Genomic DNA, 114467 nt, shown 5'->3' with positions numbered 1-114467 from the left:
GTCCAGGTCAATCGGGTGATGACCGAGGTACGGGACCAGTTCGTGGACGACGACGGCGCGCCCCGGATGGAGCGGGTCGTGCCCGCCGCGCTGATCGTGGCCGGAACGGTCGGACTGATCGTCGCGGGCACGCGCCGGCGCAAGCGCTGAGCGTCCTTCGACAGAGCGTGCCGGGTCGCCATGGCAGGGAGCCGTGGCGACCCGGAGGCGTGTCCGCGCCGCGCGGGCAGGTAGGTTCGACGGCGTGAGCGCCAACAGAGACGAGCAGAGCACCCCCCACCACGACAAGCTGCCCATCCGCATGCTGCACGACCGGGTGCTCGTGCGGCAGGAGACCGGTGAGGGCGAGCGCCGTTCGGGCGGCGGCATCCTGATCCCCGCGACCGCGGCGGTCGGGCGGCGGCTGGCCTGGGCCGCGGTCGTCGCGGTGGGGCAGAACGTACGGACCGTGGAGCCCGGCGACCGGGTCCTGTTCGACCCGGAGGACCTGGCCGAGGTCGAGGTGCGGGGCGTGGCCTACGTGCTGATGCGCGAGCGCGATCTGCACGCGGTGGCCGCGGACCGGTTCGAGGGGTCGGAGGACTCCACGGGGCTGTATCTCTGAACCTCCCAGGACAGGGAAGAAGGGGCCGACGACCGGTGGTCGTCGGCCCCTTCTCCGTGCGTGGTGCTACTGGCGCCGGGTCGTGGTCTGCGGTGCGACGAACCCGCCAGGCAGGCCGGCGGTGCCGGGGTCCGCGCCGCCGCCCGTGGCGTCACCACCGCCGCCCGGCTGTCCGCCGGGCAGGCCGCCGCCGGTGGCGCCGCCGTCCGTGGCCGGGCCGCCCGTGGTGCCGTCGGTGGTGGCGGCGCCGCCCGTGGTGGTCGGATCGGCCGGGGTGGTGCCCTGGGTCGGGGTGCCCGTGGTGCCGGCGTTGTCCTGACCGCCGTCGGCCGGGGTGGTGCCCTGGCTCGGGGTACCGGTGGCGCCGGCGTTCCCCTGGCCCGCGTCCGTGCCGGGCGAGGTCGAGGGCAGCGTGCTGGGCGCCACGACGTCGGCACCGGCCTGGAGCTCCAGGTCGAAGCCCGCGGCGGGCTTGCCGCGCAGTGCGTTGCGCGTGTACTGCGCCCAGATCTCGGTGGGCGGACCGCCACCGTTCATACGGGCCACGCCGAGGGCGCCGTACAGCGGCTTGTGCCTGGCGGTGACCGGGTCCTGGCCCATCACGGAGACGACCGTGGCGAGGTCGGGGGTGTAGCCCGCGAACCAGGCGGCGGTGTCCTCCTCGGCGGTGCCGGTCTTGCCCGCGGCGGGCCGGCCGGCGGCCTGCGCGGCCGTGGCGGTACCGCCCTCGACCACGCTCTTCAGCACGGAGGTGGTGGTGTCGGCGGCCTCGCGGCTGACGGCCTGCTTGGTCTGGCGGCCCGGCAGGTCGACCGGGACGTTGTCCTTGCTGATCTTCTCGATGATCGTGTACGTGCCGTGCCGGCCGTGGTTGGCGAGCGTGGCGTACGCCTCGGTCATCTCCAGCACGCTGGCGGTGGCGGTACCGAGCGCGATCGACGGGGACGGGTAGAGGTCAGGAGTGTCGGCCGGGACACCGAGGTCGATCGCGGTCTCCTTGACCTTGGCACCGGTGACGTCGGCGGCCATCTGCGCGTACACCGAGTTGACCGACAGGTCGGTGGCCTTGCGGATGGTGATCTTGCCGTACGACCTCTGGTCCTCGTTCTCCGGGGCGTAGGCGCCGCCGGTCCAGCCCTGCACGGCACGCTTGTTGGTGCCGTCGTAGTACGTGTTGGGCGTGATGCGCTGGCCGTCCTGGGTGCTGGAGGCGTTCTGCACCGCGGAGGTGAACACGAACGGCTTGAAGGTGGAGCCGACCTGGAAGTCACCGCGGGTCGCGCCGTTGGTGTACTGCTGCACGTAGTCGATGCCGCCGTACATCGCCACGATCTTGCCGGTCTTGGGGTCGATCGAGGCGCCGCCCGCGCGGACGTAGGTGTCGGCCTTGCGGTTCTTCTTGTCCAGCTTGGCGATGAGCTGGTCGTCGACGGCCTTGACGAAGGCGTCCTGCTTGGGCTTCTGGATGGTGGTCGTGATGCGGTAACCACCCGCGGTGAGCTGGTCCTTGGTCAGGATGTCGTGGCCGACGAGGTAGTCCTTGACGGCCTCGACGAGGTAACCGCGCTGCCCGGACATGCCGGTGGAGACGGTCTGCTCCTTCGGCATCGGGAACTTGATCCCGGTGCGCTCGGACTGGGCCAGCCAGCCCTTGGAGACCATGCCGTCCAGGACGTAGTTCCAGCGGCCGAGCGCGGCGCCCTTGTTCTCGGGGTGGGCGACGACGTCGTACTCGCTGGGCGCGTTGACCAGCGCGGCGAGGTAGGCGGCGCGGGCCGGGTCGAGGTCGATGGCGTCGCGGCCGTAGTACGCCTGGGCGGCGGCCTGGATGCCGTAGGCGTTGCGGCCGAAGTAGCTGGTGTTGAGGTAGCCCTCGAGGATCTCGTTCTTCGACTTCTCCCGGTCCAGCTTGATGGAGATGAAGAACTCCTTGGCCTTGCGGCTGACCGTCTGCTCCTGGGCCAGGTAGTAGTTCTTCACGTACTGCTGGGTGATGGTGGAGCCGGACTGCTTGCCCTTGCCGAGGGCCGTGTTCCAGCCCGCGCGGAGCATCGCCTTGGGGTCGACGGCGGACTCGGTGTAGAAGTCGCGGTCCTCGGCGGCCAGGATGGCGTGCTGGGCGCCCTTGGAGATCTGGGCGAGACCGACGTTCTCGCGGTTGATCTCGCCGTCGCGGGCGAGCTGGGAGCCGTCCGCGTAGAGGTAGACGGTGGCCTGCTTGGTGGCCAGGGCGTTGGCGGCGGGGATCTGCACCATGGAGTAGCCGAGGAACAGCAGGCCGATGATCACCATCGCGCCCAGCACGACGGTGCCGAGCACCATGCGCCAGGTGGGGAACATCCGCCGCCAGCCGGTGCGCTTGGGGCGCTTGGGCTTCTTGCCGCCGCCGTCGCCGCTGCCGCCGTCCCCGCTGCCGCTGCCGCTCGCCTGAGGAGTGGCGGTGGGCTCGGAGGGGGTGCGGGGCAGGACGGTGGTGGCCGCGGCGGCCGGGGTGGCGGTGGCCGGGGCCGGGGTCGGCTTGGGCGCGTCGCCGCTGCCGCCGGGCCGGGAAGTGTCGCCGGAACGGGGCGCGTTGACGCGCCGCAGCACCTGCGTGCTCTCCGCCGCCGGGGGCCGGTCGGCCTTGACGCGCCGGAGCACCTGGGTGCTCTCGGGCGCCTGCTCCGGCTTCCCGCCACCGACCGGGGGCTTGCCGCCGCCGACGGGAGAGTTGCCACCGCCGACGGGAGGCTTGCCACCGCCGACGGGAGGCTTGCCACCGCCGACGGCAGGGTTGCCACTGCCGACCAGGGGCTTGCCGCCGCCGACGGGAGAGTTGCCACCGCCGACGGGAGGCTTCCCGCCGCCGGCCGGAGGCTTGGCGGCCCCGGTCGGCGCCTTGACGCGCCGCAGCACCTGCGTGCTCTCGACCGCCGGGGTCTGCTCGGCACCGGACTTCCCGGCCGTGCGAGCGGCACCGGAGCCGCCCTGCGCCTGACCGCTCCGGTCGGCACGGGGCGTGGGCACGGCGGGTGCCTGTCCGCTCGTGGCCGGCTTCCCGGCGTCCTTCGCCGCCGGGGTGCCCTTGGCTCCGGCCGGGCCGTCGGCCTTCTTCGCCGGTGCGGCGTCGGGCTTCCCTCCCGTGGCCGAAGGCCCGGACGGGCGGGGGGTGTTGGGCGTGGCGGAGTCACGCGCGGGCGCGCTCTCCGGCGGCTTCCCGGCCTGCGCGGACTTGCGGTCGGCCGGACTCTTCGCCGGTTCCGCCTGCGGTCGCGCTGCTGCGGGCCCCTCAGCCGGCAGAGGTTCGTTCGGCGCCCCGCCCTCGTTCGGCTGCTGCGGCTGCGGCTCGTCGCTCATGTCGTGCACGGACTCCTGTTTCGTCGTACGTTCCCGTACGCCTCGTACGCCTTCTGCGCCCCCTGTTTGAAGACTCTCGCACCTGGCGAACCGTTCCCGGATTCCGGCACGCTTCGGTCACGGAAAACGCGTGGCCGTTCGCGGGGCCGGGGGCTAGGCTCCTGCGCTTCGGTGTCGAGCAGTCCTAGGAGGTGGACTCGCGTGGGCGCTGGACGGTTGTACGTGGCCGTCGCGGCAGGGGGATTCAGACGGTACGCGACCTACCGGGCCGCCACTGCGGCAGGGGTGTTCACCAACACCGTGTTCGGCCTCATCATCGTGTGCACCTACCGTGCCTTGTGGGACGCCAGGCCGCACTTGGGCGGATATGACCAGGCGCAGGCCGTGACCTACGTCTGGCTCGGGCAGGCCCTGCTGTCGACGCTGGCGATCGGCGGCGGCGGTGTCGAGGAAGAGTTGATGGAACGCATCCGTACGGGTGACGTCGCGGTCGACCTCTACCGGCCCGCCGATCTCCAACTGTGGTGGCTGGCGGCCGATCTGGGCCGGGCCTGCTTCCAGTTGCTGGGGCGCGGGGTGGTGCCGTTCCTCATCGGGATGCTCTGCTTCCCGGCGTACCTGCCCTCGGACGTCGGCACCTGGCTGGCCCTGCTGGTGACGGTGGCGCTGGCGATGCTGGTCGGCTTCGGCATCCGCTACCTGGTGGCGCTGAGCACGTTCTGGCTGCTGGACGGCTCGGGGGTGACCCGGATCGCCTGGCTGGCCGGGCACTTCTGTTCGGGGATGCTGCTGCCGCTGAACGTCTTTCCGGGCACGCTCGGCGAGGTGGTCCGGGCGCTGCCCTGGTCGGCGCTGCTCCAGGCCCCGGCGGACGTGCTGCTGGGCCGGGCGAATCCCCTGGCCACCTGGCTGTTCCAGGCCGCCTGGGCGGTGGCGCTGCTGGGCGCCGGGCGCCTGCTGCAGTCGGTGGCGACCCGGCGGGTGGTGGTCCAGGGTGGCTGAGCGGGGCCGGGTGCGGGAGGGGGTACGGGCGTACGGGCTGATCGCGGGGATGTGGGTGCGGTCCACGATGGCCTACCGGGTGTCGTTCGTGATGACCACGCTCGGGAACTTCGTGGCGACCTTCTTCGACTTCGTCGCCATCATGCTGATGTTCTCCCGCGTGGACTCCCTGGCGGGCTGGTCGCTGCCCGAGGTGGCGTTCCTCTACGGCCTGTCCGGGGTGGCGTTCGGGCTGGCGGACCTGCTGATCGGGTCGATGGACCGGCTCGGGCGCCGGGTGCGGGACGGCACGCTGGACACGCTGCTGGTGCGGCCGGCACCGGTGCTGGCGCAGGTCGCGGCGGACCGGTTCGCGCTTCGGAGGCTGGGCCGGGTGACGCAGGGGGCGCTGGTGCTGGGCTGGTCGCTGAGCCGGATCGAGGTGGACTGGACGGCGGCGAAGCTGCTGCTGATGCCGCTGATGATCGCGGGCGGCTGCGGGATCTTCTGCGCGGTGTTCGTGGCGGGCGCGGCCTTCCAGTTCCTGGCGCAGGACGCCTCGGAGGTGCAGAACGCCTTCACCTACGGCGGTACGACGCTGCTCCAGTACCCGCCGACGGTGTTCACCGCGGAACTGGTGCGCGGGGTGACCTTCGTGCTGCCGCTGGCCTTCGTCAACTGGGTGCCCGCCTCCTATGTGCTGGGGCGCCCGTATCCGCTGGGGCTGCCGGGGTGGACGGCGTTCGCCTCCCCGCTGGTGGCGCTGGCGTGCTGTGCGCTCGCGGGGCTGGCCTGGCGGGCGGGACTGCGTTCGTACCGGAGCACGGGGAGCTGAACTGATGGCGGACGGCGAGGGGTTCATCGCGCTGGAGAAGGTCGGCAAGGTCTTCGAGGTGCGCAGGAAGACGGGGTTCCTCAAGCGGGAGCGGCGCGAGGTGCGGGCGGTGGACTCGATCTCGTTCACCGTGGCGCGCGGTGAGATGGTCGGCTACATCGGGCCGAACGGCGCGGGCAAGTCGACCACGATCAAGATGCTGACCGGCATCCTCACCCCGACCTCGGGCCGGCTGCGGGTGGCCGGGATCGACCCCTCGCGGGAGCGGACGCGGCTGGCGCACCGGATCGGGGTGGTGTTCGGGCAGCGCACGACCCTGTGGTGGGACCTGCCGCTGATCGACTCCTACCGGCTGGCGCACCGCATGTACCGCATCCCGGACGCCCGTTACCGGGAGAACCTGGCGCGCTGCGTCGAACTGCTGGAGCTGGAAGACCTGTTGGACGTACCGGTGCGGCAGCTCTCGCTGGGCCAGCGGATGCGCGGCGACATCGCGGCGGCCCTGCTGCACGACCCGGAGGTGCTGTACCTGGACGAGCCGACGATCGGCCTGGACGTCGTCTCCAAGGCCAAGGTGCGGGGGTTCCTCAAGGAGCTGAACGCCGAGCGCGGCACGACGGTGCTGCTCACCACCCATGACCTCCAGGACATCGAGCAGTTGTGCTCGCGGGTGATGGTGATCGACCACGGGCACCTGGTGTACGACGGTTCGCTGACCGGGCTGCACGAGGCCGGGGACGGCGAGCGGACGCTGGTGGTGGACCTGGAGCGCGAACTCCCGCCGATCGAGGCGCCGTCGGCGCGGGTGGTGCGGGTGGAGGGGCCCCGGCAGTGGCTGGCGTTCCCTGCCGGGCAGTCGGCGGCTCCGCTGGTGGCGCACATCGCGGCCGGGTATCCGCTGGTGGACCTGTCGGTGCGCGAGCCCGACATCGAGGCGGTCATCGCGAAGATGTACGCGGAGAAGGCGGTCTCGTAGTCTGCTGTCATGAGCGACGACGCTGCCCCGGACCGCCGTTCCACCCCTCCCGTCCCCGACCTCCGGGCCTCGGACGCCGACCGCGAGCGGGTCGTCGAGATCCTGCGCGACGGGCTGGCCGAAGGCCGCCTGGACATGGCGGAGTTCGAGGAGCGGCTGGAGTCGGCGTACCAGGCGCGCACCTACGGCGAGCTGGCACCGCTGACCAGTGATCTCCCCGCGCCCGGCGTCTCGGCGCCTCCGGTCTCCTTCATCAAGCAGCCCGTGGAGGACGGGAGTTGGGCGTCCCGGATCGTCGGGGGCGAGGGCACGTCGACGGGTGCGGTGGCGGTGCTGTCCGGGTTCCAACGCAAGGGGCGCTGGACGATGCCGAAGAAGTTCACCTGCTTCGCCTTCATGGGCGGCGGCGAGATCGACCTGCGCGAGGCGTACTTCGCGGACCGCGAGGTCGAGATCAACTGCGTGGCCGTGATGGGCGGCCTGGAGGTGATCGTGCCGCCGGGGGTCGAGGTGGTGGTGCGCGGCATCGGCGTGATGGGCGGCTTCGAGCACCCCGACCGGGACGAGCCGGGCGAGCCGGGGGCGCCGCGCGTGATCATCAGCGGGTTCGCGTTCTGGGGCGGGGTCGGCGTGGAGCGCAAGCTCACGCGGGCCGAGCGGCAGCGGCTGAAGGAGCTGCGCCGCCAGGATCGGCTGGACCGCCGCGAGGCCCGTCACCAACTGCGGCATGCCCGCCGCGAGGACCGCGACGGGCACTGAAGCCCTACGGCGTGCAGACCTTGGTGAGTTCACCCGCCGCGCTGGTGACCGGGGTGATGTCCGGGGTGTTGTCGCCGTTCTTGATGGCGGTGCGGACGTTCGAGACGGCTGTGTTCAGGTCGTCGACCGCCTTGTTGACGTCGGCGTCGTCCGTCCGGTCGCCGATCTTGTCGAGGTTCTTCTCGATGGAGTCGAGGGAGGCGTCGGCCTGCGCCGGGTCGTTCGCGGCGTTCTCCACGGCCTGCTGGAGGTCGGTGACGCTGTCGGCGATGGAGTCCGCGGTCTGCACACAGTCCAGGGCCTTGCTCACGGCGTCGCAGCCGGACGTGAGCCCCACGGTGAGCGCGGCGGCCGCGACAGCGGCGATGGCGGTGATACGGCGTCGGCGGCGACTGGCGGCCATGCGGTGTTCCTCCCCTGGTACGGCTGGACGGGCGCGCGGTGATGAGCCGCGCGCCCGTACCGTCCAAGACGCCGTCCGACGGGGCGGGGTTGCCCGTACGGCCACCTGTTTTTGGGGTTTCCTTTACCCGGCCGCCGGAGCAGCCGGACCGCTCGGGCCTGCCGGGGCTACTCGGCTTACTCGGCGTACTCGTTCTACTCGGGCAGGGTGAGCGCGAGGGCGGCCCGCTGGAACTCGGTGAGTTCGGCGCAGCCGGCGACGCCCAGGTCGAGCAGGGCGTTCAGTTCCTCGCGGGTGAAGGGCTCGGCCTCGGCGGTGCCCTGGATCTCCACGAAGCGGCCGTCGCCGGTGCAGACCACGTTCATGTCGGTCTCGGCGCGCACGTCCTCCTCGTAGCAGAGGTCGAGCAGCGGGACGCCGTCCACGATGCCGACCGAGACGGCGCCGACGGTACCGGTGAGCGGCTGACGGTTGGCCTTGATCAGCTTCTTGCGCTGGGCCCAGGCGATCGCGTCGGCGAGGGCGACGTAGGCGCCGGTGATGGCGGCGGTGCGGGTGCCGCCGTCGGCCTGGAGGACGTCGCAGTCGAGCACGATGGTGTTCTCGCCGAGCGCCTTGTAGTCGATGACGGCGCGCAGCGAGCGGCCGATCAGGCGGGAGATCTCATGCGTGCGCCCGCCGATCTTGCCCCGGACGGACTCGCGGTCGCCGCGGGTGTTGGTGGAGCGGGGCAGCATGGAGTACTCGGCGGTGACCCAGCCCTCGCCGCTGCCCTTGCGCCAGCGGGGGACGCCTTCGGTGACGCTGGCGGTGCAGAACACCTTGGTGTCGCCGAAGGAGACGAGGACGGAGCCCTCGGCGTGCTTGCTCCAGCCGCGTTCGATGGTGACGGGGCGGAGCTGTTCGGGGGTGCGGCCGTCGATTCGAGACATGACGGTGAGCCTATCGGGAGTGACGCGAGGGGCTCCTCCCTCGGTGGGAGAAGCCCCTCGTGACGGTGAGCGGAAAGCTCACATCATGTCTTCGATCTCCGCGGCGATCGGGTCCGCGTCGGTGCCGATGACGACCTGGATGGCGGTGCCCATCTTCACGACACCGTGGGCGCCGGCGGCCTTCAGGGCGACCTCGTCGACGAGCGACGCGTCGTGGACCTCGGTACGCAGGCGGGTGATGCAGCCCTCGACCTCGTCGATGTTGTCGATGCCGCCGAGCCCGGCGACGATCTTCTCAGCCTTGGTGGCCATGTTCCTTCTCCCTGATCCGAACGAGAACCGTCCGGAGACTGGTCTACACCACCATGGGGAACCCCACCAAACCGCCGCCCACAACTCGCGGGCCCTGCACACCGTGTAGCCCCACGGTCGCTATTTCACGGGTTACTTATATCCGTGCCATCGTGCTACAACAGGTCTACACCACAAGTGGTGTAGACCACAGACGCTGCCGTCCCCTTCCATGGTCCCAGGGCGGCGCCCTGCCCAACTGGAGGAAGTTGTGACCACGGCCAGCGCCGCGCCCCCGGCCGAGAAGAAGAGGGGCGCCAAGGTGATGGGCGTCCTCCAGCGGATCGGCCGCAGCCTGATGCTGCCGGTCGCGGTGCTCCCCGCCGCCGCCCTGCTGGTTCGGCTCGGCAACCCCGACATGCTGGGTGACCCCTCCTACCCGGCGTTCCTGACCAAGATCGCCTCCTTCATGGCCGCGGGCGGCAACGCGATCCTGGACAACATGGCGCTGCTGTTCGCGGTGGGCATCGCCATCGGCTTCGCCAAGAAGTCGGACGGCTCCACGGCGCTCGCCGCGGTCGTCGGTTACCTGGTCTTCAAGAACGTGCTGGCCACGTTCACCGACAAGAACCTGCCGAAGGTGGCCACCGCCGTCGACGGCAAGGTCGTCATGGTGAATGCCCCGGTGGACGCCAAGGTCCTCGGCGGCGTGGTGATGGGCATCGTCGTCGCCCTGCTCTACCAGCGCTTCTACCGCACCAAGCTGCCCGACTGGGCCGGCTTCTTCGGCGGCCGCCGTCTGGTCCCGATCCTCTCCGCGCTCGCGGGTCTGCTCATCGGCATCGTCTTCGGCTTCATCTGGCCGGTCCTCGGCACCGGTCTGCACAGCTTCGGTGAGTGGCTGGTCGGCTCGGGCGCCGTGGGCGCCGGCATCTTCGGTGTCGCCAACCGCGCGCTGATCCCGATCGGCATGCACCACCTGCTGAACTCGTTCCCGTGGTTCCAGGCCGGTGACTACCAGGGCAAGAGCGGCGACATCGCGCGCTTCCTCGCCGGTGACCCGCACGCGGGCCAGTTCATGACCGGCTTCTTCCCGATCATGATGTTCGCGCTCCCCGCCGCCTGCCTCGCCATCGTGCACTGCGCGCGCCCTGAGCGCCGCAAGGTCGTCGGCGGCATGATGTTCTCCCTCGCGCTGACCTCGTTCTTCACCGGTGTCACCGAGCCGATCGAGTTCACCTTCATGTTCATCGCCCCGGTGCTGTACGCGATCCACGCGGTGCTCACCGGTGTCTCCATGGCGCTGACCTGGTCGCTGGGCATGCGGGACGGCTTCGGCTTCTCCGCCGGCGCGATCGACTTCGGCCTGAACTGGGGCATCGCGTCGAACCCGCTGGGCCTCATCCTGGTCGGCCTCTGCTTCGCGGTCGTCTACTACGTGGTCTTCCGCTTCGCCATCACCAAGTGGAACCTCCCCACGCCGGGCCGCGAGTCCGACGAGGAGCTGGCCGAACTCCAGAAGGCCGAGGCCAAGTAACCCGGCCGAAGGACGCGTAAGGCCCCGGAACCTCCTGAGGTTCCGGGGCCTTCGTCGTGCTCGGGGCTACAGCTCGTACGTCATGCGGGGCACCGCCAGCTCCACGCGGCCGGTGAACGTCTCGCGGGCGTGGGCCAGGTTGACCTGGGGGTCGGTCCACGGGGGGATGTGGGTCAGGACGAGCATGCGGGCGCCCGCCCGGGTGGCCGACTCCCCGGCCTCGCGGCCGTTGAGGTGCAGGTCGGGGATGTTCTCCTTGCCGTGCGTGAACGCCGCCTCGCACAGGAAGAGATCCGCGTCCCGCGCCAGCTCGTCCAGCGCCGGGCTGACCCCGGTGTCCCCCGAGTACGTCAGGGACTTGCCCCCGTGCTCGATCCGGATCGCGTACGCCTCCACCGGGTGCCGCACCCGCTCGGTGTGCACCGTGAAGGGGCCGATCTCGAACGTGGACGGCTTGACCGTGTGGAAGTCGAAGACCTCGCTCATCGAGGACGCGGAGGGCGTGTCGGCGTACGCGGTGGTCAGCCGGTGCTCGGTGCCCTCGGGGCCGTAGACCGGGATCGGCGCGCAGCGGCCGCCTTCGTACCGGTAGTACCGCGCCACGAAATACGCGCACATGTCGATGCAGTGATCGGCGTGCAGATGGCTGAGGAAGATCGCGTCGAGGTCGTAGAGACCGCAATGGCGCTGCAGCTCGCCGAGGGCGCCGTTGCCCATGTCGAGAAGCAGCCGGAAGCCGTCGGCCTCGACGAGGTAGCTCGAACAGGCCGATTCCGCGGACGGGAACGACCCCGAGCAGCCGACGACGGTGAGCTTCATGAAACAGAAACCTCCGCTGGCGGAAAAAGGGGTGGGCGAAGAGCGGCGGGGCTGGGTTGTGCGGTTTGTCGAGCGTAAGGCGCGAAAGCGCGGGTCGCTCCTTCGCCAGGGGCCGTTGTGGGCGAACTCACCTGTGCTGTCACCGGTTCGGCTGGACCGGGGGCGCGTGGGGACGAGTCGAGGGCGCGCGGTGGGCGGTGCGCGCCGGTAACGTCCTCGCATGGACACGACCTGGTGGGCTGCGCTGGTCGCGGTGCTTCTGCTGGCCCTGGTCGCCACGCTGGTGGACGGCTGGGGACGGGGGCACCGGCCGCGTCGTCGGCGTGTACGGGCCGTTGCGGCAAGGGAGTTGACGGAGCGTCCGCGCCCCGGCGACATCTGGTGGGCCGAGCCGGTGCCCTGCCTGGTGCTGGCCGTGCGCGACGGGCGGGCCATGGTCGTCCGCATCACCGGCCGCCCCGAGACGGAGCACTCCGAGCTGATCCCGCTGCCGGGCGGCGTACTGGGCGAAGGCCCCCGCTACCTCGACCCCGGAGCGCTGCACGAGCTGCCCGTGGGGGCACTGCGCCGTCGCGTGGGCGAGGCCGACCCGGCCCTGTGGGACCGGGTCCGGCACCTCGCCGGCTGAGGGCCCGTCCGGCGGAAAGGCCCTAGCGCACCCGCACCGTGACCTGCCACCGCTCGGTGCCATGGGTGGAGGTCAGTTCGACGGTGCCGGTCTTCTCCGCGCGGTAGGCGGCGTTCGCGTCGCCCGGCTGGAGGACGAAGCCCGAGTTGATCGCGGTGAGCGCGCCGCCCTCGGTCCGGACCGGCTTCCAGGGGCGGGCCTTGTCGCCGTCGAGGGAGAGTCGCAGCTCACCGCCCTTGGCCAGGCACAGGGTGCGCCCGGAGTCGGCGGCGGTCAGCCGCAGCGCCCCGGCGCAGTTCTCGCGGGTCGGTTCCGGTGACACGCTCCGGCCCGCGTCGCTCCGGCCCTCCCCGCAGCCCGCCAGCAGCAGGGCCGCCGCGAGCGCGGCGAGGGCAAAGGGTGTCGTACGGCGCATGGGGACCGCCTCTCCGTCCGGGGCCGGCCGGGACACCGGCACCACTGGTACCGGTGTGACGCGCGACCGCCCCGAACGGCTCCCCTCAGGCCCAGAGCTGGCCCTGGAGGGTCTCGACCGCCTCTTCGGTGGTCGCCGCCGTGTAGACCCCGGTGGAGAGGTACTTCCAGCCGCCGTCGGCGACGACGAAGACGATGTCGGCGCTCTCCCCCGCCTTGACCGCCTTGCGGCCCACCCCGAGCGCCGCGTGCAGCACGGCGCCGGTGGAGACGCCCGCGAAGATGCCCTCCTGCTGGAGGAGTTCACGGGTACGGGCCACCGCGTCCGCCGAGCCGACGGAGAAGCGGGTGGTGAGCACGGAGGCGTCGTACAGCTCGGGCACGAAGCCCTCGTCGAGGTTGCGCAGGCCGTAGACCAGGTCGTCGTAGCGCGGCTCGGCGGCGACGATCTTCACGTCCGGCTTCTGCTCGCGCAGGTAGCGGCCGACGCCCATCAGGGTGCCGGTGGTGCCGAGGCCCGCGACGAAGTGGGTGACGGAGGGCAGGTCGGCCAGGATCTCGGGACCGGTGCCCGCGTAGTGGGCGCCCGCGTTGTCGGGGTTGCCGTACTGGTAGAGCATCACCCAGTCGGGATGCTCGGCGGCCAGCTCCTTGGCGACGCGGACGGCGGTGTTGGAGCCGCCCGCCGCCGGGGACGGGACGATCTCGGCGCCCCACATGCCGAGCAGGTCACGGCGCTCGCGGGAGGTGTTCTCCGGCATCACGCAGACCATGCGGTAGCCCTTGAGCTTGGCGGCCATGGCCAGGGAGATGCCGGTGTTGCCGGAGGTGGGCTCCAGGATGGTGCAGCCCGGGGTGAGCCGGCCGTCCTTCTCCGCCTGCTCGATCATGTGCAGCGCGGGCCGGTCCTTGACGGAGCCGGTCGGATTGCGGTCCTCCAGCTTGGCCCAGATCCGGACGTCGGGGGACGGCGAGAGCCGCGGCAGGCGCACCAGGGGGGTGTTGCCCACCGCGGCCAGCGGGGAGTCGTAACGCATGAGGGCGCGGCGGCCGATCAGGCCATGCCGCCGGCGACGGCCGGCAGGATGGTCACGGTGTCGCCGTCCGACAGCTTGGTGTCGATGCCGTCGACGAAGCGGACGTCCTCGTCGTTCAGGTACACGTTGACGAACCGGCGCAACTGCCCGCCGTCGACCACGCGGCCCTGGATGCCCGCGTGCCGGGTCTCGAGGTCGGCGAACAGGTCGGCGAGGGTCTCCCCGTTGCCTTCGACCGCCTTCTGGCCGTCGGTGTACTGGCGGAGGATGGTCGGGATGCGGACCTCGATGGCCATGGTTGCGGGCTCCTGTTCGAAGGTGTTCGTCGGGGCTGCGGCTCGGTACGTCAGCAGAAGGCGCGCACCACAGTCAGAACCATGAGCTCATCGTATCGATTCCCGGTCCACCCTCCGGAATCCCGTCCCGGATGATGGACGTTTTCCGACCGGGGAGTGGGATCAGTACGCCTCGACGACCTTGACCTCCTCCTCGGTGACCTCTCCGTCCAGGATGCGGAACGAACGGAACTGGAAGTCGCCGAGGCCGTCGGAGTCCGCCGTGGAGACCAGGACGTAGTGCGCGCCGGGCTCGTTCGCGTAGCCGATGTCGGTACGGGAGGGGTACGCCTCGGTCGCGGTGTGGGAGTGGTAGATCACCACCGGCTCCTCGTCGCGGTCGTCCATCTCCCGGTAGAGCTTCAACAGGTCCTGGGAGTCGAATTCGTAGAACGTGGGCGAGCGGGCCGCGTTCAGCATCGGGATGAAGCGCTCGGGGCGCCCGGCACCCTCCGGCCCGGCCACCACACCGCACGCCTCGTCGGGGTGGTCCTCGCGGGCGTGGGCGACGATCCGGTCGTACAGGTCCTGGGTGATGGTCAGCATGCGGGCCAGGATAGGGGGACGGGCCGTCCCGTACCGCAGTGCGGTACGGGACGGCCCGCATGGCGGACGCCCTGAGCGGCGGCCCCCGGGGGTGCCACGAGTACTCCCGGGGACCGGGCGTCCTGGATGGTCCCTGTGGTGGTCAGCCCACCTTCTCCAGCGCCGGTTCGTCACGCTCGCCGGTCTCGGGCGTGCGGGACTTCATGACCAGCCAGCCGATGCCGAGCGCTGCTGCCCACACCGCCATCACGTACAGGCAGATGCGGGAGTCGGCATCGTACGCGATCAGACCGGTGACGAAGAGCAGGAAGACGATGGCGATGTACGAGCAGACCGAGCCGCCGGGCGCCGGGAAGGACGAGGCGGGCAGTTCGCCGGCGACGACCTTGCGGCGGTAGAGGACGTGGCTGATCAGGATCATCAGCCAGGTCCAGATGCCCGCGGCGGTGGCGATGGAGGTGACGTAACCGAACGCCTTCTCCGGGACGATGTAGTTCAGCACCACGCCGATGCCCATGAACAGCACCGAGACGGTGATGCCGAGCGCCGGGGCCTTGGTGGAGGACAGCTTGGCGAAGACGCGCGGGGCCTCGCCGTTGTCCGCCAGGGTGCGCAGCATCCGGCCCGTGGAGTACATGCCGGAGTTGCAGGAGGACAGGGCGGCGGTGAGGACGACGAAGTTCACGATGCCCGCGCCGGCCGGGATGCCGATCATGGCGAACGCCTTCACGAACGGGCTGACGCCCGGCGCGAACTCGGTCCACTTGACCACGCAGAGGATGACGGTGAGGGCACCGACGTAGAAGAGGGCGATGCGCCAGGGCAGGGTGTTGATCGCCTTGGGCAGCGTCTTCTCCGGGTCCTCGGACTCGCCGGCGGTGACGCCGACCAGCTCGACCGCGAGGTAGGCGAACATCACGCCCTGCAGGGTCATCAGCGAGGAGCCGACGCCCTTGGGGAAGAAACCGTCGAACTGGTAGAGGTTCGCCACCGAGGCGGTGTCACCGGCGGCGCTGAAGCCGAAGGTCAGCACGCCGAGGCCGATGACGATCATGCCGATCAGGGCGGTGACCTTGACCATCGAGAACCAGAACTCCAGCTCACCGAAGAGCTTCACGGAGATCAGGTTGGCCCCGAACAGGACCACCAGGAAGACCAGTGCCGTGACCCACCGAGGCACGGCCGGGAACCAGTAGTTGACGTAGATCGCGGCGGCCGTCAGCTCGGCCATGCCGGTCACGACCCACATCAGCCAGTACGTCCAGCCGGTGAAGTAACCGAAGAACGGGCCGAGGAACTCGCGCGAGTACTCGGCGAACGAGCCGGACACCGGGCGGTAGAGCAGCAGCTCGCCCAGGGCTCGCATGATGAAGAAGATGATCGCGCCCGCGAGCGCGTACATGAGGATGAGGCTGGGGCCCGCCTTGGCGATGTTCGCCCCGGCTCCCAGGAACAGGCCGACTCCGACGGCGCCACCGATGGCGATCATCTGGACCTGCCGGCTGCCGAGCCCTCGCTCGTAACCCTCTTCAGGGGCTTCGGTGACCTTCTCAGAGGCCATGGTGGTGCGCCTTTCTCCATGCCGACCCGTGGCCTTCACTCGGCCTCGGATCGGGTCTCGATCCCCCCGGAACTGATGGAGTGAGCAGGTCAGCGACCCGCTCGTTGCCTGGCCGGCGGTCGCCGGCTCGGTGGCGCACCCGGCCGAACATGGGTGGTGTTCGCCGGGCGATCGTGAAGATTTATCACGGCCGCAATATTGAGCAAAGGGGGGCCCTGTGGCGCACCGCACAGGAAGAACCGGACAAAGTACGCCCAAATGCGGCAAAAACGGCCGCAACGGTAACGCGATCGTTATCCGGAGTTGAGCGTCCTCTGAGCGAACAAGAAATCCGGCGGTGTCCGCTCTTTACGGACACCGCCGGATTCCTTACGGCTTCGGGCTACGGCATCAGGGTCGAGACCAGGGTCTCCTGGAGGCCGCCGAGCCAGAGATAGGCCAGCACCATGGGCTTGCGCGGGTCCTGGTCCGGGAGGTGGTAGAGCGGGTCGGTGTCGTCCTCGTCGGAGATCTCCAGCCGGGAGCCGATGGCCAGGCGCAGGTCGTTCAGCGCGCCGAGCCACTGCCGGGACTGCTCCGGGGACAGCTTGAGCACCGCCTCGCCGCCCTCGGCCGCCGAGACGATCCCGTCCAGGGCGCGGATGACCGCGAGGGCGTTCGTCCGCTTGCCGGCGCGCAGGTCGTTCTCGGTGTAGCGGCGGAACTCGGACGAATGCGCGCGCCGCTCCTCGGCCTCGGCCGGGTCGCCCGGCTCCTGCTCGGGGTCGGTGTAGGCGTCGGGGAACAGCCGGCGCAGCACCGGGTCGGCGGGGGGCTCGCTGGGGCCCTCGGCGAACAGCTCGGCGAGCGGGTCGCCGCCGGCGTCCTCGGCGGGACCGGGGCCGATCAGCTCCAGGAGCTGGACGGCCAGCGAGCGGATGATGGAGATCTCGACGTCGTCGAGCGCGACGGTCGCGCCGCCGCCGGGGAGCGGTTCGAAGTGTCCGGGCATCTGTGTCGGTTTACTTCCGGTCCTGCTGGAGGGTGGCCCACAGTCCGTAGCCGTGCATCGCCTGCACGTCGCGTTCCATCTCCTCGCGGCTCCCGCTGGAGACGACCGCCCGGCCCTTGTGGTGGACATCGAGCATGAGCTGGGTGGCCTTGTCCTTGGAGTAGCCGAAGTACGTCTGGAAGACATACGTCACGTAGCTCATGAGGTTGACCGGATCATTGTGGACGATCGTGATCCAGGGGACGTCCGGCTCGGGTACGGCGAAGGTCTCCTCCGCCGATTCGGTGCGTTCGATCTCTACGGGCGCGGGTGACGTCACAGAGCCATGCTGCCACGCACCCTCGAAATCGTCACACTGACGAAATGGGAGTACGATCCGTCCCCATGAACACAGCGGACCTTGGGCTGCCGGTCGAAGTCCCGTCGACGGCGCTCTTCACGGACCAGTACGAGCTGACCATGCTGCAAGCCGCCCTGAAGGCCGGGACGGCCGAGCGGCGCAGTGTGTTCGAGGTCTTCACCAGGCGGTTGCCGCACGGCCGGCGCTACGGCGTGGTGGCGGGCACCGGCCGGGTGCTGGACGCGGTGACGAACTTCCGTTTCGAGGCCGGGATGCTGGCCTTCCTCGGCGAGCGGGGGATCGTCGACGAGGCGACCCTGAAGTGGCTGGCGGACTACCGCTTCCAGGGCGACATCTGGGGCTACCCGGAGGGCGAGGTGTACTTCCCCGGCTCGCCGCTGCTGCGGGTCGAGGGCAGCTTCGCGGAGTGCGTGCTGCTGGAGACGGTGATCCTCTCCATCCTCAACCACGACTCGGCCATCGCGGCCGCGGCCTCCCGGATGTCCTCCGCGGCGGGCGGGCGGCCGCTGATCGAGATGGGCGCCCGCCGCACCCACGAGCTGGCCGCCGTCGCCGCCGCGCGCTCGGCCTACGTGGGCGGCTTCGCCACCACCTCCGACCTCGCCGCGGGCTTCCGCTACGGCATCCCGACCGTGGGCACCTCCGCGCACGCCTTCACCCTGCTGCACGACCAGGAGCGGGACGCCTTCCGCGCCCAGGTCGACGCCCTCGGCGCGGACACCACCCTGCTGGTGGACACCTACGACGTCACGGAGGCCGTCCGTACGGCCGTGGAGGTGGCCGGGCCGGAGCTGGGCGCGGTGCGCATCGACTCCGGTGACCTGCTGCTGGTCGCGCACCGGGTGCGCCAGCAGTTGGACGAGCTGGGGGCGCGGGACACCCGGATCGTGGTCACCTCCGACCTGGACGAGTACGCCATCGCCTCGCTGGCGGCGGCGCCGGTGGACGCGTACGGGGTGGGCACCCAGTTGGTGACCGGGTCCGGGCATCCGACCTGCTCGATGGTCTACAAGCTGGTCGCCCGTGCCGAGTCCGCCGACCCGTCGGCGCCGCTGATGCCGGTGGCGAAGAAGTCCACGGGCGGGAAGACCTCCGTCGGCGGCCGCAAGTGGGCGGCGCGGCGGCTGGACGCGTACGGGGTCGCGGAGGCCGAGGTCGTGGGCACCGGGCCGGTGCCGGACGAGCTGGCCGACCGGCAGTTGCTGGTGGAGCTGGTCAAGGGCGGCGAGGTCGTCGCGCGCGAGCCGCTGGACGCGGCGCGTGAGCGGCACATCGCGGCGCGGGCGAATCTTCCGCTGTCCGCGACCCAGCTCTCGCGGGGGGAACCCGTCATTCCGACGGAGTACCTCCACCTGCCCTCGGGTAGCTAGAGCGGGACCGCCGTACGCCCCTCCTCACGCCCCCTCCCGCCGGAGGCCGGAAGTCTCTAGGCTCGATTCCTTGGACCCCACTCGAAGGACACCACCATGCGCCGCGCCTTGATCGTCGTAGATGTGCAGAACGACTTCTGCGAGGGGGGCAGCCTCGCGGTGGCCGGTGGGGCCGACGTGGCCGCCGCGATCACCGAGCTGATCGGGCAGGCGGCCGGTTCGGGCTACCGCCATGTGGTGGCCACCCGCGACCACCACATCGCGCCGGGCGGCCACTTCGCGGACAACCCGGACTACGTCCACTCCTGGCCCGCGCACTGCGTCGCGGGCACGGAGGGGGTGGGCTTCCACCCGAACTTCGCCCCCGCCGTCGCCTCCGGCGCGGTGGACGCGGTCTTCGACAAGGGCGCCTACTCGGCCGCGTACAGCGGTTTCGAGGGCGCGGACGAGAACGGGGTCACTCTGGCGGACTGGCTCCGCGCGCGGGGTGTCGAGGAGGTCGACGTCGTCGGCATCGCCACCGACCACTGCGTACGGGCCACCGCCCTGGACGCGGCGAACGAGGGTTTCCGCACGCACGTCCTACTGGAGCTGACGGCGGGGGTCGCCCAGGAGACGACGGACAAGGCCCTGGAGGCGTTGCGCGAGGCAGGCGTCCAGCTAACGGGCAAGCCGGTGGTCAACGCATAGCTTCAGTCTGCGGGCCCGCTGTGGCTGGTCGCGCAGTTCCCCGCGCCCCTGAGTCGGCAACCCTGGGCGGAGTCGTATCGTGACTCCCGGCCCGCCTGGCCAGCTCCGGCACAGATTCGCCACCTGAGGGGCGCGGGGAACTGCGCGACCAGCCGCGACGGGCCCGCACACGGAGATCTACGGCTGGACGGCAGACGCTCGCAGGGCCCGGATGGGGCGCCACAGGCCCGTGCCCTCTGTTGGGGCCGTGCGCCATATGAGGCCGTCGGGGTGGTGGAGGACCGCGGTCACCTCGTCCGGGGTGGGCGGGGCCGCGTTGCCGCGCAGATACACCGACCACAGGCCGAGGTTCCGCAGCCGGGTCAGCGCCCGCGCCCGGTTGCCCGCGTGGACGAGGACCCGTACGCCGGCAGTGCCGTGGGGGAGGTTCACGGCCACCACGACCGTGCCTCCCGGCAGCTTGCAGAAGCCTCCTGCGGCCATGCGGTCACATCCCCGTCCACTCAGGTGTCAATAAGCGATCCACAGGACGCACCTAAACACGATCGGCGGCGACCCGCCAGGGGGTCACCGCCGATACGTCTCTGACCTGCGAAGATGTCGCTTACTTCGCCGCGGGCCCGACTTCGAGCTCGATCGTGGAGCCGTCGTCCGCCTGCTTCTTGATCTTGATCTTGGTGTTGGTGTCAGTGACCTTCACGCCACCGGTGGGGTTCGACGGGTCCCAGTACGTGTTGGTGCGGTCGTTGAAGACCGACACCCCGTTCTGCGCCTTGATCTTCGTCGCCGCGCCCGCCTTGTGCAGCGTGATGCCGTCCGTCGGGTCGAGCGAGAAGGGCGAGTCGTACGCCTGCATCCGGTTGCGCAGCAGCGTCCCGTCGGACCACTTCAGCGCCTTCGGGTGGGCGTCGACCGGCAGGATCAGACCGGTGCCCGGGTGCGCGTCGGCGTTGGTGTTGTTGTCCGCCTGGGAGGTGTCCCACTTCCAGATCAACAGGCCGTCCTGGTACGGGTAGTGCTCCACCCAGTCGGGCCGGTCGGTGCCGGTGAAGCCGAAGTTGTACGGGCCGACCTTCAGCGTCTTGTCGTACGACACGTACTGGCGGTTCTCCGCGAGGTAGTACTGCGCGTAGTCCTTGGTGAAGGAGGCGCCGATGCGGGAGAACCCGGTCGCGGCCCAAGCGGCGTCGGCCGTCTCGGCGTTGTCGGAGAACAGCGGGGTGCCGTCCGCGGTGACCGTGATCTCGTCGGCCGCGAAGCCCTTGAGGGCGACACCGCCGTCGGTCTGGTAGCGGAAGCGGAGCTGGATCTTCTTGCCCGCGTACGCGTCCAGCGAGTACGACAGCTTCTTGTAGCCGTCGACCGTGCCGGTCAGCGTGGGCTTGTCGGAGCCGTCGCGCGGGATCGGCTGACCGTCCACCGTGCCGTCCAGGGCGGTCCAGTTGGCGCCGTCCGTGGAGACCTCGGCGTAGAGGTAGTCGAAGCCGGCCTCGATGTCGTACCAGCCGTCCAGGCCCAGCGTGGCCTTGGACTTGCCGGTCAGGTCGACCGAACGGGTCAGCGTGTTCTTGAGGTTGTCACCGCTGCCGCTCCACCACTGGGTGGCGCCCTGGGCCGGGGTGACGATCTCGGTCTTGACCGCCTTGTCCGGCAGCGAGACCAACAGGGCCTGGCGGTACTTGGTGTTGTACTCCGCGAGGCCGAGCTTGTGCCAGGAGGAGACGCCCGCCTTGGCGGTGTCGTAGGTCAGCCAGCCGAGCTGGAGCTTGTCCCAGGCGTTCATGTCGCCGGGCAGGTCGCCGATGGCGTCCTTGCCGGTGCCGAGCCAGGAACCGGAGGACATCAGGGTCCAGAAACCGGTGGAGTTGTCGCCGCCGGCGGTGTCGTACTCGTCCGGCAGACCGAGGTCGTGGCCGTACTCGTGGGCGAAGACACCGAGTCCGCCGTTCTCCGGCTGGATGGTGTAGTCGCCGACCCAGATGCCGGTGTCGCCGACCGGGGCGCCGCCGAGCTTGTTGCCCGTGGGGCCGGTCGCGCCCGCGTCGGTGCCGAAGGCGTACCAGCGGTGCGCCCAGATGGCGTTCTCGCCCTCGGCGCCGCCACCCGCGGACTCGTCCTCACCGGCGTGCACGATCTGGAAGTGGTCGACGTAGCCGTCCGGCTCGTTGAAGTTGCCGTCGCCGTCGAAGTCGTAGCGGTCCCACTGGTCGTACTGGGCCAGGTCCGCCTTGATGGCGGCGTCGGTCTTGCCGGCCGCCTTCTGCCCGGCCACCCAGGACTTCAGGCCGTCGCCGACGACGTTCCACACGCTGGTGCAGTTGGTCTGACCGCAGGCGTTGTTGCCGTAACGGGCCTCGTTGTACGGGACCTTGACCCAGTCCGAGACCTCGCCGTCGACCGAGTAGCGGCCCGAGGACTGCTTCTCGTAGTACTTCTTCAGCGACTCGGTCTTGGCACCGGTGCCGAAGTAGAGGTCCTGGTAGTGCTTCTGGTTGTAATCCTGCTGCCAGGCCGTGGAGTTGTCCTTCTTGCGGTCCGGCGCGGCGATCTTGTTGTGCAGCGGGCCGGGGGTGCCGCCGAACTTGGGGTCGGTCTGGTCCCCGAACTCCACCAGGATGGTGAAGATCTTGTCGGTCTTCTCCCGGCTCAGCTCGACGTACTTGCTGTCGCCCTTCTTGCTCTTGAGCTGGACGACCTTGGAACCGTTGCGCTCCTTCGCCGTGGCCTTGCCCGCGATGAGCTGGTTCAGGGCCTCCTGGCGCTGAGCGTCCTGGGTCTTGCTCAGCGGGCCGTCGAGGTCGTGCTCCCGCTGTCCGGCCGGGGCCGGGTCGTGCCGGTTCTCGGCCGCCGGGCGGGGCGTCGTGCTCGCCTCCGCCACCGCGAACGTGGCGAAGGTGGCGGACGACGCCGCGAGCGCCACGCCTATCGCTGCGGCTCTGAACGTCCAGGGTCTGCTGGTCACTTGAGATCCTCCCCCGCGCCGCGCGCACGGCAGGAGGGTTCCGGACCTTGGAAGATTCCGTGCGCGCACGATCAACGCGTGTAGTCAAGTGCCGTAATTTGACTAGAGGTTCAGCAGAAAAGACAGACCTTGACTTGTGCAGGACAAGTGCACTATGCGGAGCCCGCGTCCGCTTTACGGACGCCCACTTCCTCTGAACGGGCGCGTGCATCAGCCCAGTTGAGGCGGACCATGACTCCGTGCGCCCCCTGTGCACCGCCCCCTCGGGTGAGGTGGGGCTTACCTGGCACAGGACTCGGGCATGCACGCGAATAGAGTCGAAATGGCGCCCAGATCCATCTCATCCCCCGTCTTCCGAGGACACGATTGCCATGCCTCGTCCGACCGTCGCACAGCTCGTCTACGGTTCCTGCACCGTGATCCTCTCCACCGTCGCCATGCTGGCCCTGTCCCAGACCAGTTCGGGCATCGGGGTCGCCGTCATAGCGCTGGCCGCGCTCGCCCTCGGGCTGCTCGTGGCCATGACGGTGCCACTGCCGGGAGCCCGGCCGACCGGCTCGGCCACCGCCGGGCAGGCACCGGCCGAGCCCGCGCGCCTGGCCGAGCGGCGCCGTCCCGTCGGCGCCTCGGCGGAGACGGTACGCGGCCGCGCGGCCTCCTGAAGGGCCGCCGCGAGCAAGGACACACACCGCAAGCGGCGGGCCGGGGACTGCTCCCCTGCCCGCCGCTTGCGGTGTGCGCGCCCCGGCCCGGTCAGGTGGTGCTGACCACCACCGTCTTGGCCGCCTTGTCGTGCAGACCCTGCTTGTAGGGGCGGTCGAAGTAGCTCCAGCCACCGCAGATCGCGGTCCAGACACAGGCGCAGCAGAACGCGAACGGCAGCCACAGCACCAGCGCCCGGATCAGCGAGGACTGCGGGGAGGGGGTGGCCCCGTCGTTGAGGTTGGCCACCCGCATCTTGAACCAGCGCATGCCGAGCGTCTGTCCGGTGCGGGCGATCAGGATGGTGTCGTAGGCGACGTACAGGACGGCGGCGATGATGGACTGGCCGAGCGACTTGCCGACCTCCATCCGGTCGCCGTTCACGTCGTACTGGTGCACCCCGAACGCCCAGGTCAGCAGCCAGACGGCGATGCCGACGATGATCATGTCGATGATGCGGGCGACGGTGCGCTTGCCGCTGTCGGCGAGCGGGGGCATCCCCGCGAGGGGGTCGCCGGGGTGACCGGGGCCCTGGGGTCCGCCCCCGTACGGGCGACCGCCGTAAGGGCCGCCGCCGTAGGGACCGCCGCCCTGAGGGCCGCCCCCGTAGGAGCCGCCCGAACCGTAGGGGTTGCCCGAGCCGTAGGGGTCGCCGCCCTGGGGCGGGGGCTGGCCGCCGCCGTGCGGGGGTGGCTGCTCGCCGCCGGGCGGCGGGGGCTGCTGGGCGCCGTACGGGCGGTCGTACGGCGAACCCGACCCCTGGTCCGACTCGGGCCGCTTCCTCAGCGGGTCGTCGTCGGGGGGCTGCGGTCCGGAGCCGGGGGGCGGTTCACTGCTCATGGCCCGAGTCGACCGCGAACGCCCCGCCGCCGCACCCGGCGGGCGGCCGTACGGGGGACCCTATTCGGCCACGAAGGTGTGCGCCGCCTTGTCGTGCCAGCACTGGCGCCACGGCCGGTCGAACAGCCCCCACAGCACACCGACGACCCCGATGACGAGGACTCCGGGCAGGCTGTAGACCAGCCAGCGGCGCAGCGCGGCCCCGAAGGACGGGGGTTCGTGCCCCTCGATGTCCCGCACCTGGATGCCGCACAGCCGCTTGCCCAGGGTGCGGCCCCAGCGGGCGGTCGGCAGCACCTCGTACACCACCCCGAAGACGAGGAGGACGCCGAGCACGATGCCGAGCGAGGTGGCGGTGGTGCCGTCGAGCAGCCAGACGGTGACGGTACGGCCGGACAGCCGGGCCGCCTCGATCTTGCTCTGCACGTGGTCGACGGCGCGGACCCCGAGCGGCACGGCCGCGGCCGCCGTCACGGCGCCGATGAACACGTTGTCGATCAGCCGGGCGGCGAAGCGCTTGCCGAGACCGGCCGGGCGGGCTTCGGCCTGGCGCCGGACCGCCGCGAGGAACGGGTCCTCCACCGGAGGCTTCCACGGCGCGACGGGCTGCTCCTCGCCGGTCCCGGCGAGCTGGTGCACCTGCTGCGCCCAGGACGCCTGACCGCCTCCGGGACCGGGGGCGAGGGGGCCTCCGGCCTGGGGCGGGAGTACGGGGTTCACCGGGGCGGGGGCCACGGGGGCGGGGGCGGCCGGCTGCGGGACGCCGGGCCAGTCCCCGCCGGGCTGTCTGCGGGGGTCCGCCGGGGCCTGCGCGGACTGCCCCGGCACCTGGGGTGCGACGGCTGCCCGGGCGGCCGGCCCGGCGGCCGCGTCGGGGGCGGCCCCGAATCCCGCCGGTCCGCCCACAGGCCCCTGAGCCGCGCCCGGGGCCTGCCCCGGCGTCCTCGCGGCACCGGCCTCCCCGGCATCCCCCGGCCGCACCCGCCGGAACGTCATAGTCCCGTCGTCCCGCTGGACCCCCGCCGCCGGGCCCGGAGTCGGCCGCCGGAAAAGGAACGTGTCCGGGGGCGCCTCGCCCTGGCCCGCCGGACCATCGGCTGAGCCGCCCTCGTCGAAGAAGTGCGGACCCGTCTCCTCCACAGCGGGAGTGGCGAGGCCGGAGGTTGACGGCGCGGTGAGCGGTTCGCCGTCCGCGGGGGCGGGGCGGCTGGTGCCGGGCACCCAGGCGGTGCCGTTCCAGTAGCGGACGTAGCCGGGGATCGACGGGTCCGGGTAGTAGCCCTCGCGGGGCCTGTCGTCACCGTGGGCCGGCGTAGGGGCGCTCATGTCCGTCGTCCCGTATCTGCTCGGGGGTGGAAGGGAGCCTCCACATCTATCAGACCCGGGGCGTCCCATACCCCTCTCCTGCCGGACCCGCCCCCTTCCGGGCGACGCCGTGGGGGCTCCCTGGCACAGGTTGGAAAAAGATTTCCGGGAACCCGCGTAATGACCGCGCCCCTGCCCCCTCTCTCCTGGCACGGGCCCGTCCGAGCGGCCCCCGGTCCGAAGAAGGAGACAGGTCATGGAGCACACGGTGGTGGAGCGGGAACTGGAGCTCAAGCTCATCCTCTCGCCCGAGCGGAGCATCCCGGTCCCGGCCCGGCTCGCCTACCGGTCCGACGACCCCTACGCCGTCCACATCACCTTCCACATCAACTCCGAGTTCCCCGTGCACTGGACGTTCGCCCGCGAACTCCTCGTGGAGGGCGTGTTCCGGCCGTGCGGGCACGGGGACGTGCGGGTGTGGCCGACGAAGGTGAACGGCCGCAGCGTGGTGCTGATGGCGCTCAGCTCGCCGGACGGCGACGCCCTGCTGGAGGCGCCCACCCCGCAGGTGTCCTCCTGGCTGGAGCGGACGCTGCGGGCGGTGCCGCCGGGCACCGAGGCCGCCCAGCTCGGGATCGACGACGCGCTCGACCAGTTGCTGGCCCGGTGAGGGGCCCCGGCTCAGAAGAGCTTGCCGGGGTTGAGGATGCCCAGCGGGTCGAAGACGCCCTTCACGGCCCGCTGCATCTCCACGCCCACGGGGCCGAGTTCGCGCGCCAGCCACTCCTTCTTCAGCACGCCCACCCCGTGTTCGCCGGTGATGGTGCCGCCGAGTTCGAGGCCGAGGGCCATGATCTCGTCGAAGGACTCGCGGGCGCGGCGGGACTCGTCCTCGTCGAGGGCGTCGAAGCAGACCGTGGGGTGGGTGTTGCCGTCACCGGCGTGCGCGCACAGCCCGATGGTGAGGTCGTACTTGGCGGCGATCCGCTCGACGCCCTCCAGCATCGCGCCGAGCTTCGAGCGGGGCACGCACACGTCGTCGATCATGGTGGTGCCCTTGACCGCCTCCAGCGCGGTGAGCGACATCCGCCGTGCCTGGAGCAGCAGTTCGGACTCGGCGGCGTCGTCGGCGACGACCACCCCGGTGGCTCCGGACGCCTCGCACAGCGCGCCGAGCGCGGCGAGGTCGGCGGCGGGGTCCGGGGTGTCGAAGGCAGCCAACAGCAGCGCCTCGGTGGTCTCAGGCAGACCCATCCGGGCGAAGTCGTTGACGGCCTTGACGGTGGTGCGGTCCATCATCTCCAGCAGCGAGGGCGCATGGCCGCCCGCCATGATCCGGCACACCGCGTCGCAGGCCTCGGCGGCCGTGGCGAACTCGGCGGCCAGCACCAGTTGCCGGGGCGGCTTGGGCCGGAGCGCGAGCACGGCGCGGACCACGATGCCGAGCGAGCCCTCGGAGCCGACGAAGAGCCGGGTCAGGTCGTACCCGGCGACGCCTTTCGCGGTGCGGCGGCCGGTGGACATCAGGCGGCCGTCGGCGAGGACGACGTCCAGCCCGAGGACGTACTCGGCGGTCACGCCGTACTTGACGCAGCACAGGCCGCCGGACGCGGTGCCGATGTTGCCGCCGATGGTGCAGGTCTCCCAACTGGAGGGGTCCGGCGGGTAGTACAGGCCGTGTTCCTCCACCGCGCGGGAGAGCACGGCGTTGACGACGCCCGGCTCGACGACGGCGATCCGGTCGACGGGGCTGATCTCCAGGATGCGGTCCATCTTGGTGAGCGACAGCACGATGCACCCGTCGGAGGCGTTGGCCGCGCCGGACAGCCCCGTGCGGGCCCCCTGCGGGACGACCGGCACCCGCAGCTCGGTGGCGGTGCGCAGCACGTGCTGGACCTCCTCCACGGTGCGTGGCAGGACCACGGCGGCGGGGGCCCCGGCCGGGCAGAAGCTCGCCATGTCGTGGGCGTAGGAGGCGGTGACGTCGGGATCGGTCAGCACGGCCCCGGCGGGCAGGCCCGCCAGCAGCCGTTCGGTGAGACTCTCGGCGGGCGCGGTGTCCTCGTCGCGGGGCGCTTCGATGCGGCTCATGATCACAGCGTGGCACTCGGGGCCATCGGTGTGAACCCCGCACGCGCCGTGCTTGGGCCACCCGGATGTGGTCGTCATATTGACGCACAGTGACCGGTATGGCGAACAGACAGTACGGCGATTCGCAGCCCGGTACCTCCCTGGTGGCCGAGCCCGCGCCGCGCCGGCCCCGGCGTTGGCTGGGCCGGGCGCTGCTCACCGTGGTGGCGGGCGGCGCGGCGGCGGGCGCGGCGCTGACGCTGCTGCCGCAGGAGGTGCCCCAGCGGGCCCGGCACCGGCCCCCGGCACCCGCGCCCGGACCGCAGGCGCGGGCGCTGACGGCGGTCACCACCGGCGTCCCCGCGGCGCTGCCCGACCTGACGGAGCTGATCACCCGGCAGGAGAGCGGGGTACGGGCCAGGCCCGCCGACGCCCGCGCCTGGGCGGTGCTCGGCGCGGCCTACGTGGCGCGGGCAGGGCGCACGGCCGACGCGGCGGACCTCCCACGCGCCGAGCGGGCCCTCGGCACCTCGCTGAAGGTGCGCGGCACGAAGAACGCCGAGGCGCTGGCCGGCCTGACCGCCCTCGCCAACGCCCGCCGCGACTTCCCCACGGCCAAGCGGTACGGGGAGCAGGCGCTGAAGCTGACCCCGAAGCGGTGGTCGGCGTATCCCCCGCTGATCGACGCGTACAACGGGCTCGGTGACTACACCGCCGCCCGGAACACCCTGGACCGGCTGATGGCGCTGCGCACCGCCCCCGCCGACCGGCCGGCCGTGATGGCGCGGGCGTCGGCCGTCTACCGGGACCGGGGCTGGCGCGAGGACGCGGCGGCCCAGTTGACGGACGCGGCCGCGGCCGCCGGTACGCCCGCCGAGCAGGCCGCCTACCGGGCCGGGGTCGGGCAGTTGGCGTGGGAGCGCGGCGAACTCCCGGAAGCGCTGCGACAGTTCACCGAGGCGCTCCGCCTGGACCCGGCCGAGGCCACGGCGGGCGTCGGCAGGGCCCGCACCCTGGCCGCACAGGGCCGCACCGCCGACGCGCTCACCGCGTACCGTACGGCTCTCTCGAAGTGGCCGGACGCGGCGGCAACCCTCGAACTGGCCGAGCTGTACGAGTCGGTGAACCGCACCCAGGACGCCGAGACGCAGTACGCGCTGGCGGGCGAGCGCGCGGAGAAGTCGGCGGCCGGCGGGGTCGACGAGGAGCTGGTGCTCGGCAGGCTGGAGGCGGACCACGGGGACCCGCAGGAGGCGGTGACCCGGCTGCGGGCGGAGTACGGGCGCCAGCCCGGCATCGAGGTGGCCGACGCGCTCGGCTGGGCGCTGCACCGCACGGGCCAGGACGAGGAGGCGCTGACCTTCGCCACCACCGCGACCGACAAGGCGAAGGGCGGCGGGGTGCGCAGCGCGCTGCACGCCTTCCACCGGGGCATGATCGAGTACGAGCTGGAGCGGTACGGGTCCGCGCGCCGCCACCTCCAGGACGCGCTGCTGGTCAACCCGGCCTTCTCGCCGCTGTGGGCGCCCGAGGCGCGGGCGGCCCTGACGGAGCTGGGTGACGCGGAGGACGGGTCGCTGCCCGTCGACGCGTTGTGAGCCGGGGCGCGGCCGCTCACCGCGCCCCGGCTCAGCTTGTGCGAAGCCGGACTACAGGTTGCCCCGCTTCTCCTGCTCCCGCTCGATGGCCTCGAAGAGGGCCTTGAAGTTGCCCTTGCCGAAGCCCATCGAGCCGTGGCGCTCGATGAGTTCGAAGAACACCGTCGGCCGGTCCTGGACCGGCTTGGTGAAGATCTGCAGCAGGTAGCCGTCCTCGTCGCGGTCGGCGAGGATCTTCTGCTCGCGCAGGGTCTCGATCGGCACGCGGGTGTCACCGACCCACTCGCCGAGGGTGTCGTAGTAGGAGTCCGGGGTGTCGAGGAACTGGACACCGGCCGCGCGCATGGTGCGTACCGTCTGCACGATGTCGTTGGTGGCCAGCGCGATGTGCTGGACGCCGGGGCCGCCGTAGAACTCCAGGTACTCGTCGATCTGGGACTTCTTCTTGGCGACGGCGGGCTCGTTGAGCGGGAACTTGACCTTCAGGGTGCCGTCCGCGACGACCTTCGACATCAGCGCGCTGTACTCGGTGGCGATGTCGTCGCCCACGAACTCCTTCATGTTCGTGAAGCCGAGGACGTTGTTGTAGAACGCCACCCACTCGTCCATCTTGCCGAGTTCGACGTTGCCGACGCAGTGGTCGATGGCCTGGAAGGTGCGGCGGGCGGGCGGCTCGACGATCGGGGCGGCGGCGACGAAGCCGGGGAGGTAGGGGCCGTCGTAGCCGGAGCGCTCGACCAGGGTGTGCCGGGTCTCGCCGTAGGTGGCGATGGCGGCGATGACGACGGTGCCGTGCTCGTCCTTCACCTCGTGCGGCTCGGCGAGCGGGCGGGCGCCGTGCTCGACGGCGTAGGCGAAGGCGGCGCGGGCGTCCGGGACCTCGATGGCCAGGTCCACGACGCCGTCGCCGTGCTCGGTGACGTGCCGGTCGAGGAACTCGCCCCAGGGGGTGCTGGGCCGGATCACCGAGGTGAACACGAACCGGGCGGCGCCGTTCTCCAGGACGTAACTGGCGGTCTCGCGGCTGCCGTTCTCCGGTCCGGAGTAGGCGACCAGACGCATGCCGAAGGCGCTGGAGTAGTAGTGCGCGGCCTGCTTGGCGTTGCCCACGGCGAAGACGACCGCGTCCATTCCCTTGACCGGGAAGGGGTCGGCCTGCCGGGCGGTTTCGGGAGTGTGCTGAGTGGTCTGCGTCATGGTCGAAGGGTGGCCCCGCCCTGCAAGGTGCGCAATAGTTCGCGTATTCGCTGGGCAGTCTGTTCAGCCTTACGGCCCTACCGGCGGGCTTTCTGTACAGGATGACCATCCCTGGAGGGCGTCGTGGCGATCGATCATCTGGACGGCCAGATCCTGGTGCTGCTGGCCGAGGAGCCGCGTATCGGCGTGCTGGAGATGTCGCGGCGGCTCGGGGTCGCGCGGGGCACGGCGCAGGCGCGGCTGGACCGGCTGCGCTCACGCGGGGTGATCCGGGGGTTCGGGCCGCAGGTGGACCCCTCGGCGCTCGGCTATCCGGTGACCGCCTTCGCCACGCTCCAGATCCGGCAGGGCCAGGGTCCCGACGTGCGGGCGCATCTGGCGGGCGTGCCGGAGGTGCTGGAGCTGCTGACCACGACCGGCACCGGGGACATGCTGTGCCGGCTGGTGGCCCGCTCCAACGCCGATCTGCAACGGGTCATCGACCGGGTGGTCGGCTTCGACGGCATCGTCCGCGCCTCCACGACGATCGTCATGGAGAACCCGGTGCCACTGCGGATCATCCCGCTGGTGCGGCAGGCGGCCGGGGAGTTCGAGGAGGACTAGCAGCTCGGGACCTTGCCCGTGCCCTTCTCCAGGGCGACGAGGGCGTCCACCGCGCCGTCGAGGTCCGTGACCGGGATCAGGCGCAGGCCCTTGGGCAGGTTGGTGTGGGCGTCGGCGCACTCGGCCTTCGGCACCAGGAAGACGGTGGCGCCGTCGCGCCGGGCGGCCTGGGTCTTCAGGGCCACCCCGCCGACCGCGCCGACCTTGCCCTCGGCGTCGATCGTGCCGGTACCGGCGATGGTCCGGCCCCCGGTGAGGTCTCCCCCGCTGCCGTCGCCGTCCAGCTTGTCCACGATGCCCAGGCTGAACAGCAGGCCCGCGCTGGGTCCGCCCACGTCGGCCAGGCGCAGCGTGACCTTGACGTCGTCGGGGTCCTTGCGGAGGTGGTCCAGCGCCGCGCTGGTCGCCGCGTCCTGGGACTGCCGCATCTGGGCGCTGTTGTGCTTCTCGATCTCCTTGACGGTGTCCCCGGTCGGGTACACCGCGTCGTACGGCATGACCGCGCGGTCGGTGCGGAACCAGTTGTCGGCCACCTGCCCGAGGGACACCTGCGTGTCCGGCGAGGTCGCCTCGATGGTCGTCATCCGCAGCTCGCCGGAGGTCTTCCGCGTCGGTGCCCCGGACACGGTGATCACCGGCGTCCCGTCGTTCTTCCCCAGCACGTTCGCCGTCATCCCCGGCTGCGCCACCGCGAACGGCAGCGGCGCGAAGGCCGCCGCGGCGAGCAGGCCCGCCACGGGCAGGGCGCAGAGGGCGAGGGTCCGGGGACGCGTGAGACGTGAGAGCACGGAATCAATCTAACGTGGCGGTCCCGGCCGGCCGGGGCGGGCCGGGGTGGTGATCAGACTCGTTCCAGCGGCCGGTGCGGCCGCGCGGGGAGTTCCACCTTGACGCTGTCGCCGGGACGCACCGGGCCGCCTTCGCGTACGACCGCCATGATCCCGGCCCTGCGCACGATGTGCCCGGCCGCGTCGCGGCCCACGACCTGCTTGAGCAGCCCGTCCTGGAAGGCGTCGATCTGGCGGCACGGATTGCGCAGTCCGGTGACCTCCACGACCGCCTCGTCCCCGAGGTGCAGCAGGGTGCCGGTGGGCAGGGCGAGCAGGTCGATGCCGCGCGTGGTGATGTTCTCGCCGAGGTCGCCGGGGGCCACGGTGAACCCGGCAGCGCCCACCTCGGCGAAGAGCTCCTCGTGGATGAGGTGGACCTGGCGCAGGTTGGGCCGGGTCGGGTCCTGGGCGACGCGCGAGCGGTGCTTGACCGTCACACCCGCGTGCACGTCCCCCTCCACCCCGAGCCCGGCCAGCAGGGTGATGCTGTCCCGGTTCGGCTTGGTGAACGAGTACACCCCGTTGCTGCTGACCGCGGTCACCGTCACGTCCATACCCCGTACCCCCGTTCGACGTCTCCTCCTACGGACAGTACGGCTCAGCGCAGGGCGTCGGCCACCTCCCGGGCCGCTTCCACGACGCGGGGGCCCACCCGTTCCGGGACGGCGTCGGTCAGCATGACCACGCCCACGCTGCCCTCCACGCCGGTGACCCCGAGGAGGGGGGCGGCGGCACCGCTCGCACCCGCCTCCAGCTCGCCGTGGGTGAGGGTGCAGCCGGGGTCGGCGGACGGGGAGCGGCGGGCGGCGAGGATGGCCTTGCCGGCGGCGCCGCGCTCCAGCGGGTGGCGGAAGCCGGCGCGGTAGGCGACGTGGTAGTCCGTCCAGGTCGGCTCGACCACGGCCACGGCGAGCGCCTCCGTACCGTCGACCAGGGTCAGATGGGCCGTGGCGCCGATGTCCTCGGCCAGCGAGCGCAGCGCGGGCAGGGCCGCCTCGCGTACCAGCGGATGCACCTGGCGGCCGAGCCGCAGCACCCCGAGCCCGACGCGGGCGCGGCCGCCGAGGTCGCGGCGGACGAGCGCGTGCTGCTCAAGCGTGGCCAGCAGCCGGTACACCACCGTCCGGTTCACGCCCAGCTTGCCGGACAGCTCCGTGACGGTCAGCCCGTGGTCCGTGTCGGCGAGCAGCTTGAGGACGCGCAGTCCCCGGTCGAGCGTCTGGGAGGTCTCCGCGGTCACGACGCCCCCTCCTTCTGCGGTGAGGTCGGCGCCCTCCGAGCGGCGCGCGTCACCGAGCCCCGTCGGCGACGCGTTTCAGAGGCCGCCGATCGGCAGGACGGCCCGGCGGCTGTCGGACCCGTCGCTTCACGGCTGCGCTCCGCGGCGGCGCTGCCACGGGGCGTGTGCGTAGCGGGACAGTAGCGAGCCGGTCCGCTCAGCGGAAGACTCGGTCCAGAATCCGGTCAGGACCGGTCGCGGCCTGCCAGTATTCGTCCGCATACGAGCACCGGAGCGCGCCGTCCGCGCACCTTGGGCGCACGCTCAGCGCATTCCGGGGCGCACGCTCAGCGCATTCCGGGGCGCACGCTCAGCGCATCCGGGTGGCCCACTCGCCCATCTTGGCGATGCGCTGCTTGAGCTGTCCGGCGGTGGCCTCCGCGCTCGGCGGGCCGCCGCAGACCCGGCGCAGCTCGGTGTGGATCACGCCGTGCGGCTTGCCGCTCTGGTGGGTGTAGGCGCTGACCATGGTGTTGAGCTGCTTGCGCAGCTCCATCATCTCCTTGTGGCTGACCACCGGGCGCCGCTCGGCGGGCAGCTCCAGCAGGTCGGCCTCGGTGTCGGGGCGCTTCTTGCTGTGCGCGATCTGCCGGGCCTGCCGCTTCTGCAGCAGCAACTGCACCTGCTCGGGCTCCAGCAGTCCGGGGATGCCGAGGTAGTCCTGCTCCTCCTCGCTGCCGGGGTGGGCCTGCATGCCGAACTCGGCGCCGTCGTAGAGGACGCGGTCGAAGACGGCCTCGGACTCCAGCGCCTCGAAGGAGAACTGCTCCTGCTCGCCGGTGTCCTCGTCCTGCTGCTTGTTCGCCTCGTCCATCTCCTTCTCGGACTCGGCGTACGGGTCCTCCTCGCCGGCCTTCTGCGGCTTGTCGAGGGCGTGGTCCCGCTCCTTCTCCATCTCGTTGGCGAAGGTCAGCAGGTCGGGGACGGTGGGCAGGAACACGGACGCGGTCTCGCCGCGCCGCCGGGACCGCACGAAACGGCCGACGGCCTGGGCGAAGAACAGCGGGGTGGAGATGGTGGTGGCGTACACGCCCACGGCGAGCCGGGGCACGTCGACGCCCTCGGACACCATGCGGACCGCGACCATCCAGCGGTCGGTGCTCGCGCTGAAGTCGTCGATGCGCTTGGAGGCGCCGGTGTCGTCGGAGAGGACGAGGGTGGCCTTGGAGCCGGTGATCTCGCGGATCAGCTTGGCGTAGGCGCGGGCGGAGTCCTGGTCGGAGGCGATGACGAGGGCGCCCGCGTCCGGGATCGCCTTGCGCACCTCGGTGAGCCGCTGGTCGGCGGCGCGCAGCACGCTCGGCATCCACTCGCCGCGCGGGTCGAGCGCGGTGCGCCACGCCTGGCTGACGGCGTCCTTGGTCATGGGCTCGCCGAGCCGGGCGGCGATCTCGTCGCCCGCCTTGGTGCGCCAGCGCATCTGGCCGCTGTAGCTGAGGAAGATCACGGGGCGGACGACGTGGTCGGCCAGCGCGTTGCCGTAGCCGTAGGTGTAGTCGGCGGCGGAGCGCCGGATGCCGTCGTTGCCCTCCTCGTACGCGACGAAGGGGATCGGGTTGGTGTCCGAGCGGAACGGCGTGCCGGTCAGGGCCAAGCGCCGGGTCGCGGGCTCGAACGCCTCCAGGCACGCCTCGCCCCAGGACTTGGAGTCGCCGGCGTGGTGGATCTCGTCGAGGATCACCAGGGTCTTGCGCTGCTCGGAGCGGTTGCGGTGCAGCATCGGGCGGACGCCGACACCGGCGTAGGTGACCGCGACGCCGTTGTAGTCCTTGCCGACGGGGCCCGCGCTGTACTCGGGGTCGAGCTTGATCCCTATCCGCGCGGCGGCCTCCGCCCACTGCTTCTTCAGGTGCTCGGTCGGCGCGACGACGGTCACCTGCTGCACGACGTGGTGGTGCAGCAGCCAGGAGGCGAGCGTCAGCGCGAACGTGGTCTTGCCGGCGCCGGGGGTGGCGACCGCGAGGAAGTCACGCGGCTGTTCCTGGATGTACTTGTCCATCGCCCCCTGCTGCCATGCGCGCAGCTTGCTGGCGGTGCCCCAGGGGGCGCGGCCGGGAAAGGCGGGGGACAGATGGTTCGAGGCGGAAGCGGCGGTGGTAGTCACGGTCTCCGGGGGTGGGGGCGTAGGGCGGCTCGGCTACGTATGACAACCGGGCCACCCTACCGGCGCCATCGGCTCCGCCGGGCTCGGACGAGGCGGCGGCGCAGGCGGGTGGGACCGAGGTCACAGTCGGTCCTGGTGCCGGGCCGGGAGGTCCTCGCGCTCAGTCCGCCGCCCTCAGCCGGGTCGTCACCCACGCCCCCACCAGCGCCACCCCGGCCATGGGCAGGAAGACGGACGCGAAGGCGGGGGTGCCGTCGGAGCCGAGGGTGGCGAAGGCGGCACCGGCGGTGGCCAGGAGGACGACGTTGGAGAGGGCGTCGGAGATCTGCAGGGCGGCGGAGTTGGCGCCGGCCTCGGCCGGGGCGGACAGCTTCAGCAGGAGCACGCTGGTGGAGGAGATCACCAGGCCCATCCCGAAGCAGCCGAACCCCCACGCGACGGCGACGGTCCACACCGGCACGGCGGGCACGAGCACCGCGGGCGCGGCGGCGATGGCGGCCGCCACCAGCACCATGCCGAAGGTCATCAGCCGCTCCCGGTGCGGCTCCATCCGGGGCCGCGACTGCATCCACGACGCCGCGGCCCACGTCAGCCCGCCCGCGGCCAGCGAGAACCCGGCGAGCGTCGGCGACAGCCCGCGCTGGGTGACGAGCATCAGCGGTACGAAGGACTCGGCGGCGATGAACGACCCCGCCGACAGCCCGCGCAGCAGCACGACCGAGGGCAGCCCGCGCACCGCCCGGTACGTCCCTCTCGGCAGCAGCAGCCGCACGGCGGGCACCAGCAGGGCGGCGCCGAGGAGACCGGGCACCAGCGAGAGCGGGCGCAGGTCCTGGGCCGCGTACTGCACGAGCCCGGCGCCCAGCGAGACGGCTAGCGCGAGCCGGATGCGCCGCCGGTCGAAGGCGGGGGTACCGGCGTCGTGGTCCACCGGCCCGCCCGCCCGGCGCCGGATCTGCGGGAGGGCGAGGCCCAGCGGAAGCAGCACGAGGAGGGGGATGCCGAGGAAGACCCACCGCCAGCCGAGGTGTTCCGCGACGGCGCCGGAGGCGAGGGGGCCGACGATGGAGGGCACGACCCACGCGGCGGCGAAGCTCGCCATGATCGCGGGCCGCAGCCGCTCGGGGTAGGCCCGGCCGACGACCACGTACACGGCGACGATCACCAGCCCGCCGCCGAACCCCTGCACCGCGCGCCCCAGGATGAACACCCACATGACCTGCGCGGTCCCGGACACCACGAGCCCGCCCGCGAAGGCGCCGATCCCGGTGGCCAGCGCGGCGAGCGGTCCGCGCCGGTCCGCCCACTGCCCGGCGAGCACCATGCCGGTGAGGCTGGTGGTGAAGTACCCGGAGAACGCGAAGGCGTACAGCGAGACCCCGTCCAGCTCGCGCGCCGCGACCGGCATCACGGTGCCGATGGCGGTCGCCTCGAACGCGATGAGCAGCACGACGGAGACGATCCCCACGCTGAGCGCCCGGTGCGCCCGCCCGAGCACCCCGCCCTCGTCCTCCGGGCCGGCTATGCCGGCGACGACACTGTCGGAAGACTCAAGGGCGGCCATACCGGCCAGCGTAAGGCCCACACCCCGCTTTGACCCCTGTCCCGAGCCCTACCCGCCCTACACCCTTGGCCGTAAGCCCCCCGCCCCCACATGAACACGGCATGGCAGTCGCGTTGCACCCCGCCCGCCCTCCTTGTCCCCTCCCCCACCCCGCCCTACGTTCGTTCCACGACACACGGCCGTGTGCCCGAGTGGCTCAGGGACTCGCCTGCAAAGCGAGTTACGCGGGTTCGATCCCCGCCACGGCCTCGGTTGCCTGACCCAGGCAGACCGAAAGGGCGGCACCCCTCACAGGGTGCCGCCCTTTCCTCGTCCCGGACGGACGGCGGACAATCGCCGGAAGACCTCAGAGAACCCCGCCCGCCTCGTCCCGCAGCAGCTCCGTCCAGTAGTGCCAGGTCGGGACGGGGGACGTGCCCGTGGGGTCGAGGGTGGTCAGGGTGTCGATCATGGCGGCCGCGAGGTGGTCGTACGCCGTCGTCGTCAGTTCGTGCGACAGGTGGTCGTCGATGGTGCGTTCGTGGTGGAGGAGCCAGAGGGTGTACGCGAGGGTGGAGACGTCGGTGTTGAGGGGGTGGAGGGCGGCGTCCGGCTCGGAGTAGGTGAGGATCGCGCCGGTGCGGCCGTCCAGGACGAGGATGGTGTCCGCCGTCAGGTCGCCGAGGCGGATCAGGTGGTCGGCGTGGGCCGGGAGCCGGTCCAGGGGGTGGTCCTCGCACTCCGAGGTGAAGTACTCCGTCAGCGTCGGCAGCGGCACATCGGTGTCGGCGCGGGACAGCACCGCCTCCTCCGGCAGCCCCGTCTCGCGCAGGAAGCGGCGCGTCGGCTCGTGGGTGAGCGTGGCCGGGAAGTCGACCTCCTCGAAGCGGGCCACGCGCCCGTGCCCGAACTCCTGGTCCAGCAGCCGACCCGGCATCTCCAGCGAGAGACCGCCCAGCCCCGGCGCGGCGACCAGGGACAGCGGGCGGATCAGCGCCGCCGCCTTCCAGTACGCCGGGACCGCGCCGTCCGTGCCCTCCTCGAACAGCGCCAGCAGCCGCCGGGACGCCTCGGTGACCGCGCCCGGCCCGTACTGCCCGGCCAGGGAGGCGAACCGGCCGCGCAGGCCCGCCAGTTCCTCGGTGACGGCGGCGAAGCGCAGCATGGTGTTCAGCGAGGGCGCGAAGGGCCGCGCGCCGGAGGGGTCGACGAGGTACGCGGTGGTGATCTCGCCGGTGGCGCCGTCGAGCAGTATCGACTCGCGCTCCATCCCGGCCGGGTTGAGCAGTTCGCCGATGACCAGCCGGTCCCGCAGCTCGTCCGCGAGCCGGCACGGCCCGTCGGTCGCGTCGGCGAGCCTGCGCAGCCCGTGCGTGCGCAGCGGGGCGAAGGTCAGCAGGCCGGTGTCCGGGGGCAGTCCGGGCCCGGTGAGCAGTCCGCGTGTCGGCGCGTGCGTGACCCAGCGGTCCAGCTCGGCCTCGGTCAAAGTGATCCCTGTGACCCCGGCATCGGTCATGCTCATGGCTCGCTCCCCCGCGATCTTCCTCGATACGGCGGGCTCCGCGCGCGGCGGCCGTCCCCGACTTCAAGGACCCTACGCCGCACCACTGACAACGCCCCGGAGAGGAAGACGCGCCAGGAGGCGTTCGCGTTGCCTGGGCGGAGCGCCGGAGTTCACCGGCCGGCGCTCACCGCGCGTTGACCACCGCGGCCTGCGGCCGGATCGGCAGCCGGTTCACCGGCCGCCCGGTGGCCGCCCGCACCGCCGACGCGATCGCCGCGGGCGAGGTCACCACCGGCACCGCGCTGACCGGCTTCGCGCCGAACGGCGCCACCACGTCCCGCTCCTCGACCAGCTTCACGATCCGGATGTCCGGCGCGTCCAGCGCGGTCGGCAGCGCGTACCCGGTGAGGTCGGGGTGGCGGATCAGCCCGCGCGGCGTACGCAGGTTCTCGGTGAGCGCGATGCCCACGCCCTGCGTGACACCGCCCTCGATCCGCGCCGCCAACTGTGCCGGGTTGAGCACCCGGCCCACGTCCTGCGCGACCGCCAGCTCCACCACCCGGACGGAGCCCAGCTCCACGTCGACGTCGACCACCGCGCGGATCGCGCAGAAGGCGAGGCCGACGAAGGCGTCACCCTGGCCGGCGCCGTCCAGCGGCTCGGTCGGATGGGGGCGGCACTGGGCGGTGGCCCACAGTTCCTTGCCCTCCAGCGCCTCGGTGACGGTGGTGGAGAGCACCCCGTCGTACGAAGTGATCTTGCCGTCGGTGATCTGGAGCAGCTCGGTGGACATGCCGAACTTGTGCGCCAGCGGCTGCAGGAGCTGGGTGCGGACCATTTTGGCCGCCCGCTCCACCGCCCCGCCGGAGACCCAGGTGTGGCGGCCGCGGCAGCCGGGGCCGGCCGGGGGCTGGTCGGTGTCGACCGGCGCGACGTGCACCTCGTCGATGCCGAGCGTCTCCTGCACGATCTGGCGGGCCAGCGTGGTGAAGCCCTGCCCGGCCTCCACGGCCGCGCACAGCACGGTCGCCACGCCGTCGTGGACCCGGACGGTCGCGGTGGACACCTCGTCGGTGCCCTCGGCGCCGAGCATGTGGACCATCCCGAGCGCGTAGCCGACGCCCCGGCGCACCGCGCCCGGCTCGCCCGCGCCCTCGGGGCCGCCGGGCAGCAGCCAGTCCTCCTCCGGGCCGTCCTTGGGCAGCGACGGGAGCGGGAAGTCCCGTACCGCCTGGAGGAGTTCGGCCACCGGGGCCGGGCAGGTCACGGTCTGGCCGATGGGCAGGACGTCACCGGTGGCCAGGACGTTGCGCAGGCGCACCTCGGCCGGGTCCAGGCCCAGCTTCCTGGCCAGCTTGTCCATCTGCGCCTCGTAGGCGGCGCACACCTGCATGGCGCCCTCGCCGCGCACATGACCGGAGGGCGGGTTGTTGGTGCGTACCGCCCAGCCCTCGATGAAGGCGTTCGGGACGACATAGGGGCCGCACGCGAAGGAGACCGCGGCGGCCAGGGCGTCGGCGGAGGTGTCGGCGTAGGCGCCCGCGTCCAGCAGGATCTGCGCCTCGACCTTGACGAGTCTTCCCTCGGCGTCGGCGTGGTGGCGGTAGCGCAGCAGGGTGGGGTGGCGGTGGGCGTGCCCGAGGAAGGACTCCTCGCGGCTCGCGGTGAGCTTCACCGGGCAGCCGGTGCGCAGCGCGAGCAGGCCGAGCGGCAACTGGAAGCCCTGGTCCTCGCGGTCCGCGGTGGCGCCGGGCACGCCGGTGACGACGATCTTCACGCGGTCGGCGGGCAGCCCGAAGCAGGCGGCGGCGGTGTTGCGGTCGCTGTGCGGGTCGGTGGAGGCGAGGTACAGCTCCACCCCGCCGTCGGGACGCGGTACGGCGAGCCCGGCCTCGGCGCCGATGGGCGCCGGGTCCTGACGGCCGATGCGGTACAGGCCCTCGACGACGATCTCGCCGGCCGCGTCGGGGTCGCCGTGGCGCAGCGGGATGTGCCGGATCAGATTGCCGTCCGGGTGCAGCGGTTCGGCCTCGAAGGCCCGCTCGGGGTCGGTGATCGGGTCGAGCGGTTCGTACTCGACGATGACGGCGGCGGCGGCCATCCGCGCGGTGTCGGGGTGGTCGGCGGCGACGGCGGCGATGGGCTCGCCGTGGTGGCGCACGACCTCGGAGGCGAACACCGGCCGGTCCGGGGTGCCCCGGCCGTGCCGGGAGGTGCCGGGCACGTCCTCGTGGGTGACGACGGCGCGCACGCCGGGCATGGCGCGCGCGTGCGTGGTGTCGATGGAGAGGATGCGCGCGTGCGCGTGCGGGGAGCGCAGCACGGCGGCCCACAGCAGGCCCTCGGCCCACAGGTCGGCCGCGTAGGGGAAGGTGCCCTCGGTCTTGGCGCGGGCGTCGGCGTGGGGCAGGGAAGCGCCCAGGCCGTGCGGCAGCGGCTCGGCCGCGGGGGCTTCCGCCGCCGTGGTCGCGGTGGCGGCTTCGTCGCTCACGCCTGGCCTCCGTCCTGGCCGTGGTGCGGGTCGTGCGGGTGGTCCTGCGGGGCACCGAACGCCCCGAAGACGCCGGGTGCTTCGAACGCCGAGGGGTTGACGCCGCCGGAGCCGGGGGGTGCCTGGTGCGGGATGCGCGCGGTGTCGGCGTCCGGCTCCACGTCGGCGCCGATACCGGCCTCGCGCTCGGCGACGACCTCGCGGACGGCGTCGAGGACGCCCCGGTAGCCGGAGCAGCGGCAGAGGTTGCCGCAGAGCGCCTGGCGGGTCTCCAGCTCGGTGGGGGCGGGGTTGCCCTCCAGCAGGTCGTGCAGGGTCATGGCGATGCCGGGTACGCAGAAGCCGCACTGCACGGCGCCGCACCGGGCGAGCGCCCGCTGCACGTCGGAGGGGTGACCGCCGGCGGCCAGGCCCTCGACGGTGCGGACCTCGCTGCCCGCGGCGGTGACGCCGGGGACCAGGCAGGAGGCCACGAGCCGTCCGTCGACCTGGACGTTGCACGCCCCGCACTCGCCCTGCGAGCAGCCGTCCTTGGCGCCCGCGAGGCCGAGCCGCTCGCGCAGCACGTAGAGCAGGGACTCGCCGATCCAGGCGTCGGTGACGGGCCGGTCGGCGCCGTTGACGCGCAGCACGTAGGAGGCGAGGGGGTGTTCGTCCTGGGGCGGTGGCGGCGGGGCCTCGTCCTCGTCCTCGGCGGCCTCGACGGCGGTGTCCGCCTCGTCGGCCGCGAGAGGCTCTTCCGTGGCCTCGAGGGCCGCCTCCGGCTCCTCGTACGCCTCTTCGGCCGACGGGCCGTCAGAGACGCCCTCAGGGGCCTCCGCGGGGCTCCCGGCGTCCTCGCCGAGGTCGCCGGGGTCGGCGGACTCCGCGGACTCGGCGGGTTCGTGCTCGTAGCCGGGGCCGGCCTCTTCCGGCTCGGGCGCCGCGGGCTCCTGCGGCCCCCAGGCCCCGCCGATGGTGTCGGTGACCCAGGGCGCGGCGGCGCCGCCGGGCAGGACCGGCGGGGCGGCGCCCCACTGCTCGGCCAGGGCGGAGGTGGTGAACTCGCCGGACTCGTCGGGCAGCTCGCCCCCGGCGACCGGCACGGACCACTGCCCGGTGACGTCGTGGCCGGGCGCGGCGGCGGACTCCTCGGTGGTCCAGTGCCCCTGCGCCTCGGGCTGGTAGGTGAACCGGTCGTCGCCGTGCGGCTGCTGGGGCGCGGCGGTGTCCTGCGCGGGCCACTGGTCCTGGGGCGCGCCCCAGGCGTGGTGGCCCTCGCCCTCCGGCGGGGTCGTTATCCGCGGCGGCACGAAGCCGTGGCCCGGCGCGGCCAGCGGGCTGTCACCGGCCAGCAGGGCGTCGATGCCGCCCTCGGGGAGCTGGACGAAGGCGGTCGCGCCGTCGTCGTACTCGCCCTGGGGCAGCGGGTTCCAGCGGCCCCCGCCCTGGGACGTGTCGTCTCCGTGTCCATGCTGGTCGTCCGTCACGACAGCGCCCTCCCCAGTGCTCGTCGGGCCAGCGCGGCGACGGTGCGCCGCAGGTGCAGTACCGCGGGCGGCAGCGGGACGACCGTGCCGTCCGGCTCCGGCACCGGGTCGGGGATGCAGGCCGCGGCGACGTACTCGCCGAACGCCTGGAGGGCTTCGGGGACGAGCGCGCGGTCGTTGTCCCAGTCGATGAGCTGCGCGACCCACTGCTCGGCGTCCAGCGGGCGCAGCGGCATGGGCGCTATGGCGCCCACCGCGCACCGCACTCCGCGCCGGGCGGGGTCGAGGACGAGGGCGACGGAGGCGACCGAGCGGCCGGGCCCGGTGCGCCCGGTGGCCTTGAGGAAGACCTGGGGGGCATGCAGCAGCGGGACCCGGACGTAGCCGATGAGTTCGCCGCCGCGCAGCATCTCCACGCCGGCCAGCAGGTGCGAGACGGGGACCTCGCGGCGGGCGCCGTCCGGGCCCGCGACGATCAGCGTCGCCTCCAGCGCGGCCAGCACCGGCAGCGCGTCGCCGGTCGGGGCGGCGGAGGCGATGTTGCCGCCGAGGGTGCCCGCATTGCGGATGTGCGGCGGTCCGGCGGCGCGCGCGGCGGCGGCGAGCGCCGGGATCAGCGCAGCGAAGTCGGGGCGGCCCATGCGGGCGTGGGTGAGGCCGGCGCCGAGCAGGGCGTGGCCGTCCTGGTACTGCCAGCCGCGGATCTCGCTGATCCGGCCGAGGCCGACCAGCGCGGCGGGCCTGAGCTGGCCGGAGTTGACGGCGGCCATGAGGTCGGTGCCGCCGGCGACGGGGACCGCGGCGGGCATGGCGGTCAGGGCTGCCACCGCCTCGTCCAGCGTCGTGGGCAGCGTGACGGCCTGTGCCGCCTGCGGTGCGTGCGTGGTCAAACCGGCTGCCCCTTCCCGCTGCCCCACCTGGTCGCGCCTGTGCTGCCGTACGGTACGTGCTGACAGGGCGGACGTGGCAACTCTGGCACATCTTCGCAAGGCTCGGACGCGCGGGTCGGCCAAGGGGTGTTGACCCACTCCATCGGGCGGATGGTCCCGTTTACACCAGCATCTTCGGGTGGGTCCGATTGACCCTCTTCGGTGATGTCCGGGTGGTTCTCCCGTTACGCGTCCGGGTGGGCGTCCGAGGGCACGGGGGCCGGGGGTTCCGGCTCGGCGGGCGGTCCGGCGAAGGGACGTCCCGGTACTCCGGGGCGCCGCTGCCAGGGATGGGGGCCGCCGGGCGGGCGGTAGGCGACGCCGAGCGCGTCGAGTCGCCGGTAGTGGGCGCCCATCCGGCGCTCGAAGTCCGCGAGGTCCCGCCCGCCGGGCTCGGGCGGCGGACTCCAGACGACCTCGGCGAACGCGGCGAGCCGGGGGAAGACCTGGTAGTCGACGCGTCCGGCGTCCTCGGTCACCTCGGTCCACACATTGGCCTGGGCGCCCAGCACATGGCGGGCCTCCTCGGCGGTGAGGCCGTCCGGGACGGGCTCGAACCGGTAGACGTCGGCCAGGGTGCGCACGTAGCCGATGGGCACCGGTTCGTCCGGGCCGGGCGCCTGCCGGTGGTCGAGGTAGACGTGCTGCTCGGGGCACATGACCACGTCGTGCCCGGCCCGCGCGGCGGTACGGCCGCCCCGGTGACCGCGCCAGGAGGAGACCACCGCGCCGGGCGGCAGCGGGCCGTCGAGGATCTCGTCCCAGCCGGCGAGCCTGCGCCCGCGCGCGGCGAGCCAGGCGCCGAAGTGGCCGGCGAACCAGGAGCGCAGCCCGTCCACGTCCGCGAGCCCGAGTTCCGCCGCGCGGGCCCGCGCGGTGGGCGATCTCCGCCACTGGTCCGGCGGGCACTCGTCGCCGCCGAGGTGCACGAAGGGCGACGGGAACAGCTCCAGCACCTCTTCGAGCACGCCCTCGTAGAAGCGCAGGACGGCCTCGGTGGGGGCGAGCACGTACGGGGAGATCCCCCAGTCGTCCCGGACGGCGAGGGCGGAGGTGTCGACGGCGTCGGTGTTGCCGAGTTCCGGATAGGCGGCGATGGCGGCCTGGGAGTGGCCGGGAAGATCGATTTCCGGGACGACGGTGATATGGCGTTCGGCGGCGTAGGAGACGATCTCCCGGATGTCGTCCTGGGTGTAGTGGCCGCCGTGCGGTTTCGCCTCCCACAGAGGGGACGAGCGGTGGCCGAATTTGGTCCGCGCGCGCCAGGAACCGGTCCCGGTGAGCCTCGGGTACCGGCCGATCTCGATCCGCCATCCCTGATCGTCCGTCAGATGCAGGTGGAGGACGTTGAGTTTGTGCGCGGCCAGCAGATCGAGATAGCGCAGCACGCCTTCCTTGGGCATGAAGTGCCGGGCCACGTCGAGCAGCATGCCGCGCCAGCCGAAGCGGGGCGCGTCGGTGATGCGCACCGGCGGCAGCCGCCAGGTCCGGCCGGGCAGCGGGGCCCGCCGGAAGGCGTCGGGGCCGAGCAGTTGCCGTAGCGTCTGGGCGCCCCAGAACAGCCCGGCCGGACCTCCTCCGCGCAGGTCGGCGCCGGTGGGCGTGATGTCGAGCCGGTAGCCCTCGGCGCCGAGTTCCCCGGTGACGCGGGGGTCCACGCGGAGCCGTACGGCGTTCTCGCCGGTGCCGTCGGCCGGGGCCAGGGCGTAGCCGGTGGCCGCGCCCAGGGTGGTCCGCAGCCACCGCTCGGTGCCGTGAGCGTCCTCTCCCCCGGCCGCCAGACCGGTGCCGGGCCCGAGGACGAACCCTTCGCCGGGGCCCTCTTCCGTCCCGATCGGCGCCGGAATCACATCCGGAATCTCACGCGTCACTTCAGTCCCCGAAATCCCTCGGTGCACAGCCCGGAATCCGTATCACGGGGACGCTGCCCAGGCGCTCGGCGAAACACGCGCGGGAGCCTGGGAAACACGCGCGGCGAGGGCCCGGAAATGGGCCGGGAAGCGCGCCGGACCGAATCCGCGGGACCGCGCGCGGCCCGGAAAAGCGCCAAGGCCCCGGAACGCGTGCGCGCGCTCCTGGGGCCTTGTCGTGCCGGGCCGGGGGGCCGTTACTTCTTGTCCTTGTCCCCGCCCTTGTCGCCACCGCTGCTCATGGACTCGTAGATCTCTTTGCACATGGGGCAGACGGGGTACTTCTTCGGGTCGCGGCCGGGCACCCAGACCTTGCCGCACAGCGCCACGACGGGGGTACCGTCCAGGGCGCTCGCCATGATCTTGTCCTTCTGGACGTAGTGGGCGAAGCGCTCATGGTCGCCGTCGCCGTGGGACACCTGCGGCGTCGGCTCTACGAGGGTCCCCGTACCAGTCCCGCGCTCGGGCTCAAGAGTGCTCATACGGCCAAGGGTACTGAAGCTCACAGGCATCAGTTGAGCGATGGGTCGTCCGGATACGTGGCCACCATCGCCAGGTCTCCGCGCTGGCGGCGCAGCACCTCGCGCCACAGCCGCTCCGGGGCCGGGGAGGAGATGTCGCCCGGCTCGGACTCGACCACGTACCAGGCGCCCTGGTCCAGCTCGTCCTGGAGCTGGCCCGGCCCCCAGCCCGCGTACCCGGCGAAGATGCGCAGCGCGCCGAGGGCGGAGGCGACCAGTTCGGGCGGGGTCTCCAGGTCGACCAGGCCGATCGCGCCGTGCACCCGGCGCCAGCCCAGCGGCGCGCCCTCCCCCTCGCCGCCGCCGGGGACCACGGCGATGCCGAGCGCGGAGTCCAGCGAGACGGGCCCGCCCTGGAAGACCACGCCGGGCTCGCCCGCCAGGGCCGCCCAGTCGGCCAGCACGTCGCGCACGTCCACCGGGGTGGGGCGGTTGAGGACCACTCCCAGGGAACCCTCCTCGTCGTGGTCGAGGAGGAGCACCACCGCGCGATCGAAGTTCGGGTCCGCCAGAGCGGGGGTTGCCACGAGCAGCCGCCCTGTGAGCGATGACACCTCGGTCATGCCAGACATGATCCCGCATCTCGGGCCCGCGTGGGGAGCCGGGAGGCACATGAACAGGGAGCACGTCCCTTCGAGGGGTGCGGCGGGCCGGTGACCCGACGTACCCGCGGGGAAACAGTTCGTGTTGTGACACGGCTGGCGGGTGCTCGGGCTTACGGGCGGGGGGTGATCGGCGATTACCCTGTCTCTCCGGCCCCTGCGCAAAGTGATCGGCCGACCCCTGCCCGACTCATCGGAACGCGAGATTCATGACCGTCAACGACGATGTCCTGCTTGTCCACGGCGGAACCCCGCTGGAGGGCGAGATCCGTGTCCGCGGTGCGAAGAACCTCGTGCCGAAGGCCATGGTCGCCGCCCTCCTGGGCAGCGCGCCCAGCCGCCTGCGCAACGTCCCGGACATCCGTGACGTGCGGGTCGTGCGCGGCCTGCTCCAGTTGCACGGCGTGACGGTGCGTCCGGGCGAGGAGCCGGGCGAGCTGATCCTGGACCCGACCTACGTCGAGAGCGCGAACGTCGCCGACATCGACGCCCACGCGGGTTCCAGCCGTATCCCGATCCTGTTCTGCGGCCCGCTGCTGCACCGACTGGGTCACGCCTTCATCCCCGGCCTCGGCGGCTGCGACATCGGCGGCCGTCCGATCGACTTCCACTTCGACGTGCTGCGCCAGTTCGGCGCGACCATCGAGAAGCGTGCGGACGGGCAGTACCTGGAGGCCCCGCAGCGGCTGCGCGGCACGAAGATCGACCTGCCGTACCCGTCGGTGGGCGCGACCGAGCAGGTGCTGCTGACGGCCGTACTGGCCGAGGGCGTCACCGAGCTGTCCAACGCGGCCGTGGAGCCCGAGATCGAGGACCTCATCTGCGTACTGCAGAAGATGGGCGCGATCATCGCCATGGACACCGACCGGACGATCCGCATCACCGGTGTGGACTCGCTGGGCGGCTACAACCACCGCGCCCTCCCGGACCGCCTGGAGGCCGCGTCCTGGGCTTCGGCGGCGCTGGCGACCGGCGGCAACATCTACGTCCGGGGCGCCCAGCAGCGCTCGATGATGACGTTCCTGAACACCTACCGCAAGGTCGGCGGCGCCTTCGAGATCGACGACGAGGGCATCCGCTTCTGGCACCCCGGCGGCCAGCTCAAGTCCATCGCGCTGGAGACGGACGTGCACCCCGGCTTCCAGACCGACTGGCAGCAGCCGCTGGTGGTGGCCCTCACCCAGGCCACGGGCCTGTCCATCGTCCACGAGACGGTCTACGAGTCCCGCCTCGGCTTCACCTCCGCGCTGAACCAGATGGGCGCGCACATCCAGCTCTACCGCGAGTGCCTGGGCGGCTCGGACTGCCGCTTCGGCGCGCGGAACTTCCTGCACTCGGCGGTCGTCTCCGGCCCGACCAAGCTCCAGGGCGCCGACCTGGTCATCCCCGACCTGCGTGGCGGCTTCTCGTACCTGATCGCGGCCCTGGCCGCCGAGGGCACCTCGCGGGTCCACGGCATCGACCTGATCAACCGCGGCTACGAGAACTTCATGGAGAAGCTCGTGGAACTGGGCGCGAAGGTCGAGCTGCCGGGCAAGGCGCTCGGCTAGGTCCCACGCAGAACGCGAAATGGGCGGTCCCCCGATCGGGGGACCGCCCATTTCGCGTTGTCGGGGTTACTTACCCTTTGCCGCTTCCTTGAGCTTCGAGCCCGCGGAGACCTTCACGCTGAAGCCGGCCGGGATGTTGATGGGCTCACCGGTCTGCGGGTTGCGCGCGGTCCGAGCGGCACGGTGGGTGCGCTCGAAGGTCAGGAAGCCGGGGATGGTGACCTTCTCGTCGCCCTTGGAGACGATGTCGCCGACGACCTCGGCGAACGCGGCCAGCACGGCGTCGGCGTCCTTGCGGGTCACCTCGGCGCGGTCGGCCAGCGCGGCCACCAGCTCACTGCGGTTCATGTTCTTACTCCCGTGTTCTTCTTGCCAATGAGGCGTGAGGTGAGATCGATGCCGATGCGCTCGCGCCCAGAGACGCATCCTGCCCCTACCTGCGGCGGGAAAGCCAATCCGGCACCCGTAGGAGTCATGAGAACACCCTAGGGAGTCACACGAAAAGCGCCTGCCCCGCCGACACCCTAGAGGGCGTCACGACCGGGGAACCGACGACTCGCCGTAGGGGAGGCTGCGTCGGTCCCACAACCTCCCCGACCCTACGGCAAGCGGTGCTAAGACGCCGCAGCCGCCGCTCCGGCCGCCTTGGCGGCCTCACGGACGGCCCCGGCCACCGCGCCCGCGACCTTGTCGTTGAAGACGCTGGGGACGATGTAGTTCGGGTTCAGCTCGTCCTCGGTCACCACGTTGGCGAGCGCCTGCGCGGCGGCGAGCATCATCTCGGTGTTGACGGTGCGGGACTGGGCGTCCAGCAGACCCCGGAAGACACCGGGGAAGACCAGCACGTTGTTGATCTGGTTGGGGAAGTCGGAGCGGCCCGTGGCCACCACGGCGGCCGTCTGCCGGGCCACGGCGGGGTCGACCTCGGGGTCCGGGTTCGCCAGTGCGAAGACGATCGCGCCGTCCGCCATGGCGGCCACGTCGGCGCCGTCCAGGACGTTCGGGGCGGAGACGCCGATGAAGACGTCCGCGCCGCGCACGGCCTCCTTGAGGGTGCCGGTGAGGGCCTCGGGGTTGGTGTTGTCCGCGATCCAGCGCAGCGGGGAGTCCGAGGGGGCGTCCACCAGGTCCTCGCGGCCCGCGTGCACCACGCCGTGGATGTCGGCGACGACGGCGTTCTTCACGCCCGCGGCCAGCAGCAGCTTCAGGATGGCCGTACCGGCCGCTCCGGCGCCGGACATGACGACCCGGATGGACTCCATCGTGCGGCCGGTGACGCGCAGCGCGTTGGTCAGCGCGGCCAGGACGACGATGGCGGTGCCGTGCTGGTCGTCGTGGAAGACGGGGATGTCCAGGGCCTCGCGCAGCCGGGCCTCGATCTCGAAGCAGCGCGGCGCGGAGATGTCCTCCAGGTTGATGCCCGCGAAGCCCGGGGCGATGGCCTTGACGATCTCCACGATGGCGTCGGTGTCCTGGGTGTCCAGGCACAGCGGCCAGGCGTCGATGCCGGCGAACCGCTTGAAGAGGGCCGCCTTGCCCTCCATGACCGGGAGCGCGGCCTTGGGGCCGATGTTGCCGAGCCCGAGCACGGCGGAACCGTCCGTCACGACCGCAACGGAGTTGCGCTTGATGGTCAGGCGCCGGGCGTCCTCGGGGTTCTCCGCGATCGCCATGCAGACACGCGCCACACCGGGCGTGTAGATCATGGAGAGGTCGTCGCGGTTGCGGATCGGGTGCTTGGACTGCATCTCGATCTTGCCGCCGAGGTGCATCAGGAACGTACGGTCGGAGACCTTGCCGAGCGTGACGCCCACGATGCCGCGCAGCTCTTCGACGATCTCGTCGGCGTGCGCGGTGGAGCTGGCCGCGATGGTGACGTCGATGCGGAGTTTCTCGTGCCCGGACGCGGTGACGTCGAGGCCGGTGACCGAGCCTCCGGAGGACTCCACGGCGGTGGTGAGCTGCGAGACGGCCGTCCCGCTCGCTGGCACCTCCAACCGGATGGTCATCGAGTAGGAGACGCTGGGCGCCGTTGCCATGGCCGACTTCCTCTGCTTTCACCGTGTCGCGTGTTGTGCCGTCCGATCGTCGCACCTACCGCCGAGTACGTGGTAGTCGCCCCCGATTGCGGACGTTGTGTTCTCGGGGGTGTCCCCAAGACGAGAGGCCCACGTCACAGGTGACGTGGGCCTCTCGCATACGTTCATGACACCGACCCGCCATGCTCGCCTCGCGGCAAGTGGTCGCTCGTAGCGACGAAGGTTGGGCCCGGGGGCTTGGATCGGGCCGGTGCCACGACAAGGCTAACAAACGGACGCCGGGGGGCATTCCCCCGTGCGCGCGGTTTCGCGGGCCTCAGTCCCGCAGCAGGTCCGGGACCCCGGCCGCGTCCGGCTCGTCGCGGTCGCCGGAGACGACGGTGAGCTGCTGGGTGGCGCGGGTGAGGGCGACGTAGAGCACACGCAGGCCGGCCGGGGACTCGTCGGCGATCTCCGCCGGGGAGACGACCACGGTCGCGTCGTACTCCAGGCCCTTGGCCTCCAGGCTGCCGAGGGCCACCACGCGGTCGCCGAGCCCGGCGAGCCAGCGGCGGGCCTCCTCGCGCCGGTTCATGGCGACGACGACGCCGACGGTGCCGTCGACCATCCCGAGCAGCCGCTCGGCCTCCGCGCGGACCGTGTCGGCCAGGGAGTCCCCGACGACCTGGAAGCGCGGCTGGACGCCGGTGGAGCGGACGGCGCGGGGGGACTCGGAGCCGGGCATGGCGAGGGCGAGGACCTTGGCGGCCAGCTCGGCGATCTCGGCCGGGTTGCGGTAGTTGACGGTCAGCTCGAAGCGGCGCCGGGGTCTGGAGCCCAGGGCCTCGTCGCGGGCCCCGGCCGCCTCGTCGGGGTCGGACCAGGAGGACTGGGCGGGGTCGCCGACGACCGTCCAGGTGGCGTGCCGGCCCCGGCGCCCGACCATCCGCCACTGCATCGGCGTGAGGTCCTGCGCCTCGTCGACGATGACGTGCGCGTACTCGGTGCGCTCCTGGGCCAGGCGCTCGGCCCGCTCGCGCTGGGTCTCCTCGCGGACCGGCATCAGCTCCTCCAGGCCGGTGAGGTGGTCCAGCGGGTCGAGTTCGCGCTTCTTGCGGGGGCGGGCGGGGGCGCCCAGGATCGCCTGGAGCTCGTCCAGCATGGCGATGTCGTGCACCGAGCAGCCGTCCCGCTTCAGCGCGCGGGCGACCTTGCGGACCTCGCCGGGGTTGAGGACGCGGCGGGCCCAGCGGCCGAGCCGCTTCTCGTCGGCCATGGCAGCGAGGACGCCCTTGGGGGTCAGCTCGGGCCACCAGGCGTCGAGGAAGGCGATGAACGAGTCCTCGTCGGCCACGTCGTCGTCGAAGGAGGCGCGCAGCTCGGCGGCCAGCTCGGGGTCGGTGTGCCGGCCGGAGGCGCCGGACTTCGCCCACAGGGCGTCCAGCAGCAGTTTGCGGGCGCGCGGGCGGAGCAGGTTGACCGGGGCGGTGCCGCCGAGCGCGGTGCGCCGGACGTTCTCCAGTTCCTCGGCCTCCAGTTCGAGGCGCCGCCCGAAGGCGACGACCCGGAGCCGGTCCGGCGGGGTGCCGTCCCCGACGCCGAGTTCGAGGGCGCCGCGCGCGGCCCGGCGCAGCACCTTCAGCATCCGGTACGAGCCCTTGGCGCGGGCCACGGCCGGGGAGTCGTGGAGCGTGGCCTCGACACCGTCGACCAGGGAGCCGATCGCGCGGATGGCGACCTGGCCCTCCTCGCCGAGGGAGGGCAGCACGCCCTCGGTGTAGGCCACCAGCAGCGGGGTCGGCGAGACGATCAGGATGCCGCCCGCGTAGCGTCTGCGGTCCTGGTAGAGCAGATAGGCCGCGCGGTGCAGGGCGACGGCGGTCTTGCCGGTGCCGGGGCCGCCCTCGACGTAGGTGACGGAGGCGGCGGGGGCGCGGATGACCTGGTCCTGCTCGGCCTGGATCGAGGAGACGATGTCCCGCATCGTGTGCCCGCGGGCCTGGCCGAGGGCGGCCATCAGCGCGCCGTCGCCGATGACGGGCAGTTCCTCGCCGTCCAGGGTGGCCTTCAGCTCGGGGCGCATCAGGTCGTCCTCGACGCCGAGGACGCGGCGGCCCTTGGAGCGGATGACCCGCCGCCGCACGACCCGGCCGGGGTCGACGGGGGTGGAGCGGTAGAACGGCGCGGCGGCCGGCGCCCGCCAGTCGATGACCAGCGGGGAGTAGTCCTCGTCGAGGACGCCGATCCGGCCGATGTGCAGGGTCTCGGCGATGTCGGCGGTGCTGTCGGGGCGCACGGCGCCCTCGGCGGGCTCGACGGCGGTGTACGCGCCGTCGGGGCCCTTCTTGCCGTCCTTGCCCTGGAGCAGGTCGACGCGGCCGAAGAGGAAGTCCTCGAACTCGTTGTTGAGCCGGTTGAGATGGATACCGGCCCGGAAGACCTGGGCGTCCCGTTCGGCGAGCGCGCCCGGTGTACCCACATGGCCGCGCTGGGCCGCGTCGTGCATCAGGAACTCGGCCTCGTGGATCTTCTCCTCGAGCCGCCGGTACACCCGGTCCAGATGTTCCTGTTCGACGCTGATCTCTCGGTCACGGACGGAGTCGTGTGCGTCGTGTACCGAGAGATCCGCGGGATGCTGAACCTGAGCGGCCACCGGGCCCCCTTCTGACGTGCTGGGCAGCCGTCAACCGTACGCGAAGAGGACCCGGCAAAGCTACGCGGGCGTGATTCTGAGCGGCTACTAGGCGTCCACTTGGACGAGCTTCTTCCCGTCGAGGGTCATCACGTCGAAGTGGTCGATCTCGTTCGGCTGGAGCGCGGTGCCGCCCCCGATGAACAGCGGGTTGCGGGCCTGCTCGGTCTTGGCGTCCGGGATGCCGTAGCCGTCCGCGGGCACGCTCCAGGAGCCGAGCGTCTGCCGCTCGCCGTTCTTGCCGACCGCGATCAGGGAGCACTTCAGCTCGCCCTTGACGCCGCCCAAGCGCAGCACGGCGTCGGTGCCCCAGGTCTTGCCCTGCATGGCGACGGTCGCGGAGACACCGGTGCCGGCGTCCGTGCCGGTGACCTTGTCGGGCAACTGGTCGAAGTGGTCCTTGGCGGAGGCGGCCAGCGGGGTCGCCGTCTGACTCGTGCCACCGCCGCTCACCGACATCACGGCCACCGGGCCGCCGATGATCAGCGCGGCCGCGGCCGCGACCAGGTAGAAGCCGCGGCGCCGCTTGCTCGCGCGCCGCTCGGAGACCTCGTCGACCAGCCTCTCGACCAGCCTCGGGGTCGGACGCGCGGACAGCGACTCGCCGATGACAGGGGTGCTGCCGGTGCCGGGCAGGTCCGCGAGGGCGGCCAGCATGGGCTCCATCCCCGCGAGTTCGTCCAGTTGCTGGGCGCACCACTCGCAGCCGGCGAGATGGGTCTCGAACGCGGTCGCCTCGGTGTCGTCGAGGATCCCGAGGGCGTAGGCGCCGACCGTCTCATGCTCGTTCGGCACCGGAGATCCCTGCATGGGGCCAGACATACCCGTACCGCCCGCGCCGAATCCTCGCATTCCTCCGTACACACCCATCACGCCGTCACCCCCCGCTCCTCCAGCGCCAGCTTCATCGACCGCAGGGCGTAGAACACCCGTGAGCGCACCGTGCCGCTGGGTATCCCGAGGGTCTGTGCCGCCTCGTTGACCGTACGCCCCTTGAAGTAGGTCTCGACGAGGACCTCCCGGTGGGCCGGGGTCAGGTCGTCGAGCGCGTCCGTCAGCGTCATCAGCCACAGCGCCTTGTCGATCTCGTCCTCCGCGGGGATGACCTCCAGCGGCGACGGATCGACCTCCTGCGGCCGGGCCTGCCGGCTGCGGTGGCCGTCGATGACGATGCGCCGGGCGACCGTCACCAGCCAGGGGCGTACCGAACCGGTCGCCCGATTGAGCTGGCCGGCGTTCTTCCAGGCACGGATGAGGGTTTCCTGTACGACGTCCTCGGCACGCTGCCGGTCACCGGCGACCAACCGGAGGACATAGGCGAGGAGTGGTCCGGCGTGCTCCCGGTACAGGGCACGCATCAACTCCTCGTCGGGTTCCGACGACTGTGAGGGCTGCGAGGACATGCGATGTCGGGCCCTCGATCCACGTTCATTGGCCACGGCCGCATCCTTGCGCACGCCCACCTCCGGTGTCCGGGGCTTGCCCCCGTCGGTCGCTCGCCCATTCGTACGGGGCAGGAGGCGCGGTTGTTCAAGGTGAGGTGGTGTTTTTCTCAGTGGCGGTGTGACGAGCGGGACATGCGCGCACATTCTCACCGCGCGATCTTTACATTTCCGACACGCTGTCAAGTGAGCGGGAACTGCCCTCACTTGAGTCCGGGCAAACGCGGTGTCGCGCAGATCACATACTTCAAGTGGATGTGTCTTTCCGGCACTTGGCCCGTACCCGGACGTTCAGGACCGCGCGAGCGCGACCCGCCTGCGGTGCCGCGCGACCCGCTCCCGGTTCCCGCACACCTCGCTGGAGCACCACCGCCTCCGGCGCCCCCGGGAGGTGTCGAGGTACAGCAACGAGCAGCCGTCCGCCTCGCATTCGCGCACGGCGGCCCGCGCCAGGGGGTCGGTGAGGAGGTCGACGGTGTCGCGGGCGAGGAGGGAGAGGAGGGCGGCGCATCGCGGCGGCTCGGCCAACTCCCGCTTCAAGCGCCCCTTTTCACCGGGTACGGCATGGATGGCCGGGGGTGCGGCCGCTTCGGCCGCGCGGTTGATCCGGTCGAGCGAGTCGAGAGGGGTGCAGGTACGCGCTCTGACCAACCGATCGATGTGCAGCCGCAGTTCCCGGAACCCGGCGACCCAGCACCCGTCGACCCCCTGGAGCGGCGCTCCGACGGGCACCAGCCCGGCTCCGGCGATCCACCCCGCCAACTCCGCGGCCGTACCGATCCGTTCCGCCGGATGCGCGGTGGCCAGCAGGTCCAGGCAGGACCGCCCGGCGTCGAATCGTGGCGTACCCGGTCCCATGCGTCACGTCACCGCCCAGGCAGGAGACTCTTCTCGCTCCCCTCCACAGTGCCCGCCCGGCCCGGCGGCCGGAACCCCTCGCGTCAGACGGCCCGGTGGCGGCTGTCCCGCCGTGCGCGCCCGTCCGGCCACAGCCGCGGATTCCTCCTGGCCGCCAGGTCCTCCGCCCAGCCGAAGGTGACGACGCAGGCGCAGATCAGAGTCCAGGTGAGGGCGAGGACGGGCCAGGGGCTCTCCAGGAGCCAGGGGCAGCGTTCGTCGAGGACGTCGTAGCGCCAGAGCTGGTCCCAGAGGGTGGAGGCGACGAGGATGCAGAGGTTGTGCCAGATGTAGATCGTCACCGCTCGGGAGTTGAGCAGGGTGATCAGGCGGTCGAAGGGGCGCAGCAGGCGGGGCCACTCGGTCCAGACCGGGCTGATGTGCAGCAGGAGCAGCACGGTGGCCAGGGACCACAGGGACTGGGCGAACGGGATGTCGTCCAGGTCGTGCCCCTGCCGGAAGCCGTGCGTGAGCGCGTACCAGAGGCCCGCCCCGGCGACGAGCGGGGCGGCGGAGGGCACGACGTAGCGCGGGATGCGGCGCAGTACGCCCTGCTGGTGTGCCATGCCGAGGATCCAGCAGGCGCCGAAGGTGCTGAAGTCCGTCAGCGCCGACGGGACGCGCTCGCCGGGGAGCTGGAGGTGGCCGAACTCGAAGGCGGCGGCCAGCGCGATCGGTGACAGCACGGTGATCCACGGGATCGCCTTCAGCGCCCTCAGCAGGACCGGGGAGAGCAGCACGAACCACAGGTAGGCGCGGATGTACCAGAGCGGTCCGGCCAGCTCGGCCGCCCAGTCCGGGCCGAGCACCCCGTGGACGCCGGGCAGCGTGCCCGCGTACGGCGGGTCGCTCAGCGGGAGTATCCAGAAGCCGAGGTGGGCGAACCACCAGCCGGGATGCCCCTCGGCGCCGGGGCGCCAGCCCTGGAGCACCATGCCGGACACCCCGAGCGCGCCGAGCAGCCACAGCGGGGGCAGCAGACGGCGGAGCCTGCCGCGTACGACGCCCAGGGCGGGCCGCTTCAGCGAGCGGGCCATCAGGCTGCCGGCGAGGGCGAACATCACGCCCATGGACGGGAAGACCACGGGCAGCCAGGCCCAGCCCATCAGGTGGTAGAAGACGACGCGGAAGAGGGCGAGGGCGCGGAGCAGGTCGAAGTAGCGGTCCCGGACCGGGGCCCGCCGCTGTACGGGCTCCGGCACCAACTCCGGCGTCGGTGTCGTCAGTTCGTGTGACGTCGTCATCGCAGTGCTCCTTCGGCCGGGACCGGGGCCGACACCCCGCCCTTGCGGCGCAGCTTCTGCCAGCGCAGCCGGCCGCCGGTGAGTGCCGTGATCCAGGACTGGAGCAGCACGACGTACATGAGCTGGCGGTACAGGAGTTGCTGGAGGGGCAGGGAGATCAGCGGGGTGAGCCGCTCCCGGTCCAGTGCGAAGGCATAGCCCGCGCAGACCGCCTGGACGGCCAGGACGGCGAACCAGGACGCGATCGTCTTGCCTGTCGGGCCGAAGACCAGGCCGTAGACCAGGAAGATGTCGATCAGCGGGGCCAGCAGCGGGGCGACCACCATGAACAGGGAGACCAGCGGCAGCCCGACCCGGCCGAACCGCCCGGAGGGCCCGCGTTCGAGGACGGCCCGGCGGTGTTTCCAGATGGCCTGCATGGTGCCGTAGGACCAGCGGTAGCGCTGGGACCAGAGCTGCTGCACGGACTCCGGGGCCTCGGTCCAGGCGCGCGCCTTCTCCGCGTAGACGACCCGCCAGCCGTCGCGGTGCAGGGCCATCGTGATGTCGGTGTCCTCGGCGAGGGTGTCGTCGCTCATCCCGCCGACCCGTTCCAGCGCGGTGCGGCGGAACGCGCCCACGGCGCCGGGGATGGTCGGCATGCAGCGCAGCACGTCGTACATGCGGCGGTCCAGGTTGAAGCCCATCACGTACTCGATGTGCTGCCAGGCGCCGATCAGGGTGTCCTTGTTGCCGACCTTGGCGTTGCCCGCGACGGCGCCGACGCGTGGGTCGGCGAACGGCTGCACCAGCTCGCGGACGGTGGACGGTTCGAAGACGGTGTCGCCGTCCATCATCACGATCAGGTCGTGACTGGCGTTCGCCAGCCCTCGGTTGAGGGCGGCGGGCTTGCCCGCGTTGTGCTGCCGGACGACGCGTACGCCGGGCAGCGCGAGCCCCTCCACAATGCGTGCGGTGCCGTCGGCGGAGCCGTCGTCGACGACGATGACCTCCACCGGGTGCTCACCGCCGACCAGTGAACGCACGGTGTTCTCGATGCACTTGGCCTCGTTGTACGCCGGCACCAGCACGGTCGCCGGTTCGGTGACCGGCTCGGGGCCCCAGCGGAAGTCGCGGCGGCGGGTGCGGCGGGCGTGCGCGGCGGACAGCAGCAGCATCAGCCCGAACCGCCCGAAGACCAGCACGCCGACGACGGCGAGGCCCGCGACGAGCACGGTGGTGATGCCGTCCGCCGCCCCGACAGCCGCGATCCACGCCTTGCCGGTCCACAGCCCGACCCCGGTGACGGGTGTGTCGCCGCTCGGCGCGTTCAGCGCCTGGGTGAGGGTCTGGAAGCGGTAGCCCTCGGACTGGAGCCGGGGCAGCAGGGTGTCGATGACCTTGACCGTCTGGCTCCGGTCGCCGCCGGAGTCGTGCATGAGGACGACCGCGCCCTTGCCGTTCTCGGGCGTGGCCCGGCGGATGATCTCCTCGACGCCGGGCCTGCGCCAGTCCTCGCTGTCCCGGTCGTTGAGCACGGTGAGATAGCCCCGGCCGCCGATGTACCGGGTCACCGGCCAGGACCGGTCGTCCATCGCGGAGGCGAAGGAGGAGTACGGCGGCCGGAACAGCGAGCTGCGGATGCCCGCCGCGCCCGCGAGGGCCAACTGCCCCTGGGACAGCTCCCAGTCGACCCGGCGCTGGGACTGGTAGGAGAGGTCGGGGTGGTTGAAGGTGTGCAGGCCGACCTCGTGGCCCTCGGCCACCATGCGCCGGACCAGCTCCGGGTAGCGGGAGGTCATCGTGCCGGTCACGAAGAACGTGGCCCGCGCGTGGTTCCGCTTCAGCGCGTCGAGGACCTGGGGCGTCCAGGTCGGGTCGGGGCCGTCGTCGAAGGTGAGGACGATACGGCGCTCCGGCACGCGGAGGCTGTCGGTGCGGCCGCCCCGGGTGTCGATGACGGGGCCGCCGTCGGTGATCCGTTCGGGCACCTGCCCGCTGGGCGCCTCGGGCCGTACGCGGTGGTCGGCGAGGAGTTCGTTGTGGACGTAGCCGTGCAGCATGAGCATGGCCAGCGTGGCGAGCAGCACCAGGAAGGCCAGCAGCGGGCGCAGCGGGAGCCGGCGCCGCCGGGGCAGCGCCCGGCGAGCGGTTCGCGGAGTCATCTGGTTCTTCCGGTCGAGGACGCGGCGCGTCATCCGGCGGCGGGACGGCCGGCCGAGCCCTGGGGCTGCGGGCCGCCCGCGCCCGCCGGGGACTCGGTGGCGGCCGGACTGGGCGCGGTGGTGCTCGGTGCCGGGGACGGCACGGTCGAAGTGGTCGCGCTGGGCGCGGGCTTCGGGCTGCCGCCACCGGGCGCGGGCGGCGCGGACCGGCCCGGGGTCGGGCTCGCCGCGGCGGGCGGCCGGGCCGCCGTGGTGCCACCGGCGGCGGGACTCGGCCGTCCCGGTACGGGTACGGCGGCGACGGTGGCGGGCGCGGTGCCCGGCGCCGCGGGTGCGGTTCCGGTACGGTCGCGGCCCTTGCCGCCGGGTGCGGCCGGGGCCGAGGCGCTGGGCACGGGTGAGGTGTCGACCCGGCCCGCGGGCTTGTCGTCCTTCTGCGGCACCGGCAGCCAGGGCGCGTCGGAGCTGCCGGAGAGCAGGGTGACGCCGATGACGACGGCGTAGCCCGCGCAGAGCCCGGCGACCAGCAGGCCGAGGCGCCGGAAGGTACGGCTGCGGCGGCCGGACTCGTCCACGAACACCGGGCCGTCGGAGGCGTCGGTGCCGGCTGTCCGGTCGGCGGGCACGGCACCGTCGGCGGCCACGGAGTCGAGCTGGACGGTCACCTCGTGCGGATCGTGGGCTTCGCGGCCCACGGAGTCGCGGTCCGGCTGGGCGGGCAGCATGGCCGTCCGCTCGGTTCCGGAGGGGCGGAAGTCGGCCGCCGCGCGCGGGGTTCCCGAGCGCGGGAGCAGGGCCGTCGAGTCGGCCCCGGCCAGGGCGGCCGGGCCGCCCCGGAGTATCTCCGTCGCCGCGAACAGCCGGGCGTCCGACGGCCTCACGACGCGCGGGAACGCTGTGCGTCCACCGCCCGGCGGGGCCCCACGGCCCGGAGCGGCATCGCTCTCCACGACGGTTCCGGTTTCCGGAAAAGCCTGCGTGGAACCCCCTGTCACCTGCATGTCTATTGCCGCCGATGCCACATCGGGCCATTCCGGTCGACGGTTCTCTCGCCACTGTTCCACGTGCGCACATCCCCCCACGGGACTGTTCCGGGGTGCGCCGGCGACACCGAGCACGCGCCGGCCGGACCAGGCCCCCACCCGGTCCGAACGCCCCCCTCTACCCCAGTGCTCGGGTCCCCGAATGTAGCGCAAGGTGAGTTCGCGTGTGCTCGGAGTGTCAGATCGGGCGGTTCATCACATCAATATCCATGGCTGGAATCCATCGGTCGACAGGCGACGAAAGCCACTTCTCGGCGCGGGACAGCTCGGCCGCCGCCGCCCGCAGCGCGTCCAGTGCCGGATGGACCAGCCCCTTCCGCCACACCAGCGAGACGGGCGAGAGCGGAACGGGGTCGACGAGGGGCCGCAGCACCGCGCCCGACATGGCCGGAAAATCCACCACCGCGAGTACCGGCATCCGGCTCGCCGCCATCACCCGGGCGAACTCCTCGGCGCCCAGGACCACCGGATGGGGTGGCGCCAGACGGATACCGCGTCCCTCGAAGAGCTGACGCGCCAGGTCGGTCCACTCCCGCGTGCCGGGGTTCCCCGCCCCGGCGTACACCGTCTCCCCGGCGAGCGCGGCGAGCGGCACCTCGGGCAGCGCGGCCAGGGCGTGGTCCTCGGGGAGCAGGACCGCCATCGGCTCGTAGCGCACCGGCTGTTGGGCGAGGCCGGAGCGCAGCACCGGGTCCAGACCGGCGAAGCGGCCGAAGGAGACGTCCAGCCGCCCGGCCAGCAGCGCGGCCGCCGCTCCGGTGAGGCCATGTTCGTAGCGGGCCAGCATCTCGTTCCCGGGCGCCAGTTCGCGGGCCCGGAGCAGTACCCGCCGGGCGGTGAGGGGGCCTTCGGAGTTGAGGTCGACCAGCAGCGGGCGGGCGCTGCCGAAGGCGGCGAGCAGGTCGTCCTGGGCGGCGAGCACGCGCCGGGCGTGCGGCAGCAGGCGCTCGCCGTCCGGGGTGAGCGTCACCTGCCGCGTGGTACGGACGAACAGCTCGGCGCCCAGCTCCCGTTCGAGCCGCCGTACGTCCCGGCTCAGCGCCTGCTGGGCGACGTGGAGCCGGGCGGCGGCGCGGGTGAAGTGCAGTTCCTCGGCGACGGCGACGAAGGCGCGCAGCAGCCGGGGTTCGATCGCGGGAGGCATGGCGGCGAACCTACAACGCGGGCGCGTGAATCGGTGCCGAACAGGTGTTGGACCGCCGGCCGGGGCACGGGAGAGCGTGAGCGGCATGCCCACGCAGACCGCACCCGCCTACCGCCGCCTCTTCGCCCGCCCCGGCGCCCTCGCCTTCACCGCCGGAAACCTGCTCGCCCGCCTCCCGGTGGGGATGGCCGGGGTGAGCGCGGTCGTGATGATCGCCGGTGCGCGGGGCTCGTACGCGCTCGCCGGAGCGGTCAGCGCCACCGGGCTGGTGGCGAGCGGGCTGGTGGGCCCCTGGCTGGCCCGGCTGGTGGACCGGCACGGGCAGGCCAGGGTGGCACGCCCCGCGACGCTGGTGGCGGTGCTCGGCGCCCTGGCCCTGCTGCTGTGCGTGCGCTACGACGCCCCCGACTGGACGCTGTTCGCCGCGTACGCCACCTGGGCGGCCACGCCCAACATAGGCGGGCTGTCCCGTGCCCGCTGGGCGCACCTGCTGCGCGACGATCCCGGGGCCCGGCACACCGCGAACTCCTTCGAGCAGGCCGCCGACGAACTGTGCTTCATGCTGGGCCCGGCCCTGGCGTCCTTCCTGACCGGCGCCCTCTTCCCGGAGGCGGGCACCCTCGCCGGGGCCGTGCTGCTGGCGGCGGGGATGCTGCTGTTCACCGCCCAGCGCGCGACCGAGCCGCCGCCGAGCCCAGGCACCAGGGCGCCGTCGCCGCTGCGCGCACCCGGTGTACGGCCGCTGCTGGTCTGCTTCACGGCGACCGGGGCGGTGTTCGGGTCGATGGAGGTCGTCACCGTGGCGTACGCCGACGCCCACGGGCAGCGGGCGGTGGCCGGGGTCGTGCTCGCGCTCCAGGCGGCCGGGTCGTGCGCTGCGGGCCTGCTGTACGGGGCGCTGCCGCCGGGCCCCGCCGCGCGGCGGCTCGGGTGGTGCCTGCCCGCGATGGCCGCGCTGATGACGCTGCCCTGGCTCGCCGCCACGACCGGCTCACTGTGGGTGCTGGCGGGGGCTCTGCTGGTGGCGGGAACGGCGACCGCGCCGACCATGGTCACGGCGATGACCCTCGTCCAGGAGCGCACGCCGGACGACCGCCTCAACGAGGGCATGAGCCTGGTCGTGACGGCGCTGCTCACCGGCATCGCCTGCGGCTCGGCGGCCGGCGGCTGGGCGGCGGACCACCTCGGCCCGGCCACGGCCTACGCGATCCCGGCGCTGGCGGCTTCCACCGCCTGCCTCCTCGGCTGGACGCTGCGGGGCTCGCGGTGAAAAGGGGCCGGTGAAAAAGACGAAGGCCCCGCCGCTCAACGCGACGGGGCCTTTGCCCACATGGGTTCCGAAGGCCCGAGGGCCTCCTGATCGTGGAGATGGCGGGAATCGAACCCGCGTCCACCGGTGCAGAAACAGGGCTTCTCCGTGTGCAGTCCGCTTCGATTTTCTCGGCCCCGGAGATCACGCGGACAAGTCTCCGACGGGCTCAGTCACTGTTAGATTTCCCTCTTCACCCCGTGACCGGGATCAAGGTTTAGTTCCCTAGCTGATGCCAGGATCCGGGTCGGGAACAGCCCCGGGCTGACACTTCGCAAGTCGCTACTTAGGCAGCGAGGGCGAAGGAATCGCGCTTGGTGTTGGCGATTATTGTTTGCGACATATGGTTTACGAGATCATTGCCGCTTCCTCGACACGCTTCCCCTGCTTCGACATCCGCTGTCGAAACCGATCATCCCCATGTTGTTTTTTCAATGCCCCCCGCAGGAGGCGTGCACCCTCGATGGGGTGCGGTTCCATCGTACGTGACCAACGTACGACAGTGCCAGCCTATTCCCGGCGGGCCTGCTAGGAGCCGCGCTGCTTGCGCTTGGCGGCCGCGATCGCCCGGTCCGACTCGCGCCGGTCCTGCTTCTCGCGCAGGGTCTGCCGCTTGTCGTACTCCTTCTTTCCCCGGGCCAGCGCGATCTCCGCCTTCGCCCGGCCGTCCTTGAAGTACAGGGCGAGGGGCACGATCGTGTGACCCGTCTCCTGGGACTTCGCCTCCAGCTTGTCGATCTCCTCGCGGTGCAGGAGCAGCTTGCGCTTGCGGCGCACGGAGTGGTTGGTCCAGGTGCCCTGGCTGTACTCGGGGATGTGGGCGTTGTGCAGCCACGCCTCGTTCCCGTCGATCTGGACGAAGCCGTCGGCCAGCGAGGCCCGTCCCTGGCGCAGCGACTTCACCTCGGTGCCGGACAGCACGATCCCGGCCTCGTAGGTGTCGATGATCGCGTAGTCGTGCCGGGCCTTCTTGTTCTGGGCGACGATCTTGCGCTTGCCGTCCTTGGTCCTGGCGGAGGCCGCGCCGCCCTGCTTGGGCTGGGACTCCTTCGGTACGTACATTCCCTTACTCATAGTGCTGGCCATTTTCGCACCATGGAGGGGGGCTGAGGGAAGCGCATTAGCCGGGGAGGCCTGGCTAGCTGCCTGGGCCCGCTACCGGGGATCGCCCAGGCCCGTCAGGACCCGCTCCGCCCGCTTCAGCGCGCTGGGGCCCGCGTCGAGGTCAGGGGTGATGCCCCGGCCGTCGACGGCGTGGCCGGAGGGGGTGCGGTAGTGGCCGACGGTCAGCTCGGCCACCGAGCCGTCCGGCAGCTCGGTCGGCATCTGCACCGAGCCCTTGCCGAAGGTGCGGGAGCCGATCACCACGGCCCGGCCCCGGTCCTGCAGGGCGCCGGTCAGCAGCTCGGCCGCGCTCATCGTGCCCCCGTCGACCAGGGCGACCAGCGGGCGGGCGGTGTCGCCGCCGGAGGCCGCGTGCAGGGCGCGCTGGGCGCCGTCCACGTCGTAGGTGGCGACCAGGCCGCCGTCGAGGAAGCAGGAGGCGGTGGCGACGGCCTCGGTGACCAGGCCGCCGGAGTTGCCGCGCAGGTCGAGCACGATCCCGGTGTTCCCGGGGGCGCGCCGGACGGCGTCCCGTACGGCCCTGGCGGAGCCCTTGGTGAAGGCGGACACCCGGACCACGGCGACCCCGTCGACCGGCTCGGCGACGGTCACCGGGTCGGTGGAGAGCCGGGCCCGGCGCAGGGTCCGGGACCAGGAGGCGGCGCCGCGCTGGATGCCGACGGTGACCGGTGTGCCGGCGGTCGCGTCCTCGGCGTCGCCGCGGAGCTGGGAGACCACTTCGGTGACCGGGCGGCCGTCGACCCGGCGGCCGTCGACGCTGCGCAGCCGGTCGCCCTCGCGGATGCCGGCGTCGGCGGCGGGCGAGCCGGACCGCACACGGCTCACGGTGACATGGCCGTCGCGTTCGCGCTTCGCCCACAGTCCGACGCCGGTGTACTCGCCGTCGAGCGCGTCGCGGAACTCCGCGTACTCGTCCTCGGAGTAGACGGCGCCCCAGCGGTCCCCGCTGCGGCTGACGGCCTGTTCGGCGGCCTCGGTGGGCGACTTGCCCTTCGCCATGGCCTCGGCGGCGGCCCGGCGCACGTCCTCGGGGCGGGGCACCGCGCCCTTCCCGGCGTCCCTGGCGCCCTGCGTGGCCTCGGCCTTGGCGTCCATGCGGCGGGCCTCCGCGGTACCCGGCAGGGAGCCCGTCACGGCCCCCGCGGTCAGCGCTCCGGCGAACACCAAGGTCAGGGCGGCCCCGCGGCGTTTGCGGCGGGGCTGACGGAACAGGGCTCGGCCTGACATGGCGGTGAGTCTAGGACAACGCGAAGGGCCGTACAGACGGATGCCTGTACGGCCCTCTTGGCATGTGTCACACCTTCAGGTACTTGCGCAACGCGAAGAACGCCGCCAGGGAAGGCATCAGCACGCTGGTCGCGAGGATCAGCGGCAGCTTGGTCAACACCGAGTCCCAGCCGATGAAGTTGATGAGCGTCAGCTTGCTCGACAGGGCCATGCCGTGGTCGATGGTGAAGTACCGGCCCAGCACCAGGAAGACGCACGCGAGGCTGCCGCCGATGAGACCGGCGACCGCGGCCTCCATGATGAACGGCGCCTGGATGTAGAAGCCGGAGGCACCGACCAGCCGCATGATGCCGGTCTCCCGGCGGCGGCTGAACGCCGAAACGCGGACGGTGTTGACGATCAGCAGCAGCGCCACGAACAGCATCAGCGCCATCAGGAACAGCGCGGCGCGGTTCATCAGGTTGAGCAACTGGAAGAGGTTGTCGAGGATGCTCCGCTGGTCCTGGACCGACTGCACACCGGCCCGCCCGTTGAACGCGGTGGCGATCACCTGGTACTTCTGCGGGTCCTTGAGCTTGATCCGGTACGACTCCTGCATCTGGTCCGGCGTCAGCGAGCTGGCCAGCGGGGAGTTGCCGAACTGCTCCTTGTAGTGCTTGTACGCCGTGTCCTGCGACTCGTAGGTGACCTTCTCCACGATGGAGGACATCTTGCCGAGGTCGGCCTGGATCTGCTTCTTCTGGTCCTCGGTGGCCGCGCCCTTGGCGCAGTTGACGTCGGACTGGGCGTCGCTCTTGTTGCAGAGGAAGATCGAGACGTTGACCTTGTCGTACCAGTAGCCCTTCATGGTGCTCACCTGGTCGCTCATCATCAGGGAGCCGCCGAAGAGGGCCAGGGACAGGGCGACGGAGACGATGACGGCGAAGGTCATCGTCAGGTTGCGGCGGAGACCGACACCGATCTCCGACATGACGAACTGGGCGCGCATGGCGTCTGGTCAAGCCTTTCCGTCGTGAACTTGCTTAGTGCTGGTAGCCGTAGACGCCGCGGGCCTGGTCACGCACGAGGCGGCCCTTCTCCAGCTCGATGACGCGCTTGCGCATCTGGTCCACGATGTTCTGGTCGTGCGTCGCCATGATGACGGTGGTGCCCGTCCGGTTGATGCGGTCGAGCAGCTTCATGATGCCGACGGAGGTCTGCGGGTCGAGGTTGCCGGTGGGCTCGTCGGCGATCAGGAGCTTGGGCCGGTTGACGAACGCCCGCGCGATGGCGACGCGCTGCTGCTCACCGCCGGACAACTCGCCCGGCATGCGGTCCTCCTTGCCGCCGAGCCCGACGAGGTCGAGCACCTGGGGCACGGACTTGCGGATCTCGCCTCGGGACTTGCCGATGACCTCCTGCGCGAAGGCCACGTTCTCCGCGACCGTCTTGTTGGGCAGCAGGCGGAAGTCCTGGAAGACCGTCCCGAGCTGGCGGCGCATCTGCGGCACCTTCCAGTTGGACAGCCGCGCGAGGTCCTTGCCGAGGACGTGGACCTGGCCGTGGCTGCACCGCTCCTCGCGGAGCACCAGCCTGAGGAAGGTCGACTTGCCGGAGCCGGACGACCCCACGAGGAAGACGAACTCGCCCTTCTCCACTTCCAGGGACACCTCCCTGAGGGCTGGGCGGGTCTGCTTGGGGTAGACCTTGGAGACACTGTCGAATCGGATCACGGATGCACCACGGGTCGCCGGGGGATGATGAGCGTGACCATACGCGAACCGGGAGTGCCTACGCAGGGCCCGGTTGCGGTTGGGCGACACTTGTGGGTTTTTGTACGGGCGGCTCCTCCCGCTTTCCCGGGCGCCCGCGCTCTTTCGGGGGGAACCTGGCAGAGTGGAGGGGGAACGTTCTCGTTCCCGTCGGCGTTGTACGGGGTTGAGGGCCTGGCACGAGGAGGGCGAGCGCATGACGTACGACCGGTTGGTGTGCGCTAACTGCGCGGCCCCCGTGAACGAGGGCCGGTGTCCGGTGTGCCGTGCGAGCCGTGAGCGGCTGCAGCAGCAGGCGGGCTTCCTCGCCGGGGTGAGCCCGGCGGCGCTGATCGCGCTCCTGTTGGTGCTGATCGCGCTGATGGCGATCCTGGCGCACCAGACCGTCTAGACGGGGCCCTGCGGGGCTGTAGGACAGGAAGAAGGGCCCGGAGCGCTTGGATGCGCTCCGGGCCCTTCTCTTCGCCGTCTCCGCCGCGCGGTGGCGTGGAGTGACGATTCGGCTACCTTCAGGCGGCCGTGCCGCCGCGGTTGTCCGCCAGGCGCGGCAGGACGCGGAAGGCGACGCCGCCCGCGATCATCGTCGCGGCGCCCACCAGCAGGAAGGTGGTCTGGCCGGCACCGGTCTCGGCGAGCTGCTTGCCGTTGCCGGTCTGCTGCGGAGCGGTGTCCGAGCCGGTGTCGGTGAGGGCGGAGGTGCCCTCCTCCTGGGAGACGTTGTCGTTGCCGCCGCCGTCGGGGGTGGTGCCGGTGCCACCGGTCGTGGAGCCGCCGGTGGTCGAGGTGCCGCCCGTGGTGGAGGTGCCACCGGTGGAGTCGCCGCCGGTGGTCGAGGTGCCACCGGTGGTCGAGGTGCCGCCCGTGGTGTCCGAGCCACCCGTGGTGCCGTTGCCGCCGGTGGTGTCGTTGCCACCCGTGGTGTTCGAGCCGCCCGTGGTGTCGTTGCCACCGTTGGTGCCGTTGCCACCGTTGGCGCCGTTGCCGCCCGTGGTGTCGTTGCCACCGATGAGGCCGCCGATGAGGCCGCCGTCGGTCGCGCCACCATCGGTCGCGCCGCCGTCCGTGGCACCGCCGTCGGTCGCGCCGCCGTCAGTGGCCCCACCGTCCGTGGCACCCCCGTCGGTCGCGCCACCGTCGGTGTCGCCGCCGGGGTCCGGCTCGGTGCAGGTGCCGATCGTGCAGGAAGGGTCGGGGTTGGGCTGCCCCGGGTCGGCCGAGGCGACGCCGGCCACCATCAGCGAGGCGCCGGCCGCGATCACGGCGCCGGCGGCTATACGTGCGACGCGGACGCGCGTCTTCTTCGTCATATGTCTGCTACCCCCAGTAGCTGTTGTCGATGTGGCTGCGCATGGGGCGGGCCGTGCTCGACGGAGGTGGCTGACGACGCCGGGCCCGACTGTCGCGTCGGCACCCGGCACTCTCCCGTTCCCCCGGTTCACATGCGCCCCACGGATACGCATGCCGCGTTTCACCTTTCCCATTTTCCAAAGCATCGTCAAGGCCGTTGCGGGCGCAATGTCCTATGGGAGGGCGTTTGCCGGGAGTTGGCTGCTGTGACTGTGACCTAAAACCCAGAAACAAAAGAACTGCCGCCCCGAGGACGGCAGTTCTTTCAGGTTGTCATGTCGACAAACTTACTTCTCCTGCTGCTTGCGCCAGCGAATTCCGGCCTCGAGAAAACCGTCGATCTCACCGTCGAGCACGGCCTGCGGGTTGCCGACCTCGAACTCGGTGCGCAGGTCCTTGACCATCTGGTACGGGTGCAGGACGTACGAACGCATCTGGTTGCCCCACGAGCTGCCGCCGTCGCCCTTGAGGGCGTCCATCTTGGCCCGCTCCTCCTGGCGCTGCCGCTCCAGCAGCTTGGCCTGCAGCACGTTCATCGCCGTGGCCTTGTTCTGGATCTGGGAGCGCTCGTTCTGGCAGGAGACCACGATGCCGGTGGGGAGGTGGGTGAGGCGGACCGCGGAGTCCGTCGTGTTGACGCCCTGGCCGCCGGGACCCGAGGAGCGGTAGACGTCGATGCGCAGGTCGGACTCGTCGATCTCGACGTGGTCGGTCTGCTCCACGACCGGGAGCACCTCGACGCCCGCGAAGGACGTCTGGCGGCGGCCCTGGTTGTCGAAGGGCGAGATGCGCACCAGGCGGTGCGTGCCCTGCTCGACCGAGAGCGTGCCGTACGCGTACGGGATCTGGACGGCGAAGGTGGTCGACTTGATGCCGGCCTCTTCGGCGTACGACGTCTCGTAGATCTCCGTCTTGTAGCCGTGGCGCTCGGCCCAGCGCAGGTACATGCGCTGGAGCTGCTCGGCGAAGTCGGCGGCGTCGACGCCGCCCGCCTCGGCACGGATGTTGACCAGCGCCTCGCGGGAGTCGTACTCGCCGGACAGGAGGGTACGGACCTCCATCTCGTCCAGCGCCTTCTTCACCAGGACCAGCTCGGACTCGGCCTCGGCGAGGGTGTCCGGGTCGTCCTCCTCCTCGGCCATCTCGAAGAGCACGGCGAGATCGTCGATCCGGCCGCGCAGCGCCTCCGCCTTCCTGACCTCGGCCTGGAGGTGGGAGAGCTTGCTGGTGATCTTCTGCGCCTCGTCCGGGTTGTCCCACAGGGACGGCGCGGCCGCCTGCTCCTCGAGCACGGCGATTTGTGCCCTCAGGCCATCGAGGTCCAGGACGGCCTCGATCGACTCCATGGTCGAGGAGAGGGACTTCAGCTCTTCGGATACATCGACGACTGCCACGCCCCCCAGCGTAACGGCTCCGCCGGGTGCGGTAGGTCGCCGACGGTCCGGCCCACCATGGTGCGGGACGTCGGGGCGGGCGTACCAGGGGCTGCGCCCCCGGGCCCCCGCTGTCGGCCCCCAGGGGCCTCGTCCTCGAACGCCGGACGGGCCGAGTGATGCCTGACCTGGGCTGCATGGCCCCCCGATAGGGCTGACCCGGGCCGGATGGCACCCGCCCTCACGGTGCCGAGGTGCTCCGCGCCGGAGCCGGAGCCTCGTCCCCTCCGCTCGTCGCCGCCCACGCGCCCGCTCCCACCGCTGCTGCCAGCAGGACCCCCGCCACGGTCAGCGTGATCCTCCGGCGGCGGGCCGCCGCCCGGTGGCGGGCCGAGCCGGGGCGGGGGGCGCCGGGGGCGCGCGGGGCCCGGGCCGTGCCGTGGGCGCCGCCCGCGAGTTCGTCGGGGGCGGGGACGCGCATGGAGGTGTGGGTGTCGCGGTTGGAGTCGGGCTTGGCGCCGGGGACCAGGGAGACCGCGCCCCTGCGGCGGACCGGCTCGCCCGTGGGGAGCGGCGGCGGGGGCTCCTCCGGGGCGGCCTCGGGGTCGGGCTCGTCCACCTCCAGCGGAGGGATGCCTTCGAGGGTCGGCAGTTGCTCACGCAGGCGGGCGGCGAGTTCGGAGGCGCGCAGGCGGGAGGCGGGGCCCTTGGCCAGGCACTGGACGAGGAGCTGCCAGAGCTCCTCGGGGATGCCGGGCAGCGGTACGACGGTCTCGGTGACGTGTCTGCGGAGCACCGCGCCGGGGTGGCCGCCGCCGAACGGGGTGAAGCCCGCGAGCAGTTCGTAGAGGACCGTGGCCAGGGCGTAGATGTCCACGGCGGCGCGCGGGGGCAGGCCCTCGACGATCTCGGGGGCGAGGTAGTCGGGGGTGCCGATGATCTTCGTGGCGCGGGTGCGCTTGGGCGAGTCGATGAGCTTGGCCACGCCGAAGTCGGTGAGCAGCGCCGGGTGGGCGCCGCCGGGGCCGAGCGGACCGCGCATGTCGAGGAGGATGTTCTCGGGCTTGACGTCCCGGTGGACGACACCGGCGGCGTGCGCGGCGGCGAGGCCGTCCGCGACGTCGGCGACGATCGCCACCGCGGCCTCGGGCGCGAGGCGGCGCTCGCGCTCCAGGCGGGTGCGCAGGTCGGTGCCGCGGACGATGTCCATCACCAGGGCGAGGTCGTTGCCGTCGACCACCAGGTCGCGCACGGTGACGATGTGCGGGTGCTCGAGACCGAGCAGCGCGGTGCGCTCCTGGACGAAGCGGCCGACCAGCTCCTGGTCGGAGGCGAGGTCCTCGCGCAGCAGCTTGACGGCGACGGGGCCGTCCGGTCCCTCGCCCAGCCACACTGTCCCCGCGCTGCCCCGCCCCAGGATCTGGTTGGCGGTGTACCGGCTGCCGATCTTCCGTGCCAAGACTGCTCCCACAGACGCGTGTTGCCCCGGTCGACAAAACTACGCGGCCGTCGGGCCCGCCTTCACCGCGGAGCCGGAAATCACCCGCTGGGTGTCGACAAGTCCCCAGAGCGGGGGTCTCAGTTGCCGCCGCCGGTCGAGCTGTCCAGGTTCTTGAACCAGTCGCCGACCGAGCCGGCCCAGTCGCTGAGCTGGTCCCAGTACCCCTTGCCCTGGCCGACCCAGGTGTGCAGCGGGGTCAGCTCCCAGATCAGCCAGCTCGCCACGACCAGGATGAGGATCGTGAACAGGCAGCCCTTGAGGCAGCCCAGGCCGGGGATCTTCATCGGGTTGGCGCTGCGCTGCCGGGGCGGACGGGGCTCACGCGCGGGCCGCTGCGGCTCCGGCGGGGCGTACCGCTGGGGCTGGGGCGGCGGGGCGTACTGCTGCGGCTGCGGGGTCTGGCGCCGGGGCTGCGGGCGCTGCTGCGGCTGCTGCGAGCGGGGCTGCTGCGGCTGGTGCTGCGGGCGGGCGGCCTGCCGCTGGGGGCGGCGGCGCAGCGGGTCCTCGTCCGGGTCGAGGTACTGGACCTGGGTCTGCTCGTTGCGGTCGCGGGCGGCGCGCAACTGGGTCTGCCAGGGGTGCGGCTGATCCGGCTGCTGCTGGTTCTGCCCGTAGGGGTCCTGCGGGTCGTACTGGCCGGGCCGGCCCTGGGGCACCGGCGGCAGGACCGAGGTGGGGTCGCCGGCGCCGGTGTTCGGGAGCACGGTGGTCGGGTCGGCGGCGCCCTGCGGGCCCGCGGTGTGCGGAAGGAAGCTGGTGGCCGCGTTGGGGTCGTACGCCCCCTGGGCGGCGTTCGGGGGCAGCACCTGGGTGGCGTCGGAGGCGCCGGGCACGCCGGGCACGCCCGGTACGGGGGCCGGGTCGGGGTCGGGTGCGAGGAGGGCGCCGACGCCCTCGGCCGCGGCGATCTGCGCCGGGTTGGCGTGCACCCCGACGCCCTCGGCGACCACGCGCAGGGCGCGGGCGAGGTTCTCGGCGCTGGGCCGTTCGTCGGGGTTCTTGCGCAGGCAGCGCTCTATGACCGTCCACAGCGGGTCGGGGATCGTGGAGGGGCGGCGCGGCTCGGCGCTCAGGTGCTGGTGCAGGACCTCCAGGGCGGTGGCGCCGGAGAACGGCGGACGCCCGGTGACCAGCTCGTACAGCAGGATGCCGGCGCCGTAGACGTCGACGGCGGAGGTCTGCGGGCGGCCCTCGGCGGACTCCGGGGCCACGTAGGCGGGGGTGCCGACGAACTCGTGGGTGCGGGTGAGGCCGGGCGAGTCGGCCAGGCGGGCGATGCCGAAGTCGGTCAGCATCGGGTACATCTGGCCGTCGTACTGGCGCAGCAGCACGTTGGCGGGCTTCAGGTCGCGGTGGACGACGCCGTCGGCGTGGCTGGCCGCGAGCGCGTCGGCGACCTGGGCGGTGAGCAGGGCGGCGGCGACGGGCGAGAAGGTGCCGTTCTCGCGCAGGTAGCGGTGCAAGTCGGGGCCGTCGACGAGGTCCATGACGAGCGCCAGCAGATCGCCCTCGACGACCAGGTCGCGGACCCGGACGATGTTGGGGTGGGTGAGCCGGAGCAGTACGGAGCGCTCGCGCAGGAAGCGCATCACGATGTCCGGGTCGCTCGCCAGCTCCTCTTTCAGGACCTTGATGGCGACGGTCTCGCCGGGCTGCCCGGCCACGGCCGCCTCGGCGCCCGCCGTCTCCCGCTGGCGGGCGCGCCAGACGGTGCCCGTGGCGCCGCGTCCGAGCGGCTCCTCGAGCAGGTACTTGCTGCCGACTGGCCGCACGTCACGCGCTCCCTGCTGCTTGCTCGCTGATTGCTGCCGGTGTTCCGGCGTTCCGACCACTGTAGTGGCCTGTCCCGGAGCCGCCCCCTGAGTGATACGCGCGGCTTCCGGTCCATGTTCGGAGGAAAGACGCTCACCTCGGTCCACGGGTTGCCCATCGAGGTGCGTGACCGATCTCAAGTGATCGCCGCCGCGTCACCGGTCAGGCACTTTTGGGGGCAGAGCTGACCAATCAAGATCACTTCGTACCGGGACGCGGGCGGGAGGGCCGCGACAGGTGCGAGGATGCGTGCAGTACTGGCCTACGTGCCCGTGCGGAGTGGGGGACCTCCGCGGCCGGGCAGAAGGGACCGCTGACGGCGATGCAGATCCGGCTGACCGTCGTAGATCCGCAGGGCGCGTCCCCGAGGCGGGGTGGCGCCGCGACGCGCGACGTGCTGGTCACGGCGCCCACGGGCACCGAGCTGGCGTCGGTGGCGCCCGCGCTGGCCTCGGCGGTCACCGGCGAGAGCGGGGCGGGCCGGGAGAGCGGCGGCGCCCAGGTGGTGCTGTACGCGGGCGCGGACCGCCTCGACCCGCGCCGCCACACCCTCGGTGAGCCCCCGCTGGTCGACGGCGCGGTGCTGTCCCTGGGCGCCCCGGCGGCCCCCGAGCCGCATCCCGAGCTGGACGACGCCCCGACCCAGCTCCACGTGGTCGCGGGCCCGGACGCGGGCGGGGTCCATCTGCTGCACGGCGGCCGGATAACGGTCGGCCGCTCCGCCGACGCCGACGTACCCCTGGACGACCCGGACGTGTCCCGGCTGCACTGCGCGGTCACGGTCACCGCCGAGGGCCGGGTCACGGTGACCGACCTCGACTCCACCAACGGCACCACGCTGGACGGCGCCCGCGTCACCGACCGCCCGCTGCGCTTCCCGGCGGGCGGCCTGCTCCGCCTCGGTGAATCCGCGCTCAGGGTCACCCCGTCGGGGGGACCCGCCGCCCGCGTGCGCACGGTCGCGGACGGGGAGGGCTGTGTCCGGGTGCCTCTCGGGGACGACCCGGACGCCGACGCCTGGAACACCCCCGACGCCGCCCCGGCCCCGGACGCGACGGCACCGGACGGCCCGACCGGGCACGTGTACGGCACGGCCGGACGGGTCGGCGCCGAGCGCACCGAGCGGGCGGCGGTACCCGGGCAGGGCCGGGCGCCCCGCATCGAGAGCCGGCCCGCCGGCCCTTCCGCCGGCCGGTACGAGGAGCACGACACCCACGCCGGTCACCGGCCCGACCAGCCGCACCCCGACGAACTGGACTCCCCCACCCGTAAGGGCACCCCCGTCCGGGGCACCGACATCCCCGCCGCCCGGCGCCGGGGCGGTATCGGCGCCTGGGCGCGCAAGCTGACCGGCACACGCGGCGAGGACGTCCAGGACGACCCGGCCCCGTACGCCGAGGCGCCCCCCGTCGCCGTGCCCGAGGTGTTCCGGCGCCCGGAGACCTGGCCCGACCCGGCCGCGCTGCTGCTGACGGCGCTGGGTCCGGGCCCCCGGCTGTGGGACCGGGGACCGGGGCACCCGGAGGCGCTGGCGGTGCGGCTCGGCACGGCCGACCGGACCGGGCCCGACGGCTCGGCGCTGCTCGCGGTGCCGGTGACGACCGCGCTGCGCGAGGCGGGCGCGCTGGGCCTGGCCGGTCCGCGCCCCCGGCTGGCGGGGCTGGCCCGCGCGGTGCTGGCCCAGCTCGCCGCGCTGCACTCCCCCGATCTGCTGGAGATCGTGCTGATCAGCGCGGACCGCTCCCGCTCGGCGGAGGAGCGCACGGCCGAGTGGTCGTGGCTGGGCTGGCTGCCGCACGTGCGGCCGGGGCACGGCCAGGACTGCCGGCTGCTGCTGGCCTACGACCGCGAGCAGGCGGCGGCCCGTACCGGGGAACTGCTGCGCCGCGTCGAGAGCGGTTCGGACCCCGCCGCCTTCCGGCACGGCCCGCACGGGCACCCGGGGCCCTACACGGTGGTCGTGGTGGACGGCGATCCCGGCGGGTCGGCGCTGCGGGAGGACGTGGCGCGGCTGGCGCTGAGCGGGCCGCGGGCCGGGGTGCACGTGGTGTGCCTGGCCGAGACGGCGCCCGCCTCCCCCGCCTCCCCTCTCACCGCCACCTACGAGGCGGCCTGCGCGGCGACGCCCACCTTCCGGGAGTGCGGGGCGGTGGCGCTGCTCAGCGGCGACGTGGCCACCGCGCTGCGGCTGATGCGGGTGGCGCCGACCGGTCCGGTGGGGCCGGGCACGCTCGCCGCCGTGGACGCGGTGTCGGGGGCCTGGGCGGAACGGTTCGCGCGGGCGCTCGCCCCGCTGCGCCCGGACACCCCGGCCGACGACCGGCACCCGCGCGTGGCGGTGCCGCTGCCGCTGTCGGCCCGGCTGCTGGACGAACTCGGGCTGGCCCGGGCCACCCCGGCCTCGCTGATGGCCCGCTGGGCGGACGCGGCCGACGACACCGAGTCGCTGGGCGGCCGGGCCCGCGCGGTACTGGGCGCCGGTCCGCGCGGCCCGGTGACCGCCGACCTGGTGGCCGACGGTCCGCATCTGCTCGTCGAGGGGCCGCCCGGCAGCGGCCGTACGGAAATGCTGCGGGCGGTGGTGGCGTCGCTGGCCGCCGCCGAGCGCCCGGACCGGCTCGGCATGGTGCTGATCGACGGCCGGGACGGCGTCGGCACGGCCGCCGGGGTCGGCGAGGGCCTGCGGTCGTGTACCGACGTACCGCATGTGACGACCCACCTGATCGCCAACGACCCCGTGCGCATGCGGGAGTTCGCGCAGTCGCTGAGCGCGGAGCTGAAGCGGCGGTCGGAGCTGGTCGGGCTGACCGACTTCGCGCACTGGCACACCGGGCACGAGGTGTCCGGCCGGATGGTCGCCCAGCGCGGCTCCGGCGGCCGCGGCGCGGGCGACGGCGACCTGGAGACGCCGCCCAGCTCCACGCTGCGGCTGCGGCCCGGCGCCGCCCGGCAGCACACCGAGGCGGCGCCTCCGCTGCCCCGGCTGGTGGTGGTCGTCGACGACCTGGACGCGCTGGTCTCCCCGGCGCTGGGTTCGCCGGGCCGCCCCGCCGCGGGGTCGGTGATGCGGGCGCTGGAGGCGGTGGCCCGCGAGGGCGAGCGGCTCGGCGTGCACCTGGTGGCCGCGTCCGGCACGGGCGGCCGTGCGGCGGAGACGGAGCCGGCGCGGCGGGCCACGCTGCGGGTGACGCTGGACGCCCCCTCCGGCGGGCGCGGTACGGGCCCCGCGGAGCGGGGCGCGGAGGGCGAACCGGCGCCGGGGCGCGGCGTGCTGGCGTACCCGGACGGCCGGGTCACCGGGGTGCAGGGCGGCCGGGTGACGGGCCGTATCCCGCGCACCGCGACCCAGCGGCCGACGGTGCTGCCGCTGGACTGGCAGCGGATGGGCGACCCCCCGGCCCGGCGCCCGGTGCGCGAGCTGGGCAACGGCCCCACCGACCTGGCCCTGCTGGCGAGCGCGGTGGAGCGGGCGGCCCGGCAGGTGTCGGCCGGTCAGGTGCCCTCGCTGCTGTGACCGTCGGGGCACCGGGGTCTCCGGTGCCAGGCGCGCATACCCCGATGATCACGAGCCGGTCACGATGCGTGGCCGGACCCTGCGGGTGCTCTTGCCGCACCGGGGCGGCCCGGCGTACACCGGAGCGCACAAGCAGAGTTCAGGCGTTCAACGGAGAACGACGAACGGGGAAGTGATGCGCAAGCCGAGCGACACCATTCGAGGGCATCGGGCCGGCACCGCCCTCGCCGCACTGCTGGCGGGGGCTCTGGCGCTCACCGCCTGCTCCGGCGGCGACGGCGGGAAGAAGGACGGCGAGGAAGGCGGCGGGGCCACCGGCTCGACCGTGAACCTGCCGAAGCTGGACGGCGCCCGACTCGAGGTCGCCGCTGTCTGGACCGGGACCGAGCAGGAGAACTTCAAGAAGGTCCTCGCGGAGTTCGAGAAGCGCACGGGCGCCGAGGTGACGTTCGTACCCGCCCAGGACCCGATCATCAACTTCCTCGGTTCCAAGATCGCGGGCGGGCAGCCGCCGGACGTGGCGATGCTGCCGCAGCCGGGCGCGATCAAGCAGGCGGTCGAGAAGAAGTGGGCCAAGCCGCTCGGCCCGGAGGCCGTGAAGGAACTGAAGAAGAACTACTCGCAGGGCTGGCAGGACATCGGCGCGGTCGACGGCAAGCCGTACGGCGTCTACTACAAGGCCGCCAACAAGTCCCTGATCTGGTACAACTCGGCGGTCTTCGAGAACGCGGGCGCCAAGGCGCCGGGGACCTGGCCCGAGCTGCTGACCACCGCGCAGGCGGTGTACGACTCCGGTGTCACCCCCTTCTCGGTGGGCGGCGCGGACGGCTGGACGCTGACGGACTGGTTCGAGAACGTCTACCTCTCCCAGGCCGGTCCGGAGAAGTACGACCAGCTCGCCAAGCACGAGATCAAGTGGACCGACCCCTCGGTGAAGCAGGCGCTCACCACGCTCGCCCAGGTCTGGGGCAAGAAGGACTACGTGGCGGGCGGCGCGGACGGCGCGCTCCAGACCGAGTTCCCGGCCTCGGTGACCCAGACCTTCACCGGCGGCGACCAGCCGAAGGCGGGCATGGTCTTCGAGGGCGACTTCGCGCAGGTCAACATCGGTGAGACCAAGGCGAAGGTGGGCACGGACGCCAAGGTGTTCCCGTTCCCGGCGGTCGGCTCGACCGCGCCGGTGGTCTCCGGCGGTGACGCCGCGGTGATCCTCAAGGACTCCAAGGCGGCCCAGGCGCTGGCGACCTTCCTCGCTTCCCCGGACGCGGCGACCGTGCAGGCCAAGCTCGGCGGCTATCTCTCGCCCAACAAGAACGTGGCGGAGTCGGCGTACCCGAACGAGACCCAGCGCACCATCGCCAAGGCGCTGATCAAGTCCGGCGACGACTTCCGCTTCGACATGTCCGACCAGGCGCCGCAGGCGTTCGGCGGCACGCCGGGCAAGGGCGAGTGGAAGGACCTCCAGGACTTCCTGAAGAACCCGAAGGACGTCGCGGGCACCCAGGCCAGGCTGGAGAAGGACGCGGCGGCCGCGTACGGGAACAAGGGCTGATCCGGTCATGGCATCGGCCACGGCGGCCGGGTCCCCTCCGGGCCCGGCCGCGCCGAAGAGCCGCAGGAGCGTGACCGGGACCCGCAGGGCGGTGGCGGCGCTGTTCCTGCTGCCCGCCCTGGTGCTGCTCGGCGCGCTCGTGCTCTACCCGATCGGGTACTCGGTCGTCCGCAGTCTCTACGACTCCTCGGGTGACCAGTTCGCCGGATTCGACAACTACAAGGCGCTGTTCACGGACGACGGCATCCGTACGGCGCTGAAGAACAACGTGATCTGGGTGGTGTTCGCGCCCACCGTCTCCACCGCGCTCGGCCTGGTCTTCGCCGTGCTGACCGAACGGGTGCGCTGGGGAACCGCGTTCAAGCTGGTCGTCTTCATGCCGATGGCGATCTCGATGCTGGCGGCCGGGATCATCTTCCGGCTGGTGTACGACCAGGACCCGGACAAGGGGGTCGCCAACGCGGTGTGGGTCGGGGTGCACGACAGCTTCGCCCAGTCGTCGGCGTTCCCCAAGGCGCACCCCGGCCGCGAGTCGCCGCTGGTCGGACAGGACGGCGCCTTCGTCACCAAGGAGCCGGTGCGGGCGGGCAGTCCGGTCGCGCTGCCGATGGTCGGCGTGGCCCCCGACAAGCTGCCCGGCGACGTGAAGCGGGCGGCCGCCGCCCGGCCGGAGCCGGGGAAGGTCACCGGCACCGTCTGGCAGGACTTCACCCGCGGCAAGGGCGTCGGCCGGCTCGGCGCCCCGGACCCGGCCGAGGTCGGGTACGCCGGGATGCGGGTCGAGGCCGTGAAGGACGGCAAGGTGGTGGCCTCCGCCGAGGCGGCCGGTGACGGCACCTTCACCCTGCCCGCCTCGGCGGACGGGGCTCGGCTCCGGCTCCCCGCCGACAACTTCAAGGAGCCCTACAACGGCGTGGACTGGCTCGGCCCGGCCCTGGTCACCCCGGCGATCATCGGCTCCTACGTCTGGATGTGGGCGGGCTTCGCCATGGTGCTGATCGCGGCGGGGCTCGCCGGGGTGCCGAGGGAACTGCTGGAGCAGGCACGGGTGGACGGTGCCAGTGAGTGGCAGGTGTTCCGCAAGGTCACCGTGCCGCTGCTGGCGCCGGTGCTCGCGGTCGTCGCCGTCACCCTGATGATCAACGTGCTGAAGGTGTTCGACCTCGTCTACATCATCGCGCCGGGCTCGTCCCAGGACGACGCGAACGTGCTGGCGCTGGAGCTGTACCGCAAGGGCTTCTCCGAGGGGCGGCCCGGGGTGGCCAGCGCCATCGCGGTGTTCCTGCTGCTGCTGGTGATCCCGGTGATGCTGTTCAACATCCGCAGGCTGCGGCGGGAGGGCCGGCGATGAGCACGCACACCGAGAGCGCGGGACGGATGCGCGAGCTGCCCGCCAAGGACACCGTGCGGGGCCGGCGCTCACTGGGCGCCCGGCTGGTGGAGGGGCTGGGCGGCGGACTGGTCCGGTTCGTCCTGGTCGTGGTGGCCCTGTTCTGGCTGGTGCCGACGGTCGGGCTGCTGATCTCCTCGCTGCGCTCGCCGGAGGACATGAGCGCGAGCGGCTGGTGGACGGTGTTCACCGAGCCGTCCAAACTCACCTTCGAGAGCTACGGCAAGCTGCTGGAGAACGGCGACATCACCCACTCGCTGGTCAACACCGTGCTGATCACGGTCCCGGCGACGGTGGGCGTGGTGGTGATCGGCTCCCTGGCGGCCTACGCGTTCGCGTGGATGGAGTTCCCCGGCCGCGACTGGTGGTTCCTCGGCGTGGTCGCGCTGCTGGTGGTGCCGGTGCAGGTGGCGCTCATCCCGATCGCCGAACTGTTCGGCAAGGTCGGGCTGTTCGGCTCGATCCTGGGCGTGGTGCTGTTCCACATCGGGTTCGGGCTGCCCTTCGCGGTGTTCCTGCTGCGGAACTTCTTCGCGGAGATCCCGCGCGAGCTGCTGGAGGCGGCCCGGCTGGACGGCGCGGGCGAACTCCGGCTGTTCGCACGGGTGGTGATGCCGCTCGCCGCGCCCGCCATCGCCAGCCTCGGCATCTTCCAGTTCCTCTGGGTGTGGAACGACATGCTGGTGGCGCTGGTCTTCACCAAGTCCGGCTCCCAGCCCATCACGGTGGCACTCCAGACCCAGGTACGGCAGTTCGGCAACAACATCGACGTGCTCGCGCCCGGCGCCTTCCTGTCGATGGTGATCCCGCTGGCCGTGTTCTTCGCCTTCCAGCGCCAGTTCGTGTCCGGGGTCATGGCAGGAGCGGTCAAGTAGCCGTGTCCGCCGCGATGTTGCCCGAGGGAGTCATGCGGACTCCCTCGGGTGTCCCCCGTATGCCGTAGGGGCCGTAACCAAGTCATCCGTAAGGCCGTTGCCGGGCAGAAGGCCCGCGCCGACCGACCCATGGATGTGCCTTGCCCAGGTTCAGCGTCATCGTCCCCGCGTACGAGGTACAGGCGTACCTCGCCGAGTGCCTGGACTCGGTGCTCACCCAGTCGTACCCGGACTTCGAGCTGATCGCGGTGGACGACCGCTCGCCGGACGGCTGCGGCGCGATCATCGACGAGTACGCGGCCCGCGACCCCCGGGTGAGGGCCGTGCACCTCGCGGAGAACGCCGGTCTGGGCCCGGCCCGCAACGCGGGGCTGGCCGAGGCGGCCGGTGACTACCTGCTCTTCCTCGACGGCGACGACACCCTCACCCCGCACACGCTGCGGGCCGTCGCGGACCGTATCGAGCGCACGGGCGAGCCGGACGTCCTGGTCTTCGACTACGCCCGCACCCACTGGGACGGCACCACCCTGCGCAACCGGCTCGCGGACCGGCTCACCGAGGACGGCCCGGCCCCCTTCACCCTGGCCGACCGGCCGGGGCTGCTGCGGGTGCTGATGGTGGCGTGGAACAAGGCGTACCGCAGGGAGTTCGTCACCCGCGAGGGCCTCACCTTCCCGCCGGGCTTCTACGAGGACACCCCGTGGACCTTCCCGGCGCTGATGACGGCCGGGTCGATCGCCACGCTGGACCGGGTCTGCGTGCACTACCGCCAGCGCCGCCGGGGCAGCATCCTGCGCACCACCAGCCCCCGCCACTTCGACGTGTTCGACCAGTACGACCGGGTCTTCGCCCACCTCGCGGAGCGCCCGGAACTCGAGTGCTGGCGGCCCGAGTTGTTCGCCCGGATGCTCGACCACCTCGCCACCGTCGCCACCCGCCCCGACCGGCTGCCGCGCGGCAGCCGCGCCGCGTTCCTGCGCCGGGCCCGCGCCCACTGCCGCCGCCACCGCACCCCCGGTACCCCCGCGCCCCCCGGCCTCCGGCGCACCCTGGTCCGGCTCGGTCTGCACCGCACCTTCCGCGTCCTGCGCCTGGCGGCCGCGCTCAGGCGCCACACGCGCGCGGCGGCGAAGCGGTGGACGCGGGCGCTGCGGGCGGCCGGCCTGCGCCTGCACTACCGGATCCAGCGCCGTCTGCCGCTGCGCACCGACCGCGCGCTGTTCGCCGCCCGGCCGGGCCCGGACCACGGCTGCGACCCGAGCGCGCTGCGGGCGGCCTTCCACGCGCACGCCCCGCACATCCGCACCGCCTGGCTCGGCGGCCCGGCCGGTCTGCGGCCCGGCACGGCCGCCCACTGGACGGCGCTGGCCCGCTCCAAGTACCTGGTGCACAACGCCGGTTTCGGCCCCGGCCTGGTCAAGCGCCCCGGCCAGGTCTTCGTGCAGACCCACCAGGGCACCCCGCTCGGCCACACCGGCCTCGACCTCCAGGAACGCCCGGCGGTCGCCCGGGACACGGACTTCGCCGGGCAACTGCGCGAGGTCGACCAGTGGGACTACGTGCTCTCCGGCAACCGGCACTCCACCCTGACCCGGGAGCGGGTCCACCCGGGCGCGTACACCACGCTGGAGTACGGCTGTCCGCGCAACGACGCCTTCCAGCGGGCCGGTTCGGCCGACGTGGCCCGGCTGCGCGCGTCGCTGGGCGTGCCGGAGGGGGCGATCGCCGTGCTGTACGTGCCCGCGCACCGCGACCACCGGCGCACCCAGACCCCGCCGCTGGACCCGGAGCGGCTGGCCGGGCGGCTCGGCCCCCGGTTCACCGTCCTGACCCGCGCTCCCCTCGCCGACCCGCCGCGTGCGGGGGCCCGGCTCGTCGACGTCTCCGCGCATCCGGACCTGCCGTCCCTGTGCCTGGCCTCGGACGCGCTGCTCACCGACTTCTCGCCGCTGATGTTCGACTACGCCGGGCTGGACCGCCCGGTGGTGGTGCACACCGGGGACTGGGACACCTTCCGCGCGGTCAGGGGTGCCTACGTCGACCTGCTCGCCCGGCCTCCGGGGCCGCTCGCCCGCACCGAGGACGAGGTGGTCGACGTGTTCGCCTCCGGGCATTGGCGCGGCGTCCGCTCGGCCCGGCTGCGGGCCGCGTTCCGCGACCGCTTCTGCCCGTACGACGACGGCGACGCCGCGGAGCGTGTCGTGCGCCATGTGGTGCTGGGCCGCCCGGCGGGGCTCCCCGAGGCGGTCCCGCCCGGAGCGCCGAGGCCGGTGCGGTCGGCGGCCGAGGCGCTCGTCCGGGCGCCGCTGAAGTCCGTGCCGCAACCTTCCGGCCCGCTCCCCGTCACCGAGGGCCGCTGAACACCGTTGGACCTTCCGGGAGTTTCCATGCCCCTCGGCACGACGCGGCCCACGCCGACCCGGCCGTCCACCTGGCGTCCCGCCGGGCGACCGGGACGCGGCCGCAAGACGACAGAAAGAAAAGCATGCCCCGCTTCAGCATCATCGTTCCCTCCCACGGGGTCTCGGGCCGGCTGTCGCAGGCCCTGGACTCAGTGCTTCAGCAGTCCTTCGGCGACCTGGAACTGATCCCGGTCTGCGACTCCCCCGACGCCCCGGCCGCCGCCGTGGCCGCCGCGTACGCCGAACGCGACCGGCGGGTGCTCCCGGTGAACTCACCGCCGTCGGCCGGACTGGGCGGGGCACGCAACGCCGGGCTGCGGGCCGCGCGCGGCGGGTACGTGCTGTTCCTGGACGGCGACGACCTGCTGCTGCCCGGCGCGCTGGACGCGCTGGACCAGCGGCTGACCGAGACCGCGGGCGTGGACGTGCTGCAGGCCGAGTACGAGCGCGTGCCCTGGTGGGAGGGCGAGCCCGCCAATCCGGCGAAGCCGCTGCTGGCCAAGGCTCCCGGCGGCGCCTTCGCGCCCGGCGCGGCACCCTGGCTCACCGGCGTCCAGCTACCGGCCTGGAGCGCGGCCTACCGGCGCACCTTCCTGACCGAGCACGGACTGGCCTTCCCCGAAGGTCACTTCACCGACCTCGGCTGGGGCGGCCTGGTCGCGGTCGCCGCCACCCGGATCGCGGTGCTGCGCCGGGCGGTCGTACGGCACCGGGCCCGGCGCCAGGGCAGCAGGCTCAACGCGCCGGGACCGCACCAGCGGGAGCTGCTGGACCAGGTGGACCGGGTGCTGCGCCGGGCCGCCGAGTGCGCGCTGCCCGTGGAGCGGGCCCGAGCGCTGTTCGGCCAGTTGTTCACCCAGGTGCTGAAGACGGCCTCCCGCCCCGAGCGGCTGACCGAAGGACACCGGGCCTTCTTCCGCCGCGCCGGGCGCCTGTACCGCAGGCACCGCCCGGCCGGGTACCGCACGCCCGGCGGGAGCCTCGGGGTGCAGCACCGGCTGCTGGCGGCGGGCGCGTACACGCCGTTCCGGGCGCTGCGCGGGATCAACCGGGTGGCGGCCGGTGCGCTGGGGCGGCTGCCGCGTCCGCGCATGCTGCGCACCCGGCTGCGCTACGCCCGCGCCCTGCGCCGGCCGCTCGATCCCCACCTGGCGGTGTACTGCGCCTACTGGGGCCGGGGTTACGCCTGCAACCCGGCCGCGATCCATGCCAAGGCCCGCGAACTCGCCCCGCACATCAGGTCGGTGTTCCTGGTGGAGGCCGACCAGGCGCACACGGTGCCGGAGGGCGTGGAGTACGCGGTGATCGGCTCGCGGCGGTACTGGGAGGTGCTGGCCCGCGCCAAGTACCTGGTGAACAACGCCAACTTCGCCGAGGGCGTCGTCAAGCGCCCCGGCAGCGTGCACGTGCAGACCCAGCACGGCACCCCGCTGAAGAAGATGGGCGTGGACCAGTCGACGTACCCGGTGGTGGCCGCCCGCTCGGGCAGCTTCACCAAGCTGCTGGGCCGGGTGGACCGCTGGGACTACAACCTCTCCTCCAACCGGCACTCCACCCAGATGTGGGAGCGCGCCTTCCCCGGCTCCTACGAGCAGTTGGAGTACGGCTATCCGCGCAACGACGTGTACTGCACGGCGACCGCGGCGGACGTGGCCCGGGTCCGGCGCGAGCTGGGCGTCCCGGAGGGAGCCACGGCGGTGCTGTACGCGCCCACCCACCGCGACCACGCGACCGGCTTCGAACCCGGCCTGGATCTGGCGGAGTTCTGCGCGGCGGCCGGTGACGACGTGGTGGTGCTGCTGCGCGCCCACTACTTCTACGACCAGGGCACGGCCCGCGGTTCGGACCGGATCATCGACGTCACCGCGCACCGCTCGTCGGAGGACGTGTGCCTGGCGGCGGACGCGCTGATCACGGACTACTCGTCGATCATGTTCGACTACGCCAACCTGGACCGGCCGATCGTGGTGTACGCCGACGACTGGGAGGTCTACCGCGAGACGCGGGGCGTGTACTTCGACCTGATGGCCGAGGCGCCGGGCCCGGTGGCCCGTACCCCCCGGGAACTGGCCCGGATCTTCCGCGAGGGCGAGTACCGGGGCGAGGCGTCGGCCGCGTGCCGGGCCGCGTTCCGGGAGCGGTTCTGCGAGTTCGACGACGGGCGTGCCGCCGAGCGCGTCGTCCGGCGGGTGCTGCTCGGTGAGCCGCCGGAGGCGCTGCCGCCGGTGGTGCCGCTCGCCGAGCGTGTGCCCGCCCCCGCCGCCGCGTCCCTCGTGAGGAGCTGATCCGCCGTGCCCCGCTTCAGTGTCATCGTCCCCTGCTTCAAGGTGCAGGGCTTCCTGCGCGAGTGCCTGGACTCGGTGCTCCAGCAGTCCTTCGGCGATCTGGAGGTGATCGCCGTGGACGACCGCTCACCGGACGGCTGCGGCGCGATCCTCGACGAGTACGCCGAGCGCGACCCGCGCGTGCGGGTGCTGCATCTGCCGGAGAACGTCGGTCTCGGCCGCGCCCGCAACGCCGGCATGCCGCACGCGAGCGGCGACTACCTCCTCTTCCTCGACAGCGACGACACCCTCACCCCCGGCGCCCTGGCGGCGGTCGCCGACCGGCTGGCGGAGAGCGACGACCCGGACGTGCTGGTCTTCGACTACGCCCGTACCTACTGGTGGGGCGGCACCCGCCGCAACGTGCTGGCGGACGTCCTGGCGGCCGAGGACGGCACCTTCACGGCGGCCGAGCGGCCGGAGATCCTCGATCTGCTGATGGTGGTGTGGAACAAGGTCTACCGCCGCGACTTCGTGACGGGCCACGGCTTCGAGTTCCCGCCCGGCTACTACGAGGACACCCCGTGGACGTTCCCGGTGATGCTGAGCGCCGCGCGGATCGCCACCCTGGACCGGATCTGCCTGCACTACCGCCAGCGCAGGCAGGGCAACATCCTCTCCACCACCAGCCGTAAGCACTTCGACGTGCACGACCAGTACGAGCGGGTCTTCGCGTTCGTCGAGGGGCGCCCGGAGCTGTGGCGGTGGCGGCCGTACCTGCACCGCAAGATGGGTGAGCACTGCCTGGACATCCTGGCCAAGCCGGACCGGCTGCCGCCGGGTGACAAGGCGGAGTTCTTCCACCGCACGGCGCGGATGTTCCGTACGCACCGGCCGGAGGGCACCCGCGCGAAGGGTGCGACGGCCGTGCTGGAGGGCGGGTACGCCGCCTATCTGCTGCGGCGCCGGGCCGGGCAGGCGGGCCGGGAGGCCGGACGGCGCGCGGCGCGGATGCGGACGGCGGTGGGGAAACGGGCCCGGCGCGGCTGGTCGGCGGTGCAGTCGCGCCGTCCGCTGGACCCGGACCTGGTGGTGTACTCGGCGTCCTCGCACCGGGGGATGCTCGGCGACCCGGCGGCGGTGTACCGGGCGGCGCGGACCATCGCGCCCCGGCTGCGCGGGGTGTGGGTGGTGCGGGACGAGGAGACGGCGGCGACGCTGCCGCCGGGCACCGACCACGTGCTGCTGGGCTCGCGGCGCTATCTGGAGGTGACGGCGCGGGCCTCGTTCTTCGTCAACGACGTCAACTGGCCCGGCGCGCTGGTCAAGCGCCCCGGCGCCACGCACATCCAGACCCACCAGGGCACCCCGCTGAAGTACCTGGGCGCCGATCTGCTGGACAGGCCCGGCGCCCGGCTCGGTTTCGACGTGCCCCGGATGCTGCGGCGGGCGGACCGCTGGGACTTCGGTCTGGTCGCCAACCGGCACGCGGAACTGGTCTGGGAGCGGGCCTTCCCCTGCCACTTCACCTCGGTGCGCACCGGCAGCCCGCGCAACGACGTGCTGGTGGGCGCGGGCGCCTCGCGGGGCGCGGAGTTCCGGCGGCGGCACGGCATCCCGGAGGGGGACACGGTGGTGCTGTACGCGCCGACCCGCCGGGACCACCTGCGGGGCGGGCACGTGGACCGGATCGACCTGGCCGCCTTCGCGGCGGGCCTCGGTGAGGGGCACACGCTGGTGGTGCGGCTGCATCCGTCGCTGGCGAACGGCCCGGCGCGCGGGGCGGGGCTGGCGGAGCTGGCCCGGCGCGGGCTGGTGGTCGACGCGACGGACGAGCCGGACGCGGCGGAGGTGATGCTGGCCTCGGACGCCCTGGTCACGGACTACTCGTCGATCATGTTCGACTACGCCGTCCTGGACCGCCCGATCGTCGTCCACGCCGACGACTGGGAGACGTTCCGGGCGAGCCGGGGCGCCTATCTGGACGTCACCGCCCGGCCGCCGGGCCATGTGACGCGCTCGGAGCGCGAGTTGACCTGGCTTTTCGAGTCCGGGGCGTGGCGGGACGGGGAGTCGGCGGCACTGCGGGCCGACTTCCGGGCGCGGTTCTGCGAGTTCGAGGACGGCCGGGCCGCCGAGCGGGTGGTGCGCACCCTGCTGCTCGGCGAGGCGATGCCCGCCACCGGTGCGGCGCGCATCCCCGGCCCCTCCATGGGGAGCGATCAGCTCACCCGGTCCTCGTGAGGCGGCGCGGGCCGGTGCCCGCGCCGGGGGTCACTCGACGACGAGGGTGACCTCGATGTTGCCGCGGGTGGCGTTGGAGTACGGGCAGACCTGGTGGGCGGTCTCGACCAGCTTGCGGCCGGTGGCCTCGTCCACGGTGTCGGGCAGCTCGACGCGCAGCGTCACCTTGAGGCCGAAGCCCTCGCCCTCCTTGCCGATGCCGACCTCGGCGGTGACGGCGGCGTCGGAGACGTCCACCTTGGCCTGACGGCCGACCAGGCCGAGGGCGCTGCCGAAGCAGGCGGCGTAGCCGGCGGCGAAGAGCTGCTCGGGGTTGCTGCCCTGGCCGTCGCCGCCCAGCTCCGCCGGCATGGCGAGGGGAAGGTCGATGCGGCCGTCGGAGGAGACGGCGCGGCCCTCGCGGCCGTGGGTGGCGGTGGCGACGGCGGTGTAGAGCGCGTCCATGGGAAGACCGGTCCTCTCGGAGAGTCGGTGGCGGCGGACCGGGAGGACCGCCGCCCTCGAATCCGAGTAGAGCACACAATTAAATTGCGCACAACCAAACAGCGCCCGTCTGGCTATCCTGGAGTCATGAGCGCCTCGCCCACCCCACCGGCCGACCTCGCCGCCGACCCGGACTGGCTCCGCCTGGACCGGCAGATCTGCTTCTCCCTGAACGCCGCCTCCCGCGCGTTCAACGGCGTCTACCGCGTGCTGCTGAAGGACCTCGGGCTCACCTACCCGCAGTACCTGGTGATGCTGGTGCTCTGGGAGCGCGACGGCATGCCGGTGAAGCAGCTCGGCGAGCACCTGCGGCTCGACTCCGGCACGCTGTCCCCGCTGCTGAAGCGGCTGGAGACGGCGGGCCTGGTGCGCCGCGAGCGCAGTGCGAGCGACGAGCGCTCGGTACGGGTGACGCTCACCGGCGACGGCGTGGGCCTGCGCGAACGGGCGCTGGAGGTGCCCCGGCGCATCGCGGCCGCGACCGGGGCGGACCCGGCCGAGATCGGCGAGCTGCGCGAGCGCCTCGACCGGCTCACCGGCGCGCTGGACGCGGCGGTCCGGGAACTGGAAGAAGGCCCGGCAGAGCACTGACGGCGACCCGGCGGACGTAGAGCCGTACGCCCGCGTCCCCGTCGGCCGACTCCTCGGCGGGCATGAACTCCTGCGCCAGGACGGCGAGTTTGGCCCGCTCGGCGGGACCGCTCGGTCTCCAGCGGCCGGCCAGGAGATCCCGGTCGGCCACCACCCACACCCGGTCCAGACCGGCCAGCCGTCGCCGCACCTCGGCCGCGTCCGCCTCGCGCCCGTAGAGCGTCCCGGACTCGGGGCCCGGCTCGACGAGGGCGACGTCCCGCACGCCCGCGAAGGCGCGCGGGTAGGCCAGGGCTGCGTTGCGGGCCTGGACCGGCAGGAACAGCACCGGCTCGCCGGGGCGCACCTCCCGTGCCGCGACCCTGGCGGCGGCGGCCAGGTCGTCCGGGCGGTGGGCCGGGTCGCGGTCGCCGCTCATCAGCGGGAGCTGCAGCACGAGCGCCAGGCCGGCCAGCGCGGCGCCGGTCAGGGCGAGCACCGGAGGTCTGGGCACCCGCAGCCGCAGCCGCGCCCCGGCCCGCGCCACCGTGTCGGCCCCGGCGGCGACCAGCAGGGGCGCGCCGGAGAGGGCGTAGAGGACGTAGCGGTCGACGTAGAGCGGGGAGAGCTGCGAGGCCAGCATCAGCGCGGCGGGCGGCAGCACCGCCAGCGGCAGACCCACCCGCGCGCAGGTCGGCCGCCCCGGCGGCGCCGCCAGCCCGGCCAGACCGAGCACGGCGAGTACGAGACAGGTCCAGTACACGCCGTCGCCCGGCCCGAGGAACCAGCGCAGCAGCCCCTGCACGGTCGCCCAGGTCGGCGGGCGCAGCCAGGCCAACTGGGCGGACTGGGCGTGCGAGACCAGGATCATCGGCAGCAGCGCGAGCCCCACCACCCCGGCCGCGCCCGCCCAGCCCCGCCACACCCGTGCGCCGACGCGGGCGAGGGCGAGCGTGGCGGCGTGGGCCAGAAGCAGCAGCACGGCGAACTCGTGCAGCCAGCAGGTGGCCGCGATGACGACGCCGTAGGCCCGCCAGGCGCCGGTGCGCAGGGCGCGCACGAAGAGCAGGGTCGTACCGGTGGCGCCCGCGGCGACGAGCGCGTACGAGCGGCCCTCCTGGGCGTAGTGGCCGGCCATCGGCGAGACGGCGTACAGCAGTCCGGCCCACAGGCCGACGCGCGGTCCGGCCAGGCGGACGCCCAGTTCGCCGACGAGGGCCGCGGTGGCGGCGGCCGCGCAGACGGAGGGCAGCCGGAGCACGACCTCGTCGGGGTGCACGGCGAGGACGGCGTGCATCAGCAGGTAGTACAGGCCGTGCACCGCGTCCACGCCGTGCAGGAGCTGCCAGATCTGCGGCACCGAGCGGCGGGCGACCTGGAAGGTGACGGCCTCGTCGCGCCATATCCCGCCCCGGTCCACGCCCCAGAGCCCGAGCCCGAGCATCACCAGCGCGGGCAGGCACACGGGCGCGCCCCACCGGACGCGCCAGGGCACCCGGCCGGTCCGCGGCCCGCCCGCGCCGCCCGGCACGACAACCGTTGTTCCAGCCGCCCTGGGCGACTGCGCTTCCACAAGAGGCCCGACGTTCACCACGGCCCGATCTTTTGCGATTGGCCAGTCTTTTCCGATCATTGACGGCGTATCGGCAGGGATACACCATCCGCGCGGATTAGGCTCCCACGCGATGAACCGTCTCCGTGTCACCTCCGGTCCGGTCCTCGCCCTCGTCGCCGGCTGGCTCGCCACCCGCGCGCTGATGCTGGGGCTCCTCGTCTTCGGCTCCGCGCACGTGCTGGGCGGCGGCTCGGTGTCGCGCGAGGTGTGGCGGCTGTACTTCCACTGGTACGGCGTGCTCTCCCACGGGACGTTCCCCACGCACGACACGCTGTGGCAGTACCCGCCGGGCGCGGGGCCGGTGCTGCTGGCGCCGGGGCTGCTGCCGTGGCTGTCGTACTTCGAGGCGTTCGTGCTGCTGACGCTGGTGGCGGACGCGGCCGTCGCGGTGGCGCTGGCCGTCGCCGGGCGGCGCGCCGGGCGCAGCCTGCGCGGGGCCGCCCTGTGGGTGGGCGGGCTGCCGCTGCTGCTGCATCTGCCGCTGGCCCGCTACGACGTACAGGTGACCGCGCTGGGTGTCGCCGCCCTGCTGGCGCTCGGCCGCTCCCCGCGCGCGGCCGGGGTGTTCGGGGCGCTCGGCGCGGTGGTGAAGGTGTGGCCCGCGCTGGTGCTGCTCGGCGTGTCACGCGGACGGGCGACACGGTCGGCGTGGTCGTGGGCGACGGCCGCCGGCTGCGCGTCCCTGGCGGTGCTGGCGGTGCTGTTCTCCGACCCGTTCGGCTTCCTGCGCGAACAGGGCGGCCGGGGCGTGCAGATCGAGTCGCTCGGCGGCACGGCGCTCAACCTGGCCCGGCACGCGGGCTGGCCGGGCCGGGTCCGCTACCAGTACGGCTCCATGGAACTGGTCGGCCCGCACGTGCACACGGTCGCCGTCGCCTCGCTGGCGCTGACGGCGGCCGCGTTCGTGCTGCTGGTGGTGTGGCGGCTGCGGGCCCGGCACTTCAGCCCGGCGACGCCGTACGACGCGGCGCTCACGGCGGTGCTGCTGTTCACCGTCACCAGCCGGGTCATCAGCCCGCAGTACCTGATCTGGCTGCTGGGCCTGGCGGCCGTCTGCCTGACCTCGCGGCACACCGGCCAGCGCCCGGTGACGGTGCTGATCCTGGTCTCGACCGGGCTGAGCAGCCTGATCTTCCCGCTGACCTACGGCGAGGTCATCGCCGGGACCTGGCCGGGCTGCCTGCTCACCCTGGCCCGCAACGGAACCCTGCTGGCCGCCGCCGTCCTGTCCTTCGTCCGGCTGTGGCGCTCCACCCGGCCCCCGGTCAACGCGTCCGCGACCCGCGCCGTCCCGGACCCCGGCCGGGTCCCGGACCCCGTCTTGACCCGTTCCTGACGGCCCGGCACCGACCATGGACCCCATGTCTGAAGCCGAGCCCATGCCTGAAGCCGAGCCCCGGGTGGCCGTCGTCGTCATCGGCTACGACGACGCCGGCCATGTGACCGACGCCGTGCGTTCGGCGCTCCGTCAGGGCCCAGCGGTGGGCGAGGTGATCGCCGTGGACGACCGCTCCACCGACGGCAGCGCCGACCTCCTGGACCGGCTCGCGGCCGCCGAGCCCCGGCTGCGGGTGATCCGGCACGCCACCAACAGCGGCGGCTGCGGCACCCCGCGCAACACCGGGATCGACGCGGTGACCATGCCGTACGTCATGTTCCTGGACAGCGACGACCTGCTGCCGCCCGGCGCGGTGGACGCGCTGCTGCGGGCGGCGGGCGGGACGGGCGCGGAGGTGACGGCAGGGCTGTGCGTGCGCCGGGAACTGCCCTCGGGGCGCGAACACCTCTGGCAGTCGTCCCTGTACGCGCGGGAGGCGCTGATCGGGCACCCCGCCGACCGGCCGCACCTGGTCCACGACACCCTGTGCGTCAACAAGCTCTACCGCACCGACTTCCTGCGCGCCCACGGCATCCGCTTCCCCGAAGGCCGGTTCCTCTACGAGGACTTCGTCTTCACCGCCCGCGTCCTGGCCGCCGCCCCGCGCATCGCGCTCGTCCCGGACCGCGTCTACGTGTGGCACGTACGCCGGGCCGCCGGGCACCTCTCGCTCTCGCTGGACCGGGAGCACATCGACAACTGGCACGCGCGCACCCGGGCGTGCGCGCAGGCGCACCGGATCCTGCTGGACGCCGGTGAGGCGGAGCTGGCGCGGGCGGCCAGGGCGAAGTTCCTCGACCACGAACTGCGCATGTACCTGAGCGAGCTGGACCTGCGGGACGAGGAGTACCGGCGCGCCTGGTGGGCGCACACCCGCGCCTACCTCGCCGGGTACGACGCCGAGGACTGGGAGCGGGACCCCGCCGCGCCCGGCACCCTGCTGGGCCGGTTCGTGCTGGAGTCGCCCGAGCCGCGCGACCTGCCCCGGCTGCGCGAGCTGGCCGCCCGCCCGGCCCGTCTGCTGCCGCCCTACGCCCGCGACTCCGAGGGCACTCCCGTCTGGTCGGCCGCGCAGCCCGGCGTGGCCCTGACCCCGCTGCTGACCTGCCCCACCGAGGCGCTGCCCTGCGCCATGGACGCCGAACTGCTCCCGCGGGCCCACATCTCCCGGCTCCGGCTGCGCCTGCACGAGCTGTACGGCCGCCTGGCCGAGGCGGGCCCGCTGGCGGTGACGGCCCGATGGCACGACCGTACGACGGGCCGGCCGGTGCGGCACATCACCCTGCCCCTGGTCCCCGCGTCCCCCGGCATCTGGGCGGCGGACGCGGCCGTCGACCTGAGCGCGCTGGGCGCGGGCGTCTGGGACCTGCGCCTCACCGTCCACTTCAAGGACGGTGCCCAGCGGGACATCACGGCCCACGCCCGCACGGACACCCCCCACCTGCGCAGACGGGCCCTGCCCAGCACCCGCCACCTCGTCCTCCTCGCCCACCCCTACGCCACCCACTCCGGCGCCCTGTCCCTGCGCGTGGCGACGGGAGCGTCGGGGGCGTCCCGGGTGGCACGGGGACGACTGCGGAGGCTGCTGCGGTGAGGTGCCCTACAGCGCCTTGAGCGCCCCCGCCGTGGCACGGGCCAGGTTCGGGAGGTAGCCCTTGGGGAGCTTCGGGCTGCGGATGATCACCGCGCGCCAGTAGAGGGGGCCGGAGATCAGGTCGAGGGCGAGGTCCAGGTCGAGGTCCGCGCTCACCTCGCCCCGCTCCCGCGCCGCCGCCACGATTTTGGACGCGACCCCGTCCTGGCCGTCGCGCACGGCCTTCTGGAGGGTCTCGGCCATCTCCGGGTTGCGGGCGGCCTCCGCCTGGAGGTCGGGGATGATCTGCGAGGCGACCGGGTGGCGCAGGGCGCGCGACATCACCTCGTACAGCAGCCGGAGGTCGCCCTCCAGGGAGCCCGTGTCCGGGGCCGGCAGGCCGAGCACCGCCATCGCGGAGACGACGTCCAGCACCAGGTTCAGCTTGGAGCGCCAGCGCCGGTACACCGCCGTCTTGCCGACGCCGGCCCGGCGCGCGATGCCCTCGATGGACATCCGCGCGTACCCCACGGCGGCCAGTTCCTCGAAGACGGCCGCGCGGATGGCCTCGGTCACGTCCTCCCGGAGCACGGCGGCCCCGGCCGGGGCCCGGCGCGGGCGCGCCGGGGGTTCGTCGGCGTTGGTCGTCATGCGCACCAGCATAGGGCGGGACGACGCAACGGTTGCGTTCCGTCGTCGGATGGGCCTACTCTCCCGTTGCGACGATACGGTCCCGTCCCGACGTGAGTGAACGCATGGGGAAGCGTGCGGAAACGGCGGGCATCGGCCGGACCGCGCTTTTCCACCCTCCGACCGAAAGCAGCGGATGTGAGCCAGGTCCTCGACGCACCGCCCCCGATGAAGGCCCCGGCCGACGGCGACCTCGCGGCCCTGGCCGCCCGGCACGGCCTGACCGTCAGCGGCGCCCGCCCCTCCGTACCGGCGTACGTCCGCCGGCTCTGGGACCGGCGGCACTTCATCACCGCCTTCGCCACGGCCAAGCTGACCGCCCAGTACAGCCAGGCGAAGCTCGGCCAGCTCTGGCAGGTCATGACCCCGCTGCTGAACGCGGCGGTCTACTACTTCATCTTCGGCGTCCTGCTGGGCACCAAGCGCGGCGTCGCCGACTTCATCCCGTTCCTGGTCACGGGCGTGTTCGTGTGGACGTTCACGCAGAGCTCGATCATGGCGGGCACGCGGGCGATATCCGGCAACCTCGGCCTGGTGCGCGCCCTGCACTTCCCGCGCGCCGCGCTGCCCATCTCGTTCTGCCTGCAGCAGCTCCAGCAGTTGCTGTTCTCGATGCTCGCGCTGATCGTCATCGTGCTCTGCGTGGGCGTGCCGGTGACCGCGTCCTGGCTGCTGGCGCTGCCCGCGCTTTTCCTGCAGTTCGTGTTCAACGCGGGCGTGTCCCTGGTGGTGGCCCGGATGGGCGCCAAGACCCCGGACATCGCCCAGCTCATGCCGTTCCTGCTGCGCACCTGGATGTACGTGTCCGGCGTGATGTGGAGCATCGACCAGCACACCAAGGACCAGTCGCGGGTGCTGGCCGCCCTGCTGGAGTACAACCCGGCCGCGCTGTACATCGACCTCATGCGGTTCGCGCTGATCGACAGCTTCGGCGCGGACAAGCTGCCCCCGCACGTGTGGGCGATCGCGGCCGGCTGGGCGGTGGCCGCGGGGATCGGCGGCTTCATCTACTTCTGGAAGGCTGAGGAGACCTACGGCCGTGGCTGAGCAGACCACCTCCCCCGTTCGGACCCCGCGCGACACGAGCGCCGAGAAGGTCCCCACCGTCGTCGCCGACCGCGTCGACATCGTCTACCGGGTCAACGGCACCGGCGCGGGCCGGGGCTCGGCCACCGCCGCCCTCAACCGCATCCTGCGCCGGGGCAAGGCCGAGAAGGCGGCCGGGGTGCGCCGGGTGCACGCGGTCAGGAAGGTCTCCTTCGTCGCCTACCGGGGCGAGGCGATCGGCCTGATCGGCACCAACGGCTCGGGCAAGTCCACGCTGCTCAAGGCGGTGGCCGGCCTGCTCCCGGTGGAGAACGGCCACATCTACACCGACGGCCAGCCCTCCCTGCTGGGCGTCAACGCGGCCCTGATGAACGACCTGACCGGCGAGCGCAACGTCCACCTCGGCGGCCTCGCCATGGGGATGTCCCGCGAGCAGGTCAAGGAGCGCTACCAGGACATCGTCGACTTCTCCGGGATCAACGAGAAGGGCGACTTCATCACCCTGCCGATGCGCACCTACTCCTCCGGCATGGCGGCCCGGCTGCGCTTCTCCATCGCGGCCGCCAAGGACCACGACGTGCTGCTGATCGACGAGGCGCTGGCCACCGGCGACCGCTCCTTCCAGAAGCGCTCCGAGGCCCGCATCCGCGAACTGCGCAAGCACGCGGGCACGGTCTTCCTGGTCAGCCACAACAACAACTCCATCCGCGACACCTGCGAGCGCGTGCTCTGGCTGGAGCGCGGCGAGCTGCGCATGGACGGCGCCACCGAGGACGTACTCAAGGAGTACGAGGCGTTCACGGGCGACAAGGGCAAGAAGAAGTAGGCACACGCCCCGGCCCGGGCTTCCTGAACCGGGGCTTCCGCTTCACGCGTGGATATCCCTTTCAGTCATGTAATGACAGTATGTTATGAAAGGTGATCGCCGGGACGACGAGCCGAAGGAGCCCCTCCAGATGCCCCAACTCAGCGTCATCGTCTACGGACCAAACACCCAGGGGCATCTGGCCGAACTCCTCGACTCCCTCGACGCCCATCCGCTCCCGGACACCGAGGTGATCGTGGCCGCGGTCGGCGACTGGGCGCGGGAGACGGCCGAGGGCCACGCCCCGGAGACGGTCACGGTGGCGCTGCCCGAGGGCACGGGGGACGCCGAGGCCCGGTCGGCGGGGGCCGCGCGGGCCACCGGCCGCTGGCTGCACTTCGTGCACGCCAAGGACAGCCTGCCCGCCGGAGCCCCCCGCCTGCTCGCCGAGCGCACCGCGGAGCTGGACGAGCGGGCCGACGTACTCCTGCTGGACCACGTCACCACCACCTGGCGCACCACCGCCGTCCCCTCCCGCGACGGCCGCCTGCTGGCCGGGGCCGGCCGCGCCGACGTCACCCTGGACGACTCCCCGAACCTGCTCCGCCTGACCCCGCTGCTCGGCACCCGCGCGGTGCGCGCCGCGTTCTGGCGGGCGCACGAGGAGGAGTTCACGGCCGACGACGAGAACTTCGCCGCCCAGGCCGCCCTGCTGCGCGCCGAGCGCGTGGCCTGCCTCGACCAGACGGCGTACGACGACCGCAGACTGCGCCGCGAGAGCCTGCCCCCGCGCACCCCCGAGGACCGCTACGCCCTGATCGACCGCTACGAACGGCTGCTCGCGCTCACCGAGGGCCGCCGCTCGGTGCGTACCGTGCTGTACGGGCTGATGGTCCGTGACCTGGTGCGGGTCTTCGCCCGCGAGGACCTGCCCGAGCCGGTGGCCCGCGAGTTCTTCCGCCGCGCCTCCTCCGCCGCCGTCCGCTGGCGCCCCGAGGGCCACCAGCGCCCGGCGGGCCTGGAGGGCGTACGGCACGCGCTGCTGGAAGAGGGTGCCTACACCCGGTACCGGGCCCTGCAGACCGCGAACCGCACCCGGCGCGCGGCCCGGAAGGCGGTCCGCGCCCGCAAGCGGCGGCTCGGGGTGCGGCTGCGCGAGCAGCAGTACCGCAGGGCGCTGAGCCGTCCGCTGGACCCGGACCTGGCCGTGTTCGCGGCCTACTGGGACCGTGGCGTCGCCTGCAACCCGGCCGCCATCGCCGCCAAGCTCGCCGAACTCGCCCCGCACATCCACCCGGTGTGGGTGGTGACCAAGGAGAACGCGGCCCTGCTGCCGCACGGCACCGACCACGTGGTTCCCGGCACCCGCCGCTACTGGGAGACGCTGGCCACCGCCAAGTACCTGGTCAACAACGTCAACTTCCCCAACGCGGTGGTCAAGCGCCCCGGCGCCGTCCACCTCCAGACCCACCACGGCACCCCGCTCAAGCGCATGGGCCTGGACCAGCGGGACCACCCGGCGGCGGCGCAGGGGCTCGACTTCGCCGCGCTGCTGTCCCGGATCGACAAGTGGGACTACAGCGTCAGCGCCAACAGCCACTCCACCCGCATGTGGGAGCGCGCCTACCCGGCCCGCTACATCCCCCTGGACCACGGCTATCCGCGCAACGACGTCTTCTACACCGCCACCGCCGCCGACGTCCGCGCCGCCCGTGAACGCCTCGGCATCGCCCCCGGCCGCACCGCCGTCCTCTACGCGCCCACCCACCGCGACTACGAGGCCGGGTTCACCCCCCGCCTCGACCTCGCCACCCTCGCCGACCGGCTCGGCGAGGACACCGTGCTGCTGGTACGCGCCCACTACTTCTACGGCGGCGGCGCCGCCTCCCCGCTGACCGGCCTGCGCCGCTCCGGCCGCATCATCGACGTCTCCACCTACGACCCGGTCGAGGAACTCTGCCTGGCCGCCGACGTGCTGGTCACGGACTACTCGTCGATCATGTTCGACTACGCCAACCTGGACCGCCCGATCGTCGTGCACGCCGACGACTGGGAGACCTACCGCACCACCCGCGGCGTCTACTTCGACCTGATGGCGGAGGCCCCCGGCCGGGTCGCCCGCACCCAGGAGGAGCTGACCGAGATCCTCACCTCGAACGCCTGGCGCGACGAGACCGCGACGAAGGCACGGACGGCGTTCCGGCGCCGGTTCTGCGAGTTCGACGACGGCCGGGCCGCCGAACGGGTCGTACGCCGGGTGTTCCTCGGCGAGCCCGAGGAGGCGCTGCCGCCCGTGCTTCCGCTGGAGGAACGTATCCCCGCCCCGACGCCCGAGGAGCTCCAAGGATGACGAACCCCGATGTCACGGTCACCGTCATCGTCTACAACGACGCGGCCCGGCTGCCCCGCGCGGTCGCCTCCCTGCGTGCGCAGACCCACGAGAACATCGAGATCGTCATCAGCGACGACCACTCCACCGACGAGACCCCCGAGGTGGCCCGGCGGCTGGCCGCCGAGGACGGCCGGGTGCGCTACCTGCGGCTGCCGGAGAACAGCGGCGGATGCAGCGCGCCGCGCAACCGGGCCATCGACATCGCCCGCGCCCCATACCTGATGTTCCTCGACAGCGACGACGAACTCCCGCCGCGCGCCGTGGAACTGCTGCTGGCCGCGCACCGGGAGCGCGAGGTGGACTTCACCATGGGCGCGGTGCGCCGGGTCCGGGTGGACAACGGCCGCCGCACCACCTGGATGCCGCACCTGGTCCGCGAGCGCCGCACGCTGGACGGCATCGCGGCCGACCCCCGGCTGCTCTTCGAGCACCTGTCGACCAGCAAGATGTACGCCCGCGCCTTCCTCGACCGCCACCACCTGCGCTTCCCCGAGGGCATCCACTACGAGGACCAGCTCTTCTCGGCCCGGGCGTACGGCCTGGCGCGAGCCTTCACGATCATCCCGGACCCGGTCTACACCTGGTACATCGAGCCGTACGCGGCCGAGTCCAGCGCCTCCATCTCCAACCAGCGGCACAAGATCTCCAACGTCGCGGACCGGGTACACGTCCAACGCCTGATCGACGGCTTCCTGGCGGAGAGCGGGCTCGCGGACCTGCGCGAGGACAAGGACTTCAAGTTCCTCAAGCACGACTTCCGGATGTACGCGGGCGACCTGCCCTACCGGGACGACGAGTGGCTGGCCGCCTTCGCCGAGATCATGAACCCGTACCTGGACACCCTCGCCGACGGCGCCTACGCCCGGCTGCCCCGCCCGGAGCGGGTGGTGCTGGAGCTGCTGCGCGAGGGCAACCTCGACGGCCTGCGGCTCGCCGCCCGCGGCCTGGGCCACCCGGTGGCACCGCGCGAGATCACCGCAGACGGCGACGGCACGCCCTACTGGGGCGGTGCGGTACCCGCCACCGAGCGGGGGCGCCGCGAACTGGACCTGACCGACCTGGAGCTGGAGACCCGCCCCTTCTCCACCGCCTACTTCCGCCACGAGATCACCGACCTGCGCCCCGGCCCAGGCGCCGCGCTGACCCTGACGGTGCGCACCTACGACCCCGGACTCAGGCTCCCGGTCGGCCCGCAGCGGGCCGGGCTGCTGCTCTCCCCCGGCCGGCGGCGCCTCACGGTGCCGTTCCGGCTGGACCCGGTGCGGCCCGGCGTGTTCGAGGGCCGTGTCCACCTGGACCTCACCAAGGCCCGGCTCCCCGTCCAGGGCTTCGACGGGGTACGGCATCCGCAGGTCCGGCTCCAGCAGCAGGGACTCGCCCACTCGGGCCTGCTGCTGGCCCCGCTGTTCTTCCCGGCCCTGACCGCGCGGGTGGACCACCCCTCGGGCACCGCCTCGCACCGGGTCACCGTGGAGCCCGAGGGACGCAACCCCGGCCGGCTCCAGATCCGCTGGCAGCCGGTGGGGATCACGGCCCGGGTGCTGCGTCCGGTGGTGCGCAAGGTGGACCGGCCGAGGGTACGCAACGCCTTCCGGCTGGTGACGAGCGCGCTGAAGTGAGCCCCGCTCAGCGGCGCACCTCGTAGAGCACCTGTCCGGCCGGTCCGGTCGTCACCGCGCGCAGCCACGGCTCGGCGTCGGCGGCCGGGCCGACCACCCAGCGCACCCCGTACCGGCGCGCTATGGCCCGCCGGGTGCCGGAGGAGGTGTCCGCCGCGAAGTACCGCTCCACCGCCGCGTCCCGCCCGCCCTGGTCCGGCAGGAACACGTCCGGGTAGCCGGGCGCCACGGTGTACGGGCCGTAGGCCGGGATCTGCCGGGAGGGCACCGTACGGGCCATGACCACGTCCCCGTAGCCGACCCAGGGCGTGATCCAGTGGTAACCGACCCACGGCGGGCGGTACTTGGCGGCGATCGGGGCGGGCAGCGCGTCGCGCGGGATCACGTACCCGAGCATCCCCGCCTGGCCCCAGGCCCCCACGGCGAGGGCGGCGCCGAGCAGGCAGGCCCAGCCGAGTCGTAGCGCCCGCCGGCCCGCCGACACGGTCTCCAGCGCGGCCGCGAGCTGGGCCGGGATCAGCGCGGCGGGCGCGGCACGGCCCCAGGAGTAGTGGCCGGTGAGGCCGCCGGCCACGAACAGCGCCGCGCCCAGGGCGAAGAAGAGGACCAGCGGGTCGCGGTGGTCGCGGCGCACGCGCAGGGCCAGCGCGGCCACACCGAGCAGCGCCAGCCCGAACCGCCCGAGCAGGTCGGAGTAGAGCGAACGGTGGATCGCCTCAAGCCCGGTGCCGGCGGAGAACAGCGCGAAGAAGTCGTAGTACGGCCACAGCCACAGCAGGACGATACCCACGGCGAGCGCGGCGGCGAGCTTCGGGAGGGCACCGCGGGCGGCGCGGGCGGCGAGGACCGTGGCGAGCGCGCCGAGGCTGGCCACCACACCGGTGAACTGATGGCACAGCAGGATCAGCGCCCACAGCGCCCCGAGGCCGGCCCAGCGGCCCCAGCCGCTCTCCGTGCGCAGCGCTGCGGTGAGCCACGCCCAGAAGTGGAAGGACAGCCCGAGCGCGAACACGCTCGGATAGGCCACCGTCAGCGCCAGGGAGTTCAGGCCGAGGAAACCGCTCCAGTTGAGCAGGTCCGGGCCCCACAGGAAGACCAGGGACAGGATCGCCAGGGCGGGCGCCGCCCGGTGCGCGCTGAGCGTGCGCACGTACCGCCACACCCCGGTGAACAGCAGCCCGAGCCCGACGACCGCGCCGATCCGCAGCACCACGAACACCGGCAGGCCGGTGAGCCGGGCCAGAGCGCCCAGCACCAGCATCCACGGCGAGTAGTACGGGCTCGGTGTGTCCGCGTCGACCAGCGGGTTGCCGGGGTCGAGCAGGCTGTGCCGCAGCCGCTGCACGGTCGCCGCGTGTATGCCCAGGTCACCGGCCCAGGGCAGCCGGACGACGGCCAGCAGCATCAGCAGCGGGACGAGCGCGGCGAGGGCGGCGGCCACCAGTGACGGCCGGCCGTGCCCCGCGCGGGACCCGGTGGGGTTCGCTGTCACGCGCCAGACCCTATCCGAATCGGACACATCGCTCGGAAAGCGACGAGGGCGCCCCCGACCGGGTTCTCCGGTCCGGGGCGCCCTCGGTTCAGGCGGTGCCGCTCGGCGTCACGCGTGCGTGCGCAGCAGCGTCCGCATCGTGCGCATCGCCACCGACAGGTTGGCGAGGTCGAACGCGTCCGAGCTGCGGATCTCCTCCAGCGTGGCGCGCGCCCGGCTCAGGATGGGCGCGTTCTTCTCCTCCCACGCCTTGAACCGCTGCTCCGGCGTGGAGGTGCCGTTGCCCGCCGCGAGCACGTCCGCGGTGAGGGCGGCGTGGGCGGCGTACAGGTCCTCGCGGATGGAGGCGCGGGCCATGGACTGCCAGCGGTCGGCGCGGGGCAGCTCGATGATGCGGTCCATGAGCTGGGTGATGTGCAGCCGGTCGGCGAGGTCGTAGTACACCTCGGCCACGTCCAGCGGCTCCTTGCCCGTGCGGTCGGCCACCGAGACGATGTCCAGCGCCGGGAAGGCGGAGGAGAACCCGGCCACGCGGGTGGCGAGTTCGGCCGGGACACCGGCCTCGCACAGCTCGTCGTACACGTGCTGGTACCACTCCAGGTCCGCGCCGCGCAGCAGCTTCGGCATCTGCTGCCAGACCTGCTCGACCCGGTCCGCGAAGAACTCCACGGTCTCGGCGAGCTGGAGCGGCTGCGGCCGGTTGTTCAGCAGCCAGCGGGTGCCGCGCTCGACCAGTCGGCGCGAGTGCAGCCGGATACGGGTCTGGACGGCCGCGTCGACCTGGTTGTCCAGCGCCTCCACCGCGTCCCACACCGGGGACGAGCAGAAGATCGCGCGGGCCGCGGTCTGGGCGCGGACGATCTCCTCCAGCGAGGCGCCGGTCTCCTCGCGCAGCCGGTGCAGATAGGTCGTACCGCCCGTGTTCACCGTGTCGTTGACCAGCACGGTCGTGGTGATCTCACGGCGCAGCGGGTGGCTGTCGACGACCTCCGCGAACTGCTCGCGCAGCGCCGTCGGGAAGTAGGCGTGCAGCAGGCCGCGCAGGTACGGGTCGTCCGGCAGCGAGGTGTGCAGCAGCTCCTCGGCGACCGTGATCTTCGTGTACGCCAGCAGGACGGCGGTCTCCGGGCTGGTGAGGCCCTGGCCCTGGTTCAGCCGCTCGCGGATCTGGCGGTCGGTGGGCAGGAACTCCAGCGCCCGGTCGAGGTGGCCCTCGCGGACCAGGTGCCGGATGAACCGGGCCTGCGCGTGCAGCATGTCCTTGGACTGGGCGAGCGCGTTGGCCAGCGCGGTGTTCTGCGCGTAGTTGTTGCGCAGGACGAGCGCGCCGACCTCGTCGGTCATCTCCGCCAGCAGCTTGTTGCGCTGCTTGACGGTCATGTCGCCGTCCGTGACCAGGCTGTTCAGCAGGATCTTGATGTTCACCTCGTGGTCGGAGGTGTCCACGCCGGCGCTGTTGTCGATGGCGTCGGTGTTGATCCGGCCGCCCTGGAGCGCGAACTCGATCCGGCCGAGCTGGGTCAGGCCCAGGTTGCCGCCCTCGCCGACGACCTTGACGCGCAGGTCGGCGCCGTCGACGCGGATGGCGTCGTTGGCCTTGTCACCGACGTCGGCGTCGGTCTCGGCCGAGGACTTCACATAGGTGCCGATGCCGCCGTTCCACAGCAGGTCGACCGGCGCCTTGAGGATCGTCTTCATCAGGTCGGCCGGGGTCATCTTGGAGATCTTCTCCTCGATGCCCAGGGCTTCCCGGATGTGGTGGTTCAGCGGGATCGACTTGGCGCTGCGCGGGAAGATCCCGCCACCCGCCGACAGCAGCGAGGTGTCGTAGTCGGCCCAGCTCGAGCGGGGCAGCTCGAACAGGCGGCGGCGCTCGGCGTAGGAGGTGGCCGCGTCCGGGACCGGGTCGATGACGATGTGCCGGTGGTCGAAGGCGGCGACCAGGCGGATGTGCTCGGAGAGCAGCATGCCGTTGCCGAACACGTCACCGGACATGTCACCGATGCCGACGACCGTGAAGTCCTCGGACTGGGTGTCCAGGTCCAGCTCGCGGAAGTGCCGCTTGACCGACTCCCACGCGCCGCGCGCGGTGATGCCCATGCCCTTGTGGTCGTAGCCCGCGCTGCCGCCGGAGGCGAAGGCGTCCCCGAGCCAGAAGTCGTAGGACTGGGCGACCTCGTTGGCGATGTCGGAGAACGTCGCCGTGCCCTTGTCGGCCGCGACCACCAGGTAGGTGTCCTCGCCGTCGTGGCGCACCACGTCCTCGGGCGGGACGACCTCGCCCGCCACCATGTTGTCGGTGATGTCGAGCAGCGCCGAGATGAACGTCTTGTAGCTCTCGATGCCCTCGGTCAGCCAGGCGTCGCGGTCCACGCTCGGGTCGGGGAGCTGCTTGGCGACGAAGCCGCCCTTGGCGCCGACCGGCACGATGACGGTGTTCTTCACCATCTGCGCCTTGACCAGGCCGAGGATCTCCGTGCGGAAGTCCTCACGCCGGTCCGACCAGCGCAGGCCGCCGCGCGCGACCTTGCCGAAGCGCAGGTGCACGCCTTCGACCCGCGGCGAGTACACCCAGATCTCGTACGCCGGGCGCGGCGCGGGCAGGTCCGGGATGGCCTGCGGGTCGAACTTCATCGACACGTACGCGTGCGGGCCGCCGTCGCGGGCTTCCTGGAAGAAGTTGGTGCGCAGCGTGGCCTTGATGACGGTGAGGAAGGAGCGCAGGATGCGGTCCTCGTCCAGGCTCGCCACCTGGTCCAGCGCGGCGTCCAGCTCCTCCAGCAGGGCGTCGGTGATCTCCAGGCCGGCCTTCTGCCGGTCCGGGGACATCCGGGCCTCGAACAGGGAGACCAGCAGCCGGGTGGTGTGGACGTTGTTGCGGAGGGTGTCCTCCATGTAGTCCTGGCTGAAGGTGGAGCCCGCCTGGCGCAGGTACTTGGCGTAGGCGCGCAGCACCATCGCCTGGCGCCAGGTCAGTCCGGCGCTCAGCACGAGGGCGTTGAAGCCGTCGTTCTCCGCATTGCCCGTCCAGGTCGCGGCGAACGCCTCCTGGAAGCGCTCCCGGCCGTCCTCGCCGAGGTGGTCGCCGCCGGCCTTCTGGGGCAGGCGCAGGCCGAAGTCGTAGATCCAGGCGGTGCTGCGGTCGGCGCGGCGCAGCTCGTAGGGGCGCTCGTCGACGACCTCGACGCCGAGCCGGTTGAGGACCGGCAGCACGGCGGAGAGGGAGACCGCGTCGCCCTTGCGGTAGATCTTGAACCGGCGCTCGCCGGGGGCGGCGCCCACCGGCTCGTACAGGCTGAGCGAGAAGTCGTTGTCCTTGTCGTTGCTGAGCCGCTCCAGGTGGACCAGGTCGGCGACGGCGGAGCGCGGGGAGTGGTCCGCCTTGTAGCCCTCGGTGAAGGCGTTGTTGTAGCGGCGCAGCAGCTCGGCGGCGCGCTCCTCGCCGCACTCGGCGTTCAGCGCCTCGGCGAAGCCGTCGGACCAGGAGCGGGTGGCCTCGACCAGGCGGGCCTCGATGCGCTCCTTGTCGGCGTCGGAGAGCTGCGGCAGCTCGGTGCCGGGCTGGACGCGGACGACGAAGTGCAGCCGGGACAGGATCGACTCGGTGTTCCAGGCGGTGAAGTCGACGCTGATGCCGCCCAGTTCCTCCTTGAGGATGTCGATGATCCGCAGCCGGACCCCGGTGGTGTACCGGTCACGGGGCAGGTAGACGAGGGCCGAGTAGTAGCGGCCGTACTCGTCCTGGCGCAGGTAGAGCCGCAGCCGGCGGCGCTCCTGGAGGTAGAGGACGCTGGTGGCGATGGACTGGAGCTCGGCCGGCGGCGTCTGGAACAGCTCGTCGCGCGGGTAGGTCTCCAGGATCTGGGTCAGGTCGCGGCCGTCGTGGCTGTTGGGCGAGAACCCGGCGCGCTCCAGCACCTCGGCGACCTTGCGGCGGATCACCGGGACCCGGCGCACCGACTCGGTGTACGCGGCGGAGGAGAACAGACCGAGGAAGCGGCGCTCCCCGACGACGTTGCCGTCCGCGTCGAACTTCTTGACGCCGATGTAGTCCAGGTACGACGCCCGGTGCACGGTGGCCCGGCTGTTGGCCTTGGTCAGCACCAGCAGCCTGTGCTCGCGGGCCTTGGCGCGGGCGTCGGCCGGGAGGCGCTCGAAGGAGGGGCTGACCGGGTGCTCGTCGTCCTCGGAGTGGTGCGGGTCGGAGCGCAGGATGCCGAGGCCGGTGCCGGGCTTGGCGCTCAGGGAGTCGTCGCCGAGCAGCTCGTACTCGCGGTAGCCGAGGAAGGTGAAGTGGTCGGCGGAGAGCCAGCGCAGCAGCTCGCGGGCCTCCTCCACCTCGGCGGCGGGCAGGTCGGCCGGCTGGGGCTCGTCCCTCAGGCCGTCCGCGATCCGGACCGCGGCGTCACGCATCTTCTCCCAGTCCTCGACGGCCTCGCGCACGTCGGACAGGACGCGCAGCAGGTCGGCGGAGATCTGCTTGAGGTCGGCGCGGTCGGTCTCCCGGTCGGTCTCGACGTGGATCCAGGACTCGACGTGCGCGTCGTGCGGGAGGTCGCCGTGCGGCGTGGTGGTCAGGACCTCGATCAGCTTGCCGGTCAGGTCCCGGCGGACGACGACCTGCGGGTGGATCACGACGTGGATGCCGCGGCCCTGGCGGGTCAGCTCATTGGTCACCGAGTCGACCAGGAAGGGCATGTCGTCGGTGACGACCTCCACGACGGTGTGGCTGCACGTCCACCCGTTCTCCTCCACGGTCGGGGTGTACACCCGCACGTTGGCCGTGCCCTGGGGGCGGGTCTCGGCGAGCCGGTAGTGGGAGACCGCGGCACCGAAGACGTCGACCGGGTCGCGGTCGGCGAGGTCTTCCGGTGCGGTGTGCAGGTAGTAGCGCTGGAGGAACGCGAGCACGGCTTCGCCGTCCGGGGTGCCGGGCGTGCCCTCGCTCGTGGTCCCGGTCGGTAGGTGCCCCCCGACCGGGCTGTTCTCAGCTACCCGAGCGGCCCGATCGAGCAGCTCGGCCTTGGCTTCGTCCAGCTTGGTCTGCATTGTCCTCTGGCTCCTGTCGCGCGCCGTTGCGTGACGTAGAAGGAAGTACGGTTTCTTCCCCTCCGGTATGACGCCACGGCCCGAGGTGTCCGGTCCGTTCCGACGCTATGCCGCGAGGTGAGATGGGCGGAGGGGTTTCGGCCATTGTCGACAGACTTGTCGGAAGCGACGCTGCTCTCCACACCGTCGTGCCGGGGGCCGTGCCCGGTGTCCGGGGGGCTGCGGCGCCCCCGTCCCGCCCGAGAGGACCAGCGACCGCCGCCCGGGCACGGAGGTCGTCCGTGCGGTCCGGGCGCAGGGCAGGGACAGTGGCGTCCCCGCGAGATATCGCGCTGATCACGCCACAAGGCTATCGCCCCCGACGGGGGCCCCGTCATGAGCCGTATGTGTACAAAACCGGGGGGTGAAGTTTGACGTTCTGCACAGCGGCGTCGCGGGACCCGGTGGCGTATCCGGGACGCTCCGGACAACGCTCCAGACACCCCTCGGCCCCCGCCCCCACCCGCCGGTCCGCGCGGGCGTCCGGCGGTCCGCCTGCCGGCGGCCCTCCGCTCTACGCGGCTATTCGGCGGGCCTCGGCGACCGCCTCGGCGAGGCTGTCCACCACCAAGGCGCCGGTGCCGCGCAGGCTCTCGGGGCCGTGCGAGCCGCCCGTGTAGAGCACGGCACGCGCGCCGACGTGGTGGGCGGCCAGCGCGTCGTCGGCCGCGTCACCGATGACCACGGTCCGCTCGGGGTCGACCAGGGTGTTCAGCGCCTCGAGGTGGCGGACCATGTGCTCGGCCTTGCTGCCGCCGGAGGGGCCGGTGCGCCCGTCCACGCGCAGGAAGTGCGGCTCGATGCCGAAGCCGCGCACCAGCGGGACCAGGTCCTCGTGCCCGTACATGCTCAGCAGGGACTGGCTGTGGCCGGCCGCTCCCCAGTCGGCCAGCAGCTCCGCCGCGCCCTCGGTGAGCCCGCAGCGGGTGCGGTGCTCGGTGTAGTGCCGGTGGAAGGCGCCGTCCATGACCTCCCACTCGGGGCCGCTCGGCATCCGGCCGATCAGGCGCTCGTAGAACTTCGGGACGGGGACGCAGTACAGCGCGCGGTACCGCTCGAGCGTGATCGGCTCCAGGCCCAGCTCGGCGAAGGCCGCGTTGGTCGCCCCGATGATCGCGTCGTTGTCGTGGAACAGGGTGCCGTTCCAGTCCCAGACGATGTGCGCGCTTGTCTGATTCCCCATGGCGAAAACGGTACCGGGCGCCAGTGACAACGCGGAGGGGCGAGTGGACCGCCGCAGGTCAGGCGGGTGCGGGCAGGGGAACGCACCGGGCCGGAGGGCGGCGGCGGCTCAGCGGGGCGCGAGCAGTCCGGGGATCTCCTGCGTGGCGAACCACAGCAGCTCGTGGTCCTCGGCACCGTCCACGGCGGCCCGCGCGGCGTCGTCCCCGTCCTCGGCCGCCTCGACCGCCCGCGCCGCGACGATGACGTCCGCCTCGGCGTCGTCGGCGTCGGCGTGCACGGCCGCCGCCTTGGCGAGCGGTGCCGACGCGGCGACGGTCACCTCGCCGAGCCCCTCCGGGTCCGGGGCGACGGCGCGGTCCGGTACGTCGACCGCGACGACGATCCGGCGCGGAGCCGCCTCGGGGTCGGCCGCGAGCAGCCGCAGCGAGGCGTTCGCCGCCTCGCCGAGCGCCGCGTACTCCAGCTCCTCCAGGTCCTCCGTGCCGCACCACTCGCGCAGCGCGGGCGTCACGGCGTAGGCGGCGAACGGGTCCGCCGCCAGCACACCCGTCTCGTGGGCCTTGGCGAGGCCGGGGAGGGTCAGGGGTACGTAGACGCGCATGCGGGCCGCTCTTTCCTGGTCAAAGGCTTCGGTGTGGCCCCCTGGGGAGACCCGCGAGGCGTCTCCCGGAGGGCCTCCAGAATACGTGCGGCCGTCCCCTTTCGAGTCCCCGCCCGACCCCCGGACGGCGTCCACCCGGCGCCCCGCACCTCACCCCGCCGCTCACGCGGCCACAAGGTTTCCGGGCCCCGCCGTCACCCGGATAAGTGAAGCCCGCGTGGCCCGCGACACCGGTCCGACGTCCTTGCCGGGCCCGCCCCCGCCCCCGTACAAGATCCCCACCACTTGAGTTACCGCCCGGTATCAGCCGGGCCGGCCGAACGGGGAATTCCATGAACAAGGTCATGAGCCGCAAGCCACAGCCCCGACCCCACCACCGCCCACCGACCCGCCACGACACCCGCCGCCCCGGCGCCGCCCCGAGCCGCACCCCGGTCAGGGGCCGCACCGCCGCGGCGCACCCTCGGCCCACGGACCTGTTCGCGGACCGCCTGCTGGCCGTACTGAGCGGCGAGCGCCCGGTCCACTGGATGCTCCGCCACACCGCGGGCCCCGCCTACGACGACCTCGTACGCCTCGCCGAACGCGCCCCGCTGCGCACCCGGGGCAACCGCCCGACCGTCCGCGACCTCGGCTGGTTCGTCCCCCGGGACGGCGCCCTGGAGGTCTTCGCCCGCATCTGCGACGGCGACCGCCTGCGCGCCCTCGCCTTCCGCCTGGAACAGTCCCACGACCTCCGCTGGCGCTGCACAGCGGTGGAGCTGGCTGCTCCACCGGCCCGCCGACCCACGGGGCCCTGAGGGGCGCCTGAGGGCTCTCAGGGGCTGTCCACCGGCCGCGGGTGCGTGCCCCGGACACGACTCGGGGCCGGAACCCCCCACTGGGAGGAACCGGCCCCGACTCACCGCTCAACCGCGTCGGTACTACTTCTTGCGGCGTCGGCCACCCTTGGCCTGCCGGCGGCGCTCCGCGCGGGTCAGACCGTCGGACTCGGACTCGTAGCGCACCGGCTCGTCGTCCTCCAGGTCGCGCTCCACGATGCCGCCCTCGCCGTCCACGGTGGGCGCGGAGAAGTGGAGCTCGCGGCGCTGCGGCACGTCCAGGCCCTTGGCCCGGATCTCCGGACGCGCCCCGGCGGGCACCTGCGCGGGCACGCTGTCCTGGATGCCCTCGCCGACCGGCTGGGCCTCGACCGGGACCTCCTCGACCTGCTGCTCGACCTGGACCTCCAGGTTGAACAGGTAGCCGACGGACTCCTCCTTGATGCCCTCCATCATGGCGGTGAACATGTCGAAGCCCTCGCGCTGGTACTCCACCAGCGGGTCCTTCTGCGCCATCGCGCGCAGGCCGATGCCCTCCTGGAGGTAGTCCATCTCGTAGAGGTGCTCGCGCCACTTGCGGTCCAGCACCGACAGCACGACGCGGCGCTCCAGCTCACGCATGATCTCGGAGCCGAGCTGCGTCTCGCGCTCCGCGTACTGCTCGTAGATGTCGTCCTTGATGGACTCGGAGATGAACTCAGCGGTCAGACCGGCCCGGTCGCCCGCGGCCTCCTCCAGCTCCTCGATGGTGACCTTCACCGGGTAGAGCTGCCGGAAGGCGCCCCACAGCCGGTCCAGGTCCCAGTCCTCGGGGAAGCCGTCGGCGGTCTCGGCGGCGATGTACGCGTCGATCGTGTCGTTCATGAAGTGCTGGATCTGCTCCTGCAGGTCCTCGCCCTCCAGGACGCGGCGGCGCTCGCCGTAGATGACCTCGCGCTGCCGGTTGAGCACCTCGTCGTACTTCAGGACGTTCTTACGCGTCTCGAAGTTCTGCGTCTCGACCTGCGACTGCGCCGAGGCGATCGCGCGGGTGACCATCTTGTTCTCGATCGGCACGTCGTCGGGGACGTTGGCCATCGCCATCACGCGCTCGACCATCTGCGCCTTGAACAGGCGCATCAGGTCGTCACCGAGGGAGAGGTAGAACCGGGACTCGCCGGGGTCGCCCTGACGGCCGGAACGGCCTCGGAGCTGGTTGTCGATACGGCGCGACTCGTGCCGCTCGGTACCGAGGACGTAGAGGCCGCCGCTGAGCTCGACCTCCTCCTTCTCGGCCTTGACCGCCTGCTCGGCCCTGGCCAGGGCGGCGGGCAGCGCGGCCGCCCACTCCTCGATGTGCTCCTCGGGGTCGAGGCCGTGCTGGCGCAGCTCCGCCTCGGCGAGGTCCTCGGGGTTGCCGCCGAGCTTGATGTCCGTACCGCGGCCGGCCATGTTGGTGGCCACCGTCACGGCGCCCTTGCGGCCCGCCTGCGCGACGATCGACGCCTCACGCTCGTGGTGCTTGGCGTTCAGCACCTCGTGCTGGATGCCGCGCTTGCTGAGCTGCTGGGAGAGGTACTCCGACTTCTCCACCGAGGTGGTGCCGACCAGGATCGGCTGGCCCTTCTCGTGCTTCTCGGCGATGTCGTCGACGACCGCCTCGAACTTGGCGACCTCGGTGCGGTAGATCAGGTCCGACTGGTCCTTGCGGACCATCGGCCGGTTGGTCGGGATCGGGACGACGCCGAGCTTGTAGATCTGGTGGAACTCGGCGGCCTCGGTCATCGCCGTACCGGTCATGCCGGACAGGCCCGGCACTTCCTTGCCGCCGTGGTCGTGACGCTTGTAGAGGCGGAAGAAGTTCTGGAGGGTGATCGTGGCGAGCGTCTGGTTCTCGTCCTTGATGTCCACCCCTTCCTTCGCCTCGATCGCCTGGTGCATGCCCTCGTTGTAGCGGCGGCCGGCGAGGATACGGCCGGTGTGCTCGTCGACGATCATGACTTCGCCGTCCATGACGACGTAGTCCTTGTCCTTCTTGAACAACTCCTTGGCCTTGATGGCGTTGTTCAGGTAGCCGACCAGCGGGGTGTTCACCGACTCGTAGAGGTTCTCGATGCCCAGCCAGTCCTCGACCTTGGCGACACCGGTCTCGTGGATGGCGACGGTGCGCTTCTTCTCGTCGACCTCGTAGTCGCCGGTCTCCTCGACGCCCTTGAGGGGGTTACCCGCCTCGCCCCTCTTGAGGCGGGTGACCAGCTTGGCGAAGTCGCCGTACCACTTGGTGGCCTGGTCGGCGGGGCCGGAGATGATCAGCGGCGTACGGGCCTCGTCGACGAGGATGGAGTCCACCTCGTCGACGATGGCGAAGTTGTGGCCGCGCTGCACCAGCTCGTCCGACGCCCACGCCATGTTGTCGCGCAGGTAGTCGAAGCCGAACTCGTTGTTCGTGCCGTAGGTGATGTCGCACGCGTACTGGTCGCGGCGCTCGGCCGGCGTCATGTTGGCCAGGATGCAGCCGACTTCCAGGCCGAGGAACTTGTGGACGCGGCCCATCATCTCGGAGTCGCGTTCGGCCAGGTAGTCGTTGACCGTGATCAGGTGGACGCCGTCACCGGAGAGGGCGTTCAGATACGCGGGCAGGGTGCCGACGAGGGTCTTGCCCTCACCGGTCTTCATCTCGGCCACGTAACCGAGGTGGAGCGCGGCGCCGCCCATGATCTGCACGTCGTAGTGACGCTGGCCGAGGACGCGCTTGGCGGCCTCGCGGACGGTGGCGAACGCCTCGGGGAGCAGATCGTCCAGGCTCTCGCCGTCCGCGTACCGCTGCTTGTACTCCTCGGTGAGGGCCCGCAGCTCGGCGTCGGAGAGGTCGACGAAGTCCTCTTCGATGGAGTTGACCTGGTCCGCGATGCGGTGCAGCTTGCGCAGGATCTTGCCTTCGCCTGCACGCATGATCTTCGAGAGGACGGACACGGGGGGTGGTCTCCTTGCCGGTCGGGCCTGGGACGGTCGGTTTCCATGTGACTTGATTGAGCAACGGCCATCGTATGCGAGGACCCCGCCGCGCCGGGAGGCCCGGCGGCGCAGTGGTCCCTCCACTCCGAACAACGTCCGGGGGCCACGGATGGTGCCGCGCCACGCCGAGGATTTGGGCGAATGGTGATACGCCGCTCACGCGGGGCGAAACCGCTGGCGCGGCACGTCCCTGCCCGAGCAGACTCGACGGATGGACCCCGTCGAGCTGACCACCGAACGCCTCCTGCTGCGCCCCGTTTGCCCGGACGACACCGAGGCGGTGCTCGCGGCGGCCCAGGACCCCGCCATCCAGCGCTGGATCTCCTCCTTCCCCTCGCCCTACCTGCGCGAGCACGCCGAGACGTTCGTCGGCCGAACGGCCCCCGAAGGCTGGGCGGACGACTCGATGTACACCTTCGGCGCCTTCCTGCCCACGGGGGAACTGGCGGGCATGCTCAGCCTCGTGATGCGCGGCCCCGGCCACGGTGAACTCGGCTACTGGGCGGCCAGGGAGCACCGCGGCCGGGGATACGTCACCGAGGCCGCGTCGGCCGTCGCCCGCTGGGCCTTCACCGCGCTCTCGGTCGACCGGCTCGAATGGCGCGCCGAGGTCGGCAACGGCGCCTCCCGCGCGGTGGCCGAACGGCTCGGTTTCACCGTCGAGGGCGTCCTGCGCGCGGGCGTGGGCAGCAGGGGGGTGCGGCGGGACTCCTGGGTGGGTTCGCTGCTCCCCTCGGACCTCGGGCTGCGGTCGTCGCTGCCGTATCTGCCCGCCGGCACCCGGTCCTCGGGGGCGAAAGCGCAGGTCGGCGGGGGATGTCAGTGGCACCCTCTATCGTCCCCGTCATGACGACCCTGCCGCGCCCCGCTCTCACCCTCACCGCGGACGACGCCCGCCGCATCGCCCTGCGGGCCCAGGGCTTCCTCGGAGCGCCCGACCGCCGCTCCGGTGCGCGCGGGGTGCTCAGGGCGCTCGGCGCGGTCCAGCTCGACACCATCTCGGTGCTGGCCCGCTCCCACGAGCTGATCCCGTACGCGCGCCTGGGCGCGGTCGGCCGCAAGTCCGTGGAGTCGGCCTACTGGCACACCCCGTCCTCCGGCGCGCCCCACGCCTTCGAGTACTGGTCGCACGCGGCGTGCATCCTCCCCGTCGAGGAATGGCCGCACTTCGCGTTCCGCCGCCGCGCCTACCGCGACCGCCCGCACTGGAACCACCAGCTCCCCGAGGGCGTTTACGACCAGGTGATCAAGCAGTTGCGCACCGAAGGCCCCCTCACCGCGACCGAGTTGGGCGGCGCGAAGCGGACCAGCGACTGGTGGGACTGGTCCGGCACCAAGGTCGCCGTGGAGCGCGCGCTGATGTACGGCGAGGTGGTCTGCGTGGAGCGCCGGAGCTGGAAGCGGGTGTACGACCTCGCCGAGCGGGCGATCCCGAAGGAACTGCTGCACGACGACCTGGACGACGCCGAGTGCCTGCGTCGGCTGGTCCGGCTGGCCGGTGAGGCGCTGGGCGTGGGTACGCGCGCGGACATCGCGGACTACCACCGCCTCAAGGGCGAGCAGGTCGACGCGGTGATCGCCGACTCGGGACTGGTGCCGGTCGAGGTCGAGGGCTGGTCCAAGCCCGCCTGGGCGGACCCGGCCGCACTGGCGGCGCCCCCGCGCGGACGGCACCGCACCACGCTGCTCTCCCCGTTCGACTCACTGATCTGGGAACGGGCGCGCACGGAGCGGATCTTCGGCTTCACCCACCGCCTGGAGGCGTACGTCCCCAAGCCGAAGCGGGTGTACGGCTACTTCGCCATGCCGGTGCTGTCCGGCGGCCGGCTGATCGGGCGGGTCGACCCGGCACGCGAGGGCCGCACGCTGGTGGCCAGGCAGGTCACGCTGGACGGCCCGAAGGCAGTGCCGGGCGTGGCCCAGGCACTGGTGGAGGCCGCGTCCTGGGTGGGCTGCACGGATGTCCGCGTGGAGCGCGTCGAGGCCCCCGAACTCCGCGCACCCCTCACGCTGGAGCTGGCCCGCGCCCTCGCCTAGCCACGCGGCTAGCGGATCTCCAGGATCTTCTCGCGCATCGCGTAGACGACCGCCTCCATCCGGGAGTGCAGTTGCAGCTTCTCCAGGATGTTGCGGACGTGGTTCTTCACGGTGTTCTCGGAGATGAACAACTCCTTCGCGATGTCCCGGTTGTTCATCCCGGTGGCGACGAGCTTGAGCACCTCCAGCTCCCGGTCGGTGAGCCGGGGCGCGGGCACGAGGCGCCGCTCGTCCGTGCGCTGGATCATCGACTTGAACTCGGTGAGCAGCTTGGACGCCATGGAGGGGCTGATCTGCGACTGCCCGTCCGCGACCGCGCGGATGGCGGTGGCCACCTCGTCCGTGGAGATCTCCTTGAGGAGGTAACCGGTCGCGCCCGCCTTGATGGCGTCGTAGAGGTCGGCCTCCTCGTCGCTGATCGTCAACATGATGATCTTCGCGCTGGGGGCGACCTCCTTGATGGAGGTGCACGCCTCGATCCCGCCCCGTCTGGGCATCCGCACGTCCATCAGCACGATGTCGGGCAGCAGGTCGGCCGCCTTGTCCACCGCTTCGGCGCCGTCGCCCGCCTCGCCGACGACCTGGATGTCCTCCTCGGCCGCGAGCACGATCTCCAGACCGCGGCGGAAGAGCGCGTGGTCGTCCACCACCAGCACCCGGATCGGCTCGTCGCGTGGAGAGTCCAGGTCCGGCTCCATGCCGATGACGCCGTCGTCGGCGCCCGCGTCGCGCATCGGTCCGAAGGTGTCCGCCATCGTTCCTCCCCCTGAAGGCTGTGGCCCGTGATCTCGTGCCATGCCAACCCAAGGCAGCGGCCCACCGGTTGGGCCGGTGCGGTCATGATTTCATGCTCCGGCGCCCGAAGGGTGACACACAGGGGGCGAACTGGTCGCACACCGGTGCCCCTGGGGGCGCACACCCGCCCCAGGGGCACCTGCTCCGCTCCCGCCGGGCAGGTCAGCCGCCCAGCGTGTCACCCGCCGCGGGCGGCTGCGCCTGAGCCACCATCGGGTCGGTGTTCAGATGGATGACGCCGTAGTCGTAGGCGTGTCGCCGGTAGACGACGCTCGGCTCCTTGGTCTCGGAGTCGACGAACAAGTAGAAGTCGTGGCCGACCAGTTCCATCTCGTAGAGGGCCTGGTCGAGGCTCATCGGGGAGGCGACGTGGGTCTTCTCGCGGACGACCAGCGGGCCGTCGCCCTTGACCTCCAGCGAGCCGATCTTCCTGGTGGGCACTCCGTCGGACTCGGCGGTCGGGACGGGCTCACCGTCGGGGTAGAGCGTCGCCACACCGGGGACGACATCGGGGACTTCCGCGGCCGGGGTGCGTCGTGCGCCCCGGCGCACGACCCGCTTGTCGTGCTGCTTGCGCAGCCGGGCGTCCAACTTCTCCGCGGCCATGTCGAGGGCCGCGTACGGGTCGCTGGCCGATGCCTCCGCCCGGATCACCGGACCGCGGGAGCGGAGCGTGATCTCCACTCGGTCACAGCGGTCGGCCTGTCGGGGGTTGGGCTCCTTGGACACCTCGACGTCGAGGCTCATCACCTTGCCGTCGAGCCTCTGGATCTTCTCCAGCTTCAGCTTCTCGGCCACGTGCTTGCGGAACCGCTCAGGTACTTCGGTCTTGCGGCCCTTGACGACGATGTCCACGCAGAACTCCGTTCCCGGATCGCTCACGCCGACGGCGGAGCGTCTCCCTTTCGCACCAGGTCCCGGTGAGTCCCGGAACCTCGGACTCGGTGACTTCCACCTCCTCCTCCCCCATGGGCGAGATCTCCATCCCCGTCGCGTGGGTGTTTGCGAAAAACCCACGGCGCGGCAATCGGATATGAGAGGTGTGGCCTGGGCCTTTCCTCACAACCGAACATATCTCGCCCGGACGGATGTCGTCACCCTCTACTGAGGCGTACCTCCGTTCAGGTGAATTACCCCTCTTCCTACCTGCAACGACGCAAGTTCTCGGCCGGTTCCCTGTTTATTCGAAGGAATCACGGGGCGCGGCGATCACCGCTGCCCGGACGGCTTCTCCGATGATGTTCACCGGCCCCTTTTCCGATGCCCCAGGCACCGACTTTCCTCTCTGTGATCGCGGCCCGATCCGTCGTTCCTCCCTACCTTCCCGAGTTGCGGCGCGATACACAGCCCCCCGCGCTTCGTGGCGTGTTCCGGTTGCGGCGCACAGGGCGCGCGCCGCTTCGGCCAGGCTCGCGCCGGTGGTGATCACGTCGTCGACCAGCACCACCCGGCCGCCGGTGAGCAGGCGCGCGCCGCCCGCCCGCACCTCCAGCGCGCCCGCGAGGTTCTCCCGGCGCTGCCGCGCGTCCAGCCCCGCCTGGTCCACCACCGGCCGCC

Annotated in this window: 93 protein-coding genes, 1 tRNA gene and 1 other RNA gene (2 of these 95 only partly in view); 35 read left to right on the top strand and 60 right to left on the bottom strand. The window is 72.3% G+C overall.

The window, feature by feature from the left end; all coding sequences use genetic code 11:
* Positions 1-150, top strand: the 3' portion of a protein-coding gene (locus tag HEK131_RS04205) for a DUF3618 domain-containing protein (RefSeq protein ID WP_217463198.1). It extends 180 nt beyond the left edge of the window; the window shows 150 of its 330 coding nt (coding positions 181-330); the start codon falls outside the window, past its left edge; it ends in the stop codon at positions 148-150.
* Between the two features lie 151 nt (positions 151-301).
* On the top strand, positions 302-604 hold the full coding sequence (locus HEK131_RS04200) for a GroES family chaperonin (RefSeq protein WP_135788791.1): 303 nt from the start codon (positions 302-304) through the stop codon (positions 602-604).
* A gap of 66 nt (positions 605-670) precedes the next feature.
* Here the strand turns inward: HEK131_RS04200 and HEK131_RS04195 are convergent, their stop codons facing one another.
* Complete coding sequence (locus HEK131_RS04195; protein WP_432215690.1) at positions 671-3070, bottom strand: transglycosylase domain-containing protein; 2400 nt, start codon at positions 3068-3070, stop codon at positions 671-673.
* Positions 3071-4141: 1071 nt separating this feature from the next.
* On the opposite strand from HEK131_RS04195, the gene HEK131_RS04190 reads away from it, so the two are divergent.
* Genes HEK131_RS04190 through HEK131_RS04175 form a run of 4 tightly spaced genes read left to right on the top strand, consistent with a single transcriptional unit; the run spans position 4142 to position 7491 of the window.
* Positions 4142-4942 carry an ABC transporter permease gene (locus tag HEK131_RS04190; protein ID WP_217463200.1) on the top strand — a complete coding sequence of 267 codons (801 nt, stop codon included), beginning with the start codon at positions 4142-4144 and terminating at the stop codon, positions 4940-4942.
* Positions 4943-4991: 49 nt separating this feature from the next.
* Entirely contained in the window at positions 4992-5756 is a 765-nt protein-coding gene (locus HEK131_RS04185; RefSeq protein WP_217463231.1) for an ABC transporter permease, read from the top strand.
* Positions 5757-5760: 4 nt separating this feature from the next.
* Entirely contained in the window at positions 5761-6732 is a 972-nt protein-coding gene (locus tag HEK131_RS04180) for an ABC transporter ATP-binding protein (protein WP_244333703.1), read from the top strand.
* A 9-nt stretch (positions 6733-6741) separates the two neighbouring features.
* Positions 6742-7491, top strand: coding sequence for a DUF1707 SHOCT-like domain-containing protein (locus HEK131_RS04175; protein ID WP_244333702.1), 750 nt, complete (start codon positions 6742-6744; stop codon positions 7489-7491).
* A 4-nt stretch (positions 7492-7495) separates the two neighbouring features.
* Here the strand turns inward: HEK131_RS04175 and HEK131_RS04170 are convergent, their stop codons facing one another.
* The 3 genes from HEK131_RS04170 to HEK131_RS04160 form a co-directional block, all read right to left on the bottom strand.
* A complete protein-coding gene (locus tag HEK131_RS04170) occupies positions 7496-7894 on the bottom strand; it encodes a hypothetical protein (RefSeq protein WP_217463203.1) in 399 nt (132 codons plus the stop codon).
* Between the two features lie 194 nt (positions 7895-8088).
* Positions 8089-8826 carry a ribonuclease PH gene (rph, locus tag HEK131_RS04165; protein ID WP_217463204.1) on the bottom strand — a complete coding sequence of 246 codons (738 nt, stop codon included), beginning with the start codon at positions 8824-8826 and terminating at the stop codon, positions 8089-8091.
* Between the two features lie 78 nt (positions 8827-8904).
* Complete coding sequence (locus HEK131_RS04160) at positions 8905-9138, bottom strand: glucose PTS transporter subunit EIIB (protein ID WP_217463205.1); 234 nt, start codon at positions 9136-9138, stop codon at positions 8905-8907.
* 250 nt (positions 9139-9388) lie between these two features.
* Here HEK131_RS04160 and HEK131_RS04155 point away from each other — a divergent pair, with 250 nt between their 5' ends.
* Positions 9389-10654 carry a PTS transporter subunit EIIC gene (locus HEK131_RS04155; protein WP_244333701.1) on the top strand — a complete coding sequence of 422 codons (1266 nt, stop codon included), beginning with the start codon at positions 9389-9391 and terminating at the stop codon, positions 10652-10654.
* A gap of 66 nt (positions 10655-10720) precedes the next feature.
* Here the strand turns inward: HEK131_RS04155 and HEK131_RS04150 are convergent, their stop codons facing one another.
* Positions 10721-11473, bottom strand: a complete 753-nt coding sequence (locus HEK131_RS04150) for an MBL fold metallo-hydrolase (RefSeq protein WP_217463207.1) — start codon at positions 11471-11473, stop codon at positions 10721-10723.
* A gap of 220 nt (positions 11474-11693) precedes the next feature.
* Here HEK131_RS04150 and HEK131_RS04145 point away from each other — a divergent pair, with 220 nt between their 5' ends.
* The gene (locus HEK131_RS04145) at positions 11694-12101 is read left to right on the top strand and encodes a type II toxin-antitoxin system PemK/MazF family toxin (protein ID WP_244333700.1); all 408 of its coding nucleotides are present in this window, start codon (positions 11694-11696) and stop codon (positions 12099-12101) included.
* 22 nt (positions 12102-12123) lie between these two features.
* On the opposite strand, the gene HEK131_RS04140 is transcribed toward HEK131_RS04145, so the two are convergent.
* The 7 genes from HEK131_RS04140 to clpS all read right to left on the bottom strand — a co-directional run bounded on the left by HEK131_RS04140 (position 12124) and on the right by clpS (position 17304).
* The gene (locus HEK131_RS04140; protein WP_244333699.1) at positions 12124-12516 is read right to left on the bottom strand and encodes a hypothetical protein; all 393 of its coding nucleotides are present in this window, start codon (positions 12514-12516) and stop codon (positions 12124-12126) included.
* A gap of 85 nt (positions 12517-12601) precedes the next feature.
* Positions 12602-13552, bottom strand: a complete 951-nt coding sequence (locus HEK131_RS04135) for a PLP-dependent cysteine synthase family protein (protein WP_161150560.1) — start codon at positions 13550-13552, stop codon at positions 12602-12604.
* A 17-nt stretch (positions 13553-13569) separates the two neighbouring features.
* Positions 13570-13848: a MoaD/ThiS family protein gene (locus HEK131_RS04130; protein WP_161150559.1), complete on the bottom strand. Its 279-nt coding sequence runs from the start codon at positions 13846-13848 to the stop codon at positions 13570-13572.
* A gap of 162 nt (positions 13849-14010) precedes the next feature.
* Positions 14011-14433, bottom strand: coding sequence for a Mov34/MPN/PAD-1 family protein (locus tag HEK131_RS04125; protein WP_161150558.1), 423 nt, complete (start codon positions 14431-14433; stop codon positions 14011-14013).
* A 142-nt stretch (positions 14434-14575) separates the two neighbouring features.
* Positions 14576-15994 (bottom strand): amino acid permease, encoded by a 1419-nt coding sequence (locus tag HEK131_RS04120; protein WP_217463210.1) that lies wholly within the window; start codon positions 15992-15994, stop codon positions 14576-14578.
* Between the two features lie 382 nt (positions 15995-16376).
* Positions 16377-16985, bottom strand: coding sequence for a DUF2017 domain-containing protein (locus HEK131_RS04115; protein ID WP_217463211.1), 609 nt, complete (start codon positions 16983-16985; stop codon positions 16377-16379).
* Positions 16986-16995: 10 nt separating this feature from the next.
* Positions 16996-17304 carry an ATP-dependent Clp protease adapter ClpS gene (gene clpS, locus HEK131_RS04110; RefSeq protein WP_161150555.1) on the bottom strand — a complete coding sequence of 103 codons (309 nt, stop codon included), beginning with the start codon at positions 17302-17304 and terminating at the stop codon, positions 16996-16998.
* 65 nt (positions 17305-17369) lie between these two features.
* Between clpS and HEK131_RS04105 the strand changes: the two genes are divergently transcribed.
* Positions 17370-18716: a nicotinate phosphoribosyltransferase gene (locus HEK131_RS04105; protein ID WP_244333698.1), complete on the top strand. Its 1347-nt coding sequence runs from the start codon at positions 17370-17372 to the stop codon at positions 18714-18716.
* Between the two features lie 96 nt (positions 18717-18812).
* Entirely contained in the window at positions 18813-19406 is a 594-nt protein-coding gene (locus HEK131_RS04100; RefSeq protein ID WP_244333697.1) for an isochorismatase family protein, read from the top strand.
* 177 nt (positions 19407-19583) lie between these two features.
* On the opposite strand, the gene HEK131_RS04095 is transcribed toward HEK131_RS04100, so the two are convergent.
* A complete protein-coding gene (locus HEK131_RS04095) occupies positions 19584-19889 on the bottom strand; it encodes a hypothetical protein (RefSeq protein WP_244333696.1) in 306 nt (101 codons plus the stop codon).
* Between the two features lie 121 nt (positions 19890-20010).
* Complete coding sequence (locus HEK131_RS04090; protein ID WP_244333695.1) at positions 20011-22368, bottom strand: immune inhibitor A domain-containing protein; 2358 nt, start codon at positions 22366-22368, stop codon at positions 20011-20013.
* A 371-nt stretch (positions 22369-22739) separates the two neighbouring features.
* Here HEK131_RS04090 and HEK131_RS04085 point away from each other — a divergent pair, with 371 nt between their 5' ends.
* The gene (locus HEK131_RS04085; protein ID WP_217463216.1) at positions 22740-23030 is read left to right on the top strand and encodes a hypothetical protein; all 291 of its coding nucleotides are present in this window, start codon (positions 22740-22742) and stop codon (positions 23028-23030) included.
* Positions 23031-23121: 91 nt separating this feature from the next.
* Here HEK131_RS04085 and HEK131_RS04080 read toward each other — a convergent pair whose 3' ends face one another.
* Complete coding sequence (locus HEK131_RS04080; protein ID WP_244333694.1) at positions 23122-23910, bottom strand: RDD family protein; 789 nt, start codon at positions 23908-23910, stop codon at positions 23122-23124.
* A gap of 60 nt (positions 23911-23970) precedes the next feature.
* Positions 23971-25236, bottom strand: a complete 1266-nt coding sequence (locus HEK131_RS04075; protein WP_244333693.1) for an RDD family protein — start codon at positions 25234-25236, stop codon at positions 23971-23973.
* A gap of 235 nt (positions 25237-25471) precedes the next feature.
* Here HEK131_RS04075 and HEK131_RS04070 point away from each other — a divergent pair, with 235 nt between their 5' ends.
* Positions 25472-25885, top strand: coding sequence for an SsgA family sporulation/cell division regulator (locus tag HEK131_RS04070; RefSeq protein WP_161150145.1), 414 nt, complete (start codon positions 25472-25474; stop codon positions 25883-25885).
* An 11-nt stretch (positions 25886-25896) separates the two neighbouring features.
* Here HEK131_RS04070 and HEK131_RS04065 read toward each other — a convergent pair whose 3' ends face one another.
* Positions 25897-27312: an FAD-binding oxidoreductase gene (locus HEK131_RS04065; RefSeq protein WP_217463232.1), complete on the bottom strand. Its 1416-nt coding sequence runs from the start codon at positions 27310-27312 to the stop codon at positions 25897-25899.
* A gap of 92 nt (positions 27313-27404) precedes the next feature.
* Between HEK131_RS04065 and HEK131_RS04060 the strand changes: the two genes are divergently transcribed.
* A complete protein-coding gene (locus tag HEK131_RS04060; RefSeq protein WP_244333692.1) occupies positions 27405-28883 on the top strand; it encodes a tetratricopeptide repeat protein in 1479 nt (492 codons plus the stop codon).
* Between the two features lie 51 nt (positions 28884-28934).
* Here the strand turns inward: HEK131_RS04060 and hppD are convergent, their stop codons facing one another.
* Positions 28935-30080 carry a 4-hydroxyphenylpyruvate dioxygenase gene (hppD, locus tag HEK131_RS04055; protein WP_217463220.1) on the bottom strand — a complete coding sequence of 382 codons (1146 nt, stop codon included), beginning with the start codon at positions 30078-30080 and terminating at the stop codon, positions 28935-28937.
* 123 nt (positions 30081-30203) lie between these two features.
* Between hppD and HEK131_RS04050 the strand changes: the two genes are divergently transcribed.
* The gene (locus HEK131_RS04050) at positions 30204-30683 is read left to right on the top strand and encodes an Lrp/AsnC family transcriptional regulator (RefSeq protein WP_217463221.1); all 480 of its coding nucleotides are present in this window, start codon (positions 30204-30206) and stop codon (positions 30681-30683) included.
* On the opposite strand, the gene HEK131_RS04045 is transcribed toward HEK131_RS04050, so the two are convergent.
* The 5 genes from HEK131_RS04045 to HEK131_RS04025 all read right to left on the bottom strand — a co-directional run bounded on the left by HEK131_RS04045 (position 30680) and on the right by HEK131_RS04025 (position 36460).
* A complete protein-coding gene (locus tag HEK131_RS04045) occupies positions 30680-31471 on the bottom strand; it encodes a S16 family serine protease (RefSeq protein ID WP_244333691.1) in 792 nt (263 codons plus the stop codon). The two genes, HEK131_RS04050 and HEK131_RS04045, sit on opposite strands and share 4 nt — an antisense overlap.
* A 53-nt stretch (positions 31472-31524) precedes the next feature.
* Entirely contained in the window at positions 31525-32067 is a 543-nt protein-coding gene (locus HEK131_RS04040; protein WP_244333690.1) for an MOSC domain-containing protein, read from the bottom strand.
* 44 nt (positions 32068-32111) lie between these two features.
* Positions 32112-32753 carry an IclR family transcriptional regulator gene (locus tag HEK131_RS04035; RefSeq protein ID WP_217463224.1) on the bottom strand — a complete coding sequence of 214 codons (642 nt, stop codon included), beginning with the start codon at positions 32751-32753 and terminating at the stop codon, positions 32112-32114.
* 349 nt (positions 32754-33102) lie between these two features.
* On the bottom strand, positions 33103-34896 hold the full coding sequence (locus HEK131_RS04030; RefSeq protein ID WP_217463225.1) for a DEAD/DEAH box helicase: 1794 nt from the start codon (positions 34894-34896) through the stop codon (positions 33103-33105).
* 160 nt (positions 34897-35056) lie between these two features.
* A complete protein-coding gene (locus HEK131_RS04025; protein WP_244333689.1) occupies positions 35057-36460 on the bottom strand; it encodes an MFS transporter in 1404 nt (467 codons plus the stop codon).
* A 177-nt stretch (positions 36461-36637) separates the two neighbouring features.
* Between HEK131_RS04025 and HEK131_RS04020 the strand changes: the two genes are divergently transcribed.
* Positions 36638-36709, top strand: a tRNA-Cys gene (locus HEK131_RS04020).
* Between the two features lie 97 nt (positions 36710-36806).
* On the opposite strand, the gene HEK131_RS04015 is transcribed toward HEK131_RS04020, so the two are convergent.
* From HEK131_RS04015 to HEK131_RS03985, 7 genes are all read right to left on the bottom strand, one after another.
* The gene (locus HEK131_RS04015; protein ID WP_244333688.1) at positions 36807-37961 is read right to left on the bottom strand and encodes an SUKH-4 family immunity protein; all 1155 of its coding nucleotides are present in this window, start codon (positions 37959-37961) and stop codon (positions 36807-36809) included.
* A 166-nt stretch (positions 37962-38127) separates the two neighbouring features.
* Positions 38128-40434 carry a xanthine dehydrogenase family protein molybdopterin-binding subunit gene (locus HEK131_RS04010; protein ID WP_217462437.1) on the bottom strand — a complete coding sequence of 769 codons (2307 nt, stop codon included), beginning with the start codon at positions 40432-40434 and terminating at the stop codon, positions 38128-38130.
* Positions 40431-41903: a (2Fe-2S)-binding protein gene (locus HEK131_RS04005; protein WP_244333687.1), complete on the bottom strand. Its 1473-nt coding sequence runs from the start codon at positions 41901-41903 to the stop codon at positions 40431-40433. Before HEK131_RS04005 ends, HEK131_RS04010 begins: the two co-directional genes overlap by 4 nt.
* Positions 41900-42793: an FAD binding domain-containing protein gene (locus HEK131_RS04000; RefSeq protein WP_031182629.1), complete on the bottom strand. Its 894-nt coding sequence runs from the start codon at positions 42791-42793 to the stop codon at positions 41900-41902. The genes HEK131_RS04005 and HEK131_RS04000 overlap by 4 nt, the downstream gene beginning before the upstream one ends.
* 224 nt (positions 42794-43017) lie before the next feature.
* Complete coding sequence (locus tag HEK131_RS03995; protein WP_244451934.1) at positions 43018-44691, bottom strand: beta-N-acetylhexosaminidase; 1674 nt, start codon at positions 44689-44691, stop codon at positions 43018-43020.
* A 248-nt stretch (positions 44692-44939) separates the two neighbouring features.
* Positions 44940-45224 (bottom strand): DUF3039 domain-containing protein, encoded by a 285-nt coding sequence (locus tag HEK131_RS03990; protein WP_030810948.1) that lies wholly within the window; start codon positions 45222-45224, stop codon positions 44940-44942.
* Between the two features lie 29 nt (positions 45225-45253).
* Positions 45254-45826 carry a YqgE/AlgH family protein gene (locus HEK131_RS03985; RefSeq protein ID WP_217462439.1) on the bottom strand — a complete coding sequence of 191 codons (573 nt, stop codon included), beginning with the start codon at positions 45824-45826 and terminating at the stop codon, positions 45254-45256.
* Positions 45827-46074: 248 nt separating this feature from the next.
* Here HEK131_RS03985 and murA point away from each other — a divergent pair, with 248 nt between their 5' ends.
* Positions 46075-47415, top strand: coding sequence for a UDP-N-acetylglucosamine 1-carboxyvinyltransferase (gene murA, locus HEK131_RS03980; protein ID WP_031182632.1), 1341 nt, complete (start codon positions 46075-46077; stop codon positions 47413-47415).
* A gap of 66 nt (positions 47416-47481) precedes the next feature.
* Here murA and HEK131_RS03975 read toward each other — a convergent pair whose 3' ends face one another.
* From HEK131_RS03975 to HEK131_RS03930, 10 genes are all read right to left on the bottom strand, one after another.
* Positions 47482-47763 carry an HU family DNA-binding protein gene (locus HEK131_RS03975; RefSeq protein WP_018549700.1) on the bottom strand — a complete coding sequence of 94 codons (282 nt, stop codon included), beginning with the start codon at positions 47761-47763 and terminating at the stop codon, positions 47482-47484.
* Between the two features lie 266 nt (positions 47764-48029).
* Positions 48030-49454, bottom strand: a complete 1425-nt coding sequence (locus tag HEK131_RS03970; RefSeq protein WP_244333686.1) for an NAD-dependent malic enzyme — start codon at positions 49452-49454, stop codon at positions 48030-48032.
* 316 nt (positions 49455-49770) lie between these two features.
* Positions 49771-52086, bottom strand: a complete 2316-nt coding sequence (locus tag HEK131_RS03965) for a HelD family protein (RefSeq protein WP_217462441.1) — start codon at positions 52084-52086, stop codon at positions 49771-49773.
* An 87-nt stretch (positions 52087-52173) separates the two neighbouring features.
* On the bottom strand, positions 52174-52995 hold the full coding sequence (locus HEK131_RS03960; protein ID WP_279614242.1) for an anti-sigma factor family protein: 822 nt from the start codon (positions 52993-52995) through the stop codon (positions 52174-52176).
* On the bottom strand, positions 52995-53588 hold the full coding sequence (locus HEK131_RS03955) for a sigma-70 family RNA polymerase sigma factor (RefSeq protein ID WP_030810966.1): 594 nt from the start codon (positions 53586-53588) through the stop codon (positions 52995-52997). The genes HEK131_RS03960 and HEK131_RS03955 overlap by 1 nt, the downstream gene beginning before the upstream one ends.
* Before the next feature lie 270 nt (positions 53589-53858).
* Entirely contained in the window at positions 53859-54425 is a 567-nt protein-coding gene (locus HEK131_RS03950; protein ID WP_244333685.1) for a CGNR zinc finger domain-containing protein, read from the bottom strand.
* A gap of 83 nt (positions 54426-54508) precedes the next feature.
* Positions 54509-55708 carry an acyltransferase family protein gene (locus HEK131_RS03945; RefSeq protein WP_244333684.1) on the bottom strand — a complete coding sequence of 400 codons (1200 nt, stop codon included), beginning with the start codon at positions 55706-55708 and terminating at the stop codon, positions 54509-54511.
* Positions 55705-57852, bottom strand: coding sequence for a bifunctional polysaccharide deacetylase/glycosyltransferase family 2 protein (locus tag HEK131_RS03940; protein ID WP_244333683.1), 2148 nt, complete (start codon positions 57850-57852; stop codon positions 55705-55707). The genes HEK131_RS03945 and HEK131_RS03940 overlap by 4 nt, the downstream gene beginning before the upstream one ends.
* A gap of 29 nt (positions 57853-57881) precedes the next feature.
* The gene (locus HEK131_RS03935) at positions 57882-58733 is read right to left on the bottom strand and encodes a hypothetical protein (RefSeq protein WP_244333682.1); all 852 of its coding nucleotides are present in this window, start codon (positions 58731-58733) and stop codon (positions 57882-57884) included.
* 340 nt (positions 58734-59073) lie between these two features.
* Positions 59074-60039, bottom strand: a complete 966-nt coding sequence (locus tag HEK131_RS03930) for a LysR family transcriptional regulator (RefSeq protein ID WP_244333681.1) — start codon at positions 60037-60039, stop codon at positions 59074-59076.
* A gap of 85 nt (positions 60040-60124) precedes the next feature.
* Here HEK131_RS03930 and HEK131_RS03925 point away from each other — a divergent pair, with 85 nt between their 5' ends.
* Entirely contained in the window at positions 60125-61309 is a 1185-nt protein-coding gene (locus HEK131_RS03925) for an MFS transporter (protein ID WP_244333680.1), read from the top strand.
* Positions 61310-61399: 90 nt separating this feature from the next.
* On the opposite strand, the gene ssrA is transcribed toward HEK131_RS03925, so the two are convergent.
* The 5 genes from ssrA to ftsE form a co-directional block, all read right to left on the bottom strand.
* Positions 61400-61768: a transfer-messenger RNA gene (gene ssrA / locus HEK131_RS03920) on the bottom strand.
* Between the two features lie 108 nt (positions 61769-61876).
* A complete protein-coding gene (smpB, locus tag HEK131_RS03915; protein ID WP_244333679.1) occupies positions 61877-62410 on the bottom strand; it encodes an SsrA-binding protein SmpB in 534 nt (177 codons plus the stop codon).
* 93 nt (positions 62411-62503) lie between these two features.
* A complete protein-coding gene (locus HEK131_RS03910; protein ID WP_244333678.1) occupies positions 62504-63700 on the bottom strand; it encodes a S41 family peptidase in 1197 nt (398 codons plus the stop codon).
* Between the two features lie 67 nt (positions 63701-63767).
* A complete protein-coding gene (gene ftsX, locus HEK131_RS03905) occupies positions 63768-64688 on the bottom strand; it encodes a permease-like cell division protein FtsX (protein WP_030810990.1) in 921 nt (306 codons plus the stop codon).
* 34 nt (positions 64689-64722) lie between these two features.
* Positions 64723-65412: a cell division ATP-binding protein FtsE gene (ftsE, locus tag HEK131_RS03900; RefSeq protein ID WP_030810993.1), complete on the bottom strand. Its 690-nt coding sequence runs from the start codon at positions 65410-65412 to the stop codon at positions 64723-64725.
* Positions 65413-65647: 235 nt separating this feature from the next.
* Between ftsE and HEK131_RS03895 the strand changes: the two genes are divergently transcribed.
* Positions 65648-65842, top strand: a complete 195-nt coding sequence (locus HEK131_RS03895) for a hypothetical protein (protein ID WP_217462451.1) — start codon at positions 65648-65650, stop codon at positions 65840-65842.
* A gap of 118 nt (positions 65843-65960) precedes the next feature.
* Here the strand turns inward: HEK131_RS03895 and HEK131_RS03890 are convergent, their stop codons facing one another.
* From HEK131_RS03890 to HEK131_RS03875, 4 genes are all read right to left on the bottom strand, one after another.
* Positions 65961-66758, bottom strand: a complete 798-nt coding sequence (locus HEK131_RS03890) for a hypothetical protein (protein ID WP_244333677.1) — start codon at positions 66756-66758, stop codon at positions 65961-65963.
* A 327-nt stretch (positions 66759-67085) separates the two neighbouring features.
* The gene (gene prfB, locus HEK131_RS03885) at positions 67086-68192 is read right to left on the bottom strand and encodes a peptide chain release factor 2 (RefSeq protein ID WP_161148826.1); all 1107 of its coding nucleotides are present in this window, start codon (positions 68190-68192) and stop codon (positions 67086-67088) included.
* Between the two features lie 220 nt (positions 68193-68412).
* Positions 68413-69630: a serine/threonine-protein kinase gene (locus tag HEK131_RS03880; RefSeq protein ID WP_244333676.1), complete on the bottom strand. Its 1218-nt coding sequence runs from the start codon at positions 69628-69630 to the stop codon at positions 68413-68415.
* Positions 69631-69749: 119 nt separating this feature from the next.
* Positions 69750-71444, bottom strand: coding sequence for a serine/threonine-protein kinase (locus HEK131_RS03875; protein ID WP_244333675.1), 1695 nt, complete (start codon positions 71442-71444; stop codon positions 69750-69752).
* A gap of 362 nt (positions 71445-71806) precedes the next feature.
* Between HEK131_RS03875 and HEK131_RS03870 the strand changes: the two genes are divergently transcribed.
* From HEK131_RS03870 to HEK131_RS03840, 7 genes are all read left to right on the top strand, one after another.
* Positions 71807-74998, top strand: coding sequence for an FHA domain-containing protein (locus HEK131_RS03870; protein WP_244333674.1), 3192 nt, complete (start codon positions 71807-71809; stop codon positions 74996-74998).
* Between the two features lie 175 nt (positions 74999-75173).
* Complete coding sequence (locus HEK131_RS03865; RefSeq protein ID WP_244333673.1) at positions 75174-76550, top strand: ABC transporter substrate-binding protein; 1377 nt, start codon at positions 75174-75176, stop codon at positions 76548-76550.
* A 7-nt stretch (positions 76551-76557) separates the two neighbouring features.
* Complete coding sequence (locus HEK131_RS03860) at positions 76558-77901, top strand: carbohydrate ABC transporter permease (RefSeq protein ID WP_244333672.1); 1344 nt, start codon at positions 76558-76560, stop codon at positions 77899-77901.
* 26 nt (positions 77902-77927) lie between these two features.
* On the top strand, positions 77928-78815 hold the full coding sequence (locus HEK131_RS03855) for a carbohydrate ABC transporter permease (RefSeq protein WP_244451933.1): 888 nt from the start codon (positions 77928-77930) through the stop codon (positions 78813-78815).
* Positions 78816-78955: 140 nt separating this feature from the next.
* Positions 78956-81175, top strand: a complete 2220-nt coding sequence (locus tag HEK131_RS03850) for a bifunctional glycosyltransferase/CDP-glycerol:glycerophosphate glycerophosphotransferase (RefSeq protein ID WP_244333671.1) — start codon at positions 78956-78958, stop codon at positions 81173-81175.
* Positions 81176-81300: 125 nt separating this feature from the next.
* Positions 81301-83502 carry a bifunctional glycosyltransferase/CDP-glycerol:glycerophosphate glycerophosphotransferase gene (locus HEK131_RS03845; RefSeq protein ID WP_244333670.1) on the top strand — a complete coding sequence of 734 codons (2202 nt, stop codon included), beginning with the start codon at positions 81301-81303 and terminating at the stop codon, positions 83500-83502.
* Positions 83503-83508: 6 nt separating this feature from the next.
* Positions 83509-85725: a bifunctional glycosyltransferase/CDP-glycerol:glycerophosphate glycerophosphotransferase gene (locus HEK131_RS03840; RefSeq protein ID WP_244333669.1), complete on the top strand. Its 2217-nt coding sequence runs from the start codon at positions 83509-83511 to the stop codon at positions 85723-85725.
* Between the two features lie 30 nt (positions 85726-85755).
* Here the strand turns inward: HEK131_RS03840 and HEK131_RS03835 are convergent, their stop codons facing one another.
* Positions 85756-86169, bottom strand: a complete 414-nt coding sequence (locus tag HEK131_RS03835; RefSeq protein WP_161146327.1) for an organic hydroperoxide resistance protein — start codon at positions 86167-86169, stop codon at positions 85756-85758.
* 126 nt (positions 86170-86295) lie between these two features.
* On the opposite strand from HEK131_RS03835, the gene HEK131_RS03830 reads away from it, so the two are divergent.
* Positions 86296-86799, top strand: coding sequence for a MarR family winged helix-turn-helix transcriptional regulator (locus HEK131_RS03830; RefSeq protein WP_244333668.1), 504 nt, complete (start codon positions 86296-86298; stop codon positions 86797-86799).
* Here the strand turns inward: HEK131_RS03830 and HEK131_RS03825 are convergent.
* Positions 86741-88273: a glycosyltransferase family 39 protein gene (locus tag HEK131_RS03825; RefSeq protein WP_244333667.1), complete on the bottom strand. Its 1533-nt coding sequence runs from the start codon at positions 88271-88273 to the stop codon at positions 86741-86743. The two genes, HEK131_RS03830 and HEK131_RS03825, sit on opposite strands and share 59 nt — an antisense overlap.
* Before the next feature lie 190 nt (positions 88274-88463).
* On the opposite strand from HEK131_RS03825, the gene HEK131_RS03820 reads away from it, so the two are divergent.
* Together HEK131_RS03820 and HEK131_RS03815 are read left to right on the top strand one after the other, a co-directional pair.
* Positions 88464-89729 (top strand): glycosyltransferase 87 family protein, encoded by a 1266-nt coding sequence (locus HEK131_RS03820; protein ID WP_244333666.1) that lies wholly within the window; start codon positions 88464-88466, stop codon positions 89727-89729.
* A gap of 16 nt (positions 89730-89745) precedes the next feature.
* Positions 89746-91365 (top strand): glycosyltransferase family 2 protein, encoded by a 1620-nt coding sequence (locus tag HEK131_RS03815; protein ID WP_374201392.1) that lies wholly within the window; start codon positions 89746-89748, stop codon positions 91363-91365.
* Between the two features lie 6 nt (positions 91366-91371).
* On the opposite strand, the gene HEK131_RS03810 is transcribed toward HEK131_RS03815, so the two are convergent.
* Entirely contained in the window at positions 91372-91995 is a 624-nt protein-coding gene (locus tag HEK131_RS03810; protein ID WP_217460401.1) for a TetR/AcrR family transcriptional regulator, read from the bottom strand.
* Between the two features lie 177 nt (positions 91996-92172).
* Between HEK131_RS03810 and HEK131_RS03805 the strand changes: the two genes are divergently transcribed.
* The 4 genes from HEK131_RS03805 to HEK131_RS03790 all read left to right on the top strand — a co-directional run bounded on the left by HEK131_RS03805 (position 92173) and on the right by HEK131_RS03790 (position 97897).
* On the top strand, positions 92173-93081 hold the full coding sequence (locus HEK131_RS03805; RefSeq protein ID WP_217460402.1) for an ABC transporter permease: 909 nt from the start codon (positions 92173-92175) through the stop codon (positions 93079-93081).
* Positions 93074-93907 carry an ABC transporter ATP-binding protein gene (locus HEK131_RS03800; protein WP_217460403.1) on the top strand — a complete coding sequence of 278 codons (834 nt, stop codon included), beginning with the start codon at positions 93074-93076 and terminating at the stop codon, positions 93905-93907. The genes HEK131_RS03805 and HEK131_RS03800 overlap by 8 nt, the downstream gene beginning before the upstream one ends.
* Before the next feature lie 130 nt (positions 93908-94037).
* Positions 94038-96236 carry a bifunctional glycosyltransferase/CDP-glycerol:glycerophosphate glycerophosphotransferase gene (locus tag HEK131_RS03795; protein WP_244333665.1) on the top strand — a complete coding sequence of 733 codons (2199 nt, stop codon included), beginning with the start codon at positions 94038-94040 and terminating at the stop codon, positions 96234-96236.
* Positions 96233-97897 carry a glycosyltransferase family 2 protein gene (locus HEK131_RS03790; RefSeq protein WP_244333664.1) on the top strand — a complete coding sequence of 555 codons (1665 nt, stop codon included), beginning with the start codon at positions 96233-96235 and terminating at the stop codon, positions 97895-97897. The genes HEK131_RS03795 and HEK131_RS03790 overlap by 4 nt, the downstream gene beginning before the upstream one ends.
* A gap of 7 nt (positions 97898-97904) precedes the next feature.
* Here the strand turns inward: HEK131_RS03790 and HEK131_RS03785 are convergent, their stop codons facing one another.
* The 4 genes from HEK131_RS03785 to HEK131_RS03770 form a co-directional block, all read right to left on the bottom strand.
* The gene (locus HEK131_RS03785; protein WP_244451932.1) at positions 97905-99302 is read right to left on the bottom strand and encodes a hypothetical protein; all 1398 of its coding nucleotides are present in this window, start codon (positions 99300-99302) and stop codon (positions 97905-97907) included.
* A gap of 195 nt (positions 99303-99497) precedes the next feature.
* The gene (locus tag HEK131_RS03780) at positions 99498-104438 is read right to left on the bottom strand and encodes an NAD-glutamate dehydrogenase (RefSeq protein WP_244333663.1); all 4941 of its coding nucleotides are present in this window, start codon (positions 104436-104438) and stop codon (positions 99498-99500) included.
* 553 nt (positions 104439-104991) lie between these two features.
* Positions 104992-105660 carry an HAD family hydrolase gene (locus HEK131_RS03775; RefSeq protein WP_217460407.1) on the bottom strand — a complete coding sequence of 223 codons (669 nt, stop codon included), beginning with the start codon at positions 105658-105660 and terminating at the stop codon, positions 104992-104994.
* 108 nt (positions 105661-105768) lie between these two features.
* Positions 105769-106263 carry a DUF6912 family protein gene (locus HEK131_RS03770; protein WP_244333662.1) on the bottom strand — a complete coding sequence of 165 codons (495 nt, stop codon included), beginning with the start codon at positions 106261-106263 and terminating at the stop codon, positions 105769-105771.
* 344 nt (positions 106264-106607) lie between these two features.
* Between HEK131_RS03770 and HEK131_RS03765 the strand changes: the two genes are divergently transcribed.
* Entirely contained in the window at positions 106608-107063 is a 456-nt protein-coding gene (locus HEK131_RS03765; protein WP_302710636.1) for an Rv3235 family protein, read from the top strand.
* A 123-nt stretch (positions 107064-107186) separates the two neighbouring features.
* Here HEK131_RS03765 and secA read toward each other — a convergent pair whose 3' ends face one another.
* Entirely contained in the window at positions 107187-110036 is a 2850-nt protein-coding gene (gene secA / locus HEK131_RS03760; RefSeq protein ID WP_244333660.1) for a preprotein translocase subunit SecA, read from the bottom strand.
* Positions 110037-110289: 253 nt separating this feature from the next.
* Here secA and HEK131_RS03755 point away from each other — a divergent pair, with 253 nt between their 5' ends.
* Complete coding sequence (locus tag HEK131_RS03755) at positions 110290-110928, top strand: GNAT family N-acetyltransferase (protein WP_244333659.1); 639 nt, start codon at positions 110290-110292, stop codon at positions 110926-110928.
* Positions 110925-112115, top strand: a complete 1191-nt coding sequence (locus HEK131_RS03750; protein WP_244333658.1) for a winged helix-turn-helix domain-containing protein — start codon at positions 110925-110927, stop codon at positions 112113-112115. The genes HEK131_RS03755 and HEK131_RS03750 overlap by 4 nt, the downstream gene beginning before the upstream one ends.
* 8 nt (positions 112116-112123) lie before the next feature.
* On the opposite strand, the gene HEK131_RS03745 is transcribed toward HEK131_RS03750, so the two are convergent.
* The 3 genes from HEK131_RS03745 to HEK131_RS03735 all read right to left on the bottom strand — a co-directional run.
* Positions 112124-112870, bottom strand: coding sequence for a response regulator (locus tag HEK131_RS03745; protein ID WP_161147267.1), 747 nt, complete (start codon positions 112868-112870; stop codon positions 112124-112126).
* A 202-nt stretch (positions 112871-113072) separates the two neighbouring features.
* Positions 113073-113765, bottom strand: coding sequence for a ribosome hibernation-promoting factor, HPF/YfiA family (hpf, locus tag HEK131_RS03740; protein ID WP_217460424.1), 693 nt, complete (start codon positions 113763-113765; stop codon positions 113073-113075).
* A 325-nt stretch (positions 113766-114090) separates the two neighbouring features.
* Positions 114091-114467 carry the 3' end of a ComF family protein gene (locus tag HEK131_RS03735; protein WP_244333657.1) on the bottom strand. The gene runs 475 nt beyond the window's last position, so only the last 377 of its 852 coding nucleotides appear in the window; its start codon lies off the right edge, out of view; the stop codon is at positions 114091-114093.

The sequence above is a fragment of the Streptomyces seoulensis genome (assembly GCF_022846655.1).
Classification (GTDB): Bacteria; Actinomycetota; Actinomycetes; order Streptomycetales; family Streptomycetaceae; genus Streptomyces.
Note: the sequence above shows the minus strand (reverse complement) of the source record. Positions and strands in the feature narration are given on the sequence as shown.

What these genes read in the sequence shown, in the direction of transcription:
- HEK131_RS04200 (WP_135788791.1), top strand. Translation starts at nt 302, where the DNA reads ATGCTGCACGACCGGGTGCTCGTGCGGCAGGAGACCGGTGAGGGCGAG.
- HEK131_RS04185 (WP_217463231.1), top strand. Translation starts at nt 4,992, where the DNA reads ATGTGGGTGCGGTCCACGATGGCCTACCGGGTGTCGTTCGTGATGACC.
- HEK131_RS04180 (WP_244333703.1), top strand. Translation starts at nt 5,761, where the DNA reads ATGGCGGACGGCGAGGGGTTCATCGCGCTGGAGAAGGTCGGCAAGGTC.
- HEK131_RS04175 (WP_244333702.1), top strand. Translation starts at nt 6,742, where the DNA reads ATGAGCGACGACGCTGCCCCGGACCGCCGTTCCACCCCTCCCGTCCCC.
- HEK131_RS04170 (WP_217463203.1), bottom strand. Translation starts at nt 7,894, where the DNA reads ATGGCCGCCAGTCGCCGCCGACGCCGTATCACCGCCATCGCCGCTGTC.
- rph (WP_217463204.1), bottom strand. Translation starts at nt 8,826, where the DNA reads ATGTCTCGAATCGACGGCCGCACCCCCGAACAGCTCCGCCCCGTCACC.
- HEK131_RS04160 (WP_217463205.1), bottom strand. Translation starts at nt 9,138, where the DNA reads ATGGCCACCAAGGCTGAGAAGATCGTCGCCGGGCTCGGCGGCATCGAC.
- HEK131_RS04150 (WP_217463207.1), bottom strand. Translation starts at nt 11,473, where the DNA reads ATGAAGCTCACCGTCGTCGGCTGCTCGGGGTCGTTCCCGTCCGCGGAA.
- HEK131_RS04145 (WP_244333700.1), top strand. Translation starts at nt 11,694, where the DNA reads ATGGACACGACCTGGTGGGCTGCGCTGGTCGCGGTGCTTCTGCTGGCC.
- HEK131_RS04140 (WP_244333699.1), bottom strand. Translation starts at nt 12,516, where the DNA reads ATGCGCCGTACGACACCCTTTGCCCTCGCCGCGCTCGCGGCGGCCCTG.
- HEK131_RS04135 (WP_161150560.1), bottom strand. Translation starts at nt 13,552, where the DNA reads ATGCGTTACGACTCCCCGCTGGCCGCGGTGGGCAACACCCCCCTGGTG.
- HEK131_RS04130 (WP_161150559.1), bottom strand. Translation starts at nt 13,848, where the DNA reads ATGGCCATCGAGGTCCGCATCCCGACCATCCTCCGCCAGTACACCGAC.
- HEK131_RS04125 (WP_161150558.1), bottom strand. Translation starts at nt 14,433, where the DNA reads ATGCTGACCATCACCCAGGACCTGTACGACCGGATCGTCGCCCACGCC.
- HEK131_RS04120 (WP_217463210.1), bottom strand. Translation starts at nt 15,994, where the DNA reads ATGGCCTCTGAGAAGGTCACCGAAGCCCCTGAAGAGGGTTACGAGCGA.
- HEK131_RS04115 (WP_217463211.1), bottom strand. Translation starts at nt 16,985, where the DNA reads ATGCCCGGACACTTCGAACCGCTCCCCGGCGGCGGCGCGACCGTCGCG.
- HEK131_RS04105 (WP_244333698.1), top strand. Translation starts at nt 17,370, where the DNA reads ATGAACACAGCGGACCTTGGGCTGCCGGTCGAAGTCCCGTCGACGGCG.
- HEK131_RS04100 (WP_244333697.1), top strand. Translation starts at nt 18,813, where the DNA reads ATGCGCCGCGCCTTGATCGTCGTAGATGTGCAGAACGACTTCTGCGAG.
- HEK131_RS04095 (WP_244333696.1), bottom strand. Translation starts at nt 19,889, where the DNA reads ATGGCCGCAGGAGGCTTCTGCAAGCTGCCGGGAGGCACGGTCGTGGTG.
- HEK131_RS04085 (WP_217463216.1), top strand. Translation starts at nt 22,740, where the DNA reads ATGCCTCGTCCGACCGTCGCACAGCTCGTCTACGGTTCCTGCACCGTG.
- HEK131_RS04080 (WP_244333694.1), bottom strand. Translation starts at nt 23,910, where the DNA reads ATGAGCAGTGAACCGCCCCCCGGCTCCGGACCGCAGCCCCCCGACGAC.
- HEK131_RS04075 (WP_244333693.1), bottom strand. Translation starts at nt 25,236, where the DNA reads ATGAGCGCCCCTACGCCGGCCCACGGTGACGACAGGCCCCGCGAGGGC.
- HEK131_RS04070 (WP_161150145.1), top strand. Translation starts at nt 25,472, where the DNA reads ATGGAGCACACGGTGGTGGAGCGGGAACTGGAGCTCAAGCTCATCCTC.
- HEK131_RS04060 (WP_244333692.1), top strand. Translation starts at nt 27,405, where the DNA reads ATGGCGAACAGACAGTACGGCGATTCGCAGCCCGGTACCTCCCTGGTG.
- hppD (WP_217463220.1), bottom strand. Translation starts at nt 30,080, where the DNA reads ATGACGCAGACCACTCAGCACACTCCCGAAACCGCCCGGCAGGCCGAC.
- HEK131_RS04040 (WP_244333690.1), bottom strand. Translation starts at nt 32,067, where the DNA reads ATGGACGTGACGGTGACCGCGGTCAGCAGCAACGGGGTGTACTCGTTC.
- HEK131_RS04025 (WP_244333689.1), bottom strand. Translation starts at nt 36,460, where the DNA reads ATGGCCGCCCTTGAGTCTTCCGACAGTGTCGTCGCCGGCATAGCCGGC.
- HEK131_RS04015 (WP_244333688.1), bottom strand. Translation starts at nt 37,961, where the DNA reads ATGAGCATGACCGATGCCGGGGTCACAGGGATCACTTTGACCGAGGCC.
- HEK131_RS03990 (WP_030810948.1), bottom strand. Translation starts at nt 45,224, where the DNA reads ATGAGCACTCTTGAGCCCGAGCGCGGGACTGGTACGGGGACCCTCGTA.
- HEK131_RS03985 (WP_217462439.1), bottom strand. Translation starts at nt 45,826, where the DNA reads ATGACCGAGGTGTCATCGCTCACAGGGCGGCTGCTCGTGGCAACCCCC.
- murA (WP_031182632.1), top strand. Translation starts at nt 46,075, where the DNA reads ATGACCGTCAACGACGATGTCCTGCTTGTCCACGGCGGAACCCCGCTG.
- HEK131_RS03975 (WP_018549700.1), bottom strand. Translation starts at nt 47,763, where the DNA reads ATGAACCGCAGTGAGCTGGTGGCCGCGCTGGCCGACCGCGCCGAGGTG.
- HEK131_RS03970 (WP_244333686.1), bottom strand. Translation starts at nt 49,454, where the DNA reads ATGGCAACGGCGCCCAGCGTCTCCTACTCGATGACCATCCGGTTGGAG.
- HEK131_RS03960 (WP_279614242.1), bottom strand. Translation starts at nt 52,995, where the DNA reads ATGGGTGTGTACGGAGGAATGCGAGGATTCGGCGCGGGCGGTACGGGT.
- HEK131_RS03950 (WP_244333685.1), bottom strand. Translation starts at nt 54,425, where the DNA reads ATGGGACCGGGTACGCCACGATTCGACGCCGGGCGGTCCTGCCTGGAC.
- HEK131_RS03945 (WP_244333684.1), bottom strand. Translation starts at nt 55,708, where the DNA reads ATGACGACGTCACACGAACTGACGACACCGACGCCGGAGTTGGTGCCG.
- HEK131_RS03940 (WP_244333683.1), bottom strand. Translation starts at nt 57,852, where the DNA reads ATGACTCCGCGAACCGCTCGCCGGGCGCTGCCCCGGCGGCGCCGGCTC.
- HEK131_RS03930 (WP_244333681.1), bottom strand. Translation starts at nt 60,039, where the DNA reads ATGCCTCCCGCGATCGAACCCCGGCTGCTGCGCGCCTTCGTCGCCGTC.
- HEK131_RS03925 (WP_244333680.1), top strand. Translation starts at nt 60,125, where the DNA reads ATGCCCACGCAGACCGCACCCGCCTACCGCCGCCTCTTCGCCCGCCCC.
- smpB (WP_244333679.1), bottom strand. Translation starts at nt 62,410, where the DNA reads ATGTACGTACCGAAGGAGTCCCAGCCCAAGCAGGGCGGCGCGGCCTCC.
- HEK131_RS03910 (WP_244333678.1), bottom strand. Translation starts at nt 63,700, where the DNA reads ATGTCAGGCCGAGCCCTGTTCCGTCAGCCCCGCCGCAAACGCCGCGGG.
- ftsX (WP_030810990.1), bottom strand. Translation starts at nt 64,688, where the DNA reads ATGCGCGCCCAGTTCGTCATGTCGGAGATCGGTGTCGGTCTCCGCCGC.
- HEK131_RS03895 (WP_217462451.1), top strand. Translation starts at nt 65,648, where the DNA reads ATGACGTACGACCGGTTGGTGTGCGCTAACTGCGCGGCCCCCGTGAAC.
- HEK131_RS03890 (WP_244333677.1), bottom strand. Translation starts at nt 66,758, where the DNA reads ATGACGAAGAAGACGCGCGTCCGCGTCGCACGTATAGCCGCCGGCGCC.
- HEK131_RS03870 (WP_244333674.1), top strand. Translation starts at nt 71,807, where the DNA reads ATGCAGATCCGGCTGACCGTCGTAGATCCGCAGGGCGCGTCCCCGAGG.
- HEK131_RS03865 (WP_244333673.1), top strand. Translation starts at nt 75,174, where the DNA reads ATGCGCAAGCCGAGCGACACCATTCGAGGGCATCGGGCCGGCACCGCC.
- HEK131_RS03860 (WP_244333672.1), top strand. Translation starts at nt 76,558, where the DNA reads ATGGCATCGGCCACGGCGGCCGGGTCCCCTCCGGGCCCGGCCGCGCCG.
- HEK131_RS03855 (WP_244451933.1), top strand. Translation starts at nt 77,928, where the DNA reads ATGCGCGAGCTGCCCGCCAAGGACACCGTGCGGGGCCGGCGCTCACTG.
- HEK131_RS03845 (WP_244333670.1), top strand. Translation starts at nt 81,301, where the DNA reads ATGCCCCGCTTCAGCATCATCGTTCCCTCCCACGGGGTCTCGGGCCGG.
- HEK131_RS03835 (WP_161146327.1), bottom strand. Translation starts at nt 86,169, where the DNA reads ATGGACGCGCTCTACACCGCCGTCGCCACCGCCACCCACGGCCGCGAG.
- HEK131_RS03830 (WP_244333668.1), top strand. Translation starts at nt 86,296, where the DNA reads ATGAGCGCCTCGCCCACCCCACCGGCCGACCTCGCCGCCGACCCGGAC.
- HEK131_RS03820 (WP_244333666.1), top strand. Translation starts at nt 88,464, where the DNA reads ATGAACCGTCTCCGTGTCACCTCCGGTCCGGTCCTCGCCCTCGTCGCC.
- HEK131_RS03815 (WP_374201392.1), top strand. Translation starts at nt 89,746, where the DNA reads ATGGACCCCATGTCTGAAGCCGAGCCCATGCCTGAAGCCGAGCCCCGG.
- HEK131_RS03810 (WP_217460401.1), bottom strand. Translation starts at nt 91,995, where the DNA reads ATGACGACCAACGCCGACGAACCCCCGGCGCGCCCGCGCCGGGCCCCG.
- HEK131_RS03795 (WP_244333665.1), top strand. Translation starts at nt 94,038, where the DNA reads ATGCCCCAACTCAGCGTCATCGTCTACGGACCAAACACCCAGGGGCAT.
- HEK131_RS03790 (WP_244333664.1), top strand. Translation starts at nt 96,233, where the DNA reads ATGACGAACCCCGATGTCACGGTCACCGTCATCGTCTACAACGACGCG.
- HEK131_RS03785 (WP_244451932.1), bottom strand. Translation starts at nt 99,302, where the DNA reads ATGCTGCTGGCCGTCGTCCGGCTGCCCTGGGCCGGTGACCTGGGCATA.
- HEK131_RS03780 (WP_244333663.1), bottom strand. Translation starts at nt 104,438, where the DNA reads ATGCAGACCAAGCTGGACGAAGCCAAGGCCGAGCTGCTCGATCGGGCC.
- HEK131_RS03775 (WP_217460407.1), bottom strand. Translation starts at nt 105,660, where the DNA reads ATGGGGAATCAGACAAGCGCGCACATCGTCTGGGACTGGAACGGCACC.
- HEK131_RS03770 (WP_244333662.1), bottom strand. Translation starts at nt 106,263, where the DNA reads ATGCGCGTCTACGTACCCCTGACCCTCCCCGGCCTCGCCAAGGCCCAC.
- HEK131_RS03765 (WP_302710636.1), top strand. Translation starts at nt 106,608, where the DNA reads ATGAGCCGCAAGCCACAGCCCCGACCCCACCACCGCCCACCGACCCGC.
- HEK131_RS03755 (WP_244333659.1), top strand. Translation starts at nt 110,290, where the DNA reads ATGGACCCCGTCGAGCTGACCACCGAACGCCTCCTGCTGCGCCCCGTT.
- HEK131_RS03750 (WP_244333658.1), top strand. Translation starts at nt 110,925, where the DNA reads ATGACGACCCTGCCGCGCCCCGCTCTCACCCTCACCGCGGACGACGCC.
- HEK131_RS03745 (WP_161147267.1), bottom strand. Translation starts at nt 112,870, where the DNA reads ATGGCGGACACCTTCGGACCGATGCGCGACGCGGGCGCCGACGACGGC.